The organism is Streptomyces durocortorensis (genome assembly GCF_031760065.1).
Lineage (GTDB): Bacteria > Actinomycetota > Actinomycetes > Streptomycetales > Streptomycetaceae > Streptomyces.
On record NZ_CP134500.1, the window covers coordinates 1,027,135 to 1,139,203 of the forward strand.

The following is a 112,069-nucleotide window of genomic DNA, read 5'->3' on the forward strand; positions in this document are numbered from 1 at the left end:
TCGATCTTCGGCCGGAGCTTCATCTCCTTGATGACCGTGTGCGCCTGGTTCTTGCGCGCCTCACGGGCCTTCATGGCCGACTCGTACTTGAACTTCCCGTAGTCCATGAGCTTGCACACGGGCGGACGGGCGGTCGCCGCCACCTCGACCAGGTCGAGGTCGTACTCCTGTGCGAGCTCCAGGGCCTTGGCAAGCGGAACAATCCCGACCTGCTCGCCGCTGGGACCGACAAGTCGCACCTCGGGAACGCGAATCCTGTCGTTGATGCGGGGCTCGGCGCTGATGGATCCTCCTCGGTAGCACCACGCGACCGCCTGGCAGACAGCCGCGTAACGTCTGTTTCGTCAAGACCAACCGAGCCGGAAGCACAAAAATGCCCCGGACGGGACACAGGCGGGGCTCCAGGAACTACCGGAACACCGCCGCGGTGAACCGCGGGGCTATCGGGCGGGCCCATCGTCCGTACGGAACGATGGTCGCCGCCTGACCGGTGACCCGCCGTCCTTCACGGACAGCCAGGTGGGAGATCGGAGCCTCCACTTGCGGGCCGGGCACATAGATGTCCGGCCGGTCGTTGTACGAGGCTAGCACCCTGTGCACGCATGCGCTAATCCCGAGCCTTCCCCGTCGCCCCCGCCTCCCGCGCGCGGGAGGGCGATGGCCTGGCCTTATCGTGTGGGCATGAGTGACGCGACCCCCAGCAGTGAGAACCCCGGCTTCGACGACATGGCCCGCGACATCGCGGAGGTCCCCGCGGTCGAGGTGATCGTGACGGTCGCCGTCAACCTGATGAGCGCCGCCGCCGTCAAGCTCGGCCTGACCGAGGAGGGCGAGCTGCACAAGGACCTCGACGAGGCCCGCAAGCTGGTCCACGCGCTGGCCGGACTGCTGGACGCGAGCGCCACGGAGATCAGCACCTTCCACGCCTCGCCGCTGCGCGACGGCCTGAAGTCCCTCCAGCTGGCCTTCCGCGAGGCCTCGCTGGTACCGGACGACCCGGGCCAGGGTCCCGGCGAGAAGTACACCGGCCCGGTCTACGGCTAGCCACCCCCCTCCCCGTACGCGCCCGTACGCGAGAGCCCGCCGTCCCCCCGTGGGGCGGCGGGCTCTCGCGCGTGCGGCATCGGGGCCGGGCGGAGCCTCACAGGGCGTCCTCGGTCTCGGCGGCCTCTCCGGGCAGCGGGTTGGGGTGTGGGTGGGTCAGCCGGTGTACGTAGGCGGCGATCACCCCGCCGACGAGGGGCGCGACGATGAACAGCCAGAGCTGGGAGAGCGCTGCGCCGCCCGCGAAGAGCGCCGGGCCCAGGCTGCGCGCCGGGTTGACCGAGGTGCCGGTCAGCGGGATGCCCACGAGGTGGATCGCGGCGAACGCCAGACCGATGGGCAGTCCGCCGAAGCCTGTGATCGCGACCTTGCGGGTCACCGCGAGAACGACGTAGACGAGCAGGAACGTCAGCATCACCTCGGCGAGGAACGCGCCGCCGATGTTGATGCCGACGGCCGACCGGTCTTCGTAGCCGTTGGTGCCGAACTCGCCGCTGGTCTCCAGTCCCGGGATCTGCTTCGCGAGCAGGAAGAGCAGGGCCGCGCCGACGATCGCGCCGAGGAACTGGGCCGCCCAGCGCTCGACGGCGCTGCGGAGGTCGATCCGGCGGGCCATCAGCATGCCGAGCGTCACCGCCGGGTTCACATGGCAGCCGGAGATCGGGCCGAGCGCGTAGGCCAGCGCGAGGAGGGTGAAGCCGAAGGCGAGGGCGATGCCCACCGTGCCCAGGTACTCGACGGCGACCACCGCGGACCCCACGGCGAAGAACACCAGCAGCAGGGTGCCGAGGAACTCTGACGCCACGATCCGCACGTTCATGCGACCACCTCGCGAGCTCGGTCGATTGTTCGGATTCCTCCGAATTTCTCGACAATTCTCACCGCGGCGGGCGCGTTGCGCGCGTCGGAGCCGGACGGCGGCCTCTCAGCGTGCGAACAGGGGCTCACCCGGAGTGTTCGTCCCGGCGGGCAGCAGAGCCAGGTCCAGCCCGTTCACCAGACGGGCCCGCAGGACCTCGCTGTCCGCCAGCGCCTCGCCGATGCGGCGGGCCGCCTCGGCGGGGACCGCGTCCGGCGCGAGGACGAGCGCGAGGGTGCCGTCGGCGCTGCCGGGCCCGAGGTGGGCGCGGACGACGGCGGGGTCGGCGGCGGCGATCTCCCGCACGGCCCCGATGACGGCGGGGTCCTGGAGCGGGTCGGTGCTGGTGCGGTTCTCGGCGAGGGCCAGGAGCGCCCGCCCGGACAGCTCGAAGGCGACGGGACCGGCGAGGTCCAGCACGACGGTGTCGGCCTTCTCGTGGGCGGCGGCCTGGAGCGCCTGGTGCAGCGGCACGGCGACGGGGCGCGCCTCCGGGTCCCAGCGGGCCAGCGAGTCCGTCGAGGTGAAGGCGGGCAGCGCGCGCCGGTCGCCCGCGTGGAGGGTCGGCACGGCCATGTCGCTGGTCTTCTCGCGCCGCAGCCCCTTCTCGTCCTCCTCGACCTCGCCGAGGACGGCGACGACGGGGACCAGGAGCCGGGCGTCGCGCAGGGCCGCGAGGACCGGGCCGACAGCGCTCCGGTCCCGGGACCAGGCCTCCAGTGCCCGGGTCAGGGCGGGGGATGCCGAGCCGTCGTCGTCGGAGAAACCGGAGTCCGGGATGTTCTTGAGCGCCACGGGACGAGGGTAGTACCTGGGGCTTCGCCGGTTGTCCGCAGGTCGCGCTGAGCGGAGATCGGGAGCTGTGCCCGTGCGCGCGACGGCGTGGGCCGATCGGGTGGGCGGAGGCGGTGTTGCTCGTTCAGCGGCGGCCGGGGGCGTGGGCGTCGCGGCCGCGCCACAGGACGACGGCGACGACCAGCAGGGCGGCGCCGAGGCCGCCCGCGAGGGGGGCCGCCCAGTGGGCGGCCTCCTCGTCGGTACGGGACGGGGCCGGGCCCGCGCCGAAGTACCGCCCCCGGTGTCCTGTCCGCGCCGCCTGGGCGTTCAGGTCGGCGGGGCGCAGCCGGGAGCCCGCCTCGATGGCCTCCGCCGGATCGACGATGCCGTAGCCGCGGGCGTCGTCGCGGCCCTCGGCGGGGGCGTCCCGGGCGGTGTCGGCGAGCAGCTTCTTGATCTGGGCGGGGTCGAGGCCGGGGTGGGCGGCGCGGACCAGGGCGACCGCGCCGGAGACGAAGGCGGCGGCGGCCGACGTGCCCCACTCGATGTAGTAGTGCCCGTCGGGGTTGGCGACCACGATGTCGACGCCGGGGGCGCTGACGGTGGCGTACCAGCGGCGGGTGGAGAACGAGGCGTGGGTGCCGTACTTGTCGACGGCGGCGACCGCGATCACCCCGGGGTAGGCGGCGGGATAGGAGATCCGGTCCCCCTTCTCACCGCCGTTGCCCGCCGAGGCCACCACGGGGATGCCCTTGGACAGGGCGTACTGGATGGCGGAGTCCTCGCCCGGGTCGGGATGGGCGGACTTGCTGTCGTCGCCGAGGGAGAGGTTGATGACGTCGGCGCCGTTGTCGGCGGCCCAGCGGATGCCGTCGGCGAGCGCGGAGCCACGGGTCTTGCGGGCCTTGGCGCGGGCCGGGTCCTTGGACTCCAGGATCACCCGGACGGGCAGGATGCGGGCCTCGGGGGCGATGCCGAGGATGCCGTCGGCGCGGTCCGGACCGTTTCCGCGTCCGGCGATGATCCCGGCCATCGCGGTGCCGTGCAGGGCCCAGGAGGAGTCGCCGCGGGCGGCGCCGAAGCCGATGAGGTCCCTGCCGGGGAGCACCTGGCTGGTGAGGTCGGGGTGGGCGTCGTCGACGCCGGTGTCCAGGACGGCGACGGTCACGCCCTGCCCCCGGGTGGTGGCCCAGGCCCGGTCGGATCCCAGGGCCTCCAGGGCCCACTGCTGGTCGCGGATCGCGTCCGCGTGGGCGGGGGCTGCCGGGGTGAGCGCGAGGACGGCGGCGGCGCAGACCGCGGCGAGGACGCGGTGGGGTCGTCGGGTCATCCGGGCCGCTCCGTGAGGTCGTCGACGGTCGTCCGCAGCCGCCGCTCCACCCGGTCCGCGATGCCCTTCGCCTCGTGGCCGAGCCCGGCCTGTGCGATGTCCGTGGTGGCGCCCGCCGCCATCGCCTCGGCCGCGGGCTGGGGTGCGGCGACGGTACGGCCGTCCGCGAAGCCGGAGACGGCGAGGACGACGACGGGGATCTCGGTGAGCGGGTTGACGGTCCAGCTGGCGCGCTGCCCGTCACCGAAGGAGGCGGCGACGGTGCCTTCGGGGGCGTACGTACGGGGCATGAGGTCCTTGCGCGCGGTGAGCCTCTGCTCGGTGAACCGGGTGCGCAGGGCCTCCATGGCGGGGGCGTCGGCCTCGGTGAAGACCAGGCCGACGGTGGTGACGCTGGAACGGGTCGCGTCGGTGTACGTGGCGCGCACGAGCCGTTCGCAGCCGACGGACCTGAGGGTGGTTCCGAGCAGCGGGTCCAGTCCCTGGCCGCAGGTGCTGTCGGCGGCGACGGCGACCCGCTTCCAGGTGCGGTGGGTGCCGCCGGGGCCCGCGCCCCTGCCGTCGAGTGTGCGCGGGAAGAGCGTGTCGACGGGAACGCTGTGCCAGGCGGTCCTGCCGGTGCTGTACGGGGTACGGGTGGGCTCGGCCGAGGAGTCGCCGGTCAGCCAGGCGCCGGTGGCCGCCCCGCCGATCAGCCCGAGCCCGAGCACGACGCAGGCGGCGGCCGACGCTGCCCGCCCCCGCTGCCGGGGCCCCGGCGGGACGGGCCGCAGCCGCGTGGTGGTCTCGACGGGCGTCTCCGGGTAGCCGTAGCGGTCCGGTGCGCGGTACGGGGGCCGGGGCGGGTGGGCGGCTTCCGGTGCCGGCGTGAGGTCGACGGCGCCGACGGGCCTGCGCCGGGTGGTGGCGGGGGGCGGGCCCACGTGCGGGGCGCTGGGGGTGTCCTGGTGCGGAGGGCACGCGGGGGCGGGTGCGGGGGCGCTCCGGTGCGGAGGGGCGGGCGTCCCGGTCGCGGGCGCGGCAGAGGCCGCAGGTGCGGCCGGGCGCGGCGGGGGCGCGCCGGGCGGGGTCTGCGGACGCGGTGGGGCCGACGGGGGCGCCGAGGCCGGTCGGGCCGATGAGGCCGGCGGCTGCGGCGGGGCCGACGAGGTGGCAGGGGCGGGCGGGGACACCGGGGCGGGAGCGGCCGTCGGGGCCGCAGAGGCCCTCGGGGCCCCCGGAACCGACTCGTCCGCGGAGGTCGGCAGGACCGGCGCGGCCGGAGGGGTCGTCGGGCGGGGGGCGGCCGTCGGGGCCGGAGCGGTCCTCGCGGCCGGAGCGGCCGTCGGAGCCACGGCGGTCCCTGATGCCGGAGGGGTCGTCGGGCGGGGAGGCACGGGAGCGCGTTGCGCTTCGGTACTCATCCGGCCCCCTGCATACACGTTCTCGTACCGACCACGGATCACCATGACTGACAGGCCCGTTGGTGCTCGCGTGCACGTCACTCTACGGGCTGCGGGCGGGCGGCGGGGAACGGGACGCCCCGGGCGCGGGGATCTGTCCCGATCGTCCCCTACCCAGTCGTCGCGGCTCTCTGGCAAGCTGCGGCCATGACTGCCCGCGCCGCTGACCGGGCCCGCTACAACCGGGCCACCGCTCATCTCGACGCCCCGATCGCCGTCGTCGATCTGGACGCCTTCGACGACAACGCAGACGATCTGGTGGGCCGGGCGGGCGGGAAGCCGGTCCGGGTGGCGAGCAAGTCGGTGCGGTGCCGGGCCCTGCTGGAGCGGGTGCTCGCGCGGCCCGGGTTCGCCGGGATCATGTCGTTCACGCTGGCGGAATCGCTGTGGCTGGCCCGGGCCGGTTTCGACGACGTCCTGCTCGCCTATCCGTCGGCGGACCGGGGCGCCTTCGCGGAGCTGGCCGCCGATCCGAAGCTGGCCGCGGCCGTGACGGTGATGGTGGACGACCACTCCCAGCTGGAGCTGATCGACGCCTCCCGGGGCGGCGGGGGCGAGGAGATCCGGGTCTGTCTGGAGCTCGACACCTCGTTGCGGATGCTGGGCGGGCGGATCAGGATCGGTGCCCTGCGCTCGCCGCTGCGCTCCCCCGCGCAACTCGCCGAGCTGGCCCGTTCGGTGGCGCGCAGGCCGGGCTTCCGGCTGGTGGGGCTGATGGCGTACGAGGGCCATGTCGCCGGGGTCGGCGACGCGCTGGCGGGGCGGCCGCTGCGGTCCCGGGCGATCCGGCTGATGCAGGCCACCGCGCGTAAGGAGCTGGCGGTCCGGCGGGCCGAGGTGGTGCGGGCCGTGCGGGCGGTCGCGCCGGAGCTGGAGTTCGTCAACGGCGGCGGCACGGGCAGCGTGCAGCACACGGCGGCCGAGGACGCGGTCACGGAGATCGCCGCCGGGTCGGGGCTGTACGTCCCCCGGCTGTTCGACAACTACACCTCGTTCACCGGCCGTCCGGCGGCACTGTTCGCGCAGCCCGTGGTGCGGCGGCCCGGCGTGGGCGTGGTGACGGTGCTGGGCGGCGGCTATCCGGCGTCGGGGGCGGCCGGGGCTGACCGCTCGCCGGTGCCGTATCTGCCGGAAGGGCTGCGCTACGACCCGCAGGAGGGCGCGGGCGAGGTGCAGACGCCGCTGCTGGGGTCCCCCGCCGACGATCTGCTGATCGGCGACAAGGTGTGGTTCCGCCACGCCAAGGCCGGAGAGCTGTGCGAGCGCTTCGACACGCTGCACCTCATCGAGGGCGACCGGGTCACGGCGAGCGTTCCCACGTACCGGGGCGAGGGGCGGACGTTCCTCTGACGGGACGGTCCGGGCCGCGCTCGTATCCCTGACGAGGTGGAACCGGCCGCGCTCGTATCCCTGACGGGACGGACCCGGACCCGTCCGTATCCCTGACGGGACGGCCCCGGCCGCGCTCGTATCCCCGTCTCAGGGGCCGATCGACGCGCCCACTCCCCCGCTCGTCCCGCTGTCGCCCAGCGGCCGGATGCCCCGCATGATCGTGTCCATCAGCGAGAGCGGCAGCTCCGCCACGTCCGCGTCGAAGGCGAACCGGACGATCACCGGGGTCTCGCTGCCCACCGTCGAGGGGAAGGCGAGGGACTGCACGACACCGCCGGGGCCCTTGCCCGTGGTGACCCGCCAGCGCACGAGGTAGCCGGTGCGTCCGGCGACGGTGACCTCCTGCGCCTTGAGCACCTTGTGGGACGTGATGCCGCCGTGGATGCGCCGGCCCACGGTGTCCTCCTCGTAGGCGTTGTCGGCGGCGGTGACGATGTCGGCCTCGGCCAGGGCCTTGGGGTCGCTCTCGCCCGACTGCGCGGTCCGGGTGCTGACCGTGCCGTGGTAGCAGAAGGACGACCCGCCGGGGCAGTCGTAGGAGTCCTTGGTGCGGATGGTGGGCACGTCGTTGAGGGTGCTTCCCGGCTTCTCCCAGCCGTCGGGCACCGGCAGCGTGATCCCGTTGAGCTGGTCGACCAGGACGGTGGGGTCGTCGTCGGGGTCCGCCTCGGCGGACGGGGTAGCGGTGGCCGTCGGGGTGGTGACGGGGGCCGGTGCCGATGTGGTCGTCGTCGGGGCCGCCGGCGTACCGCTGTCGTCACGGCCGAGGAGGACGGCCCCGGTGACGGCCGCGCCCAGCACCAGCACCCCGCAGAGCGCGATCGCGACGGCCTTCGTGCGGCTGCCGGCCCCGGGCCCGTCCTGGGCGACGCGCTGGTGCGGCAGGGGCACCGACGGGGGCCCGAACCCCGACGGGGTCTGCGGCTGCCGGGGGTCGGGGTGGGCGGCGGCCAGCGGGCGGGTGTGCGCGGTCCAGGCCGTGCCGTCCCACCAGCGTTCGGTACCGGGGGCTCCCTCGTCCGGGTACCAGCCGGGCGGCGTCGCGTAACTCATCCCCACACTCTAGGGAGTGGGGCCGTACGCGGGGTCAGGAGTCCCGGCCCGTCAGGGTCAGCAGGTCACGGGCCGGGCCGGTGGGGCGGTGGCCCGCGGGCCAGACGGCCCGCAGTTGGCGGCGCAGCCGTACGCCCGCGACCGGAACCTGGACGAGGCGGCGGGCCGACAGCTCCTCGCCGAGGGCCAGTTCGCTCAGGACGCACGGGCCCGCGCCGCTCTCCGCCGCGCTCTTGACCGCCGTGGTGGAGGAGACCTCCAGGAGGGGCTGGGCGAGGCCGCCGTGCACGGCGAGCGCGGCGTCCAGGACCTGGCGGGTGCCGGAGCCCTGTTCGCGCAGGATCAGCGGTGTGGCGGCGAGTTCGCCGGGGAGCAGCGGGGTTCGGCGGCGGGCCCACCGATGGGTGGGGGCGACCACGACGACGAGGCGGTCGTGGGCGATGACGGTGCCGTCGAGGCCCTCCGGTATCGACAGGCCCTCGACGAAGCCGAGGTCGGCCTCGCCAGTGACCAGGCGGCGGGCGACGGCCGCGGAGTTGCCGGCGAGGAGCGAGACCGCGGTGTCGGGGCGCTCGGCCCGCAGGGCGATCAGCCAGCCCGGCAGCAGGTACTCGGCGATCGTCATGCTGGCGGCGACCCGCAACCGGGAGTCGCGGCGGTCGCGCAGCGCCTGGGCCCCCGCGTCGAACGCCTCGGCGGCCTCGACGATCCGGCGCGCCCAGTCGGTGACCAGTGCGCCCGCGTCGGTGAGCCGGGAGCCGCGCGGGGAGCGGTCCAGCAGGGCGACGCCGAGCTGCCGCTCCACGGACCGCACACGGCTGGAGGCGGCGGGCTGGGTGATGCCGACGTCCCGGGCGGCCCGGCCCAGACTGCCGTGGCGGGCGACGGCGAGCAGCAGTTCCAGCGCCCCGAGGTCGGGGACGCGGTGGGAGAGGGGGGCGGGGGGAGTGTGTACGTCGTCGCCGGTCATAACTCCAGCTTATGACCTCATAGGGACGGGGCCTCTGGTGGGCCGGTGCACCCCCACGAAGAATCGTGGCATGGCCATCTTTCCGCAGACCCGGACCTCGGTTCCGCCGCCCTCCGCCGCCGCACTCCCCCCGCCCCGCCCGGCGGGCACGACGCGGCTGCCGTCCCTGCGGCACATCGGCCCGAACTGGTACGCGAGCGTCATGGGCACCGCGATCGTCGCGGGTGCCGGCGCCGCGCTCCCGGTGGACGTGCCCGGTCTGCGCGCCGCGTGCACCGTGGCCTGGGCCCTGGCGGCCGTGCTGCTCCTGACCGTCCTGACCGCCCGGGCCGGGCACTGGCTCTGCCACCGCGACCAGGCCCGCGCCCATCTGATGGACCCGGCCGTCGCCCCCTTCTACGGCTGCCTGGCGATGGCCCTGCTCGCGGTCGGCGGGGCGACTCTGACGGTCGGCCGGGACGTCGTGGGCGCGCAGGCGGCGCTCGCGGTGGACGTGGTGCTGTTCGCGGCGGGTACGGCGGTGGGGCTGGCGGCCGCCGTCGTGGTGCCGTACCTCATGGTCGTACGCCACCGTCCCGCCCCCGGGACCGCGTCGCCGGTCTGGCTGCTGCCGCTGGTCGCGCCGATGGTGTCGGCCTCGCAGGGCGCGCTGCTGGTGCCCCATGTCGCGGCCGGGCAGGGGCGCGAGGCGCTGCTGCTGGCCTGCTACGCGATGTTCGGCCTGTCGCTGCTGGCCACGCTGGTGGTGCTGCCGCTGGTCTTCTCCCGTCTGGTCCACCACGGCCCGCTGCCGCTCGCGCTGACCCCGACGCTGTTTCTGGTGCTGGGGCCGCTCGGGCAGTCGACGACCGCGGTCAACCAGCTGGCCGACGCGGCCCCGGGCGCGGTCGGGGCCCCCTACGCCTCGGCGTTCGGCGCGTTCGCGGTGCTGTACGGGGTGCCGGTGATGGGCTTCGCGCTGCTGTGGCTGGCCCTGGCGACCGCGATGGTGGTGCGGGCCGCGCGGGACGGGATGGGGTTCGCGATGACGTGGTGGGCGTTCACCTTCCCGGTCGGTACGTGTGTGACCGGCGCGGCGGGTCTGGCGCGGCACACCGGGCTCGACGCGTTCACGTGGCTGTCCGTGGCGCTGTACGTGTTCCTGGTGGGGGCGGTGGCGGTGGCCGGGGCGCGGACAGTGGGCGGGGTGCTCAGCGGAGCGCTGACGGCAGCTCCCGTGCCGCCTCGGCCAGCGACGGCCCGTACCAGGTGAGCAGCCGCCCCCCGACGAGGGCGGCGGGCAGGGCGGGGAAGGCCTCGGGCCCGTCGTCGGCGGTGAACCGGTAGGGCTCGTCGGGCAGGACGACGAGCTCGGCGCCGGACGCGTTCAGCTCGTCGATCGGGATGCGCGGGTAGCGCTCGGGGTGGTCCGCGTACACGTTGCGGACGCCGAGGCGGGCGAGCAGGTCCCCGGCGAAGGTGTCGCGGCCGAGCACCATCCAGGGCCTGCGCCAGATCGGTACGACGGCGGGGCGCGGCTCTCCGGCCGGGGCGGGGAGAGCGGCCCAGGCGGCCTCGGCCTCGTCCAGCCAGGAGGGCCGGGCGAGCCCGCAGCCGCCGACGAGGACCCGGTCCAGCTCGGTGAAGGCCTGGTGCAGGGTGCGGACCTCGGTGACCAGGACGGTCAGCCCGGCGGCCCGGAGCTCGGCGAGGTCGGGGGCCCGGTTCTCCTCCTCGTTGGCGATCACGAGGTCCGGGGCGAGGGCGGCGATCGCGGCCACGTCCGGGTTCTTCGTGCCGCCGATCCGGGCGGCGCTCAGACCCGCGGGGTGCGTGCACCAGTCGGTGACCCCGACGAGCAGCCCCGGCGCGGTGTGGGCGACGGCCTCGGTGAGCGAGGGGACGAGGGAGACGACGCGCACGGGCACTCCGCTCAGGCCCTCAGCGCCGCGAGTCGTACGTGGCGTCGATGTGTTCGGCGACCGCGACGACCAGGAGCCGCGTGCCGGGCGCGGTGGCGCGCCAGCGGTGGCGGACCCCGCCGGAGAGGAACAGCGTGTCTCCGCTCTCCAGGCGGTGCACCTGCCCCTCGGCCTCGACGTCGACGGCGCCCGCGACGACGTACATCAGCTCGTCGTTGCGGTGCTGGAACTCGCGGCCGAGGTCCGGCTCGCCGGAGAACTCCAGGGCGCTGAGCTGGTGGCGGCCGCGCACCAGCCGGCGTACGCCCTCGCCCTCCTCGCCCCGGACGACGTCCACGGCGCGCGCCGAGTCGGCGGCGGCCCGCAGCCGTGCGGTGGTGGTCTCCAGCGCTTCGGCGACCCGGTCGAGGGAGCGGGCGCTCGGGCGGGCCCGTTCGTTCTCGACCTGGCTGAGGAAGGGCACGGAGAGCCCGCTGCGCGCGGCGACCGTGGCCAGCGTGAGCCCCAGGGTTCTGCGCCGACGGCGGACCGCGGCACCTACCCGCGGTGTGTCCTTGTCGTCCATCTCCGAGCTCCCTCCCGCCCCCGCCATCCTCCCGGTTGCCAGCACCTTACGCACATGGTTGCGCACGACGTCCGGTAAACGACCTTCGGGCAGCCGGAAGGGGTGGCCCCGCCCGACGGCGGGGCCACCCCTTGCGACCTGTGCTTTCGTGTCCGTGGAGCCCCTACTGGGGTGCCATGGTGTCCGCGATGCCCGGGTTGTCGTCCATCCAGGCCTTCACGGCTTCCTCCTCGTGACCCGCGCCGTGCTTCTGGATCTCGTTCTCCAGTCCGGCGAGCTGCTTCTCGCTGAGCTTGAAGTCCTTGAACCACTCGGTCAGCTGCGGGTACAGCTTCGGGAACTCCTTGGAGGCGATGGTGTGCAGCCGGTCGCCGTCACCGAACGCCTTCTTCGGGTCCTTGAGCTTGGTCATGCCGTACTCGTTGTACGCCCAGTGCGGGGTCCACAGCAGGACCGCGATGGGCTCCTTCTTGGCGTAGGCACGCTTCAGCTCGGCGAGCATGCCGGGCGTGGAGGAGTCGAGGACCTCGAACTCCTTGTCCAGGCCGTACTGCGGCAGGACGTTCGTCTTGAGGTTCTCCATGGCGGCGGCGCCGGGCTCGATGCCGACGATCCGGCCCTTGAAGTCGGAGCCCTTGCCCTTGAGGTCGTCGAGGGACTTGACGTCCTTGACGTAGTCGGGGACGGCGATCTCGACGGAGGTCGGCCCGTACCAGGAACCGATGTCGGTCAGCTTGTCGCCGTACTTGTCCCAGTAGTTCTTCTGGGTGTACGGCAGCCAGCCGTCGAACTGCACGTCGATCTGGCCGCGCGACATCGCCGCGTACATGGGCCCGACATCGAACTGCTTGAGGTTGATCTTGTAGCCGCGCTCCTCCAGGACCGCCTTCCACAGGTACGTGGCGGCGATGTCCTCCTCCCAGGGGAACCAGGCGATCTCGACGGCACGGTCACGCTCGTCCTTGCCGTCGGCGGCCCGGTCCTCCTTCGGAAGCGGGGACCACTTGTCGGCGACGCCCGGGTTGGCCTTCAGCCAGGTGCGGACGGCCTCCTGCTCCTTGCCCGAGCCGGCCTTCTGGATCTCGGCCTCCAGGCTGGTGAGCTGGTCCTCGGTCATCTTGAAGTTCTTCAGCCACTTCCCGACCTCGGGATTGTCGGCGGAGAAGCCCTTGCGCGCCAGGGTGTGGATGCCGTCGCCCTTGCCCCACAGACCCTTGGGGTCCTCAAGCTTGGTGAGCTCGTACGCGTTGTACGCCCAGTGCGGCGACCAGAGCGGAACGACGATCGGTTCCTTCTTGGCGTACGCGCGCTTCAGCTCGGCCAGCATGGACGGCGTGGAGCCGTCGAGGAGCTTGTACTCCTCGTCGAGGCCGTAGCCCGGCAGGAGCTTGTCCTTGAGCAGTGCCGTCTCTCCGGCGCTCGGCTCGATGCCGACGATGCGGCCCTTGAACTCGGAGGCCCGGCCCTTCAGGTCCTCCATCGACCGGACGTCCTTCATGTACGCGGGGACGGCCAGCTCCAGCGAGGTGGGTCCGTACCAGGAGCCCAGGTCCTCCAGGTCCTCCCGGTACTTCTCCCAGTAGCTGGCGTGGGTGACCGGCAGCCAGGAGTCGGTCTGGAAGTCGATCTGTCCGTTGGCCATACCGGTGTACAGCGCGCCGGCCTCGTACTGCTTGACGTCGACCTCGAAGCCGCGCCGTTCCAGCATCTCCTTCCAGAGGAAGGTGGAGGCGATCCCCTCGTCCCACGGGATGTAGCCGATGGAGATCTTCTTGCCGTCGCCGATCCGCGCGCTCCCGCCCGCGGTGTCGTCCTTGGAGCCGCCGAAGACGCCCATGCCTCCCGCGACGAGCGCGAGGGCGACGACCCCGGCGACCGCGACGAGCGGCTGCGGGCGGTAGGTCCAGATCTTCCAGCCCTCGGCCGCGGCCTGCGCCTTGGCGACCGCGCGGCGGCCCAGCGGGGAGACCTCGGTGCCGAGCGCGCCGGTCATCCGGTCCAGGTACATGGCGAGGATGACGATGGAGATGCCCGCCTCGAAGCCGAGACCGACATCGACGTTGCCGATGGCACGGTAGACGGAGCCGCCGAGGCCGCCGCCGCCGACCATGCCCGCGATGACGACCATGGACAGGCCGAGCATGATGACCTGGTTGATGCCCGCCATGATCGTGGGCAGGGCGAGCGGCAGCTGGACGCGCAGCAGGGTGTTGCGCGAGGTGGTGCCGAAGGCCTCGGCCGCCTCGACGAGTTCGCCGTCGACCTGGCGGATGCCGAGTTCGGTCATCCGGACGCCCGGGGGCAGCGCGAAGATGATGGTGGCGATGATGCCGGGGACCACGCCGACGCCGAAGAAGATGACGCCGGGGATCAGGTAGACCATGGCGGGCATGGTCTGCATGAAGTCCAGGACCGGCCGGGTCACCGCGCTGACGGCCTTGGACCGGGAGGCCCAGATGCCCAGCGGTACGGCGATGACGAGCGTGACGAGGGTCGCCACCAGCACCAGGGTGAGCGTGTCCATCGCTTCGTCCCACAGCTCGACGGAGTCGATGAGGGCGAACCCGGCGAAGGTGAGCAGGGCCGCGGGCAGACCGCGCAGCCACCAGGCGATGATGGCGACGATGCCCGCGAACAGCAGCGGTGCGGGGGCGGACAGGACGGCGGCTATGCCGTCGAACATGCCGCTGACGATCGAGCTGATGGCGTCGAAGAGCCAGGCGAGGTGGGTCTGCAGCCAGTCGACCGCGGAGTCGACCCATTCGCCGAGGGGGAGCCTAAACACCGGCCACCTTCTTCACGCTGTCGTCCGCCGCCGGTTCGGCGTCGCGGGGGCCCTCGGCCGGAGGCATCGGCTCGCCGAGGACGGCGAGCAGCCGGGAGCTGGGGACCACGCCGACGAGCTTGCCCTCGGCGTCGGTCACGGCGACCGGGTTCGTGCTCTGCGAGCAGGGCGTGAACAGGTCGATGATCGGCGTGGACTCGGAGACCGCGGCGGGGGCCGCGGCGAGCACGTCCTGCGGGGTACGCAGTTCCTTGCCGTCCTCCGCGGTGGAGCCCATGGCGGTGTGCGGTTCGGCCATGATCGCGCCCGCGGTGAGCACCCGGGAGCGGTCGACGTCCTGGGTGAAGGAGGCGACGTAGTCGTTGGCCGGAGTGACGAGGATGTCCTCGGCGGTGCCGAGCTGGACGATCTCCCCGTCGCGCATCACGGCGATCCGGTCGCCCAGGCGCATGGCCTCGTTGAGGTCGTGGGTGATGAAGACGATGGTCTTCTTCAGCCGCTTCTGGAGTTCGAGGAGCTGGTCCTGCATGTCACGGCGGATCAGCGGGTCGAGCGCGCTGAAGGACTCGTCCATGAGCAGCAGGTCGGCGTCGGTGGCCAGGGCGCGGGCGAGGCCCACGCGCTGCTGCATGCCGCCGGACAGCTCGTCGGGCCAGGACTTCTCCCAGCCTTCGAGTCCGGTCAGCCGCAGCGCCTCAGCGGCGCGCGCCTCACGCGCCTCACGCGGTACGCCCTGGACTTCGAGGCCGTACGCGGCGTTCTCCAGGACGCTCCGGTGGGGGAAGAGCGCGAAGTGCTGGAAGACCATGCTGATCTTGGTGGAGCGGACGTGCCGCAGCTCGCGGGGGGTGAGGGCGGTCAGGTCCTGGCCGTCGAACAGCACACGGCCCGCGGTGGGGTCGAGGAGGCCGTTGAGCATCCGCAGCAGGGTGGACTTGCCCGAGCCGGACAGCCCCATGACGACGAAGATCTGTCCCGGCTCGACCGTGAACGAGGCGTCGATCACCGCTGCGGTGGTTCCGTCGGCGCGCAGCTCGTCGCGGTCCGCGCCGCCTTCGAGCTTCCGCACGGCTTGATCGGGTCGTCTGCCGAACACCTTGTACAAGTGCTCGGCTTGCAGCCTTGACACATACACCTCACGCGTTGAACCGAGAACGGTCTGCCACCCCCACCAGCAGGCCGTGGAGCGGTGCGGATTCGGCCCGCATGGCACATGCACTAGTTGAAAAAGCGACGTGGTCCACTCCGGTGCCGCGCCTGCCCGTCCTTACGCCCACCAAACGCGGGAGTGACCCACCTCACCAGGGAACTACGCGGCGCCCGCGAGAGGTCACCCACGGCGACTGTCGGTGCCGTGGGGCATCATCGGGTCTGTGACGCGACGCCTGATGCTCCTCGACACCGCTTCCCTGTACTTCCGCGCCTATTTCGGGGTCCCCGACTCGGTCCGCGCCCCCGACGGCACGCCCGTCAACGCCGTGCGCGGGCTGCTGGACTTCATCGGCCGCCTGGTGCACGACCACCGGCCCGACGAACTGGTCGCCTGCTGGGACAACGACTGGCGTCCGCAGTGGCGCGTCGACCTGATCCCGACGTACAAGGCGCACCGGGTCGCCGAGGAGACGCCCGCCGGACAGACCGACGAGGAGGAGATCCCCGACACGCTCTCCCCGCAGGTCCCGATCATCGAGGACGTGCTGGCGGCACTCGGTATCGCCCGCGTCGGCGTCACACCGTACGAGGCGGACGACGTCATCGGCACGCTCACCGCGCGCGCGACCGGCCCCGTGGACATCGTCACCGGCGACCGCGACCTCTATCAGCTGGTCGACGACTCCCGCGGGGTGCGCGTGCTCTACCCGCTCAAGGGCGTCGGCACGCTCCAGGTGACCGATGAGGCGTGGCTGCGCGAGAAGTACGGAGTGGACGGCGCCGGGTACGTGGATCTGGCCCTGCTCCGCGGCGACCCGAGCGACGGCCTCCCGGGCGTGCCCGGCATCGGCGAGAAGACCGCGGCGAAGCTGCTGGACGCCTTCGGCGATCTCGACGGGATCATGGCGGCGGTGGACGACCCGAGGGCGAAGCTGACTCCGTCGCAGCGCAAGCGCCTGGACGAGTCGCGGGACTATGTGGCCGTCGCCCCGAAGGTGGTCCGGGTCGCGAAGGACGTCCCGCTCCCCGCATTCGACCCGGCGCTGCCGCGCGAGCCGCGCGACCCGGCCGCGCTGGAGGCGCTGGCGGAGCAGTGGGGCCTCGGCGGGGCGCTGTCGCGGCTCCTGACCACTCTTCAGCCCTGAGCCCCGAGGTGTTAGCTTAGGTATACCTAAGTAATCGAACCAGGGAGTACCTCGTGGCAGAGCGGCCGGCCCGGCAGGGACCCAAGGCCCAGGGGGCGCAGGTCGTGCGCACCGAGCAGATCACCCCGCACATGGTGCGTGTGGTCCTCGGCGGCGAAGGGCTCGCGGACTTCACCCTCTCCGGCTTCACCGACCACTACATCAAGCTGTGCTTCGCGCCCGAGGGCGCGGACTACGCCCACCCGTTCGACATGGCCGCCATCCGCGAGAACTACCCGCGCGAGCTGTGGCCCACCACCCGCACCTACACGGTGCGCTCGTGGGACCCGGTCGCCCGGGAGATGGCCGTCGACTTCGTCGTGCACGGCGACGAGGGCCTCGCCGGGCCGTGGGCGCGGCGGGCGCAGGCCGGCGAGCAGGTGACCTTCCTCGGCCCCGGCGGCGGTTACGGGCCGGAGGCCTCGGCCGACTGGCATCTGCTGGTGGGCGACGAGAGTGCGCTGCCGGCGATCGCCGCCGCGCTGGAGCAGATGCCGACGGGCGCGCTGGTGCACGCCTTCGTCGAGGTGCCGGACGCCTCGGAGGAGCAGAAGATCGTGACGCCCGACGGGGTGGCCGTGACCTGGCTGCACCGCGGCGACCGGCCCGTCGGCGAGCTGCTGACCGCGGCCGTGAAGGAGCTGGACTTCCCCGACGGCGAGATCCAGGCGTTCGTGCACGGGGAGGCGGGCTTCGTGAAGGAGATCCGCCGCCATCTGCGCGTGGAGCGGCAGATCCCGCTGGCTCAGCTGTCGATCTCGGGCTACTGGCGCCTCGGCCAGAACGACGACGCCTGGCGCGCGGTGAAGCGCGAGTGGAACGAGCAGGTGGAGCGCGAACAGGAGAGCGGCACGACGGCCGCGTAGGCCCGCCCCGGCGCCGGCACGCCCGGAGCGGCCGCCCCAGGGCCGCCGAGCCCCGCCCCGGGAGGCCGGCACACCCGGAGCGGCCGCGCCCTGAGCACCCGCCCCGGGCCGCCCGGCGAGCAGACCGTCGGACCCCGTCCGCCGCACATCGCGGCGGGCGGGGTCCGTGCGTCGGCCTCAGACCTCCGCAGTGCCTTCCGGAGCGCCTCCCCGAGCGCCTTCGTCCGACGGAGCCGCACGGTCGTCCGCCGACCGGTTCCCCTCCGCCGGCCCGTTCCCCTCCGCCGGGCCGGAGAGGTGCCCCGGGGACTCGAAGAGCCGGTAGGACGCGTCGATGTGCGCCAGCCTCCGCAGTGCGCCGAGCATCGCCTCGCCGAGGTCGCCGTTCGGGCTGCTGATCTTCCTCGCCGTCCGCGCCGTCCGGCCGCGGCGGCGCGAAACGCCCGCCGGCCGAGTCGCGCGTCCTCCCGGGGCCCGCTCTGAAAAGATCGCCCGCACCCGACCAATCCACACGGCCGTCCGCTCCGAACCACTGCCGGAAGCGACGATCGTCCCGGGAGGAAACCCGCGTGAAGGAAGCCGTACACATCAGTGGGGTGCCCTCGCCCGGTCCCGACCTCCAGGAACTCCTGGGGCGGGTCGCGCGGGGCGACCAGGACGCGTTCGCCGCGGTGTACGACGCGGTGAGCGGGCCCGTGCTCGGCCTGGTGCGCAGCGTGCTCCGCGACCCGGCGCAGTCGGAGGAGGTGGCGCAGGAGGTGCTGGTGGAGGTGTGGCGTACCGCACCCCGTTTCCAGGCCTCCCGGGGCAGCGCGATGAACTGGGTGCTGACCCTGGCCCACCACCGGGCCGTCGACCGGGTCCGCGCGGCCGAGGCCGCGGCCGCCCGGGAGCACAAGGCGGCGCTGCTGGACCGGACGCCCGCCTTCGACGAGGTGTCCGAGCAGGTCGAGACCCGGTTGGAGAGAGAACAGGTACGACGCTGTATGCGCACCCTGTCCGAGCTGCAGCGGGAGTCGGTGACGCTGGCCTACTACCGGGGCCTGACCTACCGTGAGGTTTCCGAACTCCTCACCGTGCCGCTGGGCACCATCAAGACACGGCTCCGTGACGGCCTCATCCGCCTTCGCGACTGCCTGGGGGTGAGCGCGTGAACACGGCCGAGCTGCACACACTGACCGGGGCCTATGCCCTGCATGCGCTGCCGGAGTCCGAACGGCAGGCGTTCGAACGGCATCTGGAGGACTGCGAGGCCTGCGCCCAGGAGGTGCGGGAGCTGTCGGCCACCGCCGCCCGGCTCGGCCTCGCCGTCGCCGAGTCCCCTCCGCGCGAGCTGCGCGCGAGGGTGCTGCGGGCGATCACGACCGTACGCCAGGAGACTCCGGCGCCCGGCAGACGGGAGCGGACCGGCGGGGGCGGACGCACCGGCCGACGGTACGCCTACGCTCTCGCCGCCTGCATCGCGGCGGCCGCCGCGTTCGGCGGGGTCGCGGTCTGGCAGAACCAGGTGGCGCAGGACGCACGGCAGGAGGCGCGTCAGGCGCAGCGGCAGAACGAGCAGCTGGCCCAGGTGCTCTCGGCCCCGGACGCGAAGACCGCCTCGGGCGAGCTGACCGGCGGCGCGCGCGGCACCGTCGTCGTCTCGCAGAGCCAGAACCGTGCGGTGTTCCTGGCCTCGGGGATGCAACGGCCGCCGAGCGGCAAGGTCTACCAGATCTGGTTCAACGACGAGGGCACGATGCGCTCCGCCGGTCTGATGGACCCGACCGCGAGCGACGACGCAGTCCTGCTGGACGGGCCGGTCGACCAGGCGTCCGGGATGGGCATCACGGTCGAGCCCGCCGGGGGGTCCGCCGAGCCGACCTCGTCGCCCGTGGCGCTGATGGACTTCCCGACGGCCTGACCACTCACCCACGAAATCCTGCAAGGGAGCACCCGTTCCATGAGTGTCGCGGTGGTGCTGTTCACCTCCGATCTGCGAGTCCACGACAACCCGGTGCTGCGTGCCGCACTGCGGGACGCGGACGAGGTCGTCCCGTTGTTCGTCCGGGACGAGGCCGTCCACCGGGCCGGGTTCGACGCGCCCAACCGGCTGGCGTTCCTCGCGGACTGCCTGGCGGATCTGGACGCCGGACTCCGGCAGCGGGGCGGCAGGCTGATCGCCCGCCAGGGCGAGACGGCCCGCGAGGTGAGACGGGTCGTCGAGCGGACCGGGGCGGCCTGCGTGCACGTCGCCGCCGGAGTCAGCCGGCACGCGGCGCGGCGCGAGCAGCGGATCGGTGAGGCTCTGGCGGGCACCGGCTGCGCACTGCGCGTCCATGACGCGGTGGTCACCGCGCTCGCGCCGGGCCGGGTGGTACCGACGGGCGGCAAGGACCACTTCGCGGTGTTCACCCCGTACTTCCGCCGTTGGGAGACGGAGGGAGTGCGGGGCACCGTGACGGCTCCGCGTACGGTCCGGGTGCCGGACGGCGTGGCGAGCGACCCGCTCCCGGACCGGGACGCGGTCGGGAACCTCTCCCCCGGTCTCGCCCGGGGCGGCGAGGACACGGCCCGCAAGCTGGTCACGTCCTGGCTGCACGGACCGATGGCCGGCTACGAGGACGGCCACGACGATCTGGCCGGGGACGCGACGTCCCGGCTCTCCCCGCATCTGCACTTCGGTACGGTCTCCGCCGCCGAACTGGTGCACCGCGCGCGGGAGAAGGGCGGGCCCGGCGGCGAGGCGTTCGTGCGGCAGCTGGCCTGGCGCGACTTCCACCACCAGGTCCTCGCGGCCCGCCCCGACGCCTCCTGGTCCGACTACCGGCCGCGCCGGGACCGCTGGCGCTGCGACGAGGAGGAGATCGACGCATGGCGGACCGGGCGGACGGGCTATCCGCTGGTGGACGCGGCGATGCGGCAGCTCGCGCACGAGGGCTGGATGCACAACCGGGGCCGGATGCTGGCCGCGAGCTTCCTCACCAAGACGCTGTACGTGGACTGGCGGGTGGGCGCCCGGCACTTCCTCGACCTGCTGGTCGACGGCGACCTGGCGAACAACCAGCTCAACTGGCAGTGGGTGGCGGGCACCGGCACGGACACCCGGCCCAACCGGGTCCTCAACCCGGTGATCCAGGGCAAGCGCTTCGACCCTCGGGGCGACTACGTGCGGCGCTGGGTCCCGGAGCTGGCGGATCTGGAGGGGGCGGCGATCCACGAGCCCTGGAAGCTCCAGGGCCTGGACCGGGCGGGCATCGACTATCCGGACCCGGTGGTGGACCTGGCCGAGGCCCGGTCCCGGTTCGAGCGCGCCCGCGGCCTGGACTGACCGGACGACGGGACGCGCAAGGGCCCGCACCGCTCGCTGCGGAACGGGCCCTTGCCGATGTGCTCAGGTGCCGCGCGGCGGCCGGGGGAGGAAGCCGCTGGTCCGCGCGACGTATGCGGCGAACCCGGGCCGGTCGGCCATATGGCGCTCCAGCAGGGCCGCACCGCTGCCCTTGGTCAGCAGGAAGCTCATCACGAGCGGGGCGACGACGGTGGCGGCAGCGGCGGCCGGGGCCTGGCAGACGAGAAGGAACAGGCCCCACCACACGCAGAAGTCGCCGAAGTAGTTCGGATGGCGGGTCCAGGACCACAGCCCCCGGTCCATGATCTTCCCCCGGTTGGCGGGGTCGGCCTTGAACCGGGCCAGCTGTGCGTCACCGATCGCCTCGAAGGCGAGGCCGACCGCCCACAGAAGCACCCCGGCCCAGGCCCACCAGGCCAGTGGCGCGGTGAGGTACTGCGCGGCCTGCACCGGGAGCGAGACGAGCCAGACCAGCGCGCCCTGGAGCAGATACACCTTGCGCAGGGCGTACAGGTTCGGGTTGCCGGGGGCCTTGGCCAGCATCTTCGCGTAGCGCGGGTCCTCCCCGTGGCCCCGGCCGCGCCGCCCGATGTGGAAGGCGAGGCGCAGCCCCCAGATCACGGTCAGCGCGGTCACCAGGAGCCGGCGGCCGTCGTCGCCCGCACCCGCCGAGAGGCCGTAGGAGACCAGGGCGACGGCGGCGAACGCGACGCCCCAGGCGATGTCGACGATCCGGTGCACCCCCTTGTTCAGGGCGACGGCGAAGGTGACGAGCATGACGCCGAGGGCGGCGACGGCCGCCCCCGCGAGCCCGTTCGCGAACGCGGCCCAGGCGAAGCCGCTCACCGGTCCGCTCCCGGGTTCCCGGCTCCGCGGGTCCGCGCGGGGACGGTGGGGGCCTCATGGGGTCCGGTATCGCGCCCGCCCCGCATCCGCACCCCCAGGGGCGGCCCGCCGCCGGGGGAGCGCTCGGTCGGCGGTTCGGCGCGTTGGGCGGCCCCGGCCGGGGTGCGCCGGGCGGAGGGCCTGGGGGCGGCGGTCACGCGGTCTCCTCGCGGGTCAGCAGCAGTTGCTGCACATCGAGATACCCGGAGCGGAAACCCGCTTCGGAGTAGGCGAGATAGAAGGTCCACATCCGGCGGAAGACGGCGTCGAAGCCGAGGGCGTCGACCTCGGCGGCCCGTTCGGTGAACCTCTCCCGCCACAGCCGGAGCGTCTCGGCGTAGTGCGCGCCGAAGCGGATGCGCCGGGTGGTGCGCAGGCGGGTGTGGCCGGTGGTGATCCGCTCCACCGCCTCGGTGGAGGGCAGCAGCCCGCCGGGGAAGATGTACTTCTGGATCCAGGTGTACGTGGCACGGCTGGCGCGGAGCCGGTCGTCGGGCATGGTGATGGCCTGGAGGGCGATCCGGCCGCCGGGGGCCAGCAGGCGGTCCAGGGTCCCGAAGTAGACCGGCCAGAACTCCTCGCCGACCGCCTCGACCATCTCGACGCTGACGATCGCGTCGTAGTCGCCGGTGACCTGGCGGTAGTCGCTCAGTCGCACCTCGACGCGGTCCTCGTACCCGGCCTCGCGGATGCGGGTGCGGGCCAGTGCGCGCTGTTCGGCGGAGAGCGTGACGGTGACGACCCGGGCGCCGCGGGCGGCCGCGCGGATGGCCAGTTCGCCCCAGCCGGTGCCGATCTCCAGGAGGCGGGTGCCCTGGCCGACCCCGGCCGCGTCCAGCAGCCGGTCGATCTTGCGGTGCTGGGCGGCGGGCAGCAGGTCGTGCTCGGCGGGGAAGCCGCGGAAGACGGCGGAGGAGTAGGAGAGCGTCTCGTCGAGGAAGAGGGCGAAGAGCTCGTTGGAGAGGTCGTAGTGGTGGCTGATGTTGTCCCGGGAGCCCTCGGGGGTGTTCATCTGCGCCGCGGGCCTGCGCGGCGCCCAGACGCCACGCAGGCGTTGTAGCGGCCGGGGGACGAGGTCGGCGGCGTTGTCGGCGAGCACGGTCAGCACGCCGACCAGGTCCGGCGCGTCCCACTCCCCCGCCATGTAGGACTCGCCGAAGCCGATGAGCCCGCTCGCGCCGATCCGCCGGAAGAAGGCGTCGGGGTCGCGGATGTCCATGAGCGGCCCGCCGAGGCCGATGTCCTTCCTGCCCGCGAGCCGGGCGCGGATCGGAAGCCGGCCGAGCGCGTGGCGGACGACGCGTTCGGCGACGGCCGTCCGGGCGCGGGAGGCCCGGGGCAGCGCGACGATGTCGGGCCAGCGTTCCGGGTCGGCCCCGGGGGTGTGTTCTGCCGGCGGCGCAGAGGTGGGCGCGGTCACTGCATGCCTTCCTGTGGGCGGTGCGGGGGACGGGGCTGCACGGGGAGCCCGCGCAGGTAGAGCCGGATGCCGTGCAGGCGGATCGCGGCGGAGACGAGGACGGTGGAGAGGGGGTGGCGGAGGGCGAGGCGCACCAGTTCGCGAGGGGTGGCCGGCCGGCGGCAGCCCCGTACGGTCGCGGTGAACGGGCGGTTCCCCTCCCGCTCCAGACAGACACTCAGGTCGAGACGGGGCCCGGGCTCGGGCAGCCGCATCCGGTAGCCGCCGTCCACGGGGAAGAACGGCGAGACGTAGAACTCCTTGCCGGTCACGGCTCGGTGGTCCCCGTCGGGACGCAGCAGGTAACCGTGCCGTCCGCCGTACGTGTTGTGCACCTCGGCGACGACGCAGAGCGCAGTGCCGTCGGCGCGGTGGCACCAGTAGACGGTGATGGGGTTGAAGACGTACCCGAACACCCGGGCCTGGGTGAGCATGGTGACGGTCCCGTCGCCGAGCTCCACCCCCCGCGCACGCAGGAAGCGCTCCAGCCCGGCCCGGATCGTGGGCGCGGTACCGCCGAAGTGGTCGCGGGCCTCGAAGCGGGCCAGCGGCCGCAGGGCGCGCGGCAGCCGGGGTGGCCGGTCGGGGTCGATCAGCCACAGATACGTGCGGTGGCGGAACGCGTACTTCCCGGGGCGGGTCCGTACGTGCGTGATGGTGCACGGGTAGAGGGCGTTCACCACCTCACCCCCAGGGCGGCCGCGGCCTCGACCCCCGAACGGCAGCCGTCCTCGTGGAACCCCCAGCCGTGGTACGCCCCCGCGTAGGCGGTGACGGGACCTGACAGGGCGGGCAGCCGGGCCTGGGCGGCGACCGACTCCGGGGTGTAGACGGGGTGTTCGTAGACCATGCGGGCGCGGACGGTGTCCAGGTCGACCCGGTCGGAGCCGTTCAGCGTGACCACGAAGGTCTCGGGCGCGTCGAGCCGTTGGAGCCGGTTCATGTCGTAGCTGACGGTCACGTGCTCGGCGTCCGCGGCGCACGAGGGCATCAGGTAGTTCCAGGACGCCCTGGCTCTCCGGGCGCGCGGCAGCAGGGCGGTGTCCGTGTGCAGCAGCGTCGGATTGCGGGAGTACCGGAACGCGCCGAGTGTGCCGCGCTCGGCGTCGGTCGGGTCGGCGAGCAGCCGCAGCGCCTGGCCGGGGTGGGTGGCGATGACGACGGAGTCGTACGGGGTGGTCGTGCCGTCCTCGGTGGTGACGTCGACGCCCTCCGCGTGCCGGGTGACGGCGCGCACCGGGGTCGTGGTGTGCACGGTGGTGAGCTGCTTGACGACGCGGTCGACGTACGCGCGGGAGCCGCCGGTGACAGTGCGCCAGACCGGGGAGCCGCCGACGGTGAGCATGCCGTGGTGATCGAGGAACCGGAAGAGGTAGCGGGCCGGGTAGCGCAGGGCGGTGACCGGGTCGCAGGACCAGACGGCGGAGACCATGGGGGTGAGGAAGTGGGCGCGGAAGTACGGCGAGAAGCGCCCGCGCCGGGCGAACTCCCCCAGCGTCATCGCGCTCGCACCGCTTTCCGGCTGCGCCAGCAGGGCCCGGGCCGCACGGTGGAAGCGCGGCACCTCGGCGAGCATCCGCAGATAGCGTCCGCGCACCGCTGAGCCCGGCTGTGCGAAGAGCCCGGCGGGGCCGCGTGCCCCCGCGTATTCGAGGCCGCACCCCTCGCACCGTACGGACATCGACATCTCGGACTTCTGGGTGGCGACCCCGAGTTCGTCGAAGAGCCGCAGCAGATACGGGTACGTCCGCCGGTTGTGCACGATGAACCCGGAGTCGACGCGGTGCACCCGGCCGTCGGACGCGCCCAGATCATGCGTGTGGGCGTGCCCCCCGACGCGGTCGTCCGCTTCGTACAGCGTCACCTCATGAGCCTGCCTGAGAACGTGGGCGGCGGTCAGTCCCGCCACTCCGGCTCCCACCACGGCCGTCCGCCGCCGTTCCCCTGTCATTCCGGTTCCCTCCGGGTCTTTCCACTCCGGTCGGAGTGCTGCTGGAGCGCTGCTCACCCTCCATTCGTTACCGGTGCCCGGAAGGATTGGTCGGGTCTCCGACCTCTGCTCCGATCGGGTGAAGGGGAGCCCGGGACCAATCCGCCGGCCGACCGGCGCCGAACCCCCCGTGTGAGAACAGAGCGGAACGACGCGCGGACGGACGGGGCGCTGCTGCCCCGGTCGGTCACGCTCGGCGCGTGGCCCTCGCCCCCCCACTCCGCTCCGCTCCGCTCACCGAACCTTCGATCCAGGAGAAACGCCATGAACACGCTCCTCTTCCGCCGCGCAGCCGTCGCCGTTTCCGCAGCAGCCGTGCTGCCGCTGACGCTGACCGCCTGCTCGTCGGACGACTCCTCCAAGGACTCGGCGGCCGGCTCGACGCCCAGCGCGTCCGCGCCGGTGAGCCCCTCGGCCGATGAGTCGATGCCCATGGACGGGCCGTTCGGCCCGGCCTGTTCGTCGGTGCCGAAGCAGGGCGCGGGCTCGTTCGACGGCATGGCGAAGGACCCGGTCGCCACGGCGGCCTCGAACAACGAGGAGCTGTCGACGCTGGTGGCCGCCGTGCAGCAGGCCGACCTGGTCGACACGCTCAACAACGCCGAGAACATCACGGTGTTCGCCCCGACCAACGACGCGTTCGCGAAGGTCCCGAAGGCAGACCTGGACGCGCTGCTGGCGGACAAGGCCGCGCTCACCAAGGTCCTCACCTACCACGTGGTGGGCGAGAAGCTGACCCCGCAGCAGCTGGAGAAGGGGTCCTTCGACACGCTGGAGAAGAGCAAGCTGACGACGGCCGGCTCGGGCGTCGAGTACACCGTGAACGACTCCTCGAAGGTCGTCTGCGGCAACGTCCCGACCGCCAACGCGACGGTCTACATCGTCGACACGGTCCTGATGCCCCCGAAGTAGCGCTCACGCAAACCCCACGGACGAGGGGCGGAAAGTCGCACCGAGGTGCGGCTCCCGCCCCTCGCCGCGCGCGGGCGCTGCCTTAGCCTGACCGGATGACGGATCGTGAATCCCCGAGCCGTGCCGACCGGGTGTCCGGCGCCGTGGTCGGCTCCGCTGTCGGTGACGCGCTCGGCGCCCCCTTCGAGTTCGGCGCCCCAGGGGTGTTCACCGACCGCTTTCCGGACGGCGTCGGGACGTTGTGCGGAGGCGGCGGCTGGGACCCGGGCGAGGCGACGGACGACACACAGATGGCTGTGCTGGTCGGGGAGTCACTGCTGGAACAGGACGGCCTCGACCCGCCGGACGTGTTCGACAGGTTCCGGCGCTGGGCGGCGGGCGCTCCGAAGGACATCGGTCTCCAGACCGAGGACGTGCTGACCAACGGCGAACCGTGGGACCTGGCCGCGGCCCTGCACTTCCAGCTCAACGGACGGGCAGCGGGCAACGGTTCACTTATGCGGGCGACCACGTCGGGCGTGTATTTCGCCCACGCGGGGCGCGCGGCCACGATGGAGGCGGCACGGCGGATCGCGGCGCTCACCCATGGCGACCGGGCGGCCTGGGAGGGCACCGCCGTCTTCCACGAACTGATCCGGGCGGCGCTGCGGGGCGACGATCCCCTCGGCGCCGTCCCCGGGGCACTGGACGAGGTGCACGCCGATCACCGGACGCGCTGGGCGACGGTTCTGGCGCCCGACTGGCACCCGGGGCTGGCGACCGAGTTCAACGGGGCGGTGTGGCCCTGCCTCGGCACGGCGCTGTGGGCCCTGCGGACGACGGACACCCTCGAACGGGCCCTTGCGGCCGCCGTCGACGTGGGCGGGGACACCGACACGGTGGCAGCCGTGACGGGCGGGCTGGCGGGAGCGGTGTACGGCATCGGCGCCGTCCCGGGCCGCTGGCGCACGCCCTTGCACGTGCCGCTGCCCGGGTACGGGGACCGCGTGCTGCGTACGGCGGACCTGATCACCCTGGCCGACCGGCTGGACCGTCAGGGAGAACAGGCAGCCGGTACCGGAGATCCACCCAGATCCGTATCGCCGGAAATGTACACATAAGCGCCGGATAAGCGCACTATGGGTATGGGTGCCTGCCGCACCCTCCGTACAGCGGCAGGGCCCGCAGGACCGAAGGAGACGAGAACTCATGAGCAACGTCTCACACGCGAGGAGCGACATATCGGGCCACCCCGATGCCTCCGAAATGCGCGCGCGGTATGACCGGATGATGGGCGGCCGCGATGTGGCTCTGGTGGACGCGCCGGTGTTCCTGGTCGGCCTGTACTGCGCTGTCTCCCCGTGGGTGCTCCACTTCACGGCCAGCCAGCCGGCCCTGGTGACGCACAACCTGGTGATGGGTATCGCCATCGCGGTACTGGCCCTCGGCTTCACCGTGATGCCCGAGCGCATGTACGGGCTGAGCTGGGCGATGTGCGCCATCGGCGCCTGGGTCATCGTGTCGACCTGGGTGGTCGGGAGCAGCCCGGACGCCGGGATCATCATCAGCAACATCATCGTCGGCGGACTGACCATCCTGCTGGGCATGGCCTGCGCCGGGGCGGCGGCCAGGAGCCGCAGCACCTGACGCCGACCCCCACCAGGCCCCGCCTCTCAGGCGCCTCCGCTTCCAGCCCCTACGGCGCTTGAGGAGCGGGGTCTGCTCCGGCCCCTACGGCGCTCGGCGCCTTCCAGCCCCTACGGCGTTCCAGGAGCGGGCTCCGGGGCGGCGCGCCGGTTTCGGGAAGGGGCGGGCGGGGAACAAGCCCGCCGCGGGCGCCCCACACCCGCGCCCAAGCCCCCCTCACCCCACAGAGCTGTACGCCACAACCCCCCGCAGCACCGCGTCAACCGCCTTCCTCGCATTCCGAGCCACAGAACCGGCCGCCCCCGCAGGCCCGGCCCCCTCCCGAGGAGCCGCCGCGGCGACCTGCCCCAGCACATCGATCACCTGCTTGCACCACCGCACGAAGTCCCCCGCCGGCATCTCCGCCTCGCGCAGCACCTCGTCCAGCGTGCGGCCGGAGGCCCACATGTAGACCGCCCAGGCGAAGCCGAGATCGGGCTCGCGCTGCCCGACCCCCTCCGTCTGATTGATCTTGAAGTCCTCCTCCAGGGCATCCAGCCGCCCCCAGATCCGCACCATCTCGCCCATAGCGACCTTGGCCGGCCCGGACGGCAGCTTCGGCGCGACCGCGTCATCGGCCTGCCGCGCCTCGTACACCAGCGCCGAGACGCACGCGGCGAGTTCGGCGGGGTTGAGCCCCTCCCACACACCCTCCCGCAGGCACTCGCTGGCGAGCAGATCCAGCTCCCCGTACAACCGGGCCAGCCGCCTTCCGTTCGCGGTGACCTCGTTGCCCCGGAGGTAGTCCAGCTCGGTGAGGAGCGCGACGATCCGGTCGAAGGTGCGGGCGATCGTGTTCGTCCGCCCCTCGATCCGCTTCTCCAGCTGCCGGGTGTCCCGCTGCAACCGGTGGTAGCGCTCGGCCCACCGCGCGTGGTCCTCACGCTCGTCGCACCCGTGGCACGGGTGGGCGCGCAACTCGGTCCGCAACCGGCTGATCTCCCGGTCGTCGGCCGCGGCCGCCCGCTGCTTGCGGTGCCGCTCGGGCGCGATGTGCCCGGCCTTCGTCCGCAGCGCGGAGGCCAGATCGCGCCGGGACTGCGGCGAGCGCGGATTGAACGACTTCGGGACGCGCATCCGGTCCAGCGCCTCCACCGGCACCGGGAAGTCCATCGAGGCCAGCCGCTTGACCTGTCGCTCGGCGGTCAGCACCAGCGGACGCGGCCCGTCGTGGTGGTCGAACCCGCGGTGCCCGTTGGCCCGCCCGGCGGGCAGTCCGGGATCCAGCACCAGCGCCAGACCCGCGAACTTCCCCGTGGGCACATGGATGACGTCCCCCGGCTTCAGCTTCTCCAGCGACGAGGCCGCCGCCGCCCGCCGCTGCGCCGCACCCTGCTTGGCCAGCTCCGTCTCCCGGTCCTTGAGGTCGCGGCGCAGCCGCGCGTACTCCTCGAAGTCCCCGAGGTGGCAGGTCATGCCCTCCTTGTAGCCTTCCAGGCCCTCCTCGTTGCGCTGGACCTGCCGGGAGATCCCGACGACGGACTTGTCCGCCTGGAACTGGGCGAACGAGGTCTCCAGTAGCTCGCGCGAGCGGTGCCGCCCGAACTGCTGCACGAGGTTGACCGCCATGTTGTACGAGGGGCGGAAGCTGGAGCGCAGCGGATACGTACGCGTCCCCGCGAGGCCGGCCAGCGCCGTGGGGTCCATGCCGCGCTGCCACAGGACCACCGCGTGGCCCTCGACGTCGATACCGCGGCGACCGGCCCGACCGGTGAGCTGGGTGTACTCACCGGGGGTGATGTCGGCGTGCTGCTCGCCGTTCCACTTGACGAGCTTCTCCAGCACCACGGAGCGCGCGGGCATGTTGATGCCGAGCGCCAGGGTCTCGGTGGCGAAGACGGCCTTCACCAGACCCCGGACGAACAGCTCCTCGACGACCTCCTTGAAGGTCGGCAGCATGCCCGCGTGGTGGGCGGCGATACCCCGCTCCAGGCCTTCGAGCCACTCGTAGTAGCCCAGGACGTTCAGGTCCTCGCCGGGGATGGAGGCGGTCCGCTCCTCGACGATCTCCCGGACCAGTCGGCGCTTGTCCTCGTCGTTGAGGCGGAGTCCGGCGTACAGGCACTGCTGGACGGCGGCCTCACAGCCCGCCCGGCTGAAGATGAACGTGATGGCGGGCAGCAGCCCCTCGGAGTCCAGCCGGTCGATGACCTCGGGCCGGCCGGGCGTCCAGATCCGGCTGCGCTGCCGCCGCTCGCGCTCGCGGTCGGCCTCGCGGACCATCTTGCCCCGGCGGCGCTCACGGGGGTTGTAGCCCTGCTGGTTCTCCTGGCGGGCGAGACGGACCAGGTCGGGGTTGACCTCGCGGCGTCCGGCGCCGCGGCCGCCGTGGTCGGTCTCCTCCTCGAAGAGGTCGTACATCCGGCGTCCGGCCATCACGTGCTGCCACAGCGGCACCGGCCGGTGCTCGGAGACGATGACCTCGGTGTCGCCGCGCACGGTGTCCAGCCAGTCGCCGAACTCCTCGGCATTGGACACGGTGGCCGACAGCGACACCAGAGTCACCGACTCCGGGAGGTGAATGATCACTTCCTCCCAGACCGCCCCCCGGAAGCGGTCGGAGAGGTAGTGCACCTCGTCCATGACGACATAGCCGAGGCCGGCGAGCGACTGGGAGCCCGCGTACAGCATGTTCCGCAGGACCTCGGTGGTCATCACGACCACGGGCGCCTCGGAGTTGACGCTGTTGTCGCCGGTCAGCAGACCGACCTTGTCCGCGCCGTACCGCTTGACGAGGTCGGCGTACTTCTGGTTGGAGAGCGCCTTGATCGGCGTGGTGTAGAAGCACTTGCGGCCCTGCTCCAGGGCCAGGTGGACGGCGAACTCGCCGACGATCGTCTTGCCCGACCCCGTGGGGGCCGCGACCAGCACCCCCTTGCCCTCCTCCAGGGCCTGGCAGGCCTCGATCTGGAACGGGTCCAGTCCGAATGCGTACATCTCCCGGAAGGGCCCGAGGGCCGTCGCCATCTCGGCCGCACGGACCCGAGAAGCCTGGTATCGCTCAGCTGGTGAGAGGTCCTCTGTCATCTTGGCTACGAGCCTACCCGCCACCTCTGACACTCAGCGCGATCTTTAAATGCCCTTGGCCTTTCACCCGGCCAGCACCCGCACGGCCCCCGGTACACAGGTGGCGGTGAGCGGCAGCGCGCCCATCGGTTCACCGTCCGCGTACGCGGTGACACCGGCCGCGGCCAGCTCGATCGAGGAGACGCGGTGCGCGGTGACGGCCGGGTGGCTCAGATGCGTGCCCTTGTAGACCCTGGGGAAGACCTTGAGGAGGGTGGCGCGGGAGCACTCCCCCACCACGGTCACGTCGAAGAGCCCGTCGTCCATCCGGGCCTCGGCGCAGATCCGCATGCCTCCGCCGTACGTCGTCCCGTTGCCCACCGCGATGAGCGTCGCCTCGATCTCGCGGGCCTCTCCCCCGTCCAGCCGGATGCGGTACGGGATCGGCTTGAAGGCGGCCAGTTCGGCGAGGATCGCGAGGTCGTACTTGAACCGCCCGCCCACCAGCCGCATCCGGTTGCCCCGGTCGTTGACCCGCGAGTCGAACCCGGAGGCGAGCACCGTCCCGAACCAGCGCTCCCCGACCCGCCCGAGGTCGATGTCACGGTGACCGCCCTCCTTGAGCGCCCGCGCGGCCAGCGCACCGGCGGCGGCCGGGTCACGGATCGGCAGGCCCAGCGCCCGGGCGAAGTCGTTGCCCGTGCCGACAGCCACGACGCCGAGCGGCGTGCCCGTCCCCGCGACGGCCTGGAGGGCGAGGGACATCAGCCCGTCCCCGCCCACGGCTATCAGCGCCCCGGTACCCGCCGCCACGGCCTCACGGGCCCGGCGCAGGGCGTCGTCGGCGTCCTCGCCGAGCACCGTACGGACGGAGAATCCGGCGTCCCGCAACGCGGAAGCGGCCGGCTGCGCGGCGTGCGCGCCCCGGCCGCTTCCTGCGGTGGGATTGACGAAGAGGGTGATCTCGCTGGTCACCCGCCGGACCCTACAAGGTCAGGTGATGTCGTCGTAACCGTTCATCCGGTGCGGTCCTGGCCCGTCCGCCTCACCGGAGGCCTGCCCCGGAAGCGCCCGGCGCGGGTCGGTCTCCGGCTCGACGCCGCCGACCGGCTCGGGAGTCAGGTCGAGCTGCGAGGCCTCGTCGTCGCTGAGCTCGGCGTCGGGGTTGTTGCGGTTGCGGCGCTTGTCGTTCAGCAGGGAGAAACCGACGGCGATGAAGTAGAGCACCGCGAGCGGACCGGCCAGCAGCAGCATCGAGATGGGCTCGCCGCCGGGGGTCGCGATGGCCGCGAAGGCGGTGAGGCCGACGATCATGCCGCGCCACCAGCGCAGCATACGGGCGCCGGACAGGACGCCCGTCATGTTGAGGGCGACGAGCAGCAGAGGCAGTTCGAAGGCGAGCCCGAAAACGATCACCATGCGGGTGATGAGGTCGAGGAAGTCGTCCAGCGGCAGCAGGTTCGTGACGTTGGCGGGCGTGAAGCCCAGCATGATCTCGGCCGTCTCCGGCAGGATCGCGTAGGCCAGGTAGGCGCCGGCGACGAACAGCGGGACGCCCGCGGCCACGAAGGCCAGGGAGTACCGCTTCTCCTTCTGGTGCAGGCCGGGGGCGACGAAGGCCCAGAGCTGGTAGAGCCAGACAGGCGTGGCGAGCAGGACGCCCGCCATGAGGGAGACCTTCAGCGCGATGGTGAAGGGCGACAACAGACCGTTGGTGGTCATCTCCGCGCAGGGGCGGCCGTTGACCATCGTCTCGACGCCGTTCTTGCAGCCGACCGAGTCGAGGATCGGCTTCATCAGGAACTCGAAGATCTCCTTGTGGAAGAAGGCGGCCCCGATGACGGCGATCACGACCGCCAGCACGGACTTCAGTAGCCGGTTACGCAGCTCACGCAGGTGATCGAGGAGAGGCATCCGCCCCTCGTCGTCCTTCTCCTGCTTGCGGGCAGACTTGAGCAACCCACTTCCCTCGTCTCGTACGGCGGCTGTCGGCGGAGCGCGTCAGCGGTCAGCTCTGGGTGGTGGGCTTGGCCTCGTTGACCGGGCGGGAGCTCGTGACGTCTCCGGGCGCGGCCTGAATGGTGCGCGCGGTGGTGGACTGCGGCGGGGCCGGGTCCTCGACGGTCTCCGTCGTGGCCGTCGCGGCCGCGTCGTCCTTCTTCATCGCCTTGGCCTCGCTCTTGAGGATGCGGGCCGACTTGCCGAGCGAACGCGCCATGTCGGGAAGCTTCTTGGCACCGAAGAGCAGCAGGATGACAGCGATGATCAGAACGATCTCTAGGGGCTTCAGATTGCCGATCATGTGCGACTTCCTTCTCACTGAGGCGGCTGGAGGGTGGGCTCGCTACCCGTTCGACCGGGCATACGTCCGATCATTGCGCTGGCAGCGATCGTAACCCGCGGGAGTAAACGCGAGGCAATGCCCGCGCGTACTGCGGCTTGCGACCCGCCCCTCCCTGCCTGGGCCGCCCCCAGCAGCGTACCCCTCGGCGCCGACGGACATCAGCCCGCAGTGCCCGTCAGCGCAGGCCGTCGCCGGTGGCCGCGAGGCGGGTCGCCGCCTGTTCGAGGTCCTCCGACGCCCGGTTGATCCGCTCCGTGGTGGCCGTGACCTGGCGGCCGAGCCGCTGTGCCTCGACGAAGACCTTGATGCCGAGCACGCCCAGCACAAAGACCCCCAGAAATCCGAGGGCGATGGCGAGCATGGGCCAGAACATACGGCGTGCCTCTTTTCCTGTGCGGCTTTCCTGTACGGCGCTGCGGCAGGCGCTACGGGGTGGCGTGCAGGCGCAGCGTCCGTACACCACCGCCGGTGAGCAGTTCGATGATGCGCTCCCCGGCGGGTTTGCGGACCGAGGCGCCGCACTCGGGGCAGGTGAAGGTGTAGAAGGTGGTGCGGCTGGTGGCGCCGATCGCCAGGCGCAGCTCCCCGGCGGCGAGTTCGAAGCGCCCGCGGCAGTCGGGGCAGCCGGCCCGGAACCGTACGGCGGCGGGAACCGGCACCGGTACGGGCCCGGTCCCGGCGGTCGCCCGCGGTGTCGCCGGGCTGACCCCGGGGGCGGCCGGAAACAGGGGCGTCCCGTTCATCGTGGTCTCCGCTCCTCGGCCTCCCGGCCCGTGTCCTCGTAGGCGGCGAGCGCCTCGCGGGCCGCCTCACGGGCGCTGTCGGCGAGCGCCGGCGGGTCGACGATGCGGCCCTCTCCGCCGAGGCGCAGGGCGAGGCGGCGCAGCGAGGCCGGGTCGGGGGTGCGCAGGGTGATCCGCAGTCCGCCGTCGGGCAGTTCCTCGGCGGAGTCGTGCGGGTAGTACTCGGCGACCCAGCGGCCTCCGGTGCCGACCTCGATCACCACTTCGGGGTCCTCGGCGGCGGGCTGGACGAGCCCCGCGGACAGGTCCCGCAACTCCAGTTCGGGCGGGACGGCGGGGGCGTCGAGGAGGCGGATCTCGGCGACCCGGTCCAGGCGGAAGGTCCGGCGGGCCTCGGAGAGCCGGCACCAGCCCTCCATGTAGGTGTGGCCGACGGCGAAGAGCCGGATCGGGTCGACCTCGCGCTCGGTGAGTTCGTCGCGGGCGGGCGAGTAGTAGCGCAGCCAGAGGCGGCGGCGCTCGGAGATGGCCCGGTCGACGTCGGCGAAGACGCCGCCCTCGGACTCGAAGGTCACCGAGAGCCGGGAGCTGGCCGCCCCTGACTCGCCTGCGGCCGTCTCCAGCTTGGCGGTGGCGCGGACCAGTGCCTGGCGGTCGCTCTCGCGGAGGCCGGGCAGGGTGGCGACGGCACGGGCGGCGACGAGCAGGGCGGTCGCCTCGTCGGCGGCGAGCCGCAGCGGCTCGGCGACGTCGTCCGGGTTGTGCCACCAGATCCGGTCGCCGTCGGTGTCGATGTCGAGGAGGTCCCCGCCGCGGAAGCTGGTGCCGCACATGGGCAGCACGTCGAGGTCGGAGATCAGCTCGTCCTCGGTGATCCCGAAGGCCCGGGCCACGTCCTGGACGTGGGCGCCGGGGCGCTCGCGCAGATACGTCACCAGGGACAGCATCCGGCGGGTCTGGTCGATCGCGTTCGTGGCCATCGCTTCGGTCCCCTGGTCCCTTAGTCCTTGGCCACGGCGCGCAGCCGGTCCACCACATCGGCCCGCAGGTCGGCGGGCTCCTCCACGACGACGTCCGGCCCGAACTCGACGAGCCAGGCGTCGAGGCCGTGTCCGTACGGGACTTCCAGCTCGTCCCAGCCGTCGCCGCGCTCCGTGACGGATATCGCCCGGGACCGCAGCGGGTAGCCGGCTCCGGCGCGGAGCCTGATCCGTGCGGTACGGGTCGCGGTCTCGCCGGCCCAGCTCTCGACGGTCTCGCGGACGGTGACCACGTCGGGCACCTCGGCGGTGAAGGCCCCGGCGCGGGAGCGGACCTTGCCGGTGATGCGGGAGAGCCTGAAGACGCGCTCGGCGCCCCGCTCGCGGTCCCAGCCCGCGAGGTACCAGTGGCCGCGCCAGCATTCGAGGGTCCAGGGTTCGACCTGGCGCTGCTCGGGGCGGGCGGAGTTGGCCTTGCGGTAGTCGAAGGTGACCGGGCGGCGGTCACGGCAGGCCAGCATCAGGGGCTCGAACGCGGCCTCGTGCACGGGGATACGGGGTTCGAGGGCGCTGTGCACCTCGTAGTCGTCCTCGGCCTCGGGCATCCCGGCGGCGCGCAGCTTCTGGAGGGCGCCGCTGGCGGCCCCGGCGAGGCGGGCCTGCTGCCAGACCTTGGCGGCGAGCCCGAGGGCCGCGGCCTCCTCGGCGTCCAGGGTGATGGGGGGCAGCCGGTTGCTGTCGCGGCGGGCCAGATAGCCGGTGTCGCCGTCGAGGTTCTCGACGGTCTCGATGACGAGGCCGAGCTCGCGCAGATCGTCCTTGTCACGCTCGAACATCCGGTTGAAGGAGTCGTCGGTGCCCGCTTCGAGGTAGGCCTCGATGGAGCCGCGGAGCTCACGCTTGCTGAGCGGGCGCCGGGTCCCCAGCAGGCACAGCGCGAGGTTCATCAACCGCTCGGCCTTGGCAATCGCCATCGACGCCCTTTCTCTTGTGCGCTACGACGGTCGACCGTACCGCCCCGGGGTGTGGGGGACCAAAGCCGGGCAGGGGCCGGAAGACGAGGAGGGCCCCCGCCGTGCGGCGGGGGCCCTCGTTCGCGTAACCGGAGCCGGTCAGACGGAGACCAGGTCGCAGACGAAGATCAGCGTCTCGCCCGGGGCGATACGGCCGCCCCCGGCGCCGCGGTCGCCGTAGGCGAGGTGCGCGGGGATGATCAGCTCGCGACGGCCGCCGACCTTCATGCCCTGCACGCCCTGGTCCCAGCCGGAGATGACCTGGCCGGCACCGAGCTGGAACCGCAGCGGGGTGCCGCGGTTCCAGGAGGCGTCGAACTCCTCGCCGGTGGAGAAGGCCACGCCCACGTAGTGCACGGAGACGGTCTGGCCGGCCTGGGCCACCGGGCCGTCGCCCTCCCAGATGTCCCTGATCGCCAGGTCTGCCGGCGGCTCGCCACCCGGGAAGTCGATCTCGGGCTTGTCGATGCTCACTGAACTGCTCCTCTAAATGATGAACTGGGCAACCGGGACAGTCTTACACCTTGGCGAGGATGTCCACGGCGAAGACCAGGGTGGAGTTCTTCGGGATGGCCTGCTGCTGCTGGTCGCCGAAGGCCTGGTCCGGCGGGATGACGATGAGCACCCGGCTGCCGACCTTCTTGTCGATCAGGCCGGTCTTGAGTCCCTTGAGGGTGACCTGCGACAGCGGGAAGGTCTGGGTCTTGCCGGTGGAGTAGGTGTTGTCGAACTCCTTGGCGTCCTTCCAGACCATGCCGACGTAGTTCACGACGACGCTGTCGGACTCCTTGACGACGTCGCCGTCGGACTCCAGGACGTAGGTGGAGGCCAGCTTCTTCGGCGGGTCGCTCTTGGGGATGGTGACGGTGGGGGCCTTGCCGTCGGTCTTCACTCCGACCTTGGGCAGGTCGATGTTGTCCTGGGCGACCTCGGTGCCCTTGGCGGAGGCCGGGATCTGGGTGGCCTTGAGGACGTCGACGACGAACACGAGGGTGGCGTTCGGCTTGATGTCGCCCTGGCCCTGCTCGCCGTATCCGAGCTCCGGCGGGATGACCAGCTCGACGCGGCTGCCGACCTTCTGCCCGACCAGGCCCTTGTCCCAGCCCTGGATGACCATGCCCGCACCGAGCGTCAGGTCGAAGGGCTGCTTGCGGTCGAAGCTGTTGTCGAACGGCTTGTCGGAGTCCCAGGCCTGACCGAGGTAGTTGACCTGGATCGCATCGCCGTTCTTGAGCTTCGCCCCGTCCCCCTCGCTGATGACGTCGGTCTTCAGCTCCTTGGGCGGGTCCCCCTCGCCCTTGGAGAGGGTGGGCTTCTCGCCGAACTTCGCCCCCGCGGTGATCGCGGGGACGCCGTTCTTGGACGAGGCGGAGTCGGAGGCCTTGTCGTTGCCGCACGCCACTGCCGACAGCAGCAGGAGGGGGGCGACGAGAAGGCCGGCAATTCGGCGCACTGGTTCCTCAGATCTCAGGGGGCACGGTGGTTCAGTCCCGGAACACTCTAGGGCCTCTCATTCCGTTCGGGCCGGACCCCGCACACAGCTCCGGCCCCCGGGACCGGTGGGTCCCGGGGGCCGGAGGCCGGTGCGTGCGCGCGCTCACATACCGGCGATCAGCTTCTCCACCCGCTCGTCCACGGAACGGAACGGGTCCTTGCACAGCACCGTGCGCTGCGCCTGGTCGTTGAGCTTGAGGTGGACCCAGTCGACGGTGAAGTCCCGCCGCTGCTCCTGGGCCCGCCGGATGAAGTCGCCGCGCAGCCTGGCCCGGGTGGTCTGCGGGGGCACCGACTTGCCCTCGAAGATCTTCAGGTCGTTGCAGATGCGGGCGGTCTGCCCCTTGCGCTCCAGGAGGTAGAAGAGACCCCTTCGGCGGTGGATGTCGTGGTAGGCGAGGTCTATCTGCGCGACCCGCGGATTCGACATGGTCATGTTGTGCTTGGCCCGGTACCGCTCGATGAGCTTGTACTTCATGACCCAGTCGATCTCGGTGTCGATCCGGTCGAGGTCCTCGGCCTCGATCGCGTCCAGGGTGCGGCCCCACAGCTCCAGGACCTGGTCGACGGTGCCGGTTCGGATGCCCCGGCGCTCGACGAAGTCCACGGCCTTTTCGTAGTACTCCCGCTGGACCTCTATGGCCGAGGCCTCCCGGCCGCTGGCCAGGCGGACCTTGCGCTGCCCGGTGAGGTCGTGGCTGACCTCGCGGATCGCCCGGATCGGGTTCTCCAGGGTCAGGTCGCGCATCACCGTGCCCGCCTCGATCATGCGGAGCACCAGGTCGGTGGCGCCGACCTTGAGCAGCATGGTCGTCTCGGACATGTTGGAGTCACCGACGATGACGTGGAGGCGGCGGTACCGCTCGGCGTCGGCGTGGGGTTCGTCGCGGGTGTTGATGATCGGCCGGGAGCGGGTGGTGGCGGAGCTGACGCCCTCCCAGATGTGCTCGGCGCGCTGGCTGACGCAGTAGACCGCGCCGCGCGGGGTCTGGAGCACCTTGCCCGCCCCGCAGATCAGCTGCCGGGTGACGAGGAAGGGGATGAGGATGTCCGCGAGCCGGGAGAATTCTCCGTGCCGGGCCACGAGGTAGTTCTCGTGGCAGCCGTAGGAGTTTCCCGCCGAGTCGGTGTTGTTCTTGAAGAGATAGACGTCGCCCGCGATTCCCTCCTCGTGCAGGCGGCGTTCGGCGTCGACGAGCAGGCCTTCGAGAATGCGCTCGCCCGCCTTGTCGTGCGTGACCAGTTCGGTCACGTTGTCGCATTCGGGGGTGGCATATTCCGGATGCGATCCCACGTCGAGGTAGAGGCGGGCGCCGTTCCGCAGAAAGACGTTGCTGCTGCGGCCCCATGACACAACACGGCGGAAGAGGTAGCGCGCCACTTCGTCAGGTGACAGTCGGCGCTGTCCCCTGAACGTGCACGTGACGCCGTACTCGTTCTCCAGCCCGAAAATGCGGCGGTCCATGACTGAACATTACGCCTTACGGCCTGTGCTGAAACCGGGTTCGACAGCACCGTTCCGATCATTTTCAGATCCGGTCACGACGGCGGGCGCGCGGACGGGCACCGAGTCGGCCCCCAGAACCCGTCCGGTGGCCAGCAGAACCACCAGGGCCGCCACTCCCCCGGCCCCCGCGACCGCGAAACTCCAGGCCGTGGAGCCCAGCTCGACGGCCGGTCCCGCGACGGCCGTTCCGACCGCCGCGCCCACGCCGAAGGTGGTGACGAGCCAGGAGAAGGCCTCGGTCACCGTGCCGCGCGGGGCGTGCCGGTCGACCACGATGAAGGAGCAGGCGATGGCCGGGGCGAGGAACACCCCGGCGAGGGCGGCGAGGGCGGCCATCGCGGGCACCGAAGGGGTGAGCGTCAGCGGCAGGTAGCCGAGCGCCAGCAGGCCGACGATCACCCGCAGCCGCTTCTCCGGCGCACCGGCCCACTGGCGGGCGCCGTAGGCCAGGCCGCCGATCAGCGCGCCGAGGCCGAGCGAGGCCATCAGCCAGCCGTACACCGATTCCCGGCCGTGGTCGTCGGCGTACGCCACTCCGGCCACCGTGATGGAGCCGAGCGCGAGGCCGATGAAGAAGAAGGCACCGAGGAGGGCGAGGAGTCCGGGCGAGCGAAGGGCGCCCAGCCAGTGCGCCTCGCGGGGGGCGGAGCGCCAGGTGCGCGAGGGCTCGGACAGGACGACGGACAGGGCGCCCAGGACGCCGATGGCGTTGATGACGAGGAGGGCGGCGGCCGGGGACCAGAGGGCGACGAGCAGCGTCACCAGGAGCGGTCCGACCGTGAACATGATCTCCTGCGCGACGGCGTCCATGGCGTACGCCCGGTGCACCTGGTCCTCGCGCTTGAGGACGCTGGGCCACAAGGCGCGCAGGCCGCCCTCCAGGGGCGGTGTGGCGACTCCCGCGACGACGACGGCGGCGTAGGCCAGCGGGAGCGAGCCGAGGCCCGCGACCGCGAACAGGGCCATGCCGAGCGCCGAGAGGACGGCGGCGGGGAACTGGACGCGCGGCTGCCCGTACAGGTCCACGGCCCGGCCCAGCAGCGGCTGGCCGACGGCGGTGGCCAGTCCGTACGCGGCGGCCAGCGCGCCCGCGAGGGTGTAGCTGCCGCCTTCGGCGCGGGTGAACAGCACGATCGCGATGTGCGCGGTGCCGTTGGGCAGGCGCCCCACCAGCGTGCCCGTGAGCAGCCGGGCAGCGTGCCGCGCCCGGAGGATGTCCAGATATCCCGCGGCCATGTCCGCCCCTCTCCGCCCGGCCCGGGCTGCCGCCCACCGAGGTTTTACGTATAACGTCGACGTTCATACGTACCATGTCCGCAGCACGCGGGTCTACCTCGCGGCGCTGTGGAGACACCCCGCACGGAGGCCCGAGTGACCAGCGCCCATCAGCCCGTACCCGCCCGGCCCACCAGCCGGGACGTGGCCCGCGCGGCGGGCGTCTCCCAGGCGACGGTCTCCCTGGTGCTCGGCGGGAAGTGGCCGGGACGGGTCTCCGAGGCCACGGCCCGGCGGGTCCGGGAGAGCGCGGCGGAGCTGGGCTACCGGCCCAATCTGGCGGCCCGCAGTCTGCGGCTCGGCCGGACCAGGACCGCGCTGCTGGTGGTCCCCGCGCTCACCAACGAGTTCTTCGCCCGGGTGTGCACCGGGGCGGCGGCGGTCGCCGCGGAGCACGACTTCGGTGTGGTGCTCTACCCCTCCCCCGACGGCACGGGCCCGGCCCGGGACCCGTTCGCTTCGGCCCGCGCCTCGCTGGACGGGGTGATCGCGTCCTCGATGGCCGCCGACGCCCTGGACGCACTGCGCGGGGCCGAGCTGCCGCTGGTGATGCTGGACAGCGATCCGGCCGACACCGGCCCCGCGGCCCAGGTGAACCTGGACATCGGCGACGGGATGCGGCAGGTGACGGACCATCTGCTGGGGCTCGGGCACCGCCGCTTCCTGCATCTGGCCTCCGCCGTGGACACCTGGACGTTCGCGGTCCGGGCCCGGGCGCTGCACGACGCTCTGGGCGCGGTGCCGGACGCGAGCCTGCGTACGGTACGGGCCCCGCTGGACGTACGGGCGGGGCGCGAGGCCGCGGAAGGGGTGCTGGCGGCCGCCGGGCAGAGGCCGACCGCGATCGTCTGCGACGACGACATCCTGGCCGCGGGCGCCTGCAAGGCGGCTCGGCGGCTCGGGCTGCGGGTGCCGGACGAGCTGTCGGTCACCGGCTTCGACGATCTGGCGCTGGCCACCGCCGTCGAGCCGGAACTGACCACGGTTCAGCTGCCCGCCGAGCACGTCGGGGAACGCGGTATGGAGGCGCTGCTCGCCGTGCTGGACGGCCGCCCCGTCGAGCCGGGCGGCCTGCCGGTACAGCTGGTCGTACGCGGCTCGACGGCGCCGCCGCCCGCCGCCCGGGCATGACGATGCCCCCGGGCCGCGGCCCGGGGGCATCAGAGGCGCCGGCGCCTACTCCTCCGTGGAATCGGGCGTGGTGGCGGAGTCGGTGTCCTCGGTGTCGGACGGGGCGTCCGTCGGGGTGCTGCTCGCGACTTCCGTCTCCAGCAGCCGGGTCAGCTGACGGCCGACGATCCGCTTGAACTTGCGCTGCTGGGGGCGGGTACGGTCCAGGACCGCGACCTCCAGGCGCTCGGCCGGGATCTCCCGCTCGCCGCCGCCCGGCTCCCGCGAGAGCGCCTGGACGGCCAGCTTGAGCGCCTCGGCGAGCGTCATGCCGTCGCGGTGGCGCTGGTCGAGGAAGCTGCTGATCTGTTCGGCGTTGCCGCCGACTGCGACCGAGCCGTGCTCGTCCACGATCGAACCGTCGTGGGGCAGCCGGTAGATCTGGTCGCCCTCGGGCTCGGCGCCGACCTCGGCGACCACCAGCTCCACCTCGTAGGGCTTCTCGGCGGCGCTGGAGAAGATGGTGCCGAGCGTCTGGGCGTAGACGTTGGCCAGCCCACGGGCCGTCACATCGTCCCGGTCGTAGGTGTATCCGCGCAGATCGGCGTAGCGCACGCCGCCGATGCGGAGGTTCTCGTACTCGTTGTACTTCCCGGCGGCGGCGAAGCCGATCCGGTCATAGATCTCGCTGAACTTGTGCAGCGCACGGGACGGGTTCTCGCCGACGAACACAATGCCGTCGGCGTACTGCAGCACAACAAGGCTGCGACCACGGGCGATGCCCTTGCGGGCGTACTCCGCCCGGTCGGCCATGGCCTGCTGGGGTGAGACATAGAACGGCGTCGACACCGGCTATCCGTCCCTTCCTGTCAGTGACGAGTGCATCTCTAAAGGCTCGGAGTCCGGGTCAGAGCAGCGCGGCGCGCGGGCCGTCGGGCTGCTCCAGTCGGCGTTCCAGAACGGAGCGCGCGATCTCGGAGGACTCCTGGTCGCTCAGCCTCCGGAAGCCTTCGTCGGTGATGACGGTGACGATCGGGTAGATGCGGCGGGCCACGTCCGGGCCGCCGGTCGCCGAGTCGTCGTCCGCGGCGTCGTACAGCGCCTGCACGACCAGGGTGAGGGCCTGCTCCTCCGTCAGGTCCTCGCGGTAGAGCTTCTTCATCGCGTTGCGGGCGAAGATCGAGCCGGAGCCGGTGGCGGCGTAGCCGGTCTCCTCCGAACGCCCGCCGGTGACGTCGTAGGAGAAGATGCGGCCCTTCTCGCGGTCGACGTCGAAACCGGCGAAGAGGGGCACCACGGCGAGGCCCTGCATGGCCATGGCCAGATTGCTGCGGATCATGGTGGAGAGCCGGTTGGCCTTGCCCTCCAGGGAGAGCTGGGCGCCCTCGACCTTCTCGAAGTGCTCCAGCTCCAGCTGGAACAGCTTGACCATCTCCACAGCCAGTCCGGCGGTGCCGGCGATGCCCACCGCCGAGTACTCGTCGGCCGGGAAGACCTTCTCGATGTCGCGCTGCGCGATCATGTTGCCCATGGTGGCGCGCCGGTCACCGGCCAGGACCACGCCGCCGGGGAAGGACGCCGCGACGATGGTCGTCCCGTGCGGCGCCTCGATGGCCCCCTGGAGCGGCGGCAGGCTCCGGTTGCCCGGGAGCATCTCGGGCGACTGGTCGGACAGGAAGTCCATGAACGAGGACGACCCCGGCGTCAGGAAGGCTGCTGGTAGACGCCCGGTGCTACGAGTGTTGGCTTCCACGCGTTTCCCTCCACGTATGCGGCTGCACGCCTTATGGCATCCGGCCGATCCTTGAACTGCCCCAGGGCTGCGTTGCAGCTGAAGCACAGTACGCCACGGACCCTACCCGTCTCATGGCAGTGATCCACATGCTCAGCCGGAGCGATTGGACAGATACGGCACACGCCCTGCTGAGCCGCGATCAGCGCGTCCGGCTCGGCAGGGACAAGGCCCTGCGTGCGCTTGAAGCAGCCGATCCGACCTCGCTCCGCCCCGCGTTCGCGGCAGGAACTCGACCAGCCGTCGGAAGACGACTTGTCGCGCTCCCACTGGTCATGCGGCTTCACCTCGCCGCACTGCGTGCAACGTTCGTGCTCCCGTGGCACCGGCGCCTTGCCCCCGGACCGGCTTGCCCTTGCCCTTGGCCTTGGCCTTGGCCTTGGCCTTGGCCTTGGCCTCCTGACGCTGCTGGCAGTACTCGGCAGAGCACTTCCGGCAATACGCCTGGAGGCCATCACGCATGGCCCTTTTACCGGCGAAGGACTGCCGCGGCCGATTCTTCCGTCGACGAGAGTGCTGCCTCTCCGCAGAAGAGTCGGACATTCAGCCTTATTCCCCGCCCTTTTGGACAAATGACCTGACGAAGTCCTCGGCATTCTCTTCCAGGACGTCGTCGATCTCGTCCAGCACCGAGTCGACGTCGTCGCTCAGCTTCTCCTGGCGCTCCTTGAGATCCTCGGACGCCTGCGCGTCCTGCGCCTGCTCCTCGACCTCCTCGGTGGAACGCGTCGCCTTCTGCTGTCCGCCGCCGGTGTCCTTGGTCGCCATGTAGCTCACCCCGCTCGGTTCGAAGCAATCGAAGCTCTTGATCAGACCCTACCCACGGGGTCCGACATTTGGCCCGGTACTTGTCCAACGTCCGGGCCTCAGGTGATTGATTCCCAGTCCGGAGGCCTTTCAGCCGCCGGACAGCACCCGGACCAGCTCTTCCGCCGTACGACACCGGTCGAGCAGGTCCTTGACGTGCTCGCGCGTCCCGCGCAGCGGCTCCAGCGTGGGCACCCGCTGGAGCGAGTCGCGGTCCGGCAGGTCGAAGATGACCGAGTCCCAGGAGGCGGCCGCCACATCATCGGCGTACTGCTCCAGGCAGCGGCCCCGGAAATAGGCCCTGGTGTCCTCCGGAGGCTTCGTACGGGCCCTGGTGACCTCGTCCTCGTCCAGCAGCCGCTTCATCCGCCCACGGGCCGCCAGACGGTTGTAGAGGCCCTTGTCGGGCCGTACGTCCGCGTACTGGAGGTCCACCAGATGCAGCCGGGGGGCGTCCCAGTCCAGCGTGTCGCGGCGGCGGTAGCCCTCCATCAGCTCCCGCTTGGCGATCCAGTCCAGCTCGCCCGCCAGACTCATCGGATCGGTCTCCAGCCGGTTGAGGGTGTCCTCCCAGCGGGTCAGGATGTCCTTGGTCTGCTCGTCGGCGTCGGTGCCGTACCGCTCGTCCACGTACTTGCGGGCCAGCTCGAAATACTCCATCTGCAACTGGACGGCGGTGAGTGACCGGCCGCTGCGGAGTGTGATCAGCTGCCGCAGATCCGGGTCGTGCGAGACCTGGTGCAGCGTGCGTACGGGCTGGTCGACGGCGAGGTCGACGTTGATGAAGGCGTCCTCGATCATGGACAGCACCAGGGACGTGGTGCCGAGCTTGAGGTAGGTGGAGATCTCCGAGAGATTGGCGTCGCCGATGATCACATGGAGCCGGCGGTACTTCTCGGCGTCGGAATGGGGCTCGTCCCGGGTGTTGATGATGGGACGCTTGAGCGTGGTCTCCAGGCCGACCTCAACCTCGAAGTAGTCGGCGCGCTGGCTGATCTGGAAGCCGTGCTCATGGCCGTCCTGGCCGATGCCGACCCGGCCCGCGCCCGTGACCACCTGGCGCGAGACGAAGAACGGCGTCAGGTGGCGCACGATGTCCGAGAACGGCGTCTCCCGCTGCATGAGGTAGTTCTCGTGCGTGCCGTAGGAGGCGCCCTTGTTGTCGGTGTTGTTCTTGTAGAGGTGGATCGGCTGCGCGCCGGGGATGGCGGCGGCCCGCTCGGCCGCCTCGGCCATGATCCGTTCGCCGGCCTTGTCCCAGAGCACCGCGTCCCGCGGATTGGTGATCTCCGGGGAGCTGTACTCGGGGTGCGCGTGGTCGACGTACAGCCGGGCACCGTTGGTGAGGATCACATTGGCCAGGCCGATGTCCTCGTCGGTGAGCTGGCTGGAATCGGCGGTCTCACGGGCGAGGTCAAAGCCTCGCGCGTCGCGCAGCGGATTTTCCTCCTCGAAGTCCCAGCGGGCGCGGCGCGCCCGGTGCATCGCCGCCGCGTAGGCGTTGACGATCTGGGACGAGGTGAGCATGGCATTGGCGTTGGGGTGGCCGGGGACGGAGATCCCGTACTCCGTCTCGATGCCCATTACTCGCCGTACGGTCATGCGGCCCTCCTTGCCCGGCGTCGGTCCCGTCCGGGAGCGACGCTCAAGTACCGCTGCTGTGTCCGGTGCGTGTGTGCGGTGCCCGTCACCACACTGCGCGACTCGGCGGTACCGCAGAGCCTAGAGCGCCTCTGCGCCGGTGGGGAGATCAATTACGACATTGCTCCGGCATGGCCGGATCGGTGGAATGCGACCGGCTGCGGATACCCCCTCCGGGCATCCGCAGCCGGTCCGCGTATTACAGGTACTGGCCGGTATTGGCGACCGTGTCGATGGACCGCCCGGTGTCCGCGCCCTGCTTTCCGGTGACGAGTGTGCGGATGAAGACGATCCGCTCACCCTTCTTACCGGAAATCCTGGCCCAGTCGTCCGGGTTGGTGGTGTTCGGCAGGTCTTCGTTCTCCTTGAACTCGTCCACACAGGCCTGCAGGAGATGAGCGACCCGCAGCCCCTTCTGGCCGTGTTCGAGGAATGCCTTGATGGCCATTTTCTTTGCCCGGTCGACGATGTTCTGAATCATCGCGCCGGAGTTGAAGTCCTTGAAGTACAGGACTTCCTTGTCGCCGTTGGCGTAGGTGACCTCAAGGAAGCGGTTCTCCTCGGACTCCGTGTACATCCGCTCCACGACCGACTGGATCATGGCGTGGGCGGCGGCCTCCCGCGAGCCGGTGTGCTCGGACAGGTCGTCCGCGTGCAGCGGGAGCGACGGGGTCAGGTACTTCGCGAAGATGTCCTTCGCCGCCTCGGCGTCCGGACGCTCGATCTTGATCTTCACATCGAGGCGGCCGGGTCGCAGGATGGCGGGGTCGATCATGTCCTCGCGGTTGGAGGCGCCGATGACGATGACGTTCTCCAGGCCCTCCACCCCGTCGATCTCGGCGAGCAGCTGCGGGACGATGGTGTTCTCCACGTCCGAGCTGACGCCGCTGCCGCGGGTGCGGAAGAGGGATTCCATCTCGTCGAAGAAGACGATGACGGGGGTACCCTCGCTCGCCTTCTCCCGAGCACGCTGGAAGACCAGGCGGATGTGCCGCTCGGTCTCGCCGACGTACTTGTTGAGCAGCTCGGGGCCCTTGATATTGAGGAAGTAGCTCTTCCCCGCGGGCTGCCCGGTCACCTCGGCGACCTTCTTGGCGAGCGAATTGGCGACGGCCTTGGCGATCAGGGTCTTGCCGCAGCCGGGCGGACCGTAGAGCAGGATGCCCTTCGGCGGCCGCAGCTCGTGCTCCTTGAAGAGGTCGGGGTGCAGATACGGAAGCTCGACCGCGTCGCGGATCAGCTCGATCTGGTCGCCCAGGCCGCCGATCTTGTCGTAGTCGATGTCCGGGACCTCTTCGAGGACGAGCTCCTCGACCTCGCTCTTGGGAACCACCTCGTAGACGTAGCCGGACCTGGAGTCCAGGAGCAGGGCGTCGCCGGAGCGGATGGTCATGTCCAGCAGCGGCTCGGCGAGCCGCACCACCCTCTCCTCGTCGGTGTGCCCGACCACCAGGGCGCGCTCGCCGTCCTCAAGGATCTCCTTGAGGGTGACGATGTCCCCGGCCCGCTCGAACTCCATGGCCTCGACCACGTTGAGCGCTTCGTTGAGCATGACTTCCTGGCCGCGCCGCAGGTCGTCGAGCTCGACACTGGGGCTGACGTTCACCCGGAGCTTGCGGCCCCCGGTGAAGATGTCGCAGGTGCCGTCCTCATTGGCCTGCAGGAAGACGCCGAAGCCGGCCGGCGGCTGCGCGAGCCGGTCGACCTCCTCCTTGAGGGCCACGATCTGGTCACGCGCCTCACGGAGCGTGTTGGCGAGCCGCTCGTTCTGCGCGGACACGCCCGCCAGGTTCGTCTGCAACTCGACGATCCGCTCTTCGAGAATCCTCGTATGACGCGGAGAGTCGGCGAGCTTGCGTCGCAGGACGGCGATTTCCTGCTCGAGATAGGCAACCTGGCCGGCTGGGTCCTCTGACCCTCGCGCGGGCCGGATGCCGCGGTTGATGTCGTCGTCGTGGGCTGCCACGGTCCTCACCTCCTCCATGGGGAGCTGGACGCTTCCTGACCCTACCTGGGTGGGTGATGATTGAAACCCCTAGATCACAAAGACTCCGGGGTGTGTCCGATCTTCACCCTTGCGCTCTCCCTCACGTCAAGGGAATACCCACCCTTCGGCACCGGAAAGCCGCCGGTTGTATCGTCGAACCGGTCAACACCCGTCAGGGCTGGCTCCAATTGGTTCGGATACGCAGGAACGGCAGGACTCAATGACCGTGCAGCAGGACTCGCCGGGCGACAGCGGCACCCAGGATCTGGAGGTCTGGATCGACCAGGATCTCTGCACGGGCGACGGAATCTGCGTGCAGTACGCCCCCGAGGTCTTCGAGCTGGACATCGACGGCCTGGCGTACGTGAAGAGCAGTGACGACGAGCTGCTTCAGGACAAGGGCGCGACCACTCCGGTGCCGCTGCCGCTCCTCCAGGACGTCGTCGACTCGGCCAAGGAGTGCCCCGGCGACTGCATCCATGTGCGGCGCGTCAAGGACAGCGTCGAGGTGTACGGGCCGGACGCCGAGTAGCTCACACGCTGCGCGCGAGGTCCCCGGAGGTGCGGACGAACGCCTTCCCCTTCCACCGCCAGGAGGCCTGTTCCACCTGGTCGGGGCAGCAGCGGGGGACGTCGAGCGAGGAGTAGCCGAGCAGGGTCGCCGAGACGACTCCGCCCCGTACGGCGAAGTCGCCGACCGTCTTCCTGTCGGCGGGGTCCACCAGGGTCGCCACGACCCGGGGTGCGGGCCCGCTTCCCCGCGTCAGGACGTAGATGCCGCTCGGCGGCGTTCCGGAGCCCGCGTCGCAGTGCACTACGGCGACGGTTTCCGGCCGCCCGTCGCCGTCGAGGTCCCCGGGGGCCTGTCTGGCGACGGTGGTCCCGGCGCCGCCGCACTCCAGCGGGAAGTCCACGCCGGCCGGGTCCGGGGCGGGGGCTTGCTGGCCGTGCCGTGTGGTGGTCCGCTGCTCGGGGGCCGTGGCGGTGGCGGTGGCCGTACGGGGCTGGAGCAGGCCGGCCAGCGCGACGACGCCGGCCATCGCGGCGGCCGTGGCGAGCCAGTGCACGGGCTTGGCGGCGGTGTGCGCCAGGTCCGGGAGCGCGGAGGTCTGCACGCGGTATGTCTCCTGATGGTTCCTGGGAGTCCCGGGAGGAGGTGGGGAGCACCCCCGAGGGGTGGCCAGCATCGTGCCACACCTCACACTCCGGCGGAACGGCGGGGTGGGTACGGGTCTCGCCACCGGGCCGCTGTGTCGGCGGCAACGAAAAGGCGCCGCCGCTGAGTTCCCCGGTCGGTCGGGGAACTCAGCGGCGGCGCCGGTGCGTTGGACGGATCAGCCGCGGGAGGCGGCGGAGCCGCTCTGGCTGCCGGGGCCGTCGTAGTCCTCGCCGTAGGCGCCCTTGGAGGGACGGCGGCGGCGCAGGGGCGGTTCGACGCCGTCCGCGAGGCGGCGGGCGGTGACCAGGAAGCCGGTGTGGCCGATCATGCGGTGGTCGGGGCGGACGGCGAGGCCCTCCACGTGCCAGTTGCGGATCATCGATTCCCAGGGCTGCGGTTCGGCGAAGCAGCCGATCTCGCGGATGGACTCGACGGTGCGCGAGAGCTGGGTGGTGGTGGCGACGTAGGCGCAGAGGATGCCGCCGGGCACCAGGGCCTTGGAGACGGCCTCCAGGCACTCCCAGGGAGCGAGCATGTCCAGCACGACGCGGTCGACGTCGGTGTCGGAGAGATTGTCCTGGAGGTCGCCGACGGTCAGCTGCCAGGCGGGGTGCGGCGAGCCGAAGTAGCGCTCGACGTTCTGCTGGGCGATCTCGGCGAAGTCCTCGCGACGCTCGTAGGAGTGCAGCATGCCCTGCTCACCGATGGCGCGCAGCAGGAAGGTGGAGAGCGAGCCGGAGCCGACCCCTGCCTCCACGACGCGGGCGCCGGGGAAGATGTCGGCGAAGGCCAGGATCTGGCCCGCGTCCTTGGGGTAGACCACGGCGGCGCCGCGGGGCATGGACAGGACGTAGTCGGGGAGCAGGGGGCGCAGCGCGAGGTAGGCGACGTTTCCCGTGGTTCGGACAACACTGCCCTCGGGAGCACCGATCAGCTCGTCGTGCTGGAAAGAACCCTTGTGGGTGTGGAAGCTCTTTCCGGCCTCAAGCGTGAAGGTGTAGTGGCGTCCCTTGGGGTCGGTGAGCTGGACCTGGTCCCCGACCTTGAAGGGCCCACGTCGGCGGGCGGCACCGGTCGGTTCAGACATGTGACCAGCGTACCGGTGTTTCAGGGGCCGCCGACCGCCCGGTCCGGGCGGCGGCGGGAGCCCCGGCGGCTCAGGTGCCGGGGCGGGCCATGGCCTTGACGAAGGCGCGCTCCACGTCGGCGGTGGAGAGGACTCCGTAGATCTGGCCGGTCTCCTCGACCACCAGGTACTCGGTGGCGGGGGTGGCCTTGAGCCGGTCGAGGAGGGCTTCCCCGGCCAGCTCGGCGGGGACCTTCATACCCTCGGTGAGGTCCTGGGCGAGGCCGCTGACGGCGACCCAGGGGCGGCGGTGTTCGGGGACGCCGACGATGGCGGCCTCGCGGACGACGCCCTTGGGGTTGCCCTGTCCGTCGACGACGACCAGGGCGCGGGCGCCCGCCTCGTTGGCCCGGCGCAGCGCTTCGGAGAGCGGGGTGGCGGACTCGACGGGCACGGCACGCCGGGTGAGGGTGCGGGCGCGGAGGTCGGGCAGGTGCTCGCGGAGCCGGGCCATGCGCAGGCTGTTCCCGGCGCCGGTCCAGATGATCCCGGCGAGGATCGCGGCGAGCAGGGCGTCCATGACGGTCTCGATGCCGCCGATGCTGTCGGGTGCGGCGCCCAGGGTTCCGGTGTGGGTGAGCAGCGGCAGTCCGACCAGGACGGTGACGGCCAGCCCCCGGCCGACCCAGGCGGCGGCGATGGTGCCGCTCATGGGCTTGCCGGTGATCTTCCAGACGACGGCGCGGAGCATCCGGCCGCCGTCGAGGGGCAGACCGGGCAGCAGGTTGAAGGCGGCCACGATGAGGTTGGAGATCATCAGGCCCGCGAGCAGGACACCGGGGACGGTGCCGGGCTCGACGAACTGCATCGCGCCGTAGAAGACGCCGCCGAGGACGAGGGAGAGGAGCGGGCCGACGAAGGCGAGGATGAACTCGCGGCCTGGCGTCTCGGTCTCCTTCTCGATCTCCGAGACGCCGCCGAAGAACTGGAGCTGGATGCGGCGGACCGGGAGCTTGTAGCGCAGGGCGGCGACCGTGTGGGCCAGTTCGTGGACGAGCACGGAGGCGTAGAAGGCGATCGCGAAGAACAGCGCGACGAGATAGCGCGCACCGCCCAGCTCGGGCAGCACCCGGTCGAGCTGGCCGCCGAAGACCCAGGTGATCAGCGCGGCGACGACGAACCAGCTGGGGGCGACGTAGACGGGCACGCCGAAGGGGCGGCCCATGAGCAGGCCGCCGCCCGGCTCCGCGGGGCGTTTGGGCTTGCCGTTCTCGGGGGCGGCGCCGGGGTCCGTGCCCCCTGCGCCGGGCTGCGGCCGCCCGCTGTCGCCGCTCTCGTCCACGGGGTCCCTTCGGTTCGGTGAGTGGCCTTTGCCACGATCATGCAGTGTGCGAGGGTCTACCGTCGATGGTATGCCGCTGACTGTCAGTGGCGGGCCGTAGGGTCTGGAGACATGACTTCCGTGCCGCGGCCGCCTCAGCCGCCTTCGTCCCTGTCGCCGTCGCGGGCGAGCGATTTCATGCAGTGCCCCCTGCTCTACCGCTTCCGGGTCATCGACAAGCTCCCGGAGAAGCCCAGCGAGGCGGCTACCCGCGGCACTCTGGTCCATGCCGTGCTGGAGCGGCTCTTCGACGCCCCGGCGGCGGACCGTACGGCGCCGCGGGCGCGGGCGCTGATTCCCGGCCAGTGGGACCGGCTGCTGGAGACGAAGCCGGAGCTGGGCGAGCTGTTCGCCGAGGACAGTGGGGGTGAGCGGTTGACCCGCTGGCTGGGCGAGGCGGAGCGGCTGGTGGAGCGGTGGTTCTCGCTGGAGGACCCGACGCGTCTGGAGCCCGCCGAGCGGGAGATGTTCGTGGAGACGGAGCTGGAGTCGGGGCTGCGGCTGCGCGGGGTGATCGACCGGGTGGACGTCGCGCCGACCGGCGAGGTCAGGATCGTCGACTACAAGACGGGCAAGGCCCCGCGACCGGAGTATTCCGAGGGCCCGCTGTTCCAGATGACGTTCTACGCGCTGGTGATCTGGCGGCTGAAGGGCGTCGTGCCCCGCCGTCTCCAGCTGGTCTATCTGGGCAGCGGCGATGTGCTGACGTACGACCCGGTGGTGGCGGACCTGGAGCGGGTGGAGCGCAAGCTGCTGGCGCTGTGGGACGCGATCGCACTGGCGACGGAGACCGGCGACTGGCGGCCGCGCCCGACGAAGCTGTGCGGCTGGTGCGACCACCAGGCGGTCTGTCCGGAATTCGGCGGGACTCCCCCGGTCTACCCCCTGGCGGTGCGCCCGGCGGAGTCGGGTGAGGATGTGCAGGGCAGAATGGGACCGGTCCGGGCCGAGGCCGGCCGAGCCGTGGCCCTTGAGGGCCCTTAAGGAGTTCCTGTGGCGATCCGCGTCCTTCTGGTCGACGACCAGCCCCTGCTGCGCACCGGTTTCCGGATGATTCTGGAGGCCGAGGGCGATCTGGCGGTGGTGGGTGAGGCCGGTGACGGTCTGCAGGCCATCGACCAAGTGCGGGCGCTCCAGCCCGATGTGGTGCTGATGGACATCCGGATGCCGCGGATGGACGGGGTGGAGGCGACCCGTCAGATCACCGGCCCCGGGAAGGACGGCCCGGCGAAGGTGCTGGTGCTGACCACCTTCGATCTCGACGAGTACGTGGTGGAGGCGCTGCGTGCGGGGGCGAGCGGCTTCCTGCTGAAGGACGCCCCGGCGGCCGAGCTGGTGCAGGCGATCCGGGTGGTCGCGGCGGGCGAGGCGATGCTCGCCCCGAGCATCACGCGCCGGCTGCTGGACAAGTACGCGGACCATCTGCCCTCCGGTGAGGACCCGGTCCCGGACGCCCTGCACACGCTGACGGACCGTGAGGTCGAGGTGCTGAAGCTGGTGGCACGCGGGCTGTCCAACGCGGAGATCGCCGCGGACCTGTTCGTCAGCGAGACGACGGTCAAGACCCATGTCGGCCATGTGCTCACGAAGTTGAGCCTGCGCGACCGGGTGCAGGCCGCGGTGTACGCGTACGAGAGCGGGCTGGTGCGCCCCGGCGCGCAGTAGAGGTCTTCGTCGCGAGCGAGCTCCGCGGAAAGCCGTCCGGCCCGTCCCCGTCCTGTTCCAGGAAGGGGCGGGCCGGACGGCTTTTCCGGTGCGGACCGGCCTCAGGCGCCGGGCCGGTGGAGCTCCCACAGCTGGAGCTCGGAGGTGGCGCTGACGGAGTGCTCCACCCCGGCGATCCCGTCGCGGGAGGCGACGTACTGCTTGCCCTGCCAGATCGGGAGCACGGGGACGTCGGCGGCGACGATGTCCTGGAGCTTCTCGTAGGTCGCGGCGGCGGCGGTGCGGTCGGCCTCACGGCGGGACTGCGGGATGAGGACGTTCTGCGCCTCGCGCGAGCGGTAGGGCGAGTTGAGGAAGTTGTCCTTGTCCAGGAACGGCGCGGTGTAGTTGTCCGGGTCCGGGAAGTCGGGGAACCAGCCCATGCCGTAGGCCGCGTAGTCGCCGCGCTTCTGCTCCGGGCGGTACTTCGACCACTCCGTGCCCTGGACATCGATGTCGAAGAGGCCCGAGCTGTTCAGCTGCTGCTGGATCGCCTTGAACTCCTTGGCGGTGGCCGAGCCGTAGTGGTCGTTCGTGTAGTGCAGGGTGAACTTCACCGGGGTCTTGATGCCGGCGTCCCGCAGCGTCGCCTCGGCCTTGGTGGTGCTGGGCTCTCCGTACTTGTTGAAGAAGGCGTTCGTGTGCCCGGAGATGCTGGACGGGATCAGGGAGTAGAGCGGCTCGGCGGTCGTGCCGTACACCTTGCCCGCGATCTCGCCCCGGTCGATGATCTGGGCCATGGCCTGCCGGACGGCCTTGTTGACCACGGGGTCCTTGGTGTTGAAGCCCAGGTAGCTGATGGCCAGGCCGGGCATCTCGGTGAGCTCGATGCCTTCCTTGGGGCTGACCAGCATGTCGCGGGCCTGCTCGGGCGACATGGCCCGGGTCATCATGTGGATCTTCTTCTCGTCGAGCGCCTTGCCCATGGCTTCGGCGTCGACGAAGAGGTCCATCTCGACCTTGTCATTGAGCACCTTCAACTCACCCTTGTACGAAGGGTTCTTGGAGAAGGTGATCTTCACGACCCGGCCGTCCTCGACCTGCGGCTTCATGGTGTACGGGCCGGAGCCGTTGACCTGGAAGCCCTCGCGCGGGGACTTCGCCGGGTACTGCGCCTTCGGGACGATGCCGGCGGCGGGCGTGGCGAGCTTGTACGGGAACGTCGCGTCCGGGGTCTTCAGGTGGAAGACCACCTGGTCGTCGCCCTTGGTCTCGATCGTGTCGATGTTGGAGAGCAGACCGACCGGACCGCTGTCCGAGTCGATGTCGATGACGCGCTGGATGGAGTGCTTCACGTCCTCGGCGGTGACAGGTGTCCCGTCGGCGAAGGTGAGGCCCTCGCGCAGGGTGCAGCGGTAGCTCTCGTTCTCGGTGTCCGTGAAGGTGCAGCTGCGGGCCGCTTCGGGCGCCGGTTCGCCGCCTCCGTTGGGCACGGCGGTCAGCGTCTGCACCGTCTGGCGCAGGACGTTCCAGACGCCTGCTTCATAGCCGATGGCCGGGTCGAGGGGCGCGGGGTTCTCCGCGGAGGCCACGAGCTGGTCCGTGGTGCCGACGACGATGGCTCCCGTGCCACCGGCGCCGCTGTCCGTGCTGCCGCAGGCGGCGAGCACGGGGGCGAGCAGGCCGACGACGGCCGGCAGCACCAGGGTCTTGCGGTTCATCTGGACGTTCTCCCTCATCCCGGCAGGTGAGGAATCAAAGTTAGTAGCCGCCGACGGCCTCTCCCGACCGCCCGGATCGCAGCTCGCTCTCCCCCGGCGGCCGGAAGGGGCGACACATGATCACCATTCCGGACATCTCATATGATCCCGGAGGCCAACTGGTGGCTCCCGGGTGAGGAAGCTCACCCTCCCTACCTCTTCACATATGTGCACAGTGGCTGATTCACGTCCACGGAAAGTTGCCGGAATGCGCACGGCGGGAGGGAGGAGTACGCCGCTCGTACATCGGTCGGGCTCTCTGCCCGGGTCAGCCCATTCCGGTGATGAGCTTCCGCAGGAAGGCCAGGTCGACCTCTTCGAGCGAGCTGACGACCACACGTCCGGCGGCGGGGGCGATCGGAGCCACCGACGGCACGGCGACGACCCGGCACCCGGCGGCCTCGGCGGCGGCCACCCCGGTCGCGGTGTCCTCGATGACGGCACAGCGCCAGGGGTCGGCGCCGAAGCCCGCGGCGGCGGTGAGATAGGGCTCGGGGTGGGGCTTGGTCCGGGCGACCTCGTCCCCGGCGACCGTGAGCGCGAAGTGGTGGTGGCCCACCGAGTCCAGGACCCGGTCGATGATCCGGCGGTGGGAGGCCGAGACGAGCGCGGTGGGCACCTCGTGCACGGCCAGGTCGGCGAGTAGCCGCTCGGCGCCCGGCATCAGGGGCACCCCGCGCGCGATACGCTTCTCGAAGCCGTCGTTGAGCAGCCCGGTCAACTCGTCGAGCCGGATGTCGGCGCCGGTGACGTCGATGAGGTATCCCGCGCTGCGGGTCATCGGACCGCCGACGACGACGTCCCGCCAGGCCTCGTCCAGCCGGTGTCCGAGGTCGGCGAAGACCTCCTTCTCGACGTCCCACCAGAAGCCCTCGGTATCGACCAGGGTTCCGTCCATGTCGAGAAGGACCGCCTGCAAAGCGGCGCCTTCGGCCGTGCGGGTCAAGGACGCGGGGACCGTACTGGTCATCCGGCACACCTTCCGTAAGGGACGAGAAGGCCGGCCGCCATTCCCAGAAGTGGGAGGGCGACCGGCCTGCACTGGACCGACCAGTGTACGACGTGTCCGGCTACGGCGCGCGAAGGGCGCGGCAACGGGCGGTGAGCACCGCTCTACCGGGCGTTGAAGTACTTCGCCTCGGGGTGGTGGATGACGATGGCGTCGGTGGACTGTTCCGGGTGGAGCTGGAACTCCTCGGAGAGGTGGACGCCGATGCGCTCCGGCTGGAGCAGGTCCGCGATCTTGGCCCGGTCCTCCAGGTCGGGGCACGCTCCGTAACCGAGGGAGAACCGCGCACCCCGGTACTTCAGCGCGAACATGTCCTCGACGTCCGCCGGGTCCTCCCCGCCGAAACCGAGCTCGCCGCGGACCCGGGCGTGCCAGTACTCGGCCAGGGCTTCGGCGAGCTGGACGGACAGGCCGTGGAGTTCGAGGTAGTCGCGGTAGGAGTTGGCGGCGAAGAGTTCGGCGGTGGCTTCCCCGATCTTCGAGCCGACGGTGACGACCTGGAGGCCGATGACGTCCCGCTCCCCGGACTCCTCCGGCCGGAAGAAGTCCGCGAGGCAGAGCCGGCGGCCGCGGCGCTGGCGGGGGAAGGTGAAGCGGGTGCGCTCCGAGCCGTCCTCGTGCAGCAGGATCAGGTCGTCACCCTTGGAAACGCACGGGAAGTAGCCGTAGACGACGGCCGCCTCCAGCATGTTCTCGGTGTGGAGCTTGTCGAGCCAGCCGCGCAGATGCGGGCGGCCCTCGGTCTCCACCAGCTCCTCGTACGTCGGTCCGTCGCCGGTACGGGCCTGCTTCAGGCCCCACTGGCCCTTGAACAGGGCGCCCTCGTCGAGCCAGGAGGCGTACTCCTTGAGCTGGATGCCCTTGACGACCCTGGTCCCCCAGAACGGGGGCTCGGGCACCGGGTTGGTGACGGAGACGTCCGAGCGGACACCCTCCTCCTGCTCCTCGACCTCGATCACCGGGACATCCCGCTTCGGCACCCGGCGCTGCTTGAGTTCGGGGAGGGTGGCGCCGGGGACTCCGCGCTTGACGGCGATCAGCGCGTCCATCAGGCGCAGGCCCTCGAAGGCGTCACGGGCGTAACGGACTTCGCCCTCGTAGATCTCGTGGAGGTCCTGCTCGACGTAGGCCCGGGTGAGGGCGGCGCCGCCGAGGATGACGGGGTAGTCGGCGGCCATGTTGCGCTGGTTGAGCTCCTGAAGGTTCTCCTTCATGATCACCGTCGACTTCACCAGCAGACCCGACATCCCGATCACATCGGCCCGGTGCTCCTCGGCCGCCTCCAGGATCGCCGATACCGGCTGCTTGATCCCGAGGTTCACGACGTTGTAGCCGTTGTTGGACAGGATGATGTCGACGAGGTTCTTCCCGATGTCGTGCACATCGCCCCGGACGGTGGCCAGCACGATCGTGCCCTTGCCGTCGTCATCGGTCTTCTCCATGTGCGGCTCCAGATACGCCACGGCGCTCTTCATCACCTCCGCCGACTGGAGGACGAAGGGCAGCTGCATCTGGCCGGAGCCGAACAGCTCCCCGACCACCTTCATGCCCTCCAGGAGGGTGTTGTTGACGATGTCGAGAGCCGGGGTGTCCGCAAGGGCTTCGTCGAGGTCGGCCTCCAGACCGTTCTTCTCCCCATCGATGATCCGCCGCTGAAGCCGCTCGTCCAGCGGGAGGGCGAGGAGCTCCTCGGCCTTGCCCGCCTTCATCGACTTCATGTTGACGCCCTCGAACAGCTCCATCAGCTTCTGGAGGGGGTCATAGCCCTCGGCACGGCGGTCGTAGATCAGGTCGAGGGCCACCTTGACCTGCTCCTCCTCCAGCCGGGCGATCGGCAGGATCTTCGAGGCGTGCACGATCGCGGAGTCCAGGCCCGCCTTCACGCACTCGTCGAGGAAGACGGAGTTCAGCACCACCCGGGCGGCCGGGTTCAGGCCGAAGGAGATGTTGGAGAGGCCCAGCGTGGTCTGGACGTCGGGGTGGCGCTTCTTGAGTTCGCGGATCGCCCCGATCGTCGCGATGCCGTCGCCCCGCGACTCCTCCTGACCCGTGCAGATCGTGAACGTCAGCGTGTCGATGAGGATGTCCGACTCGTGAATGCCCCAGTTCGTGGTGAGGTCGGCGATCAGCCGCTCGGCGATGGCGACCTTGTGCTCGACGGTGCGGGCCTGGCCCTCCTCGTCGATCGTCAACGCGATCAAAGCGGCGCCGTGCTCCGAGGCCAATGCGCTGACCTGCGCGAACCTCGACTCAGGGCCGTCGCCATCCTCGTAGTTCACCGAGTTCAGCACCGCACGCCCGCCCAGCTTCTCCAGGCCGGCGCGCAGCACGTCCAGCTCGGTGGAGTCCAGCACGATGGGCAGGGTGGAGGCGGTGGCGAAACGGCCCGCCAGCTCCGCCATGTCGGCGACGCCGTCACGGCCGACGTAGTCGACGCACAGGTCGAGCATGTGCGCGCCCTCACGGATCTGGTCCCGCGCCATCTCCACGCAGTCGTCCCAGCGCGCCTCCAGCATCGCCTCGCGGAACTTCTTGGAGCCGTTGGCGTTCGTCCGCTCACCGATGGCGAGGTACGACGTGTCCTGCCGGAAGGGCACGGTCTGGTACAGCGAGGCGGCACCCGGCTCCGGGCGCGGCCGGCGGACCGCGGGCGTCAGGTCCCGGACCCGCTCCACGACCTGGCGCAGGTGCTCCGGCGTCGTACCGCAGCAGCCACCGACCAGCGAGAGTCCGTACTCGTGGACGAAGGTCTCCTGGGCGTCCGCCAGCTCGGCCGGACCCAGCGGATAGTGCGCACCGTTCTTCCCGAGGACCGGCAGACCGGCGTTCGGCATGCAGGAGAGCGGGATACGGGAGTGCCGGGCCAGGTAGCGCAGGTGCTCGCTCATCTCGGCCGGACCGGTCGCGCAGTTCAGGCCGATCATGTCGATGCCCAGCGGCTCCAGGGCCGTCAGCGCCGCACCGATCTCCGAGCCGAGGAGCATCGTCCCCGTCGTCTCGACCGTGACCGAGCAGATCAGCGGGAGAGTGAGGCCGGTGGCCTCCATGGCGCGCCGGGCTCCGATGACCGAGGCCTTGGTCTGGAGCAGGTCCTGGGTCGTCTCCACCAGGATGGCGTCGGCGCCGCCCGCGATCATGCCCTCGGCGTTCTGCTGGTAGGCGTCACGGAGGGTGATGTAGGGGGCGTGGCCCAGGGTGGGGAGCTTCGTGCCCGGACCCATCGAGCCCAGCACCCAGCGCTGCTGTCCGGTCGAGGCCGTGAACTCGTCCGCCACCTCACGCGCGATCCGCGCACCCGCCTCGGCCAGCTCGTACACCCGCTCCGGGATGTCGTACTCCGCGAGCGCCGCGTAGTTCGTCCCGAAGGTGTTCGTCTCCACGCAGTCCACACCGACCGCGAAGTACTCCTCGTGGACCGAACGCACGATGTCCGGACGCGTGATGTTCAGGATCTCGTTGCAGCCTTCGAGGTTCTCGAAGTCCTCAAGTGTGGGGTCCTGGGCCTGGAGCATGGTTCCCATCGCCCCGTCGGCCACCACCACGCGGGTGGCGAGTGCCTCTCGGAGGGCGTCTGCTCGGGTCCGGCTGTCGGCGGCGGATGTCGGCAACGAGGCCATGGATGATCTCCCAGGGATGCGACGGCTGTCGGCTTTGCGTCCTTCTTGGGGAAGGCGCACGACGCCAGCCTAGCCGGATGGCACCCCGGGCGGTCAGGGCGTCCATGGGGCGGACTGCATGCTGTGCGGGGTGCTGCACGTGTGGCCCAGTGGCGGAGACTTTCCCCCGGAGTCAGGCATAGGTCGGCATCGACCGATAGTGTTCAGCATTGTCGAACCGAGGTGGAGGAGTACGGCGCGATGGCCAAGAACATCCAGTCGCTGGAGCGGGCGGCCGCGATGCTGCGTCTGCTGGCGGGCGGCGAGCGCCGGCTCGGGCTCTCCGACATCGCCTCGTCGCTGGGGCTGGCCAAGGGCACCGCGCACGGCATTCTGCGCACCCTCCAGCTGGAGGGGTTCGTCGAGCAGGACGCGGCGTCGGGGCGCTATCAGCTCGGCGCGGAGCTGCTGCGACTGGGCAACAGCTATCTGGACGTCCACGAGCTGCGGGCGCGTGCCCTGGTCTGGACGGACGACCTGGCCCGCTCCAGCGGCGAGAGCGTCCACCTCGGGGTGTTGCACCAGCACGGCGTCCTGATCATCCACCACGTCTTCCGGCCCGACGACAGCCGCCAGGTACTGGAGGTGGGGGCGATGCAGCCGCTGCACTCCACGGCGCTGGGCAAGGTGCTGTCCGCCTACGACCCGGTGGCCCACAGCGAGGTCATGGAGGCGGAGCGGCGCTCCTTCACCGGGCGCACCGTCACCACCGCCGACGAGTTCGAGGCGATGCTCGACCTGATCCGGGCCCAGGGCTGGGCCGCCGACGCGGAGGAGACCTGGGAGGGCGTGGCCGCCGTCGCCGCCCCCGTGCACGACCGGCGCAGGATGCCGGTGGGCGCGGTCGCCGTGACGGGTGCGGTGGAGCGGGTGGCCCCGGACGGGACGCTGCGGCCCGAGCTGATCGCGGCCGTACGGGACTGCGCCCGCGCGGTCTCCCGGGACCTGGGCGCCGGGCGCTTCTGAGGGCCCTCGCCCGCCACGTACGCCCCGCACACCACCCACCGCCCACCGCACCCCGCGCACCGGGCCCACTGCGCCGCGCACACCGACGCGCCCCACGCGCGCGAAGGGCCGGATAACGATCGCGTCGCGCACCGAGTCCTCCGCCACAGAACCCTTGACGCTTCCTTCACTCGGGGGAAACACTGCCGTTCAACGGTCGGCATTGTCGAACGCCTAACGGCAATACGCGTTAGGGTGTGACAGTGCCAAGGGCCGGTCAAGCCCTTACAGGTGGGCTGCCCACGCTTTGTGGATACCCATCTGGGGCGCGGACCACCGGAGGGACCCGGTGTTCCGCTCTCCCCTGGACGAAGGACAAAGGAGTCGCGGGTGTCCAGCTCCGACATTTTCATCGGCGAGACCTTCGGTACCGCCATACTCATCCTGCTCGGTGCCGGCGTTGTGGCCGCCGTCACACTGAAGCACTCGAAGGCCCGCAACGCGGGCTGGCTGGCCATCACCTTCGGGTGGGGTTTCGCCGTACTCACCGGCGCCTATCTCGCCGGCGGCGTCTCGGGCGCCCACCTCAACCCGGCGGTCACCCTCGGCCTCGCGGTCAAGGGCGGCACCGAGTGGGGCGACGTGCCGCTCTACCTCGGCTCCCAGCTGCTCGGCGCGATGATCGGCGCCGTACTGGTCTACGCGGTGTACTACGGGCAGTTCCACGCCCACCTCACCGACCCGGAGATCATCGGCACCAAGGGCACGGAAGAGGGCATGGTCGACCAGACCGCCGCCCCCAAGGCAGGACCGGTGCTCGGGATCTTCTCCACCGGCCCCGAGATCCGCAACAGTGTGCAGAACGTCGTCACCGAGGTCATCGCCACCGTCGTGCTGGTCCTGGCCATCCTCACCCAGGGCCTCAACAACGAGGGCAACGGTCTGGGCGCGCTCGGAGCCCTGATCACCGCCCTGGTGGTCGTCGGCATCGGCCTCTCCCTCGGCGGGCCCACCGGCTACGCCATCAACCCGGTCCGCGACCTCGGACCGCGCATCGTGCACGCGGTGCTGCCGCTGCCGAACAAGGGTGGTTCGGACTGGGGCTACGCGTGGGTACCCATCGTGGGTCCGCTCATCGGCGGCGCGCTCGCCGGCGGGCTCTACAACCTCGCCTTCGCCTGACCCGAGACCGGGACGCGGACCCGAGGCCGGGTATCAGCGCCGTAACCCCTATCACTTCACAGACTTCCGGGAGCACACCGTGACCGAAGCACACACGACCGGCACCCACGGCACCGGGCCGTTCATCGCGGCCATCGACCAGGGCACCACCTCCAGCCGCTGCATCGTCTTCGACAAGGACGGCCGGATCGTCTCCGTCGACCAGAAGGAGCACGAGCAGATCTTCCCGAAGCCGGGCTGGGTCGAGCACGACGCGACCGAGATCTGGGAGAACGTCCAGGAGGTCGTCGCCGGGGCCATCGTCAAGGCCGGCATCACCTCCGCCGACGTCAAGGCGATCGGCATCACCAACCAGCGCGAGACCACGCTGATGTGGGACAAGAACACCGGTGAGCCGGTCCACAACGCACTGGTCTGGCAGGACACCCGCACCGACGCGCTCTGCAGGGAGCTCGGCCGCAATGTCGGCCAGGACCGCTTCCGCCGCGAGACCGGGCTGCCGCTCGCCTCGTACTTCGCCGGGCCCAAGGTCCGCTGGCTGCTCGACAACGTCGAAGGGCTGCGGGAGCGCGCCGAGGCGGGCGACATCCTCTTCGGCACCATGGACTCCTGGGTCATCTGGAACCTGACCGGCGGCCCCGACGGCGGCGTCCATGTCACCGACGTCACCAACGCCTCGCGCACCCTCCTGATGAACCTGCACACCATGGCGTGGGACGAGAAGATCCTCCACTCCATCGGCATCCCCGCCGCCGTGCTCCCCGAGATCCGCTCCTCCGCCGAGGTCTACGGCAACGCCAAGGGCGGCATCCTGGACGGCGTGCCGGTCGCCTCCGCACTGGGCGACCAGCAGGCGGCCCTGTTCGGCCAGACCTGTTTCGCCGAGGGCGAGGCCAAGTCCACGTACGGCACCGGCACCTTCATGCTGATGAACACCGGCTCCACCCCGGTGAACTCCTACAACGGGCTGCTGACCACCGTGGGCTACCGGATCGGCGACCAGCCCCCGGTGTACGCGCTGGAGGGCTCCATCGCGGTCACCGGTTCGCTGGTGCAGTGGATGCGCGACCAGATGGGCCTGATCAAGTCGGCCGCCGAGATCGAGACGCTGGCCTCCTCGGTCGAGGACAACGGCGGCGCCTACTTCGTGCCCGCCTTCTCCGGTCTGTTCGCCCCCTACTGGCGGCCCGACGCCCGTGGCGTCATCGCCGGTCTCACCCGCTACGTCACCAAGGCGCACATCGCCCGTGCCGTCCTGGAGGCCACCGCCTGGCAGACCCGCGAGATCAGCGACGCCATGACGAAGGACTCCGGCGTCGAGCTGGCCGCGCTCAAGGTCGACGGCGGCATGACGTCCAACAACCTGCTGATGCAGACGCTCTCCGACTTCCTGGACGCACCCGTGGTGCGGCCCATGGTCGCCGAGACCACCTGCCTCGGCGCGGCCTACGCCGCCGGTCTCGCCGTCGGTTTCTGGCCGGACACCGACGCGCTGCGCGCCAACTGGCGCCGGGCCGCCGAGTGGACCCCCCGCATGGACGCGGACACCCGTGCCCGCGAGTACAAGAACTGGCTCAAGGCCGTCGAACGGACCATGGGCTGGATCGAGGACGAAGAAAGCTGACGAGGAGCATTCACCATGACCACCCTGCAGAGCGTTCCCGCCCTCGGAACGCACCCGGCCTCCGGCTCCCTGCCGAGCCGCGCCGAGACCCGGGACCAGCTGTCCCGGGCCACGTACGACCTCCTGGTCATCGGCGGCGGCATCCTGGGTATCTCGACCGCCTGGCATGCCGCGCAGTCCGGGCTGCGGGTGGCTCTGGTGGACGCCGGTGACTTCGCCGGCGCCACCTCCTCCGCCTCCTCCAAGCTGCTCCACGGCGGACTGCGCTACCTCCAGACCGGCGCGGTGAAGCTGGTCGCCGAGAACCACTTCGAGCGGCGCGCGGTCTCCCGCGAGGTGGCCCCGCACCTGGCCAACCCGCTCACCTTCTACCTCCCCGTCTACAAGGGCGGCCCGCACGGTGCGGCCAAGCTCGGCGCGGGCGTCTTCGCCTACTCCGCGCTCTCCGCGTTCGGCGACGGCGTCGGCCACGTCATCTCCCCGGCCAAGGCCCAGCGTGACGTGCCCGAGCTGCGTACGGACGACCTCAAGGCCGTCGCGGTCTACCGGGACGACCAGATGAACGACGCCCGCATGGCGCTGATGACGGTCCGCGCGGCCGTCGACGCGGGAGCGGTCGTCCTCAACCACGCGGCTGTCACCGGGCTGCGCTTCACCCGGGGCCGGGTCACCGGCGCCGAGCTGAAGGACAGCACGGACGGCACCGAGTTCGGCGTCGACGCCCGGCTCGTGCTCAACGCGACCGGCCCCTGGGTCGACCACCTCCGCAAGATGGAGGACCCGAACGCGGCCCCCTCCATACGTCTGTCCAAGGGCGCCCACCTAGTCCTCAAGCGGACCCGGCCGTGGCGGGCGGCGCTGGCCACCCCGATCGACAAGTACCGCATCACCTTCGCGCTGCCGTGGGAGGACATGCTGCTCCTCGGCACGACGGACGAGGAGTACGAGGGCGATCCGGCGGATGTCGCGGTGACCGAGGCCGACACCGCGCAGATCCTCGACGAGGCGGCGTTCTCGATCAAGGACCAGCAGCTGTCGCGCGATCTGATCACATACTCCTTCGCGGGTCTGCGGGTGCTGCCGGGCGGGCCCGGCGACACCTCCAAGGCCAAGCGCGAGACGGTCGTGACCGAGGGCCGCGGCGGGATGCTGTCGGTCGCGGGCGGCAAGTGGACGACGTTCCGCCACATCGGCCGTACGGTGATGAACAAGCTGGCCGCCCTCCCTGGGCACCCGCTGGCCGAGGACATGGAGCCGATGAACCGGCTGCCGAGGAAGCTGCCGCTGCCCGGGATCGCCAACCCGAACGCGGTCGCGCACCGGCTGCTGATCGACGGCCCCGCCCCCGGCCCCCGGATGGCGCCGGACACCGCCCGGCACCTGGCCACGCACTACGGCTCGCTCGCCTTCGACATCGCGCGCCTGGCGAACGAGAACCCGGCCCTGGCCGAGCGCGTCCACCCCGACGCCCCGGAGATCTGGGCCCAGGTCGCCTACGCCCGCGACCACGAGTGGGCCGAGACGGCGGACGACGTGCTGCGCCGCCGGACCACGCTGACGATCCGCGGTCTGGCCACGGACGACGTCCGCGACGGTGTCGAGAAGCTGCTGGCGGACCGGGACTGACCCACCCCCCACGGGTACGAGGACGGGGGCGGCTTCCGAGCGGGAGCCGCCCCCGTCGGCGTGACCACGGGCCCCGGCACGCACAGCACTCCCAAGATCCTCGGCCGGCACGAGGACTGCCGCCACGGCTCTTGGGCGGTCACCGCCGACGGCTTCGGGCCGGGCCGGGACGAGCGGACGAACGGGGCTCCGGGAGCGAATGAGCAGGGTTCACCCGGCCGTGCAAGACGGCTGCGGCAGAAGGCCTCCGACGCCGTAAGGTTGCTCCGTACGTATGGAGACATCGGAAGGAGGCCCGGGTGATCGAGCTCGAGTCGGTGCCCGAGCTGATCGACCCGGTCATGGTGGCCGCGTTCGAGGGCTGGAACGACGCCGGGGACGCCGCCTCGACAGCGGTCGGCCATCTGGACCGGGAGTGGAAGGGCGAGGTGTTCGCGGCGCTGGACGCCGAGGACTACTACGACTTCCAGGTCAACCGGCCCACGGTGTGGCTGGACGGCGGGGTGCGGAAGATCACTTGGCCGACGACCCGGCTCTCCGTGGTGCGCGTCGGCGGGGACAAGCCCCGGGACCTGGTCCTGGTGCGCGGGATCGAACCGTCGATGCGCTGGCGCTCGTTCTGCAACGAGATCCTCGGCTTCGCCCATGAGCTGGGCGTCGAAATGGTCGTCATTCTGGGCGCGTTGCTGGGCGACACCCCGCACACCCGGCCGGTGCCGGTGAGCGGGGTCACCTCCGATGCGGATCTGGCGCGGACGATGGACCTGGAGGAGACGCGCTACGAAGGCCCCACCGGCATCGTCGGCGTCCTCCAGGAGGCCTGCACACACGCGGGGGTGCCTGCGGTGAGCCTGTGGGCGGCGGTGCCGCACTACGTGTCGCAGCCTCCGAACCCGAAGGCGACACTGGCCCTGCTGAACCGGCTGGAGGACCTGATCGGGCTGCGCATCCCGCTGGGCGAACTGCCCGAGGACGCGCGGGCCTGGCAGCTCGGCGTGGACCAGCTGGCCTCGGAGGACAGCGAGGTCGCGGAGTACGTCCAGACGCTGGAGGAGGCGCGGGACACCGCGGAGCTGCCCGAGGCGTCCGGCGAGGCCATCGCCCGGGAGTTCGAGCGCTATCTGCGGCGGCGGGACGGCGGCCCCGGCCAGGGTCCCGGCGGCCATGCGACGGAGACCGGGGACGGCTCCTATCTGCGGGACCCCTCCAGCGGCCGCACCCGCCCGCCGAAGCCGCCGCGCCCGGAGTCCGGGCGGGGCAGGAACCCCGACGACAAGGGCGACAGGGGCGACCAGGGGCCCGGCGGCCCGTCCGGTGAGGCTTCGGGGGACGCTCCGGAGGAGGAGTGACCCCGGCTTCGGGTTCGAACATCGGGGCCCCGCACGGAAGTTGATCCCGTGCGGGGCCCTCGCCGTTCCGGCGGCTCAGGCGCAGCGGAACTTCGCCGCCGCCCAGTCGCCGTGGTCCCCGGTCTTGGACCCGTTGATGTCGGTGACCTTCAGCCGCACCTGGCGTACGCCGTCGAGCCTCACGTCCACCGGCACGGTCGCCGAGGCCCCGGTCAGCTTCGGTGAGGTCCACAGCACCTTGCCGTCGCCCTCCACCGAGAACGCGACCTCCCCGTAGCCGTCGATCTCGTCGTCGATGCCCACGTCGGCGGTGAACGCGGTGCAGCGGCCGCCGAGGTGGATCGCGATGTCGGAGTCGGCGTGGGTGCCGATGCCCTTCTCGTACGTGGTGCCCGCGAGCGTCAGCGTATTGCCGTCCTCCGCCCCGGACTCCCCGTTGGAGCGGTCGCGTTCGGCGGGTCCGTAGCCGTTGGTCTCCGAGAGCCAGACCAGGTCGCTCGCCCAGGCCTCGCCGGTGGGCGGCGGTGGAGTCACCGAGACGGCGAGCCGCTGTTGGCTGCTGCGGGCTTCTCCGGCGACCCGGTAGCGGGCGAGCGCGGTGAGCCGGGTCTCGCGCACCTCGGCGTCCTTCGCCGGGGTGACCTCGACCGCGACCCGCCGGGTGGCGCCCGCCGGAATCCGCCCCGGCACCTTCGCCGTGACGGTCCGCCAGCCCTCAGGGACCTGGAGGGTGACCGAGGTGCCGGTGAGGTCGGCGCTGCCCGCGGTCACGTCGACCAGGACCTCACCGGGCGTCCCCGCTCCGGCCTCCTGGCCGGTGGGGGCGGCGAGGACGGCGGCCGCGGCGGCCTGCCTGCCGCCGACGGCGCTGGTGCCGAGGAGCTTCACGGTGAACTTCTTCGCGGTGCTCAGGGGCGCGGTCTTCACGTGCACCACGCCGCCCCGGTCGTCACGGTCGTACCACCAGCCCTGCCGGGCCTTTTCGTACGCGCTTCGTGAACCCAGCTCCGGAAGGGCGCGGCCCAGCTTCACCGCGCGGGGCTCGGAGCCGGTGTGGACGGTGAACTCGTAGGGGCGGGCTGCCTGTTTGCCGGTGAAGCTCCCCCGGCTCTTGTTGATCGTGACGGAGACGTGGCCCTCGCCGCGCACGGGGGCCCTGACGTCGGCGCGCTGGGTGGCGTACTTGCCGTCGCGGTGCTGCCGGGTGACGCCGTCGTCCTCGTACAGGGTGAAGGAGCTGTTGCCCTGCGGGTAGACGTCCCAGGCGAGCGGGGAGTCGGCGGTGCGGTCGCGGTAGGAGCGGATGCCGGGCCACATCGGGACCGCCGCGCCCGCCTTCACGAACAGCGGCAGGGTGTCGAGCGGGGCGCCGTAGGTGTCGATGGTGGTGGGGCCCTCGTAGGTGCGGCCGCTCCAGTAGTCGATCCAGGTGCCCTTGGGGAGGTAGATGCCCTTGCGCTCGGTGGTGTCCTGGTAGACGGGTGCGACGAGGAAGTGCTCGCCGGAGAGGAATTCGTACTTCGCGGCCTCCGTCGAGGCCTTCGGGTCGTCCGGGTATTCGAGGACCAGCGGGCGGACCAGCCCGACGCCGGTCTTGGTCGCCTCGTGGGCGTAGCTGTACTGGTACGGCAGCAGCGACTCCTTGAGCTTGAGGTAGTCACGGTTGATGGAGGTGTACGGCTCCCCGTGGCGGAAGGGCTGCTTGTCCATGGGGGCCCAGCCGTCCATGGTCATCGTCGTGCCGAGGAACATCTTCCACTGGAGGTCGCGCGTGTACGTCTTGGCGCTGCCGCCGAAGATGCCGTCGATGTCGCCCGTGGTGTAGGCGAGTCCGGACATGGTCGCGCCCGCGTAGGTGGGGATCTGCCAGCGGATGTACTCCCAGCTGCCGGCCTGGTCGCCGGACCACTGGACTCCGCAGCGCTGTGCGCCCGCCCAGCTCTCCGGCGCCCAGGTGAAGCCCCGGGCGTCACTGTGGTCCTCGATGCCCTGGTAGGCGTCCTTGCAGGCGTCCAGGGCGAACTTGTAGCCCGGGCCGACCCAGGCGACGTCCAGCTTGGCGACCCGCTGCCCGGCCCTCACCTGGGCGCCGAGGTTCTCGATGCCGTCCTCGGTCCACAGGCCGAGCTCCATCTTGCGTTCCTTCAGGCCCTGGGCGGTCTCCTCCAGGTCCTCGTAGCCGCAGCCGTAGCCGTCGTTGACCAGCATCCAGCCGTTGGGCATGTCGTTCTCGACGTAACCGTCGGCGACCTTCAGCGCGTCCAGGGTGCGGCGCTCGCCCCGGTTGGCGTTGTGGAGGTAGCAGTCGGCGTCGCCGGTCTCCATGCCGTAGATGGGCGGCAGGAAGGGTTTGCCGGTGAGGTCGGTGTACTGGCCGATGACGTCCTTGGCCCCGTCGCCCGTGAAGTAGTAGGCGTCGAAGCGCTGTTCCTTCGCACTGGTCGTCACCGGGTCGGTGAAGGCGTAGGTGCCCGGGGCGTAGGTGTTGCGGAAGACGCCGTAGCCGGCCGAGGAGAGGTAGAAGGGTACGGAGTTGGGGTGCCCGCCGTCGTCCCAGTTGTAGTCGACGGCGACCTCGACGGTCTTGTCGCGGTGGGAGGTGTTGCCGCGGCCGTTCTGCATCCCGGCCCCGTAGAACTGCTCACCGGCGCCCCGGGCCAAGGTCTGGACGGTCTTCTCGCCGGTCCAGCTCAGCCCCTTGGCCTCGGACCAGATCCGGCTGCCGTCGGCCCGGTGCAGGGCGAAGCGCAGCGGCTTCTTGTAGGCCCGCAGGGTGACCTCGCTCGTCGACAGCTCGTAGCGGTCGCCGCGGTCCTTCCAGCGGGTGCGGGGCTCCTTGCCCTGGGGCAGGACGATGTCGTCGCCGGTGGGGTCGGTGAACTCGCCGTCGGGGGCCAGCTCGATGCGGAAGGTCTCCGCGGAGACGAAGCTGACCCGGGCCTCGGCGGGCCCGGCGCTGAGCCGGTAGACCGCCCCGTCCGCCCGGAATCCGGTCACGTCCCCGACGGTGGTGGTCTCCGTGGTCTCCGGCGGGGCCCCGTCGGCGCGGGCCCCGCCGGGTCCCGTGAGGACCGCGACCAGTCCGAGCAGGGCAGCAACCGCTGCCGCTCTCATGCGCGTTGATGTTTGCATGATGAGCTTTTAGCGCAACTTCGAGCAGATGACCACGGACAAAAGGGAACCGGCCCCGAACTTCGTAGAGAAGTCCGAGACCGGTCCAGGCAGTCGGGGGAGCGTTCACGCCCCTACAGCGCGACCCCCAGCAGGGCGTCGACCGTACGCGACACAAGGCCGGGCGCACCCTCGTCCGTGCCGCCCTCCGCGCCCTGGAGCGCAGCCCAGCGGTCCACCGCGGCGAGCGCCGCGGGGCTGTCCAGATCGTCGGCCAGGGCCGCGCGAACCTCCTCGACCAGCGCGTCGGCGGACGGCCCGTCGGGGCGTGAGACGGCGGCCCGCCAGCGCGCGAGGCGCTCGACGGCGTCGGCCAGCACCTGGTCGGTCCACTCCCAGTCGGAGCGGTAGTGGTGCGAGAGCAGCGACAGCCGGATGGCCGCCGGGTCCACGCCCTCGCGGCGCAGCGCCGAGACGAAGACCAGGTTCCCGCGCGACTTGGACATCTTCTCGCCGTGCAGGCCGACCATGCCCGCGTGGACGTACGCCTTGGCGAACGGGTGCTCGCCGGTCAGCGCATGGGCGTGGGAGGCGCCCATCTCGTGGTGCGGGAAGGCGAGGTCGGAGCCGCCGCCCTGAACGTCGAAGCCCATGCCGAGATGGTCGAGCGCGATGGCGACGCACTCGATGTGCCAGCCGGGGCGGCCCGCGCCGAGCGAGGCCCCGTCCCAGCTCGGCTCGCCCGGGCGGGCGGCCATCCAGAGCATCGGGTCGAGGGGGTTCTTCTTGCCGGGGCGCTCCGGGTCGCCGCCGCGTTCGGCCGAAAGCAGCCGCATCGCCTCGGCGTCGAGACCGGAGACCTCGCCGAAGTGCGGGTCGGTGTCGACGGAGAAGTACACATCGCCGTCGAGGTCGTAGGCGGCGCCCGCGTCCCTCAGGCGTTCGACGAGGGGCACGATGCCCGGTATAGCCTCGACCGCGCCGATGTAGTGCCGAGGGGGCAGCATCCGCAGGGCCGTCATGTCCTCGCGGAAGAGCGCCGTCTCGCGCTCCGCGAGCTCGGTCCAGTCCTGACCGTCGCGCACGGCCCTCTCCAGCAGCGGATCGTCCACGTCGGTCACGTTCTGGACGTAGTGAACCTGCCGCTTGGTGTCGAGCCACACGCGCTGAACGAGGTCGAACGCGTTGTAGGTCGCCGCATGACCCATGTGGGTCGCGTCGTACGGCGTGATGCCGCAGACGTAGATGCGGGCGACGGGACCGGGGTCAAGGGTGATCCGTCCGCCGGTCGCGGTGTCGTGGATCCGAAGGTCGCGGCCCTTGCCGGGCAGGGCGGGGACCTCAGAAGCGGGCCAGGCATGCATGTCATGAGCGTAACCGGACGATGCTTCCGGATACGAACCGGATCCGGAAACCTGTCCGAAGAAGCCTTCTTGCGCGAAGCCCTGGGGGCCGCTAGGGCCTGTCTGACAATTCCCGTCGTCGCCCGAAGGGCGGCCGCGCGGCGTCAGGTGCGTGCTTTCGGCGTGCCGGCCCCAGGCCCTCGCACTGGACGTACTCGGGCCTGGGGCCGGATGCGGCGAAAGTGCGTGCATGGCGTCGTGAGGCAGACGGGAATTGTCAGACAGGCCCTAGACCGGCGGCCACGGGATCGGCGGCCACTGGCCGCTGGGCTGCGGGTGCACCGCGCTCCTGACCAGCCCGGCGACCCGCTCCCGCAGGGCCTCCAGCTCGGCCCGCGTGATGAGTTCCGCCATTCGGGTGGCCAGGGCGGACCCCGGCGCCAGATCCGTGGCGAGCAGGCCCAGCACCCGCAGCGCCTCGTCGGTCAGCGGCTCGCCCGCCCAGCCCCACAGCAGGGTGCGCAGCTTGTCGTCCGCGTTGAAGGTGACCCCGTGGTCGATGCCGTACAGCCGCCCGCCGGGCGCCGACAGCAGGTGGCCGCCCTTGCGGTCACCGTTGTTGATCACCGCGTCCAGCACCGCGAGCCGCCGCAGCCGGGGGTCGTCCGCGTGCACCAGCAGCGCGGTCCTCCCCTCCCCCACGTCCGCGAAGCCCACGGCCTTCCAGCCGTCGCCCGGCTCCTCGCCCTCGACCAGTGCCAGCAGCGGCGGTCCACCGTCGTCGGACTCGGTGGGCCCGGGCGCGTCGATCCAGAGTTGGCACATGCCCTCGCCGTACGGCCCCTCCCGCAGCACGGTGGGCGGCACCAGGTCCCAGCCGGTGGCCCGGGAGATCTCGTACGCGGCGACCTCGCGCTGGGCGAGCGTCCCGTCGGGGAAGTCCCACAGCGGCTGCTCCCCCGCGACCGGCTTGTAGGCGCAGGTGCGCTCCTCGCCCTCGTACGCGACCGTGCAGTGCAGCACCGCGTTCGACGCCCCGCCGACCTGCCCGAGCACGGTGAGCGTGCCTTCGGTGAGCAGGGTGAGCAGGTCGGTGTCGGTCAGGCTCCGCGACGGTATCCGTTCTGGCGCGGGCATACGTGTCCTTCCGGATCCAGCGGCAGGCTGCACAGCGGGCACGGCGGGCGGCCGGCGTTGACGACGTCCAGGGCGCGCTTGGCGAACGCGCGGGCCTGGGCGCCGCTGAGCCGGACGCGGAGCATCGGCGGGCCGTTCTCCTCGTCCTGGAGGAGCTTCTCCTCGGCCTCCGCGAGGTCGTCCTCGGAGTCGGCGTCCAGCTCGACGAGGGCCTGTGCCTCGACGATCATGCGCTGTTCCTCGCCGTCCCAGGCCAGGGCCATGGTACCGACCCGGAACTCCTCCTCGACCGGCACGTCGAGGGGCGCGGTGTCGGTGATGTCGGCGGGGGCCACGGCGGGGACCGGGGAATTGCCCCCGGTGCGGCGCACGACCTCGTCGAGCAGCTCGTCGATCCGCTCGGCGAGCGCGGCGACCTGGGTCTTCTCCAGGGCCACGCTGGTGACCCGGCCCTGGGAGGACGCCTGCAGGAAAAACGTACGGCGGCCAGGCAACCCGACCGTACCGGCCACGAATCGGTCCGGCGGGTCGTAGAGGAACACCTGACGGGACACGTCCTGCTCCCTTGAGATCGGTGGTGGTTGGGGCGGCGCTACGGCGCGTCCACCCTACTGCCCCTAGCGATCACGGCGCGCCCGCGCCGCCCCCGACCGCCGCGTCCGCGCCGACGGGGCGTTCGTGGGGGGCGAGGGAGGCGAGGCCGCCGGTGTCGCCGAGCCGCAGGAGGAAGGGGCGCAGCCGGGTGTAGCGGATCGCGGTGACCGAGCAGGGGTCGACCTGGACGCGCTGGAAGAGGTCCAGGTGCATGCCCAGGGCGTCGGCGACGAGGCTCTTGATGATGTCGCCGTGCGAGCACATGACGTAGGTGGCGTCCTCGCCGTGCTCCGCCTCGACCCGGGCGTTCCAGTCGCGTACGGCGTCGACGGCGCGGGCCTGCATCGCACGCATGGACTCGCCGCCGGGGAAGGCGGCGGCGGAGGGGTGCTGCTGGACGACGGACATCAGCGGCTCGTCGGCCAGTTCGGCCAGCTTCCGTCCCGACCAGTGGCCGTAGTCGCACTCGCTGATGCGGTCCTCGGTGTGCAGGGGGAGGCCGGGGCGGGCCTCCAGCAGCGGCTGGAGGGTTTCCCGGCAGCGTTCCAGGGGGCTGCTGACGGCGAGGACCGGGCTCAGGGCGGCCAGCCGCGCGGGCAGGGCAGCGGCCTGTCCGGCGCCGCGTTCGTCGAGGTGGACACCGGGGGTGCGGCCCGCGAGCACTCCGGCGGTGTTGGCGGTGGAGCGTCCGTGGCGTACGAGGATCAGCGTGGGCATACTCGCCAGCGTAGAGGGGTGGCGGAAGGTGCGCGGGGGCCGGTCAGGGGGAAGAATGCCCGCCGTGATCGTGGACTGTGCCATCTACCGGGACGGGCGCCGCACCGAACGGCCCGAGGATTTCTCCGTTGCCCTGGCCGAGGCCCGGGGCTCGCGGGATGCGTTCCTGTGGATCGGGCTGCACGAACCGACGGAGCGGGAGTTCGATCTCGTACGCCATGAGTTCGGGCTGCACCCGCTGGCGGTGGAGGACGCGTTGCGCGCGCACCAGCGGCCCAAGCTGGAGGTGTACGACGACTCGCTGTTCGCGGTCCTCAAGCCGATCGTCTACGAGCCCGCGAGCGACACCGTCAGCGCCGACGAACTGATGGTGTTCATAGGGGACTCGTTCGTGGTGACCGTCAGGCACGGCGAGAGCGCCCCGCTGGCGGCCGTACGCCAACGGCTGGAGGCCGAGCCGGAGGTACTGAAGCACGGCCCGACGGCCGTGCTGTACGCGGTGAGCGACGCGGTCGTGGACCACTACATGGAGGTGGCCGGGGAGCTCCAGGTCGACCTGGAGGAGCTGGAGGCCCAGGTCTTCGCACCGAGCGGCGGCGACTCGAAGAACACCGCGGCCCGGATCTACACCTTCAAGCGGCAGGTGCTGGAGTTCCGCCGGGCGGCGGGCCCGCTGACGGCGCCGATGGCCCGGCTCTCGGGTGCGGGCGTGCCGTTCGTCCACGAGCACGCGCAGCCGTTCTTCCGGGACGTGGCCGACCACCTCACGCGCGCCAACGAGCAGGCGGAGGGGCTGGACCGGCTGCTCTCGGACATCCTGTCGGCGCATCTGGCGCAGATGGGCGTGCGGCAGAACGACGACATGCGCAAGATCTCCGCCTGGGCGGCGATGGCCGCCGTCCCGACGATGGTGGCGGGCGTCTACGGCATGAACTTCGACCACATGCCGGAGCTGCACTGGACGTGGACGTACCCGGTGGTGGTCGCCCTGATGGGCGTCGCGGTGTACGGGCTGCACCGGCTGTTCAAACGGCGCGGCTGGCTCTGAGGCGCATCACGCGTATTCGCGCTCGGGCACGGCGGTGCCGCCGAGAGCGTTGCGGCGCTCCGGCATCTCCAGGGTCACCATGCGGCGCCAGCCGACGACGCGTTCGTACGCGTACATCACGTGGATGCCCGCGGCGAGCAGGGCCGCCCTGGGGCGGGACCAGCCGAGGACGCGCCCCATGCGGGCCATCACGGCGAGGCTGACGTCGCGGTAGACGCGGATCTCGGCCAGGGCGCACTCGCGCATGGTCCGCTGAATGGTCCGGCCGTGTCCTTCGCGCGCGAGCGACAGCAGTTCCTCGTGGCAGTAGGCGAGGTGGTTGTCCTCGTCGTTGGAGATCATCTTCACCGCGCGGCCGATGTCGGGGTGGTCGGCGAAGTGCCGGCGAAGCAGCCGCATCTGTTCGGAGGCGCGCTGCTCGGTGATCCGGCTGTGGGCCAGATAGGTGATGATGTCGCGCTCGGTGAGCCGCTCCTCGCCACGCAGCCGGGAGTGGGCGAGCCCGATCCCCTGCTGTTCCAGGAGCATCGTGTAGTCGGCCTCCGGGGGGACCTGGACCGGCGGGAGGCCGCGCTTCTTGAGGAGGGCGTTGAAGATCCGGCCGTGCTTGTCCTCGTCGGCGCCGTGCCGGACGATCCTGGGAGCCAGTTCACGGCGGTCCTCGGGGACGAGGGCGGCGATGCGGGCGTTCTCCCAGCCGCCCTGGGACTCCCCGCTGGCGGCGATGGAGCAGAAGAGCCGGTAGGCCTCGTCGTCGTCGAGGATCTCCTGGAACAGGCTTTTCGCTGAGAGCATGGCGGCCACCTCCGTACCGGATGCCCGCGGACCGCGAGTCCGCGGAGCAACGTTCCGCAGAGAGAGTCAAATGCTCCGCAGGCCGGTCGGCAACCGGAGCAGTGGCGGACGGCGACCGCCGGGCCGCCGTAACTCCTGGGCGTGGGGCGCGTTGTTCCGGGTGACGGCCGTGGCGGGGAAGACCCCCGAGCCCCCACCACGGCCGTAGTGCTGTGTTCAGGCAGTTCGGACTCAGACGAGTCCGGAGCGCTCCAGGGCGTCGGTGCCCGCGCGCAGGGCGGTGATCCGCTCCTCCAGCGTGAATCCGGCCGGGGCGAGGTTGAGTGTGGTGACCCCGGCGGCTGCGTAGGCCTGCATCCGCTCGGCGATCCGCTCGACGGGGCCGAGCAGCGCGGTCTGGTCGATCAGCTGGTGCGGTACGGCGGCGGCGGCCCCGGCCTTGTCCCCGCCCAGGTACTTGTCCTGGATCTCGGCGGCCTCCTTCTCGTACCCCATGCGCTGGGCGAGCTGGTTGTAGAAGTTCTGCTTCCGGCTGCCCATGCCGCCGACGTACAGGGCGGTGTAGGGGCGGAACATGTCGGCGAGGCCGTTCACGTCGTCGCCGACGGCGAGCGGCAGCGTCGGGGAGACGTCGAAGCCCTCCATGGTCTTCCCGGCCCTCTCCCGGCCCGCGCGCAGCGGCTGGATCGCGGTCTCCTCCAGGTGCTCGGCGGAGGGGAAGATCAGCAGGGCGCCGTCGGCGATCTCCCCGGTCTGCTCCAGGTTCTTGGGGCCGATCGCGGCGATGTAGAGCGGGATGTGCTCGCGCTGCGGGTGCACGGTGAGCTTGATCGGCTTGCCCGGGCCGTCGGGCAGCGGCAGCGTCCAGTGCGCGCCCTCGTACGACACGCGCTCGCGGGTCATCGCCTTGCGGACGATCTCCACGTACTCGCGGGTGCGGGCCAGCGGCTTGTCGAACTTGACGCCGTACCAGCCCTCGGAGACCTGCGGGCCCGAGACGCCGAGGCCGAGCCGGAAGCGGCCGCCGGACAGCGAGTCGAGAGTGGCGGCCGTCATCGCCGTCATGGTGGGCTGGCGGGCCGGGATCTGCATGATCGCGGAGCCGACGTCGATGGACTCGGTCTGGGCCGCGACCCAGGTCAGCACGGTCGGCGCGTCGGAGCCGTAGGCCTCGGCCGCCCAGCAGACGTCGTAGCCGAGCCGGTCGGCCTCCTGCGCGACGGCGAGGTTGTCGCCGTCCATGCCCGCGCCCCAGTAACCGAGATTGATGCCGAGCCGCATAGCCGCTCCCCTTACTGATCAGTAACGTCGCTTTCTCCGGACTCTAGCGCGGGTCGCGGCGATCCGGCAGGCCCACACGACCTCCCGTTGTCCACAGGCCTCCACCCGGTGGGGCCATGGCCAGTAATCTCAGCGCCCATGGAGCAGAGGCATCTCGGCCGTACCGGCCTTCGCGTGTCCCGGATCGGGCTCGGCACCCTCACCTGGGGCCGGGACACCGACGAGCACGACGCCGCCGACCAGCTCAAGGCCTTCTGGGACGCGGGCGGCACCCTGGTGGACACCGCCGATGTGTACGGGGGCGGCGAGGCCGAGTATCTGCTCGGGCGGCTCGTCGGCAGCCTGGTCCCCCGTCAGGATCTGGTCATCGCCACGAAGGCGGGCAACGTCCCGGACCCCTACCGCCGCTTCAACGGCTCGCGCGGACACCTCCTGGCCGCCCTGGACGCGTCCCTGGAGCGGCTCGGCACGGACTACGTGGATCTGTGGCAGGTCCACGCCTTCGATCCGGCGACCCCGCTGGAGGAGACCCTCCAGGCGGTGGACCTGGCCGTCGCCTCCGGCCGGGTCCGCTACGCGGGGGTGTCGAACTTCTGCGGCTGGCAGCTGGCCAAGGCCGCCACCTGGCAGCTCGCCGCGCCCGGGGTGCGCACCCGGCTGGCCAGTACGCAGATGGAGTATTCGCTGCTCCAGCGGGGCATCGAACGCGAGGTGCTGCCCGCCGCGCTGGACCTGGGGATCGGTCTGCTGCCGTCCTCGCCGTTGGGTCGCGGAGTGCTGACCGGCAAGTACCGCCAGGGCACCCCCTCCGACTCCCGGGGCGCGTCCGAGCGGCTCGCCCCGTTCGTCGAGCCGTATCTCGACGACGCGGCGGCCCGCATCACCGACGCGGTGGCGACGGCGGCGGACGGCCTGGCGACGAGCCCGCTCCAGGTGGCGCTGGCCTGGGTCCGGGACCGGCCCGGGGTGGCCGCCCCGATCGTCGGCGCGCGCAACGCCGGGCAGCTCACGGAGGCATTGTCAGTGGAGGCGCTTAGTCTTCCCTACGAGATCTGCCAGGCGCTCGACGATGTGTCGGCGCCCGTGCACCGCTATCCCGATCAGGACTGGAGCACGCTGTGACTGCGCTTCCCGGGGAGACCCCCGGCACCGCCGGCACGGACACACCGGAGGCCCACGAGCCTCCGGAGGACACCGGCGCCGAGGGCCCCGCGCACACCGAAGCGCCCGAGGCGGCCGAGCCGGCCGGGGCGGACGACTCCGGCACGGACGGCGACGACGACTCCGCCGTTGCCGAAGCGCCTGCGGCCGAAAGCGCCGACGCGGCCGCCGCCGAGCTCTCGGAGGCACAGGCCGAGCTGGCCGCCCAGCGGGAGCTGCGGGAGCGGATCGAGAAGCGCAAAGCGGAGAAGGCCGGGCCCATCGCCGCCGGCACGAAGCTGAGCGGTACGGCCGCCGACCTGCTCGCGGCGGTACGGGCCGTGGAGAGCGGCGAGAAGGCGGGGGCCACGTTCTTCGACTCCGCCGCCCCGGCCCCCACGCCCCGGCGTGCCGCCCCGGCGCCCGCCGCGCAGGCGCCCCGGGCCCGGGTGCCCGAGGCTGCTCCGGCGGTGCGGGCCGCCTCGCCCGAAGCCACGGCGGCGGTGCGGACGGTGCTCGGTGAGGGCGGGGCCCCCGAGGCGCTGGCCCGCCCGGCCGTCGGCACCCTGGGCGAGCAGGCAGCCGAGCTGCTGCGCGCCGACCCCTGGCAGCTGCTGGCCGTGCCCGGCGTCCGGCCGGAGCAGGCGGACGGCTTCGCCCGGGCCCTGCTGGGCGCCGGATGCGGCCCGGACGACCGGCGCAGGACGGCGGCCCTGGTCGGCTGGGTGCTGGAGCGCGCCGCCCTCCAGGGCCACACGGCCCTGGACGCCGAAGCCGTACGGGCGGCGCTCGCCGAGCGTGCGGTCAGCGACCCGGACGCGGCGGTGCGGGACGCCGTAGAGGAGGGCGTCGCCCTCGTCTTCCAGGAACAGGAAGAGGAAGACGGAGAGGCCGGGCTCGCCGAGCCGGAGGCGGCCGAGGTCGAAGCGGAGGCGGCCGAGGAAGCCGGTCAGCCCCAGGAGCCGGTCCAGGTGCTGCTGGGCCTGGACCGATACGCCCTGGCCGAGGAGAGCCTCGCGGACGGCCTGGCCCGGCTGGTGAACGCCTGCGAGAAGGGCGCCGACTGGACGGAGGCGGCGGGGGCCGCCCCCTCCCCTTCGGCCGCCGAGCTGATCCGTACGGCCGCCTCGGCCGGGCTGGTCGTGCACAGCGGCGGCGAGGCGGCGCGGGCCGAGCCCGCCGCCCTGATCGTGGCGGCGCGCGGGCTGGGCCTGCGGGCCCTGGGCGCCACCCACAGCGAGGACGGCCGCCGACGGCTGGCGGGGGCCACCGGCGACCCGGACTCGGCGGTCACCCTGGCGGGCCTGCTGTCAGGTGCGCAGGGCCCCGGCCGGGACGCGGACGGGGCGCTCGCCCTGGATCTGCTGGTCGTGCTGGACGCCCCACAGCTGGACGTGGAGAGCGCCGCGGTCCTCGTCGAGGCGCTGGCCGACGGCGCCCGGCTGGTGCTGAGCGGTGACCCTGGTGTGCTGGGCTCGGCGGGCGCCGGGCGGGTGTTCGCCGATGTGCTGGCCGCACGTGCCTGCCCGCAGGTCGTCTCCCGCACCCCGGACCCCGGTCCCATCGGCGAGCTGGTCTCCGGCATCGGCATCGGTGAGCTGAGCCAGGTGGAGGCGCCCGGCAAGGAGGTGGTGATCGTCCCGGTCCGTGACGCGGGCGAGGCGGTCCACCGCACCGTTCAGCTGGTCGCGGACTCGGTGCCCCGGGCCTTCTCCATCCCCGCCGAGGACACCCAGGTGATCACCGTGGGCCACGGCGGGGCGGCCGGGACCCGGGTGCTGAACGAGGCGCTGAAGCAGCGCCTCAACCCCGGCCCCGGGCGGTTCGGCGGCTTCGACCCGGGCGACCGCGTGATCCATGTGCCCGCGCCCGGCCGTGCGGTGCCCGGGGTGGTGCGCTCGGCCGACGCCGAGGGCCTGCACCTGGACTGCGGTGGCGTCCCCGTCGTCGTACCGCAGGAGCGGGTGGAGTCGGCGGTACGGCACGGCTGGGCCCTCAGCGCCCACCAGGCAGCCGGAATGCGCTGGCCCGCCGCCGTCGTGGTGCTGCCGGGCGACGCGGCGCAGGGCCTGAGCCGACCGTGGGTCTACACCGCTTTCGGCCGGGGCGAACGTCATCTGTCCGTGGTGCACGGGGTGGACCAGGCGCTCGCGCACGCGGTGGCGCAGATTCCGGCCCCGGAGCGGACGACCCGGCTGCGGCCGCTCCTCGAAGCGCTCCCGACACCCGACGCGGCGTCCTGAGCGGACCCGGCCCCGGACAGCGGTGGGCCCCGGCGCGATGCGCCGGGGCCCACCGTCACGTCCGGTGCGGGAGGGAAGAGAACAGCAGGAGCGGGTTTCGGCGTCAGGCGCCGCCCCCGGCCGGTCCGGCGAAGTCCTCCTCCGGCTCGTCCTCCTCGTCGAAGACCGCACTGACGTCGAAGCGGCAGACCACCAGCTCGGGTTCGGCGTCCTCGAAGGGCGCCGCGAGCCATTCGCCCGGTTCCGGAAGCGCGTCCGCGGCCGAGACCCAGAGGGTGGAGTCACCCTCCTCCAGGCCGAACTCCTTGTGCCGGGAGGCGATCTCGTCCGGTTCGTACTCTCCGAAGAGCACTCCGAGCGCCGCATGGACGCTGGTGCCGACCACGGGGGCCGAATCCTCCTCGCCCGGCCCCGCTTCGAGGTCGGCGAGGCGCTGGGCCTGGGCGAGGAGGCGCGGGGGCTGCGCGACCGCGTAGTCCCGCCGGATCAGGACGCTGAGCGCGCTGGGCTCCGTGGGGCCCGCGTAGGGCGGCAGGGAGTCGTCCGCGCCGGGGATCTCGAAGGGGGTGACCTCGTCATAGCGGTCGTAGAGGAGTTCGTCGTAGACCTCGGCGGCAGCGGCAAGTGCGTTGAACGCGTCGTAGACGGCCGGGTCGTCGTCCCCGGTACGGCGTTCGACCGCGTCGAGGTGACGGTCGATCGCGGCTTTGACCGCTTCGGCGGCGGCACGTACCTCGGCAGCGGTGGGCTGCGCAGCATCAGACATAGTGCAGACGCTATCCGTACCGGGGCGCTGCCCGCACAATAGATGCGATGCCGGAATACGAATTCATCGACGTGTACGTGCCGCGCGGGGTGTCCCGCAAGGAAGCGGCCCGACTGCTGACCGACCACGCCGAGTACGGACACTGGGAGCTGGACCGGCTGACGCTGCGCCTGGACGGCAGCCGCCGGGTGCGGCTGCGCAGACGGATCATCCGTCAGCTACGGGCGACCTGGTGACATGGAGCGGGCCCCGCAGCCGCGGGGCCCGCTCCCTTTTCTTCTGTCTGTACGCGCCCGGGCTTCTCCTGCCGTACGCGCCCGGGGTCAGGCCGCGCTGCGGGAGCGGCGGTAGAGCACCGAACCCATACCGGCCAGCAGCAGCCCGGCACTCGCCGGGATGAGCAGATCGAGCCCGCCGGCACCGGTCTGCGCGAGCTGCTCCTGCGGAACGTTCCGGGTCTCGGGAGCGTTGGGCTCGGTCGGCGGGTCGACCGGCTTCTCCGGCGTGACCGGGGGCTTCTCCGGCACCTCGGGCGGCGGGGGTGGCACCTCGGCGTCGTTGGAGCAGCTGTTGCCGAAGGCGGGGTTGAGCAGTCCGCCGATGGTGACGCTGTTCCCGCAGAGATTCACGGGGATGTCGAGCGGTGCCTGGACCAAGTTGCCGGAGAGGATGCCGGGCGAGTCCTGGGCGGTCCCTTCCGCCGAGGCGCCGCCCGGGGCCCGGTGACGGCCGTTGCCGGGCTCGGTGTGCCGGTCCGTGGCGGTGGTGTCGCCCGCCTGGGCGCCGTTTCCGGAGCCGTCGGGCGCGGTGCGGTCCTGGGAACCGGCGGACCGGTCGGACTGCGCGGACCGGTCGGATGCTGCCGCTCCGTTTCCGCAGTCGTTCCCGCTCGTGGGGTTGAGCAGTCCGCCGACGCTGACGGAGTTCCCGCAGACGTTGACCGGGATGTCGATCGGGACCTGCACCGAGTTGCCGGACAGCACGCCCGGCGAGCCGGACGCCGTACCGGCCGCGCCGGAGTCGGCGTGGGCGTATCCACCACTGAGCGCGAGCACTCCGCCCGCCGCCGCCATGGTGATCAGGCCTTTACGAGTGACCTGTCGCATAGGTTCGTTTCCTGCCTTCTGCCTTCCGAAAAACCCCCGGACATGACCGTGCGGGAGCCGAATGCCGAACGGTCCCGGAGTGCATGGAGTGCACTCCGGGACCGATCGAGCTCAAACCCTTACAGGTTGACGTTCAACGTCACGCGTTGACGCAGGTGTTGCCGAAGGCGGGGTTCAGCAGACCGATCACGGAGACCGTGTTGCCGCACACGTTGATCGGCACGTGGACCGGAACCTGGACGACGTTGCCGGACAGCACGCCGGGGCTGCCGATGGCCGCACCCTGGGCACCCGCGTCGGCCGAGGCCATGCCCGCACCCGCGAGAACGAGGCCACCCGTAGCAGCCGCAACTGCGACGACCTTCTTGATCATTATTCCTCCTAGTTGGAAATGCGGTCCCAGCCGCGGACCGCAAACCTTGTAACGAGGAGGGTGTGAAGGAGCTACGTGTGAACGGCTCGTTTCACTCGTTCGGACATATCCGCACAGGCGGACGATTCAGCGGCGGCTCGGCGGCCAACCGGGCACGGTCGACCGCAGGGCGGTCAGGAGTGGTCGATGAACCGGTCGAGCACCCGTACACCGAACTGGAGGCCCTCGACCGGCACCCGCTCGTCGACGCCGTGGAACATCCCGGCGAAGTCCAGCTCCGGCGGCAGCTTCAGCGGGGCGAAGCCGAAGCCCCGGATGCCGAGGTCGTCGAAGGACTTGGCGTCGGTGCCCGCCGAGAGCATGTAGGGCACCGCCCGGGCGATCGGGTCCTCGGCGACCAGCGCGGTCTGCATGGCGTCCACCAGGGCCCCGTCGAAGGTGGTCTCCAGGGCCTTGTCCGCGTGCACGTCCTCGCGCTTCACGTTGGGGCCGAGGATCCGGTCCAGGTCGGCGAGGAACTCCTCCTCGTACCCCGGCAGGTAGCGGCCGTCGACATGGGCGGTCGCCTGGCCCGGGATGACGTTGACCTTGTAGCCCGCACCGAGCTGCGTGGGGTTGGCGGTGTTCTGGAGGGAGGCGCCGATGAGCTTGGCGATGCCGCCCAGCTTGGCGAGCGTCTCGTCCATGTTCTCCGGGTCCAGCTCGGTGCCCAGCGCGTCCGAGAGCTCGTCCAGGAAGTGCCGCAGCGTCTTGGTGACCCGCACCGGGAACTTGTGGCGCCCCAGCCGCCCGACCGCCTCGGACAGCTCGGTGATCGCGTTGTCCTTGTGGATCATCGAGCCGTGCCCGGCGCTGCCGTCCACGGTGAGCTTCATCCAGTGCATGCCCTTCTGGGCGGTCTCCACCAGATACAGCCGCAGGTTCTCGTTGACGGTGAAGGAGAAGCCACCGACCTCACTGATGGCCTCGGTGACGCCCTCGAAGAGCCCCGGGTGGTTGTCGACGAGGTAGCGGGCCCCGAACGTGCCGCCCGCCTCCTCGTCGGCGAGGAAGGCCAGCACGATGTCGCGCGGGGGCTTGCGGCCGGTGCGCATGCGCTCGCGTACGACCGCGAGGGTCATCGCGTCCATGTCCTTCATGTCGACGGCGCCCCGGCCCCAGACACAGCCGTCCGCGATCTCCCCGGAGAACGGGTCGTGCGTCCAGTCCGCCGCGTTGGCCGGGACGACGTCGGTGTGCCCGTGGATGAGGAGCGCCGGCCGGGAGGGGTCCTCACCCTCGATCCTGGCGACGGTGGAGGCCCGCCCCTTGTGCGACTCGAAGATCTGCGGTTCCAGGCCGACCTCCGCGAGCTTCTCCGCGACGTACTCGGCCGCGAGCCGCTCACCGGGGCCCGAGTGGTCGCCGTAGTTGCTGGTGTCGATCCTGATCAGGTCACGACAGAGGTCGACGACCTCCCTCTCGGCGTTCCCACCGGTGACGGCCTTGCCCGTGCTGCTCTCGCTCACGCTGGTTCCTTCCACTGTCGCTGTGGTGCTCCTCCTCATCCTCCCGCGCCGTCGGCGTACGCCCAAGACCGCCCATCGCCCGTCGTACGGCGTTCCCAGCCACGGAGGCGTGATCGAGCACCCTCGAATGTTTGCTATGGTTTTCCACGTCGGAACGGGCCAGGGCCCGCGAGACAGACACCTTGTCCGGGTGGCGGAATGGCAGACGCGCTAGCTTGAGGTGCTAGTGCCCTTTATCGGGCGTGGGGGTTCAAGTCCCCCCTCGGACACCAGCTAAGACCCCACTTCACGTGGGGTTTTTTGCTTTACCGGGCTGTGGCGTGACCAACCACGTGACCAACAGCCGAGCGATTCCCCAGGTCAGACCAGGGATGACAGGCCGAGTCGGCCCGCTCCGGAGGCGGCGAGCTTCCGCGCTCCGTCCCCCTACATGAGTGCCCGTACCGGGCCATCGTGCAGCCCGGCGAGTGGTGCCGGACGTTCGCGGAGACCTCTACGGGATTCTCCCCGGCCTCCAGGCCGTTCGTGACCTTGCTGTGCCTCCAGTCGTGAATCCGGAAGTCCTCCGGCAGCTTCAACCGGGTACGCAGGGTGCGCCACCGAGCCGAGACCTTCTCAGGGTCCTGCGGGCCCCTGCCTCGCCCCGGTAGAGCTTGAAGCCGTCACGGGCGAACACCAGATCATGATCGACCCATGCGGAGCCGAGCCGCTTACGCTCCGCCTCCTGGCGCTCCTTCTGCCATTTCAGGACGTTCATCACGGACTGATCCACATAGATCACGGCGTTGTCGTCGCCGTCCTTGGTGAGCTTCCGGAGCCGGTAGGTGTTGCCTTCTTCGACCACGACCCAGCCCAGTTCGATGGCCCCTTCGTCCCACTTCACGAGGGACCACTTCATGCCCAGGGCTTCACTGCGCCGGACACCCGTAGCTGCGTAGACGGTCCATAGGGGAGCGTCCCGGAGACAGTGGTGAGCCAGGCCGCCGTCGCAAACCCTGTTGCCACAGGGCTCCCACACCGAGCCCAGGAACCGCCCTGTCTGGTCGTCGTCCACGGTCGGATACTTCTCTCCTGTGCCCGTATCTGCCGGGCGGTGGGCGGGTGCGCCGTCGCTGCCGGGTTGGCCGGTATCAGTTTCCGAACCGTTCCGGGTTCGATAGGGACTCGATCATTTGAGAGGATCGAGTCATGGCACGTCCTTTCCCGGTACCCGCTTGAGCTGCGCCGTCGTGCGGTGCGGATGGTCGCCGAGGTGCGGCCCGGCTACGACACCGAATGGCCGCGATGAGAGCGGTCGCCCAGAAGCTGGGCATCGGCACGACCGAAACGGACCGTAATGGTTTCCACGTCGTCCGGACGGACGCCTACCGCCCAGTCTCCCAGCAGGCACCGGAGCCCACGCCAGTGAAGCGGCGGGAACGGGCCAGGGGCTCCAACCCGTTCCACGCTCTCCTCTGATCAGCCGAACAATCCAGATGAACGCCCCTGCCACGATTGGCAGGGGCGTTCCCCATCGGACAGTGGCCGCCGTAGTGCGCGGTCAGCGTGCCAGCGCGCGTACGAGCATCGTGCCCACGGTCCTGCCCTCGGGCGGCTCGATCAGTGATGCTGACACAGCGCCGAATCCGTAGCTGGTGAGGAGGTGTTCCCATGCGTCGGGGCTGTGGTTGTGCCGCAGTCCTGCCCCACCTGGTTTCACGTCTTGGCTTCCGGCGGGGAGGTGGGAGAACGCGAGAGTGCCACCCGAAGCCATACGGGATCGAATCAGCGGTAGCAGGGTATGCGGATCGACGAACCACACGGCGCCGAAGATGGAGAGCACGACGTCGAACGCCTCGTCCGTCTCGCTCAGGAATGCCGTCGCCTCTGCCGTGCGGAACTCAAGACCCGCCAGATCAGCCCAGCGTTCCCGTGCGACCGCTTCGCGGGCTGGCGCAACATCCACTCCCAGACCCATCGCACCGAGCGTGACCAGGTGTGCCAGGTTGCTCCCGCTGCCTGAGCCGAGTTCCAGCACCCGACGTCCGGCAACGGGTCCGAGAACACTCTCGTTCGGCCCGTGATCGGCGTACTGAGTCCAGTTCAGCCACGTCGTGTCGCCCGTGGCGTTCACAGCCCTGCGTGGCTTGCTTCCGACCGCGTATTTGTCCCAGGACTCAGCCAATGACATGCGGTGATCCTTTCCAGCAGAAGGGGCCTACTCCCAACGTACGGGGTAGGCCCCAACTCAACTTCTATGCGGCTCTACTTGGGTGAGTCGTGGCACCCGGCGTGGCACTGGTTGCAGTTGGCTGCACTCTCCATGCCCCACAGGTCGGGGTCGATCTCGAACCCGACCGCCTTGATGGCCTTGATCGTCTGCTCCAGGACCAGCGGGCCACCGGTCCTGGAGTCGTGCCCGTCCCGCGTCGCCTCGTCGTCGCTGAGGCATTGGACCCCGGCAGCCGTTCCCGGAAGCTCGGGGACGTGGTGGATGTACCGGCCGAAGTGCCGGTTGGTGAAGTGGTGGTACGGGATCGAGTCGAGCATGAACGAGTGCCATGCCTCGTCCACCTGCTTGGACGGGCCCATGAGAAGGTCCGGGTTCTCGCCGCACGTGACCAGGTAGGCGATGGCCTGCCCGAACTTGGCTTCCGCCAGTTCGAGTGTGTTCTCCGGGTTCCGGAGGAGAAGGGCTACCTCCCGCTCCCACACGTCCGGCGTGACGTACGTCTTCGGGTCGCGGATCACTACTGCCGTACTCATGCTGGCTTGCCTCCACGTAGTTGGATGTCCGACGTGCTCCGTTCATGCCGTCCGCCTCTGCACCTGGGACACAGGCACGGGGGCATCACGCCAGTCGCGAGAGGCTCCCCGCCCTCACCCTCGTACCGGGTTCGCAGCTCGGTCTGCGTACCGTCGGCTGCCACCTTGTAGGCGCTGATGCGGATGGACATGTCGACCATGCTCCGGATAAACCTCGACCATCGCGGCGACGTTCGAGGCGACCCTCGGGCGTCAAGTCAGTGTCACTCAGAGGGCGTCAAACCGGTGTCATTCGAGGTGCTGCGTGGCTAGCCTCGGACCATGACGACTACGCCCGAGCGTGACCGAGTTCCCAACGACGTACTCACCTCCGTACGCAAGTCGATGAACCTGAGCCAAGACGAGTTCGCCCAGGGATTACGTGGCGCAGGGGAAGAACTGGGCGAACCGAACGACGCTTCCAAGCGACTCGTGCAACGCTGGGAGTCCGGGAGGACCAGGACGTGCCGCCCGCTGTACGCGCGAGCGTTGAAACAGTTCACTGGCCGCGCCCCCGAGTCGCTGGGGTTCGCGATCCCTATGACACGCGTCCACTCGGACGGCGCAGGAGGCCACGACATGGAAGCTGGGGAAGTCGGCACGACCAGTGCCGTCACAAGCCCGGAGCCGGAGACGCAGGGCGAGTACGCGGGGATCTGGCTGTCTCGGTACGAGTTCTACTCGTCCAGCCGTGACGAGACTTTCAACTGCAAGCACCATGTTGTGATCGTGCAGCACGGCAACAGGCTCACAGCCCAGAGTCTGCCCGGAGCGTCGACCAACCCGCACAGCCCTCTGTCTCTGGACCTGTCCGTGGACCGGAACATCATCACAGGCACGTGGACGGAACAGACGGCAGTGGACGGCTATTACCACGGCGCCCGCTACCACGGTGCCGTCCAGCTTCTGACTGAGCCGACAGGCCGACGTATGACAGGCAAGTGGGTCGGGTTCGGGAAGGACTTCGACGTGAACACCGGACCCTGGGAGCTTCGCCTGCTCGACCGCTCCACGGGACGGGCCAGCGTCGAAAGGTACTCGGCTTCCCCAGAGTGAGTGGCAGGCTGGCCACGTGACCAACGCATGACCAACAGCGGCCTGAAACGGCCCGAAACAGCTGGTACGCATGACCAACCCTGGTGGTCAAGAAGTGGGCCTCTGGGGTACGTTTCCCCCAGGTCAGACACGAAGAGGGCTGGTGCCCGAGTAGAGAGTTCAAGTCCCCTTCGGACACCAGCAGGAGCCCCACTTCGGTGAGGTTCTCTTGCGTCACTCGTCGACCGCACCCATCGGTGCGACGAAGGAGAGGCCCCACGGATCGCCACAGGACCTCACCCTCCGCAAGCCGTTCAACGGACGGGACATCACAGAGGGTCGAGCAGCCCTCTGCTCTCCACCGACTTCTCCCCTGCGTAGGTAATCCGCACCACATCCTGCGCAGCGTGAACCAACGACTTCTCGTCGAGCGCCCGCACAGTGCGACGCAGGTTCGCCCTGGCGGACAACGGCATCCATTCCATGAGCTCGGCATACCCTGCCCCCCGCGTACCCCGTCGATAGAGCACGACGAGAATGCGGTCACCGGCTCGCAGGTCGGGTCTGAGCACCTTCTGGAACTCACCGAAGTCCTGGACAACAGGCACTCGCCTTGTCACTAGCCCCTCCACCAGTGCACGAGCATGGTCGGGAGTGGTCCCACCACTGAGCCTGACGAATTCCGCCAAGACCCAGTCGAGTACCCCGACCACCAAGGTGGCGTCCTGAAGGTTCGGATCGATCCCGTCCGCCAGATGTGCGGCGTCCCGGCTGTTGCGGATGTCGTAGACGAGACGCAGATTCCGTGGGATGTGCACCCTGATCGACTTGGGGTGGTTGGCGGCCGGGAGGGACTGAAGCCGCTTCGTCACTCCCTCGGTGTCAAGGTTGCCGCCGAGGGGGGTATACGTACCACTGGTGGCGAACTCCAAGAGCCGATAAGCAGCCTCACAGAAACGTCCCCCCTCTACCGCACTGAGGCGGTGACCACCGAGGTAGAAGTTACGCTGAGCCTGTTCGTACGACTCAACCAGTTCCCCGACCAGGAGGGGGTCATAGCTAACCCCGAGCACTTCAGTAACGGTGACTACCACTATTCCCCCTTACTCTGCTGAACCTTCTTCGAGGCAGACTCTCGGGGGCGCCGCGATTTGAACGGAGTATCGCTGAGTACCGCCTTCAAAGCTCCACGGTCCGGAAGAGCTTCCACGACCATCTCGCCCCTCGGCGTCACCTGCTTCTTTCCGTAACCAGCAGTGACGAGGTACCCGCTCTGCCTGTCGGCCTTGTCCACGTCCCGGGATGGATTACCGAACTTGTGAGCGGCAGCCTCGGTGTTCAGCTGCACAATGTCTTTGACCGTGAAGTGCGGAGTTTCCCTGTGGTGTGCGAGGTAGTACCCGAGGCAGGCGATACGCTCCACCAATGACTGCGGCTTCTTCTGACTGACGAAATCACGCGGACTCAAGGCGCCCCCGTCGGCGCGATGGGCAGCGTCCACGCCATTGCCGTCACAATCTGGCGAGGTCTGCCCATCTGCACTGCCTCCGAATACCACCGAGATCCGAGCCCCCCGAACTTCTCCCATCCACTTGACGGCACGGCACCAGCTTTCATCGTCGAGGGGCTTCGCGGCATCGTGCATGGTGTGCATGGCCACAAGCTCGACGTGGGCGCGGTCGGCCTCCTCACTCCGCCCTGTCTGCGACACCTGAAACTCGTCTACCCCCTTCGGCGACCTGATGACCATTCCCTGGACGACGGAACCGTTCGACTCAATCACTTGAACTCCCTGGATGGCGCGACTGGAAGATCCTTGACGCATCAGCGTCGGAGGGTCACTCTCACACAGGGAATGTCGCAGTTATGTCGCAGCGGAATCGACGTGTCGCCGGAGGAACAGAATGCGGGCACGGAAGGCAGCACTTGACCTTGACTTGCAGACCGGTGGCTCTACGTGCACTTCCGAGAGAGGTCAGGGAGCCGCCACCTCCCTGACCTCTCAGACACAGAGCGGCCAGGTGGCCAGCGATCTGCTGAGACATCTCCTCACCACGGATTCCAGGTATCTCACGCAGTGGCAGAAGCGCGCCCGCCGAAAGGGCGCATACATCAATCAGTCCGCTGTCGCGAACGTCCTGGACGATTACTTGTTCGAGTCCGGAGAGGGGTGCTCGGGCAAGGGAACTCGGTCTCTCAAAGACCGGGTGTCCCGGGCTCTCTCCGGAACCAGTCTCTCCTGGGAAACTCTGGGCTGGTTCATCAACGCATTTTCCATGAGCGACATCGACGCCAATCGACTCCGAGAAGCCCACGGTGGCAGCGCTCATGGCCCGTCAGGAATCTCGCATACGCTCCGTGGGCGAAGAGAACTCGCCCGACCACAGCGCCATCGGACCATGAACCTCATCGAGAGGTACGAAGTCGGCCCCACGGGCACGCTGGCTTCCCGCCACACGAGCCAGGTCATCCGTGCTGCCGAGGACGGCGTGACAGCGTACTTCTTCAACCATGAGCCCGAAGCCGCCAGTATCGAAGTGCTTCACGGCGGAAGACTCGGCAGACGGTACGAATACGGCGGAGGACTTCTAGGGGTCGAGATCATGCTCTGTGACCCACTCGACCGCTCTGACGTGGCCTTACTGGAGTACCGCACAGCATTTTCCCCCACCTCCTCCCGCGCGATGGAAGTGCGCAGGCCTGCCTTCGCCCGCGCGGAGAACGTTTCGCTGTCCGTGCGATTCACCGGCGAAAGACGCCCGCGGAAGGCCTGGACCTGTGTCTGGGACGATCCCCTTGGCGAACAGCCAGTGGAGGAGGAAAGCGTCGGCCCCGGAGGCGACTCCCTCTACCGGTTTCTTCCGTACATCGAGGAGACCGTCGTAGGGTTCCGCTGGCAGTAGCCGAGTCGGCCGATGGGCCATTCTGAGCGGAGAGACACGACGATGAGGGGCCGCAGAAGGGCTCCCGGAGCCCCGCTCGCGCAGCGGGACGGGATCGACCCGGTGCGCGTGCGGTTGCCGGAGGATCCCGAGGGGCGCTGGGGAAGCGTCGGGGAGCATCTTCTTGCGCGGTTCGGCGGGGCGATCGGGGCCGAGCGCGTCGCGGCGATGCTCAGTGAGGGGCGGTTCGTGGGGGCCGAGGGGGCGGCCGTGCGGGGCGATGAGCCGTACACCGCCGGGCGGTACCTCTGGTTCCACCGGGACTTCGCGGCCGAGGAGCCGGTGCCCTTCCCGGTCGGGGTCGTGTACCGGGACGCGCATCTGGTGGTCGCCGACAAGCCGCACTTCCTGGCCACCACACCCCGGGGGCGGCACATCACGGAGACCGCGGTGGCCCGGCTTCGGCGGGAGCTGGGGCTGCCCGCCCTTCAGCCCGCGCACCGGCTGGACCGGCTGACGGCGGGGCTCGTGCTCCTCGTGGTGCGGCCCGAGGAGCGGGGCGCGTACCAGACGCTGTTCCGGGACCGGCTGGTGCGGAAGGAGTACGAGGCGGTGGCCCCCTACGACCCGGAGCTGGTCCTCCCACGGACCGTACGGAGCCGGATCGTGAAGGAGCGCGGGGTGCTCGCCGCCCGGGAGGAGCCGGGCGAGGCGAACAGTGAGAGCCGGGTGGAGCTGGTGGAGCACCGGGGGCCGCTCGGGCGCTACCGGCTGCTGCCCGCGACCGGGCGGACCCATCAGCTGCGGGTCCATATGAACGCGCTGGGGGTGCCGATCGTCCACGATCCGCTGTATCCGGTGGTGGCAGCGGAGACGCTCCCTGAGGACTTCTCCCGGCCTCTCCAGCTGCTGGCGCGGGTACTGGAGTTCACCGATCCGGTCAGCGGGGAGCCGCGCCGCTTCGAGAGCGGGCTGCGGCTCTCCGCCTGGCCGGAGAAGTGAGGGGGGCGCGGCTCAGTGGCCGCGCTTGATCCAGTCGTCGAGCTGCGGGGCCTCGGCGCCGATGGTGGTGGGGTCGCCATGGCCGGTGCGGACGGCCGTGTCGCCGGGGAGGGTGAGCAGCCGGTCCCGGATCGAGTCGATGATCGTCGGGAAGTCCGAGAAGGACCGGCCGGTGGCGCCGGGGCCGCCCTGGAAGAGCGTGTCGCCCGTGAAGACCGTGCCGAGGCCGGGGGCGTAGAGGCAGACCGCGCCGGGGGCGTGGCCCGGGGTGTGCAGGACCGTGAGGGTGGTGCCTGCCACGGTCAGTTCCTGACCGTCGGTCAGGGTGCCGTCGGGGGCGCGGTCCGGGTGGGTCCGCTGCCAGAGCGGGAGGTCGTCCGGGTGGAGCAGGATCGGGGCGCCGGTGGCCTCGGCGAGGGCGGGGGCGGCGTCGATGTGGTCGTTGTGCGCGTGGGTGCAGACGATGGCGCGCAGCGTACGGCCGCCGAGTGCGGCCTCGATGGCGGCGGCGTCGTGGGCGGCGTCGATGACGATCGCCTCGGTGTCGTCGCCGACGATCCAGACGTTGTTGTCGACGTCCCACTCGCCGCCGTCGAGGGCGAAGGTGCCGGAGGTGACCAGGTGGTCGATGCGGGCGGCCATCAGAGGACCACCACCGAGCGCAGGACGTCGCCGTCGTGCATCCGGGCGAAGGCCTGCTCGACGTCGCCCAGGCCGATGGTCTCGGTGACGAAGGCGGCGAGGTCGAGGCGGCCCTGCTGGTGGAGGTCGATGAGCATCGGGAAGTCGCGGGAGGGCAGGCAGTCGCCGTACCAGGACGACTTGAGCGAGCCGCCGCGGCCGAAGACGTCCAGGAGCGGCAGTTCGAGCTTCATGTCCGGGGTGGGGACCCCGACGAGGACGACCGTTCCGGCGAGGTCGCGGGCGTAGAAGGCCTGTTCGTACGTCTCGGGGCGGCCGACGGCCTCGATGACGACGTCGGCGCCGTTTCCGCCGGTGAGGGCGCGGATGGCCTCGACGGGGTCGGTGGAGCGGGAGTTGACGGTGTGGGTGGCGCCCATCCTCTTCGCCGTCTCCAGCTTGCGGTCGTCGATGTCGACCGCGATGATCTTCGCCGCGCCGGCCAGCCGGGACCCCGCGATCGCCGCGTCGCCGACGCCGCCGCAGCCGATGACGGCGACCGAGTCGCCGCGGCCGACCTGGCCGGTGTTGATGGCGGCGCCGATGCCCGCCATGACGCCGCAGCCGAGGAGCCCCGCGACCTCGGGGGCGACCTCGGGATCGACCTTGGTGCACTGGCCGGAGGCGACGAGGGTCTTCTCGGCGAAGGCCCCGATGCCGAGGGCGGGCGACAGCTCCGTGCCGTCGAGCAGCGTCATCTTCTGCTTGGCGTTGTGGGTGTCGAAGCAGTACCAGGGGCGGCCGCGCAGGCAGGCGCGGCACTGGCCGCACACCGCACGCCAGTTGAGGATGACGAAGTCGCCGGGGGCGACGTCGCTGACGCCTTCGCCGACCGACTCCACGACGCCCGCCGCCTCGTGGCCGAGGAGGAAGGGGAACTCGTCGTTGATGCCGCCCTGTTTGTAGTGGAGGTCGGTGTGGCAGACGCCGCACGCCTGGATCTTCACGACGGCCTCACCGGGGCCGGGGTCCGGGACCACGATCGTCTCGACCCGCACCGGCTCGTTCCTCCCCGGTGCGATGACTGCCTGGACCTGCTGTGCCATAACCCTGCTCTCCCTGCTCCCGAGCTTCGCGAAGATCGAACGCGGACCACCGTACGCCTCGGGGGCGGGTCCTGTGCCACGTCGTGCGGAAGGCTCCGGGGGCTGCCCGACAGCGCCTACGGAGCGAGCACGTCCAGCTCGTGCAGGGCGCCGACCGCGATCTCCTTGGTGATCCGCTCAGCGGCCTCCGGGTCGCCCTCGCGGACCGCCTCGGCGAGCCGGACATGCAGGGTGACGGCGGCCGGGTCGGGGTCCTCGAACATGACCTGGTGGTGGGTGCGGCCCGCGAGCACCTCGGCGACGACGTCCCCGAGCCGGGCGAACATCTCGTTGCCGGAGGCGTTGAGGACGATCCGGTGGAAGGCGATGTCGTGTTCGAGGTAGCCCTCCAGTTGCCCGCCGCGCGAGGTGGCGACCATGCCGAGGGCTCGCTCGGTGAGCTCGGCGCACTGTTCGGCGGTGGCGTGGCGGGCGGCGAGGGAGGCGGCGACCGGTTCGATCGCGGAGCGCAGCACGGTGAGGGAGCGCAGCTGGCGGGGGCGGTCGGAGCCGGCCAGGCGCCAGCGGATGACCTGGGGGTCGTAGACGTTCCAGGCCTCGGTGGGGCGGACGGTCACCCCGACCCGGCGGCGGGACTCGACCAGGTGCATGGATTCCAGGACCCGGACCACTTCGCGGACGACCGTACGGGAGACGTCGAAGCGCTGGGCGAGCTCGTCGGTGCGCAGCACGCTGCCGGGCGGGCACTGGCCGGAGGAGATCTCCAGACCCAGGGTGTCCAGCACATGTGTATGCAGCCCCTGGCTCTGTGTGGTCATGGGTCAAGCCTACGGGGAGGCCCCCGGGAAGAAAAAGTACGACGTTTACATCACAGACTCTTGAATACGTCGTACCTAATGGGTTTCAGTAGCGCGACGGACCGATGTCGAAGAAGACAGCGAGGCACCCATGAGCACCCCCCACGTCGTCGTGGTGATGGGCGTAGCAGGAACCGGCAAGACCACGATCGGTCCCCTGCTCGCCGCCGAACTCGGCGTTCCGTACGCCGAGGGCGACGACTTCCATCCCCCGGCGAACATCGCCAAGATGTCGGCCGGCATCCCCCTGGACGACGACGACCGCCGGCCGTGGCTGGACGCCATCGGTGAGTGGGCGCACGGGCGGGCGGGGCTCGGCGGAGTCGTCTCCAGCTCGGCGCTCAAGCGGATCTACCGCGACCGGCTGCGGGACGGCGCCCCGCACGTCGTCTTCCTGCATCTGACCGGTGACCGGGCGCTGATCGAGGAACGGATGGCGGACCGCAAGGGCCACTTCATGCCCACCGCTCTGCTCGACTCCCAGTTCGCGACGTTGCAGCCGCTCCGGGCCGACGAGGCCGGGGTGAGCGTCGACGTGTCCGGCACTCCTGAGGAAATCACCCAGCGAGCCGTCGCCGCGCTGCGCCGGCTCGAAGACTAAGGACCACCACCGTGACCAGTCTCAGCGTCGAGATGCTGGCAGCGGACGCCGCCGAACCGATCACCTCGGCAGGCAACGCGCAGTTGGGCATCGCCGTACTGGCGGGCATCGCCGTCATCGTTCTCCTGATCACCAAGCTGAAGATGCACGCGTTCCTGGCGCTGACCATCGGTTCGCTGGCGCTCGGCTCCTTCGCCGGGGCCGCGCCGGCCGACACGATCGCCAGTTTCACCGCGGGCCTCGGCTCCACCGTCGCGAGCGTGGGCGTCCTCATCGCGCTGGGCGCCATCCTGGGCAAGCTGCTCGCCGACTCCGGCGGGGCGGACCAGATCGTCGACACCATCCTGGCGAGGGCGAGCCGGGGGGCCATGCCGTGGGCGATGGTCCTCATCGCCTCGATCATCGGTCTGCCGCTCTTCTTCGAGGTCGGGATCGTGCTGATGATCCCGGTGGTGCTGCTCGTCGCCAAGCGCGGCAACTTCTCCCTGATGCGGATCGGCATCCCGGCGCTGGCCGGGCTCTCCGTGATGCACGGACTCATCCCGCCGCACCCCGGCCCACTGGTCGCCATCGACGCCCTGGACGCCAACCTCGGCGTGACACTGGCGCTCGGTGTGCTGGTCGCCGTCCCGACAGTGATCATCGCCGGGCCGGTCTTCTCCCGCTACGCCGCGCGCTGGGTGGACATCGAGCCGCCGGAGAAGATGATTCCGCAGCGCCCGTCCGAGGAGCTGGACCGGCGCCCGAGCTTCGGCGCCACCCTGGTGACGATCCTGCTGCCGGTCGTGCTGATGCTGCTCAAGGCGCTCGTCGAGATCGTGGTGGACGACCCCGGGAACAGCGTCCAGCGGATCACCGATGTGATCGGTTCGCCGCTGATCGCGCTGCTCGCCGCCGTACTCCTCGGCATGGTCACCCTCGGCCGGGCCGCCGGGTTCACCAGGGGCCGGCTCGCCGGGACGGTGGAGAAGTCGCTCGCCCCGATCGCCGGGATCCTGCTGATCGTCGGCGCGGGCGGTGGCTTCAAGCAGACGCTGATCGACGCCGGGGTGGGGCGGATGATCCTGGACTTCTCCGAGAACTGGTCGGTCCCCGCCCTGCTGCTCGGCTGGCTGATCGCCGTCGCGATCCGCCTCGCCACCGGTTCGGCCACGGTCGCCACCATCTCCGCCGCCGGTCTGGCCGCCCCGCTCGCGGCCGACATGTCGACCTCGCACGCGGCCCTGCTGGTGCTGGCGATCGGTGCCGGTTCGCTCTTCTTCAGCCATGTGAACGACGCCGGGTTCTGGCTGGTGAAGGAGTACTTCGGGATGGACGTCGGCCAGACCGTGAAGACCTGGTCGGTGATGGAGACGATCATCTCCGTCGTGGCGATCGCCTTCATCCTGCCGCTGTCGCTGTTGCTGTAGCGGTCCCGTACAGCCCCGTACTCCGTGTGCCCGCCCCGGATCCCCTCCGCGGCGGGCACACGGCGTACGTAGGGGGTGTTCAGCGGTCGGCGGACTCGCTCTCGGCCGCCTTCTCCAGCCGGAACGCCTCGTTGCCGAGGCCGATACGGGCGTGCACCTCGGGCTTGACCGAACGCAGGACCGTTCCGTACACGAGACCGCCCACGAGCGCGAGGGCGATCACCCCGGGCAGCAGCCAGCTGAGGGCGGAACCGGGGCCGGTGCCGACCAGCACGTCGAAGTCGCGGACGGTGAAGACGGCGATCGACAGGAGCGCGAGTCCGGCGAGGCCGGAGGCGACCAGGCGCGGGGCCTGGGCCCGGCCCGCGCCGCGCTTGACGAAGAAGGCGATGACGGCGAAGGAGGCCGCTGCCATCAGCAGGATCACGCCGAGCGCCCCGACGTTGCCCATCCAGGTGAAGAGCCGCAGGACGGGGACGGCGGGGTCACCGACCGGGTTGTCGTCGGTGAGGGCGAAGGCCAGCACGATCACCACGGAGACACCGGACTGGAGCAGCGAGCCGGTGCCGGGGGCGCCGCTCGCCCGGTTGGTACGGCCGAAGCGGGCGGGCAGCAGACCCTCGCGGCCCATCGCGAACGCGTAGCGGGCGACGACGTTGTGGAAGCTGAGGAGCGCCGCGAACATCCCGGTGACGAAGAGGATGTGCAGGACGTCGGTGAAGGTGGAGCCGAGCCGCTCCTCGGTGAGCCCGAACAGCAGGCCGGGGCCCTCCTTGAGGGAGGAGCCGGCGATGGAGCCCGGCCCGGCGGCAACGGTCAGCGCCCAGGAGCTGATCGCCAGGAACAGCGCGGCGTAGCCCACGGCGAGGAACATCACCCGGGACACGACGACCTGCGGGCGGCTGGTCTCCTCCGCGTACACAGGGGCCTGCTCGAAGCCGACGAACGCGGCGATGCAGAAGCACAGGGCGGTGCCGAGACCCACGCCGGTCAGGGTCTCGGGGTTGAAGGCGTGCAGCGACAGGCCCTCGGGGCCCGGCTTGCTCACGGCGGCGATGTCGAAGATCACGACGAGCGCGCACTCGATGACCAGCAGCACACCGAGCACCTTGGCATTGAGGTCGATCTTCAACCAGCCGAGGACGCCGACGACGGCCGCCGAGACCAGGGCCGGTATCCACCACGCCACCTCGATATCGAGGTACGTGGCGAAGATGACGGAGACCTCGAAGCCGAGGATGCCGTAGATGCCGACCTGCATCGCGCTGTACGCGACCAGCGCCACGAGCGAGGCGCCGGCGCCGGCGGTCGGGCCGAGGCCGCGGGCGATGTAGGCGTAGAACGCGCCCGCGTTGTGGACGTGCCGGCTCATCTCGGCGTAGCCGAAGCCGAACAGCATCAGGACGATGCCGAGGATGATGTAGAGGAGGGGCTGGCCGACGATGCCCATCACGCCGAAGACCGTGGGCATCACCCCGGCGACGACCATCAGGGGGGCGCTGGCGGCGACCACCGAGAGGAGCAGGCCGGAGGTGCCGAGCCGGTTCGCGCGCAGGGCGCGTTCCTCGCCCTTGTAGGTGTTGATCCCGCCGGTATCGGTCGTCACCTTCGTGGTGCCGGTCTCGCTGGAAAACGAACTGCCCGTCGACATGGCGGGGGTGGTCCCTTCTTCGGTGGTGGCGATGGGTGCGACGTGCGTCAGGGGGTGCCGAGTGCGTACGCCCGCGCGGCGGCGAACGCGTCGTGGGGCTCGCGGCCGGAGTACGACCAGGGGGCGGCGGTGGCATACGGGCCGATGCGGTGGAAGAGTGCGGCGGCCTCGGCGGTCCGGCCCTCGCAGACCTTGGCGTGGGCCAGGAAGTTGAGGTCGACGCGGTGGCGCGGGTGGTCCTCGCGCTCCCACTCCAGCCACCAGTCGAAGGCGGCCTTCATCACCTGACGGGCCCGGCGCCCCGACCAGTGGCCGGACGCCACCGGGTCGTCGGGCTCGATGCCCGCGGCGGCCAGGACCCGGTAGCGCTCGGCATGGGCGATGACCGGGAGAACGGCCAGCGGGGAGTCGGCGGGGGCCTGTTCGGCGGCCCAGGCGGCGAAGTCGTACACCTCGTGGAGCGGGTCCTGACCGCTCTCGGGGCTGCTTTCGGCCAGCAGACCGGTCATCAGGTGGTGGGCGTGGTGGTGGTCGGGGTGCCGGGAGCGCACTTCCTCGAAGAGCCTGCCGCACTCGTCACCGCCGCCCTCGCGCCCCCGGTCCAGAAGAAGCAGCGCCAGCCAGGGGGTGGGGTCCTCGGGGGTGATCCGGGCCGCGGCCAGACAGGCTTCCCGGGCGCGGACGGCGTCGGCGGGCCTGGCCTTGGGCCGCAGGGCCCGGGCGACGGCGGCGCAGCCCAGCAGCGTGGCGGCGTCTGCGCTCTCGGGTTCGACGAGCAGCCAGTCACCGGCCCAGTCGACGGCGGACGGGGTCCCGGCGAGGGCGAGGCAACGATGTCCGCGGCGGTCCCAGTCCGGCCCGGTGGCCACGAGAAGGGCGCGCGCCTCGGACCACCTGCCCTGGGTGAACCGGTCGCGGACGGCGATGAGTTCGCTGTCGTCGAGGGCGGGGTCGAAGGCACGGTCCGGGCGGCTGCCCCGACGGCGGGAGCGGCCCAGGGGCGGCGGAGGCGGGGACATGCCGCAGACTTCCTTCGACGCGGTGTGCGAGCGGATGATCGCGCACAGCCAAGCGGTAGGCAAGGCCCCGCGTCAAGGGGAGCCTTGCGTCAACTCGGCTCGCTTTCCTGACAGTTGGCTGGAAGTCACCCAGCCGGGCGAGGCGTGCGGGCGGGGCGGGCGGGCACGGAGTGGCGCCTGACACACTGGGGGAATGGAACCTCGCGAACCTCTCAGCCCCTACCTTCTCGCCTTTCCCGGGCCGCTGCGCGACCAGCTGGTGGCAGCGGTCCTGTCCGGCGAGAAGGTGTCCACCTCCGGACTGCTGGCCGAGTACGAACGGGAGCGGGAAGAGCTTCCCCCCGTGGGCGAACGGTCCGCGCTGATCGACTCGGAAGGGCGGGAGGTGGCGGTGCTGGAGATGACCGGCGTACGGGTGCTGCCGCTCGGGGAGGTGGATCTGCAGCATGCGCTGGACGAGGGCGAGGGGTACACGTCGGTGGCCGAGTGGCGGGCGGCGCACGAGGCGTTCTGGCACAGCGCGGAGATGCGGGAGGCGCTGGGCGATCCGTCGTTCACGGTGAACGACGAGACGCTGATCGTGGCGGAGCGGTTTCGCGTGGTCGAGCGGCTGGGGTGAGTACCGGGGCTCTGCCCCGGCCCCCGCTCCCCCATGGCCGGAGAGGCTTGATTCGGCCGCCCGTGCCGTGGCCTGCGGGAGGGGTTCAGAGGGCGACCGCTTCCGCCGCGGCCCGTCCCGCCGCCCTGCCCGAGAAGATGCAGCCGCCCAGGAACGTGCCCTCCAGGGAGCGGTAGCCGTGGACACCGCCACCGCCGAAGCCAGCCGCCTCGCCCGCCGCGTACAGGCCGGGCAGCGGGGTGCCCTCGGGGGTCAGGACGCGGGAGGACAGGTCCGTCTCCAGACCGCCCAGGGACTTGCGGGTCAGGATGCTCAGGCGTACGGCGATCAGCGGGCCCGCCGCCGGGTCCAGGATGCGGTGGGGTTTCGCGGTGCGGATGAGACGGTCGCCGAGGTAGGCGCGGGCCCCGTGGATCGCGGTGACCTGGAGGTCCTTGGTGAACGGGTTGGCGATCTCACGGTCGCGGGCGGTGATCTCGCGGCGGAGCTCCTCGGCGTCGATCAGGCCGTCACCGGTCACCGCGTTCATGCCCCGGACCAGGGCCGGGAGGTCCTTCTCGACGACGAAGTCCACGCCGTTGTCCATGAACGCCTTCACCGGTGCGGGCACGTCCGCGCGGGCCCGGCCGATCACGTCGCGGACCGACTTGCCGGTCAGGTCCGGGTTCTGCTCGGAGCCGGAGAGCGCGAACTCCTTGCCGATGATGCGCTGGTTGAGGACGAACCAGGTGTAGCCGTGGCCCGAGCCCATGATGTGTTCGAGCGTGCCGAGCGTGTCGAAGCCGGGGAAGAGCGGGACCGGCAGCCGCTTGCCGCGTGCGTCCAGCCAGAGGGACGAGGGACCGGGCAGGATTCGGATGCCGTGCTTGGCCCAGATCGGGTGCCAGTTCTCGATGCCCTCGGTGTAGTGCCACATCCGGTCGCTGTTGATGTGGTGGGCGCCCGCCTTCTCGGCGATCCCGAGCATCAGCCCGTCGACATGGGCGGGGACCCCGGAGAGCATCTTCTCCGGCGGGATGCCGAGGCGCTTCGGCCACTGGGCGCGGACCAGGTCGTGGTTGCCGCCGATGCCGCCGGAGGTGACGATCACCGCTTGGGCCTTCAGCTCGAAGGAGCCGGTGGCCTCCCGGCTGCTCGCGGTGCCGCGCTCGGCCCCGCTGGGCTCCAGGATCTCCCCGGTGACCGTGTCGAGCGCCCCGGCCGTGCGGGCGAGGCCGGTGACCCGGTGGCGGAACCTCAGCCGGACGAGCCCCTTGGCGACGCCCTCACGCACCCGCCGTTCGAAGGGGGCGACGACGCCGGGGCCGGTGCCCCAGGTGATGTGGAAGCGGGGTACGGAGTTGCCGTGCCCGGTGGCGTCGTAGCCGCCGCGCTCCGCCCAGCCGACGACCGGGAAGATCCGCAGCCCCTGCTGGTGCAGCCAGGACCGCTTCTCCCCGGCGGCGAAGTCCACGTACGCCTCGGCCCACCTGCGCGGCCAGCGGTCCTCCTCCTCCCGGTCGAAGCCCGCCGTGCCGTACCAGTCCTGGAGGGCCAGCTCCCGGCTGTCCTTGATGCGCAGCCGGCGCTGCTCGGGCGAGTCGACGAGGAAGAGACCACCGAAGGACCAGTGCGCCTGACCGCCGATGGAGTGCTCGGGCTCCTGGTCGAGGAGGATCACCGAGCGTCCGGCGTCGACCAGTTCGGCCGTGGCCACGAGCCCCGCGAGTCCTGCCCCGATCACGATCACATCAGCGTCGTACGCCATGGGTTCCATCCTGTTCGGGGAGGCTCAGGGGCGGCGAAACGTTCAAGTTACCCGTGCGTCAGATCTTCGGTACCCGCCGGTGCCACGTCAACCACCCGGGTGCGGTTGGATGGGTGCATGACGCCTTCCGACGAGATCCTGGACATCGTCGACGAGAACGACGAGGTCATCGGGCAGGCCCCGCGCGGTGAGGCGACCGCGCGGGGGCTGCGCCACCGCTGCGTGTTCATCGAGGCGCGTGACGCCGGGGGGCGGGTCTTCGTGCACCGCCGCACGCCCACGAAGCTGGTCTTCCCCTCCCGCTACGACATGTTCGTCGGCGGAGTCGTGGGAGCGGGCGAGTCGTACGACGAGGCGGCGCTGCGGGAGGCCGAGGAGGAGTTGGGAGTGTCGGGGCTGCCGGAGCCCGAGCCGCTGTTCCGGTTCCTGTACGCCGGTGCCGGGCATACCTGGTGGTCCGCCGTCTACCAGGTGCGCTGCGAGCTTCCGGTGGTGCCGCAGGCCGAGGAGGTCGCCTGGCACGCGTTCCTCGACGACGGCGAGCTGGAGCGGCGGCTCGGTGAGTGGGCCTGGGTACCCGACGGCCTTGAGGCGTACCGCCGGCTGCGGGAGTTCCGGTCCGTCTGAACGTGGACGAGATCCCCTAAGGTGCCCGTGTGAACAAGATCGCGCAGAGCGTACGGCTGTGGTTCGCGCCGCAGCGCGTCCGGGAGGAGGGGAACACCCCCGACTACCGGTTCTCGCTGGCCAACGAGCGGACGTTCCTCGCCTGGATCCGGACGGCTCTGGCCCTGATCGGCGGGGGTTTCGCCGTCGACCAGTTCCTGCCGGAGCTGGCGTGGGGCGTCCGGGCGGGCCTCGCGCTCGGGCTGCTGGCCGCCGGGGTGATGTGCGCGCTGCGGGCGGTCAACCACTGGGCGCGGTGCGAGCGGGCGATGCGCCGGGGCGAGGATCTGCCGGTCTCCCGCTTTCCGACGCTGCTGTCACTCGCGGTCGCCGTCGTCGCCGTGGCGATGGTGGTGGTGGTCCTCTTCGGCTGGGAGGGCCGGTGACGGCGGCAGGGGACCGGGACCCGGGGCTCCAGCCCGAGCGGACCCGGCTGGCCTGGCGGCGTACCACGCTGTCCGCCACCGTGGTCGCACTGCTCGCCGTGCGGCAGGCCTCGCACAGCGGTGCGACCCCGGCCGCGCTGGTCGCGGTGGCGCTCAGCGCGCTGGCCTGGCTGGGGCTGCTGGTGGTGGCGCACCGCAGGGTGGTGCACATGGGCGTGGCGCGTCCGGAGCCGCTCGCGTCCAGCGGGGCGCTGCTGACGGCGCTGTGCACGGTGGCGCTGGCGGGGTTCGCGGCGGCGATGCTGTTCTGAGGCCCCTGGGCCCGAGGAAGCCTCAGGCGTCCCAGTCCACCGTCACCACGATCTTCCCCCGGGTCCGCCCCTCCTCGTTGAGCCGGTACGCCTCGGCGGCCTGCTCCAGCGGGAACACCCGGTCCACGTGGACGGTGACGATGCCCTGTTCGGCCAGCTCCGCGACCTGGGCCAGATCGTTCGCGTCGGGGCGGACGAAGGCGTAGCGGCCACCGTAGGAGAAGACCTCGCTGTCCGCGATGGAGGCGAGCCGCCCGCCGGGGGCGAGGGTGTCGGCGGAGGCGCGCAGCGCGTCGCCGCCCACCGTGTCGAAGGCGGCGTCGAAGCCCTCGGGGACCAGCTCCCGCAGCCGGTCGACGAGCCCCTCGCCGTACTCCACCGGCTCCGCGCCGAGGCTGCGCAGATGGTCGTGGTTGCGGGGGCTCGCGGTGCCGATGACCCGGCAGCCGGCGTGCCGGGCGATCTGGACGGCGAGCGATCCGACGCCGCCCGCCGCCGCGTGGACCAGAACGGTGTCGCCGTCGCGGACCTTCAGGGTGCGGTGCAGCACCTGGTACGCGGTCAGCCCGGCCAGCGGCAGGCCCGCGGCCTCCTCGAAGCCCAGGCTCAGCGGCTTGCGGGCGAGGGTGCGCACGGGGGCGGCAACGTACTCGGCGAACGTGCCGCGCGAGAGGAAGTCCTCGCGTACGTAGCCGATGACCTCGTCGCCCACCGCGAACTCGTCGACGGCGACGCCGGGTTGCACGACGACCCCGGAGACGTCCCAGCCGGGGATCACCGGGAAGACGGCTTCGAGGGCGCCCTGGAGGTAGCCCTCGCGGGCCTTCCAGTCGACCGGGTTGACGGCGGCGGCCCGTACCTTCACCAGGACCGAGTCGGGGCCGACCTTGGGGTCGGGCCGCTCGCCGTACTCCAGGACGTCGGCCGAGCCGTACGCGTTGTAGCTGATCGCCTTCATCCCTCGACCTTCCGCGCAGGTCAGCGATGGCGCAACTCAGGGCCGCGCCCCCACGGGGAGCGGCGGAAGCGAACCCTCCCCGATAACCGGCGCCGCAGGCACTGGACGACATACCGACTGGTCGGCATCATGGTGGGCGTTCGTTCTGTCGCCCCGGAGGTGCGCCCCATGAGTCCCGTCCCCCCACCAGGCATCGACCCCGAGCAGCTGCGCGGACATCTCGACCGCGAGCGCCCCGGGCTGGTGAGCGGGCCCCTCGAAGCGCGGCTGATCGAGGGCGGCCGCTCGAACCTCACGTACGTCGTCGGCGACGGGACGGGCCGGTGGGTGGTGCGCAGGCCTCCGCTCGGGCACGTCCTGGCCACCGCGCACGACATGAAGCGCGAACACCGGGTGATCAGCGCCCTGCACCCCACCGCCGTCCCGGTGCCGGAGCCGGTGCTGCTCTGCGAGGACGAGACGGTGCTCGGTGCGCCGTTCTACGTCATGGAGTACGTGGAAGGCACCCCGTACCGCACCGCCGAGCAGCTCGCCCCGCTGGGCCCCGAGCGCACCCGGGCCGCGGTCCTCGGGCTCGTCGACACCCTGGTCGATCTGCACGCGGTGGAGCCGGGGGCCGTGGGGCTCGGTGACTTCGGACGGCCGGACGGCTTCCTGGACCGGCAGCTGCGGCGCTGGGGCAAGCAGCTGGACGCCTCCCGCAACCGTGACCTGGCGGGCATCGACGAGCTGCACGCCTCCCTCGGCCGCGCGCTGCCCTCCTCCCCCGCCCCCGCCGTCGTCCACGGCGACTACCGGCTGGACAACGTGCTGCTGGGCTCCGACGACCGGATCAAGGCCGTTCTGGACTGGGAGATGTCCACGCTGGGCGATCCGCTGACCGACCTCGGGCTGCTCGTGATGTACAGCTCCGATCTCGGTCTGGCCGGCTCCCCGGTCTCCACCACCAGCGGCGCGGCCGGGCACCCGGCCCCCGCCGAGCTGATCGAGCGCTACGCCGCCCGCTCGGGCCGGGACACCTCCGCCATCGCCTGGTACACGGCGTTCGCGTGGTTCAAGCTCGCCGTGATCCTGGAGGGCATCCACTACCGCTACACCCTCGGCCAGACCGTCGGCGCGGGCTTCGACCGGATCGGCGATCTCGTCCCCGTCTTCATCGAGCACGGCCTCACCACCCTCCAGGAAGGCTGAACACCCATGGACTTCGCATTCGACGCCCGTACCGAGGAGCTGCGTTCCCGGCTGCTCGCCTTCATGGACGAGCACGTGTATCCGGCGGAGCAGGTCGCCGAGGAGCAGCGGGCGCTGCTGGCCTCGCCGTGGGACACCCCGGCGGTGGTGGGCGAGCTGAAGGCCGAGGCCCGGCGGCAGGGACTGTGGAACCTCTTCCTGCCGGACGCGGAGTACGGGGCGGGGCTGACGAACCTCCAGTACGCGCCGCTCGCGGAGATCACCGGGCGCTCCCCGCATCTCGCGCCGACCGCGCTGAACTGCGCGGCTCCGGACACCGGGAACATGGAGGTGCTCCTCCAGTTCGGCACCGACGAGCAGCGGAAGCAGTGGCTGGAGCCGCTGCTCGCCGGGGAGATCCGTTCCGCGTTCGCGATGACGGAGCCGGAGGTGGCGTCCTCGGACGCGACGAACATCGAGACCCGGATGATCCGGGAAGGCGGTGACTACGTCATCAACGGGCGCAAGTGGTACATCTCCGGGGCGATGAACCCGGACTGCGCGGTCTTCATCGTGATGGGCAAGACCGACCCGGACGGCGACGACATCCGCCGCCAGCAGTCGATGATCCTGGTCCCCCGCGACACCCCGGGCCTCGAAGTACGGCGCGCCATGCGGGTGTACGGCTATGAGGACCACTCCCACGGCGGTCATGCCGAGGTGGTCTTCCACGACGTACGGGTGCCCGCCGGGAACCTGATCGGCGAGGAGGGCGGGGGCTTCGCCATCGCGCAGGCGCGGCTGGGTCCGGGGCGCATCCACCACTGCATGCGGCTGATCGGGATGGCGGAGCGGGCCATCGAGCTGATGTGCCGGCGCGCGGTGGAACGAACGGCGTTCGGCAGGCCGCTGGCCCAGCAGGGCGTCGTGCAGAACTGGATCGCGGACGCGCGGGTGTCGGTGGAGCAGCTGCGGCTACTGGTGCTGAAGACGGCCTGGCTGATGGACACGGTGGGCAACAAGGGCGCGCACACCGAGATCCAGGCCATCAAGATCGCCACCCCGCGCGCGGTCGTGGACATCCTGGACTCCGCGGTACAGCTGCACGGGGCGGGCGGGGTCAGCCAGGACTTCCCGCTGGCGGAGCTGTGGGCGGCGGCGCGGACGCTTCGGCTGGCGGACGGGCCGGACGAGGTGCACCAGCGGTCGCTGGCCCGGCGGGAGATCAAGCGGTACGTCTGAGAGCGGGGTGCGGCCCCCTCCCGCAGGACTGCGGGAGGGGGCCGCACCCGGACTGCCCGAGGGTCAGAAGGTGAGCTTCCAGCCGTCGATGTAGCCGGTGTCGTACCGGGCGACGTCCTGGACGCGGAGCTTCCATTCGCCGTTGGCGGCCTTGTCGGAGGCGTTGACCGTGTACGTCGCGACGACGTTGTCGGCCGAGTCGCCGCTGCTGGGGTTCTTCAGCCGGTAGGCGGTGCCGTCCGGGGCCAGCAGGTCGATGACCAGGTCACCGCGCCAGGTGTGCTTGATGTCCACGCCCACCTGGAGTGCGGCCGGGGCGTTGCCGGTCCGTCCGGTGACCGCGATCGAGGAGGTCACAGCCGATCCGGCGTCCGGGATGGCGACCCGGGTGGGGTTGGAGTAGACGTCGTCCGCGGGCGGTTCGCCCGTGGAGTCCGCGGACAGGGTCCAGATCGCGTGGGCGGCGGCGTCGCTGTTGCGGTCCAGGGCGGTGTCGTTGATGTTGCCCAGGTTGTCGCAGGACGAGTGGTAGCAGCGGTCGAAGGCCTGCCCCGCGGTGCCGCCCCACTTCTGGGCCTGGGCGGCGGACTTGGTGTATCCGGCGCCGGTGAAGAGCCCGCCGACGGGGACGCCCGCGCTCTTGAACGGGGCGTGGTCGGAACGGCCGTCGCCCTCGGTCTCGATCTCGGTGGGGACGCCCAGGCCCGCGAAGTAGTCCTTGAACGTCTTCTCGATGACCGGGTCGTCGTCGTAGACGAAGTAGCCGGCGTTGGGCGAGCCGATCATGTCGAAGTTGAGATAGCCGGAGAGCTTGGAACGCTCGGCGGACGGCAGGTTGTTGACGTAGAACCGGGAGCCGACCAGGCCCAGTTCCTCCGCCCCCCACCAGGCGAACCGCAGGTGCTTGTCGGGCTGGTACCCGGCGCGGGAGACGGCGAGGGCGGTCTCCAGCACGGCCGCCGATCCGGAGGCGTTGTCGTTGATCCCGGCGCCCGAGGAGACGGAGTCGAGGTGCGCCCCGGCCATCAGGACCTCGTTCGGGTCACCGCCGGGCCAGTCGGCTATGAGGTTGTAGCCGGTGGCGCCGTTGGAGGTGAACTGCTGGACCGTGGTGGTGTATCCGGCCGCATCCAGCTTGGCCTTCACGTAGTCGACGGACGCCTTGTAGCCGGGGCGGCCGTGGGCGCGGTTGCCGCCGTTGTTCGCGGCGATCGTCGAGAACTGCGAGAGGTGGGCCTTGACGTTGGCCAGGGGGATGTCGGGGGCCGCCGCGGCGGCTGCCACCGGTGTCGTCGCCCCGGCCGCCTGCGCGGTGGGCGCGGCGGTCGCGAGGAGGGCTGCGAGGACGACGGCGGCGATGGCCGCCGGGGATCTGCGCAGGGTGAAGCGGTTCGGTCTCATTCACGGGCTCCGGATTCCGTTGGGGACTGACGGAACGTGCGGGGGGTACCCGGCCGCGCGGTGCCCGGCCGGGTCCTGGAGCTGGCTGTGCGCGATGCGTGACCGATGCTCAAGGAAATGACAGTACTCCGTCAAGAGCGGAAACCGGACAAGTCCGTTCTATTAACGAACCAACCCTCGCCCGTGAACGTCTGCGCCTCCGGGGGAGGCCGGACATGCCTCATACATCCAGACTCACCCCGCCGCGCGGAACGGGCCAGTGGATCGTCGCCGCCGCGAGCCGCCCTGGGCCTACGGGCGCAGCGCCCTCAGCAGCAGGTCCGCGAGGTGGTCGGCGACCTCCTGGCGACTGAGCGGGCCGTCGGGGCGGTACCAGGTGGAGAGGTGGTGGACCGAGCCGAAGTGGTAGTCGACGACCAGGTCGGCGGGGGTGGCCGAGGAGAAGACACCGCTGCGCTGGCCCTCCTCGATCAGGGCCCGGAACCGCTCGTGGTAGCGGCGGCGCTCCACCCGTACCTGCTTGTTCTTCTCCGGACTCAGGTGATGCATGGAGCGGAAGAAGATCGCCGCGTCGTCCAGGTTGTCGATGGTCGTCACTACCACGTCGGCCGCCGCGTCGCGCAGCCGCTCCTCCACGGGGGCGTCGGCGTCCGCGAAGGCGTCCAGGCGCTCCTGCTGGAGCCGCAGCACCCGGGCGTAGACCTCCTGGAGCAGATCCTCCTTGGAGCCGAAGTAGTGGTAGAGCGCCCCCTTGGTGACGCCCGCCGCCTCGACGATCTCCTGGACCGAGGTGCGGTCGTACCCGCGCTCGGCGAAGAGCCGGGTGGCGGCGGCCAGCAGCCGTTGGGGGACGGGAGTGCCGTTCTGGTCCGTCGCCTTGGCCATGAGCCGCCACCTTCCTTTCGTACCGTGCGCGTGCTGTTTCGACGCCGTTCTAACGGGGGGAACGCAGTTCCCGCCTGAGGATCTTCCCACTCGCCGTCTTCGGCGGCTCGGTCAGGATCACCACCTCGCGCGGATACTTGTACGCGGCAAGCCGTTCCTTGCAGTACGCACCGAGTTCGCCGGGTTCCACGGAGGCTTCCGGACGCGGGCTGACGCAGGCCCGGACGGCCTCTCCCCGGTTCGCGTCCGGCGCACCCACGACCGCCGCCTCGCGTACCGCCGGGTGGAGGACGTCCTCCACCTCGCGGGGCCGCACCTTGAACCCGGAGGCGGGCCGCGCGGCCCGGGGCCCGGTCGACGGCCGCCGGAAGGCGTGCAGCACGGTCGGGGGCGGGGTGACGGGGGTGCGCTGGGCCTCACTGAGCGGGGCGAGCCAGGGCTTGGCCGCGTAGGGGGAGGTGCCGGGGGCCACGTCGCTCACGCTCCGCCCGCCTCCTCCCACTTCTGCTGGAGGCGGTTCATGCTGCCCATCCAGCGGTCGGGGTCGGCGGCTCGGGCCTGGTAGTACCCGGCCACCTCGGGGTGCGGCAGGACCAGGAAACGGTCGGCCTCCATCGCGTCGAACAGCGAGTCGGCGACGCCCTCCGGCTCGATGGCGCCGGGCGCGAGGACCAGCTCGCCGGCCGAACCCGCGGCGGTGAGCATGTCGGTCCGCACGCCCTGCGGGCAGATCGCGTGGACCTTGATCCCCCGGTGCCGGTAGGTCAGCGAGAGCCATTCGGCGAAGGCGACGGCCCCGTGCTTGGTGACGCTGTAGGGAGCCGCGCCGATCATCGTCAGCAGCCCGGCGGCGGATGCGGTGGTGACGAAGCGGCCGCCGCCGCGCTCCAGCCACTCGGGGAGCAGGGCCCTGGCCGCGCGGACGTGGGCCATGACATTGACGTCCCAGGCCGCCGCCCAGACCTCCTCGTCGGCGAACGCGTCGCCGGGCGAGGCCAGGCCCGCGTTGGCGCAGTAGACGTCCACCGTGCCGCCCAGCGCCTCCCGGGCCGCGTCCACGACGTCCGAGGCGTCCCCGGCGACGGCAGAGCCGCCGATCTCCTTTGCCAGCGGCTCGATCCGTGCCAGGTCGAGGTCGTTGACCACGACCCGCGCCCCCTCGGCGGCGAACCTGCGGGCCAGAGCGGCTCCGATACCGCCTCCGGCCCCGGTGACCACCACGCCCGCGCCCCGCACCGTATCCATCGCCGTCCTGCCTCTCTCCCGCCCGGTCCCGACCGGCCGGTCCCGCCGGCCATCGGCAGACTAACCGGTCGGTATGTACTCGGGGAAGGGCCGGGAGGAGGGATGGGCGCGGCCCGGAGTGCGGGCTCGGGAACCGGCGCGGCGCGGGTCGTTCCGTGCCGGCCCCGCCCGCGCTAGCGTGCGTGGGCATGACAGTCAGCTCGATCACGGGGGCGCGATCATGGAGGTAGCTCAATGAGTCTGTCCCGACGTGGCCTGCTGGGCGCCGGAGGCGCCGTCGGCGCGCTCGCGGCGACGGCGACGGGCGCCGCTCCCGCCTCGGCCGCCGCCCCGGGGCACCGTCCCGGACCCGGGCGGGGCCGGGTCCGTACCGGCTTCGACCGGCTGGCGGCGGACGGGTACCGGCTGCTGCGGGGCCAGCGGGTCGGCGTCGTCACCAACCCGACCGGGGTCACCGCGGACGTCCGGCACATCGTCGATGTGATGCACCCGGACTCGCGGGTGAACCTGACCGCCGTCTTCGGCCCCGAGCACGGCTTCCGGGGCACCGCGCAGGCGGGCGGTTCGGAGGGGCGTTACGACGACCCGGCGACCGGGCTGCCGGTCTACGACACGTACCTCAAGAGCGGGCAGCCGCTCGCGGACATCTTCACCGCCTCGGGCGTGGACACGGTGCTCTTCGACATCCAGGACGCGGGCGCGCGCTTCTACACGTACATCTGGACGCTGTACGACTGCATGGAGGCGGCCGCGCTCGCGGGCAAGCGGCTGGTGGTGCTGGACCGGCCGAACCCGGTTACCGGGCGGGCGGCGCTGGGGCCGGTGCTGGACCCGGCGTTCGCCACGTTCGTCGGCCGCCGGGAGATCGCCCAGGCGCACGGGATGACGGTGGCGGAGCTGGCGCTGTTCTTCAACGCGGAGTTCCTGCACGAGAATCCCGTACGGCTGGACGTGGTGAGGATGTCCGGGTGGCGGCGCTCGGACTTCTTCGACGGCACCGGGCTGCCCTGGGTGCCGCCGAGCCCGAACATGCCGACGCCCGGGACGGCCCTCGTCTACTCCGGCACCTGCCTCTTCGAGGGCACCAACCTCTCCGAGGGCCGGGGCACCACACGGCCGTTCGAGCTGCTGGGCGCGGAGGGCATCGACCGCCGCTGGGCGGCCGCCGCGAACGCGCTGGAGCTGCCGGGCGTCGCCTTCCGCGAGGCGTACTTCACCCCGGTGTTCTCCAAGTTCGCGGGGAAGACGGTGGGCGGGGTGCAGGTGCACGTGCAGGACCGGGAGGTCTTCGACCCGGTCCGCACCGGCATCGCCCTGCTGGTGACGGCGAAGGAGACGTGGAGCGGCTTCGCCTGGCGCCCGGACCGCTGGATCGACAAGCTCACCGGCAGCACCCGGGTCCGCACGATGATCGACGCGGGCGCGGACACCGACGCGGTGGTGGGCGCCTGGCAGGAGGACCTGGCGGCCTTCCGGGCGAAGCGGCGACGCTATCTGCGGTACGGGGGGTAGCGGGGGCGGAGAGGGTGGCGCCGGGCGGCCTAACTCAGGCGCCGAGGTCCAGGTCGCCGAGGTACTCGCCGTCCTCCGTCAGCCCCCGCTTGCGGTAGCCGAGCCGGAGGTAGAACTCCTCCGGTCCGCCCTCCCCCGGGTGCCAGGTCACGGTCGAGCGCCTCCCGCCGCGCCGCCGGATCTCCTCGTTCACCGCGCCCACCGCGAACCGCCCGTACCCCCGGCCCTGCTCCCCCGCGGCGACGGCGAGCCGCCAGAGCCCGGAGCGCGGCGGGGCGTCCGGCACCCCCGCGTCGTAGTCGAAGGACACGTCGAAGAAGGCCATCACGAAACCCACGATGCGCTCGCCGTCACAGATCAGCCGGGGCCAGGCGACCTCGGGGTGCACGTAGGCCTCGGCCAGGGACTGGGCGACGGGCGAGACGAACTTCCGCTGCTCGGGCGCGACTTCCAGCCGACAGGCGGCGATGACGTTATCGGGGGTGACCTTCTCCAGGCGCGGGTGACTCGCTGTCATGCGGACACCCAACCGCACCCGCCCGGGTCGCCGCCACCGCATTCCGGCGCGGCCGCACGCCCTCTCACCACCGGCCCGCGCGCCGTTCCGCTTCCGCCCGCGCCACCCCGCCCGACGTGGGGAGTCTCAGCCAATGGACGGATTTCATCTTTCGACGGAGCCGAAACGGGCAATCGTACGTCCATTCCTTGACGTCCAAGGACGAGCGACGGAGGTGGAGAGTGCCATGGCCGGTTTCCGGAGTCTGGCGAGACAGGTCCGCGACCCGCTGGGCGATCTGGCCCTGCGGCGGTATTCGTTGCGCAAGTGCCTGGAGAGATTCGCCCCGTACGGTCACCGGGCGACCTGGGACCATCTGTGCGCCCGGCACGGGATCGATCCCGAGGACCGGGCACCCGATCCGGCGCGCCTGGTGAGCGCACTGGAGGAACTGGAGGAGGCGCGGGCCGTCTGGCTCGCGTACGAGGCGGGGTTCGCCGAGCGGCGGCGGCGCGAGAAGCACGCGGGGCTGCGGCGGCCAGGCGCGTTCGACGACTGGCACCGCCGCACCTGGGGCGGGCACGGGGTGGCCCGCTGCGCCGACCCCGGGGTGCACCCCACCGAACCGCTGGCCGAGGTGCTGCGCCGCCTCATCGCCGCCCTCGGTTCCGGACCCGGCTCCGCCTGCCCGGTCTGCGCGGGCACCGGCATCGAGTGGCGGCAGGAACGGGGACGCGAGCCCTGGGCGGGTCCGGTGTGCACGGGCTGCGGGATCGCGGTGCCCCGGCCCGCCCTGACGGACCGCACGCTGGCGATGGCCCGGCTGCCGCGACACCGGAAGCCCACCGCGACGGCGGCGTAGCACCCGGGGGGGCCTACGAGGAACGCTTGCGCTCCGGCATCAGACGGGAGCCGGTGATCCGCTCACCCGTGATGTCGTCGGGGTTGGACAGCACACAGGTCTCCAGCGACAGACAGCCGCACCCGATGCAGTCGGTCAGATGGTCGCGCAGCCGGTGCAACTGCTCGATCCGCTCGTCGAGTTCCTTGCGCCAGACCTCGGAGAGCCGAGCCCAGTCCTCGCGGTTCGGCGTGCGCTCCTCGGGCAGTTCGGCGAGCGCGTCCCGGATCGTGGCCAGCGGGATGCCGACGCGTTGTGCCGCCCGCACGAAGGCGACCCGGCGCAGCGCGTCGCGGGAGTAGCGGCGCTGGTTGCCGCTGGTGCGACGGCTGCTGATCAGGCCCTTGGCCTCGTAGAAGTGCAGGGCCGAGACAGCGGCCCCGCTGCGCGCCGAGAGCTGGCCGACCGAGAGTTCGTGGAGTGTCTGTGGGATCTGGGGCACTCCTCAAACCTACTGCCATGTCGTTGACAGGAACGCGCCGCACCATGATGCTGAGCAAGCGCTTAGACATCGCGCCGGAGGGTGCGGCGAGCCGGAAGGCAGGGACCGGGAACATGGCAGAGCCGAAGATCTTCACGTCCGCACAGGAGCTGCGGGACGGAGTGGGCGAGCAGCTGGGACACAGCGACTGGCTGGAGATCGAGCAGAAGAGGATCGACCAGTTCGCCGAGGCGACCGGCGACCACCAGTGGATCCATGTGGACCCGGAGCGCGCGAAGGAAGGACCCTTCGGCACGA

Annotated in this window: 107 protein-coding genes, 1 tRNA gene and 1 pseudogene (2 of these 109 running past the window's edge); 40 read left to right on the top strand and 69 right to left on the bottom strand. The window is 71.1% G+C overall.

Features of this window, described 5'->3' with window-relative positions:
* Positions 1-284: the 5' portion of a translation initiation factor IF-3 gene (gene infC, locus RI138_RS04420; RefSeq protein WP_311122800.1), read on the bottom strand. The gene continues 376 nt to the left of window position 1, outside the view; the window shows 284 of its 660 coding nt (coding positions 1-284); the start codon lies at positions 282-284; its stop codon lies beyond the left edge, outside the window.
* 397 nt (positions 285-681) lie between these two features.
* Between infC and RI138_RS04425 the strand changes: the two genes are divergently transcribed.
* On the top strand, positions 682-1,044 hold the full coding sequence (locus RI138_RS04425) for a DUF1844 domain-containing protein (protein WP_311118839.1): 363 nt from the start codon (positions 682-684) through the stop codon (positions 1,042-1,044).
* Positions 1,045-1,141: 97 nt separating this feature from the next.
* On the opposite strand, the gene RI138_RS04430 is transcribed toward RI138_RS04425, so the two are convergent.
* The 4 genes from RI138_RS04430 to RI138_RS04445 form a co-directional block, all read right to left on the bottom strand.
* The gene (locus RI138_RS04430) at positions 1,142-1,864 is read right to left on the bottom strand and encodes an MIP family channel protein (protein ID WP_311118840.1); all 723 of its coding nucleotides are present in this window, start codon (positions 1,862-1,864) and stop codon (positions 1,142-1,144) included.
* A 105-nt stretch (positions 1,865-1,969) separates the two neighbouring features.
* A complete protein-coding gene (locus RI138_RS04435) occupies positions 1,970-2,698 on the bottom strand; it encodes an SseB family protein (RefSeq protein ID WP_096629690.1) in 729 nt (242 codons plus the stop codon).
* 124 nt (positions 2,699-2,822) lie between these two features.
* Complete coding sequence (mycP, locus tag RI138_RS04440) at positions 2,823-4,010, bottom strand: type VII secretion-associated serine protease mycosin (protein WP_311118841.1); 1,188 nt, start codon at positions 4,008-4,010, stop codon at positions 2,823-2,825.
* Complete coding sequence (locus tag RI138_RS04445; RefSeq protein ID WP_311118842.1) at positions 4,007-4,933, bottom strand: hypothetical protein; 927 nt, start codon at positions 4,931-4,933, stop codon at positions 4,007-4,009. Before RI138_RS04445 ends, mycP begins: the two co-directional genes overlap by 4 nt.
* Positions 4,934-5,599: 666 nt before the next feature.
* On the opposite strand from RI138_RS04445, the gene RI138_RS04450 reads away from it, so the two are divergent.
* On the top strand, positions 5,600-6,802 hold the full coding sequence (locus RI138_RS04450; protein ID WP_096632956.1) for an amino acid deaminase/aldolase: 1,203 nt from the start codon (positions 5,600-5,602) through the stop codon (positions 6,800-6,802).
* A 129-nt stretch (positions 6,803-6,931) separates the two neighbouring features.
* Here RI138_RS04450 and RI138_RS04455 read toward each other — a convergent pair whose 3' ends face one another.
* Positions 6,932-7,897, bottom strand: a complete 966-nt coding sequence (locus RI138_RS04455; RefSeq protein WP_311118843.1) for a DUF2510 domain-containing protein — start codon at positions 7,895-7,897, stop codon at positions 6,932-6,934.
* 34 nt (positions 7,898-7,931) lie between these two features.
* A complete protein-coding gene (locus tag RI138_RS04460) occupies positions 7,932-8,867 on the bottom strand; it encodes a LysR family transcriptional regulator (protein WP_311118844.1) in 936 nt (311 codons plus the stop codon).
* A gap of 70 nt (positions 8,868-8,937) precedes the next feature.
* Between RI138_RS04460 and RI138_RS04465 the strand changes: the two genes are divergently transcribed.
* Positions 8,938-10,119 carry a TDT family transporter gene (locus RI138_RS04465; RefSeq protein WP_311118845.1) on the top strand — a complete coding sequence of 394 codons (1,182 nt, stop codon included), beginning with the start codon at positions 8,938-8,940 and terminating at the stop codon, positions 10,117-10,119.
* Here RI138_RS04465 and RI138_RS04470 read toward each other — a convergent pair.
* The 4 genes from RI138_RS04470 to RI138_RS04485 form a co-directional block, all read right to left on the bottom strand.
* A complete protein-coding gene (locus RI138_RS04470) occupies positions 10,058-10,768 on the bottom strand; it encodes a helical backbone metal receptor (protein WP_311118846.1) in 711 nt (236 codons plus the stop codon). The genes RI138_RS04465 and RI138_RS04470 overlap by 62 nt on opposite strands.
* 19 nt (positions 10,769-10,787) lie before the next feature.
* Complete coding sequence (locus RI138_RS04475; RefSeq protein ID WP_311118847.1) at positions 10,788-11,333, bottom strand: helix-turn-helix domain-containing protein; 546 nt, start codon at positions 11,331-11,333, stop codon at positions 10,788-10,790.
* 163 nt (positions 11,334-11,496) lie between these two features.
* Positions 11,497-14,118, bottom strand: a complete 2,622-nt coding sequence (locus tag RI138_RS04480; RefSeq protein ID WP_311118848.1) for an ABC transporter permease/substrate binding protein — start codon at positions 14,116-14,118, stop codon at positions 11,497-11,499.
* Positions 14,111-15,247: a quaternary amine ABC transporter ATP-binding protein gene (locus RI138_RS04485; RefSeq protein ID WP_311118849.1), complete on the bottom strand. Its 1,137-nt coding sequence runs from the start codon at positions 15,245-15,247 to the stop codon at positions 14,111-14,113. Before RI138_RS04485 ends, RI138_RS04480 begins: the two co-directional genes overlap by 8 nt.
* A 259-nt stretch (positions 15,248-15,506) precedes the next feature.
* On the opposite strand from RI138_RS04485, the gene RI138_RS04490 reads away from it, so the two are divergent.
* The 5 genes from RI138_RS04490 to RI138_RS04510 all read left to right on the top strand — a co-directional run bounded on the left by RI138_RS04490 (position 15,507) and on the right by RI138_RS04510 (position 20,630).
* Positions 15,507-16,415 carry a 5'-3' exonuclease gene (locus RI138_RS04490; RefSeq protein WP_179500363.1) on the top strand — a complete coding sequence of 303 codons (909 nt, stop codon included), beginning with the start codon at positions 15,507-15,509 and terminating at the stop codon, positions 16,413-16,415.
* Between the two features lie 53 nt (positions 16,416-16,468).
* Complete coding sequence (locus RI138_RS04495) at positions 16,469-17,320, top strand: siderophore-interacting protein (protein ID WP_311118850.1); 852 nt, start codon at positions 16,469-16,471, stop codon at positions 17,318-17,320.
* Between the two features lie 569 nt (positions 17,321-17,889).
* Complete coding sequence (locus RI138_RS04500; RefSeq protein ID WP_311118851.1) at positions 17,890-18,474, top strand: sigma-70 family RNA polymerase sigma factor; 585 nt, start codon at positions 17,890-17,892, stop codon at positions 18,472-18,474.
* Entirely contained in the window at positions 18,471-19,223 is a 753-nt protein-coding gene (locus RI138_RS04505) for an anti-sigma factor (protein WP_311118852.1), read from the top strand. The genes RI138_RS04500 and RI138_RS04505 overlap by 4 nt, the downstream gene beginning before the upstream one ends.
* A gap of 39 nt (positions 19,224-19,262) precedes the next feature.
* Positions 19,263-20,630, top strand: a complete 1,368-nt coding sequence (locus tag RI138_RS04510) for a cryptochrome/photolyase family protein (RefSeq protein WP_311118853.1) — start codon at positions 19,263-19,265, stop codon at positions 20,628-20,630.
* 63 nt (positions 20,631-20,693) lie between these two features.
* Here the strand turns inward: RI138_RS04510 and RI138_RS04515 are convergent, their stop codons facing one another.
* Genes RI138_RS04515 through RI138_RS04535 form a run of 5 tightly spaced genes read right to left on the bottom strand, consistent with a single transcriptional unit; the run spans position 20,694 to position 24,946 of the window.
* Complete coding sequence (locus tag RI138_RS04515) at positions 20,694-21,497, bottom strand: DUF1295 domain-containing protein (RefSeq protein WP_311118854.1); 804 nt, start codon at positions 21,495-21,497, stop codon at positions 20,694-20,696.
* Entirely contained in the window at positions 21,494-21,694 is a 201-nt protein-coding gene (locus tag RI138_RS04520; protein ID WP_311118855.1) for a hypothetical protein, read from the bottom strand. The genes RI138_RS04515 and RI138_RS04520 overlap by 4 nt, the downstream gene beginning before the upstream one ends.
* Positions 21,691-22,956 carry a cyclopropane-fatty-acyl-phospholipid synthase family protein gene (locus tag RI138_RS04525; RefSeq protein ID WP_311118856.1) on the bottom strand — a complete coding sequence of 422 codons (1,266 nt, stop codon included), beginning with the start codon at positions 22,954-22,956 and terminating at the stop codon, positions 21,691-21,693. The genes RI138_RS04520 and RI138_RS04525 overlap by 4 nt, the downstream gene beginning before the upstream one ends.
* On the bottom strand, positions 22,953-23,675 hold the full coding sequence (locus tag RI138_RS04530) for a DUF1365 domain-containing protein (protein ID WP_311118857.1): 723 nt from the start codon (positions 23,673-23,675) through the stop codon (positions 22,953-22,955). The genes RI138_RS04525 and RI138_RS04530 overlap by 4 nt, the downstream gene beginning before the upstream one ends.
* Positions 23,672-24,946 carry an NAD(P)/FAD-dependent oxidoreductase gene (locus tag RI138_RS04535; protein WP_311118858.1) on the bottom strand — a complete coding sequence of 425 codons (1,275 nt, stop codon included), beginning with the start codon at positions 24,944-24,946 and terminating at the stop codon, positions 23,672-23,674. The genes RI138_RS04530 and RI138_RS04535 overlap by 4 nt, the downstream gene beginning before the upstream one ends.
* A 303-nt stretch (positions 24,947-25,249) precedes the next feature.
* On the opposite strand from RI138_RS04535, the gene RI138_RS04540 reads away from it, so the two are divergent.
* The 3 genes from RI138_RS04540 (at position 25,250) to RI138_RS04550 (ending at position 27,523) form a co-directional block, all read left to right on the top strand.
* Positions 25,250-25,897, top strand: coding sequence for a fasciclin domain-containing protein (locus tag RI138_RS04540; RefSeq protein ID WP_311118859.1), 648 nt, complete (start codon positions 25,250-25,252; stop codon positions 25,895-25,897).
* Between the two features lie 95 nt (positions 25,898-25,992).
* Positions 25,993-26,997, top strand: coding sequence for an ADP-ribosylglycohydrolase family protein (locus RI138_RS04545; RefSeq protein ID WP_311118860.1), 1,005 nt, complete (start codon positions 25,993-25,995; stop codon positions 26,995-26,997).
* Positions 26,998-27,085: 88 nt separating this feature from the next.
* Complete coding sequence (locus RI138_RS04550; protein WP_311118861.1) at positions 27,086-27,523, top strand: SPW repeat protein; 438 nt, start codon at positions 27,086-27,088, stop codon at positions 27,521-27,523.
* Between the two features lie 216 nt (positions 27,524-27,739).
* Here RI138_RS04550 and RI138_RS04555 read toward each other — a convergent pair whose 3' ends face one another.
* From RI138_RS04555 to RI138_RS04610, 12 genes are all read right to left on the bottom strand, one after another.
* Positions 27,740-30,589 carry a DEAD/DEAH box helicase gene (locus tag RI138_RS04555; RefSeq protein ID WP_096629970.1) on the bottom strand — a complete coding sequence of 950 codons (2,850 nt, stop codon included), beginning with the start codon at positions 30,587-30,589 and terminating at the stop codon, positions 27,740-27,742.
* A gap of 63 nt (positions 30,590-30,652) precedes the next feature.
* Positions 30,653-31,543: a diacylglycerol kinase gene (locus RI138_RS04560; RefSeq protein ID WP_311118862.1), complete on the bottom strand. Its 891-nt coding sequence runs from the start codon at positions 31,541-31,543 to the stop codon at positions 30,653-30,655.
* A gap of 18 nt (positions 31,544-31,561) precedes the next feature.
* Entirely contained in the window at positions 31,562-32,527 is a 966-nt protein-coding gene (gene tatC / locus RI138_RS04565) for a twin-arginine translocase subunit TatC (RefSeq protein WP_311118863.1), read from the bottom strand.
* 49 nt (positions 32,528-32,576) lie between these two features.
* Positions 32,577-32,870 (bottom strand): Sec-independent protein translocase subunit TatA, encoded by a 294-nt coding sequence (tatA, locus tag RI138_RS04570; protein ID WP_311118864.1) that lies wholly within the window; start codon positions 32,868-32,870, stop codon positions 32,577-32,579.
* Between the two features lie 217 nt (positions 32,871-33,087).
* Positions 33,088-33,285: a hypothetical protein gene (locus RI138_RS04575; RefSeq protein ID WP_096629976.1), complete on the bottom strand. Its 198-nt coding sequence runs from the start codon at positions 33,283-33,285 to the stop codon at positions 33,088-33,090.
* A gap of 52 nt (positions 33,286-33,337) precedes the next feature.
* Complete coding sequence (locus RI138_RS04580) at positions 33,338-33,655, bottom strand: CpXC domain-containing protein (RefSeq protein WP_311118865.1); 318 nt, start codon at positions 33,653-33,655, stop codon at positions 33,338-33,340.
* Positions 33,652-34,635: a helix-turn-helix transcriptional regulator gene (locus RI138_RS04585; RefSeq protein ID WP_311118866.1), complete on the bottom strand. Its 984-nt coding sequence runs from the start codon at positions 34,633-34,635 to the stop codon at positions 33,652-33,654. Before RI138_RS04585 ends, RI138_RS04580 begins: the two co-directional genes overlap by 4 nt.
* Positions 34,636-34,655: 20 nt before the next feature.
* A complete protein-coding gene (locus tag RI138_RS04590; protein ID WP_311118867.1) occupies positions 34,656-35,609 on the bottom strand; it encodes a helix-turn-helix transcriptional regulator in 954 nt (317 codons plus the stop codon).
* A 138-nt stretch (positions 35,610-35,747) separates the two neighbouring features.
* Positions 35,748-36,122, bottom strand: a complete 375-nt coding sequence (locus RI138_RS04595) for an FKBP-type peptidyl-prolyl cis-trans isomerase (protein WP_096629982.1) — start codon at positions 36,120-36,122, stop codon at positions 35,748-35,750.
* Positions 36,123-36,165: 43 nt separating this feature from the next.
* Positions 36,166-37,101: an FKBP-type peptidyl-prolyl cis-trans isomerase gene (locus RI138_RS04600; protein ID WP_311118868.1), complete on the bottom strand. Its 936-nt coding sequence runs from the start codon at positions 37,099-37,101 to the stop codon at positions 36,166-36,168.
* A gap of 144 nt (positions 37,102-37,245) precedes the next feature.
* Positions 37,246-38,607: a Pup--protein ligase gene (gene pafA, locus RI138_RS04605; RefSeq protein ID WP_026290808.1), complete on the bottom strand. Its 1,362-nt coding sequence runs from the start codon at positions 38,605-38,607 to the stop codon at positions 37,246-37,248.
* A gap of 9 nt (positions 38,608-38,616) precedes the next feature.
* Positions 38,617-39,885 (bottom strand): MFS transporter, encoded by a 1,269-nt coding sequence (locus RI138_RS04610; protein WP_311118869.1) that lies wholly within the window; start codon positions 39,883-39,885, stop codon positions 38,617-38,619.
* A 135-nt stretch (positions 39,886-40,020) separates the two neighbouring features.
* Here RI138_RS04610 and RI138_RS04615 point away from each other — a divergent pair, with 135 nt between their 5' ends.
* Entirely contained in the window at positions 40,021-41,055 is a 1,035-nt protein-coding gene (locus tag RI138_RS04615) for a LacI family DNA-binding transcriptional regulator (RefSeq protein WP_311118870.1), read from the top strand.
* Positions 41,056-41,100: 45 nt separating this feature from the next.
* On the opposite strand, the gene prcA is transcribed toward RI138_RS04615, so the two are convergent.
* The 6 genes from prcA to arc form a co-directional block, all read right to left on the bottom strand.
* Positions 41,101-41,883: a proteasome subunit alpha gene (prcA, locus tag RI138_RS04620; RefSeq protein WP_311118871.1), complete on the bottom strand. Its 783-nt coding sequence runs from the start codon at positions 41,881-41,883 to the stop codon at positions 41,101-41,103.
* A gap of 58 nt (positions 41,884-41,941) precedes the next feature.
* Positions 41,942-42,787: a proteasome subunit beta gene (gene prcB / locus RI138_RS04625; protein ID WP_096629989.1), complete on the bottom strand. Its 846-nt coding sequence runs from the start codon at positions 42,785-42,787 to the stop codon at positions 41,942-41,944.
* Positions 42,739-43,422 carry an endonuclease VII domain-containing protein gene (locus RI138_RS04630; protein ID WP_311118872.1) on the bottom strand — a complete coding sequence of 228 codons (684 nt, stop codon included), beginning with the start codon at positions 43,420-43,422 and terminating at the stop codon, positions 42,739-42,741. Before RI138_RS04630 ends, prcB begins: the two co-directional genes overlap by 49 nt.
* Positions 43,376-43,594: a ubiquitin-like protein Pup gene (locus RI138_RS04635; RefSeq protein WP_011027899.1), complete on the bottom strand. Its 219-nt coding sequence runs from the start codon at positions 43,592-43,594 to the stop codon at positions 43,376-43,378. The genes RI138_RS04630 and RI138_RS04635 overlap by 47 nt, the downstream gene beginning before the upstream one ends.
* A 129-nt stretch (positions 43,595-43,723) precedes the next feature.
* Complete coding sequence (gene dop, locus RI138_RS04640) at positions 43,724-45,235, bottom strand: depupylase/deamidase Dop (protein WP_311118873.1); 1,512 nt, start codon at positions 45,233-45,235, stop codon at positions 43,724-43,726.
* A gap of 238 nt (positions 45,236-45,473) precedes the next feature.
* Entirely contained in the window at positions 45,474-47,240 is a 1,767-nt protein-coding gene (arc, locus tag RI138_RS04645) for a proteasome ATPase (RefSeq protein ID WP_096629994.1), read from the bottom strand.
* Positions 47,241-47,481: 241 nt separating this feature from the next.
* Between arc and RI138_RS04650 the strand changes: the two genes are divergently transcribed.
* A complete protein-coding gene (locus tag RI138_RS04650; RefSeq protein WP_311118874.1) occupies positions 47,482-47,793 on the top strand; it encodes a ferredoxin in 312 nt (103 codons plus the stop codon).
* Position 47,794: 1 nt separating this feature from the next.
* Here RI138_RS04650 and RI138_RS04655 read toward each other — a convergent pair whose 3' ends face one another.
* From RI138_RS04655 to RI138_RS04665, 3 genes are all read right to left on the bottom strand, one after another.
* Positions 47,795-48,376 carry a hypothetical protein gene (locus tag RI138_RS04655; RefSeq protein ID WP_311118875.1) on the bottom strand — a complete coding sequence of 194 codons (582 nt, stop codon included), beginning with the start codon at positions 48,374-48,376 and terminating at the stop codon, positions 47,795-47,797.
* A 219-nt stretch (positions 48,377-48,595) separates the two neighbouring features.
* The gene (locus RI138_RS04660) at positions 48,596-49,507 is read right to left on the bottom strand and encodes a tRNA (adenine-N1)-methyltransferase (protein ID WP_096629998.1); all 912 of its coding nucleotides are present in this window, start codon (positions 49,505-49,507) and stop codon (positions 48,596-48,598) included.
* Between the two features lie 70 nt (positions 49,508-49,577).
* Entirely contained in the window at positions 49,578-50,828 is a 1,251-nt protein-coding gene (locus tag RI138_RS04665) for a site-2 protease family protein (RefSeq protein WP_311118876.1), read from the bottom strand.
* Between the two features lie 177 nt (positions 50,829-51,005).
* Here RI138_RS04665 and RI138_RS04670 point away from each other — a divergent pair, with 177 nt between their 5' ends.
* Entirely contained in the window at positions 51,006-51,851 is an 846-nt protein-coding gene (locus RI138_RS04670; RefSeq protein WP_311122801.1) for a RecB family exonuclease, read from the top strand.
* 9 nt (positions 51,852-51,860) lie between these two features.
* Positions 51,861-52,532 carry a response regulator gene (locus RI138_RS04675; protein ID WP_096630003.1) on the top strand — a complete coding sequence of 224 codons (672 nt, stop codon included), beginning with the start codon at positions 51,861-51,863 and terminating at the stop codon, positions 52,530-52,532.
* Positions 52,533-52,633: 101 nt separating this feature from the next.
* Here RI138_RS04675 and RI138_RS04680 read toward each other — a convergent pair whose 3' ends face one another.
* The 3 genes from RI138_RS04680 to metH all read right to left on the bottom strand — a co-directional run bounded on the left by RI138_RS04680 (position 52,634) and on the right by metH (position 58,897).
* The gene (locus RI138_RS04680) at positions 52,634-54,232 is read right to left on the bottom strand and encodes an ABC transporter substrate-binding protein (protein WP_311118877.1); all 1,599 of its coding nucleotides are present in this window, start codon (positions 54,230-54,232) and stop codon (positions 52,634-52,636) included.
* A gap of 307 nt (positions 54,233-54,539) precedes the next feature.
* Positions 54,540-55,241 (bottom strand): HAD family hydrolase, encoded by a 702-nt coding sequence (locus tag RI138_RS04685; RefSeq protein ID WP_311118878.1) that lies wholly within the window; start codon positions 55,239-55,241, stop codon positions 54,540-54,542.
* Between the two features lie 143 nt (positions 55,242-55,384).
* Positions 55,385-58,897 carry a methionine synthase gene (gene metH / locus RI138_RS04690; RefSeq protein ID WP_311118879.1) on the bottom strand — a complete coding sequence of 1,171 codons (3,513 nt, stop codon included), beginning with the start codon at positions 58,895-58,897 and terminating at the stop codon, positions 55,385-55,387.
* A 240-nt stretch (positions 58,898-59,137) separates the two neighbouring features.
* Here metH and RI138_RS04695 point away from each other — a divergent pair, with 240 nt between their 5' ends.
* The 5 genes from RI138_RS04695 to RI138_RS04715 all read left to right on the top strand — a co-directional run bounded on the left by RI138_RS04695 (position 59,138) and on the right by RI138_RS04715 (position 65,662).
* Positions 59,138-59,902 (top strand): IclR family transcriptional regulator, encoded by a 765-nt coding sequence (locus RI138_RS04695; RefSeq protein WP_096630009.1) that lies wholly within the window; start codon positions 59,138-59,140, stop codon positions 59,900-59,902.
* 369 nt (positions 59,903-60,271) lie between these two features.
* The gene (locus RI138_RS04700; RefSeq protein ID WP_311118880.1) at positions 60,272-61,063 is read left to right on the top strand and encodes an MIP/aquaporin family protein; all 792 of its coding nucleotides are present in this window, start codon (positions 60,272-60,274) and stop codon (positions 61,061-61,063) included.
* A gap of 79 nt (positions 61,064-61,142) precedes the next feature.
* The gene (glpK, locus tag RI138_RS04705) at positions 61,143-62,687 is read left to right on the top strand and encodes a glycerol kinase GlpK (RefSeq protein ID WP_311118881.1); all 1,545 of its coding nucleotides are present in this window, start codon (positions 61,143-61,145) and stop codon (positions 62,685-62,687) included.
* 15 nt (positions 62,688-62,702) lie between these two features.
* On the top strand, positions 62,703-64,313 hold the full coding sequence (locus RI138_RS04710) for a glycerol-3-phosphate dehydrogenase/oxidase (protein ID WP_096630014.1): 1,611 nt from the start codon (positions 62,703-62,705) through the stop codon (positions 64,311-64,313).
* A gap of 299 nt (positions 64,314-64,612) precedes the next feature.
* Positions 64,613-65,662: a PAC2 family protein gene (locus tag RI138_RS04715; RefSeq protein ID WP_311118882.1), complete on the top strand. Its 1,050-nt coding sequence runs from the start codon at positions 64,613-64,615 to the stop codon at positions 65,660-65,662.
* A gap of 75 nt (positions 65,663-65,737) precedes the next feature.
* Here RI138_RS04715 and RI138_RS04720 read toward each other — a convergent pair whose 3' ends face one another.
* The 5 genes from RI138_RS04720 to RI138_RS04740 all read right to left on the bottom strand — a co-directional run bounded on the left by RI138_RS04720 (position 65,738) and on the right by RI138_RS04740 (position 72,564).
* Complete coding sequence (locus RI138_RS04720; protein WP_311118883.1) at positions 65,738-68,794, bottom strand: NPCBM/NEW2 domain-containing protein; 3,057 nt, start codon at positions 68,792-68,794, stop codon at positions 65,738-65,740.
* A gap of 113 nt (positions 68,795-68,907) precedes the next feature.
* Positions 68,908-70,137 carry a cysteine--1-D-myo-inosityl 2-amino-2-deoxy-alpha-D-glucopyranoside ligase gene (gene mshC, locus RI138_RS04725; RefSeq protein WP_096630019.1) on the bottom strand — a complete coding sequence of 410 codons (1,230 nt, stop codon included), beginning with the start codon at positions 70,135-70,137 and terminating at the stop codon, positions 68,908-68,910.
* Between the two features lie 267 nt (positions 70,138-70,404).
* The gene (locus RI138_RS04730) at positions 70,405-71,253 is read right to left on the bottom strand and encodes an SCO1664 family protein (protein WP_311118884.1); all 849 of its coding nucleotides are present in this window, start codon (positions 71,251-71,253) and stop codon (positions 70,405-70,407) included.
* On the bottom strand, positions 71,217-71,807 hold the full coding sequence (locus RI138_RS04735; RefSeq protein WP_096630022.1) for a DUF3090 domain-containing protein: 591 nt from the start codon (positions 71,805-71,807) through the stop codon (positions 71,217-71,219). Before RI138_RS04735 ends, RI138_RS04730 begins: the two co-directional genes overlap by 37 nt.
* 70 nt (positions 71,808-71,877) lie before the next feature.
* A complete protein-coding gene (locus tag RI138_RS04740; RefSeq protein WP_096630024.1) occupies positions 71,878-72,564 on the bottom strand; it encodes a histidine phosphatase family protein in 687 nt (228 codons plus the stop codon).
* 55 nt (positions 72,565-72,619) lie between these two features.
* Between RI138_RS04740 and corA the strand changes: the two genes are divergently transcribed.
* Positions 72,620-73,612 (top strand): magnesium/cobalt transporter CorA, encoded by a 993-nt coding sequence (corA, locus tag RI138_RS04745; protein ID WP_311118885.1) that lies wholly within the window; start codon positions 72,620-72,622, stop codon positions 73,610-73,612.
* A gap of 6 nt (positions 73,613-73,618) precedes the next feature.
* Here corA and RI138_RS04750 read toward each other — a convergent pair whose 3' ends face one another.
* Together RI138_RS04750 and RI138_RS04755 are read right to left on the bottom strand one after the other, a co-directional pair.
* A complete protein-coding gene (locus tag RI138_RS04750) occupies positions 73,619-74,407 on the bottom strand; it encodes a ferritin-like domain-containing protein (protein ID WP_311118886.1) in 789 nt (262 codons plus the stop codon).
* Positions 74,408-74,638: 231 nt separating this feature from the next.
* Positions 74,639-75,688, bottom strand: a complete 1,050-nt coding sequence (locus RI138_RS04755) for an LLM class F420-dependent oxidoreductase (RefSeq protein ID WP_096630029.1) — start codon at positions 75,686-75,688, stop codon at positions 74,639-74,641.
* A 138-nt stretch (positions 75,689-75,826) separates the two neighbouring features.
* On the opposite strand from RI138_RS04755, the gene RI138_RS04760 reads away from it, so the two are divergent.
* Both RI138_RS04760 and RI138_RS04765 read left to right on the top strand, forming a co-directional pair.
* Complete coding sequence (locus RI138_RS04760) at positions 75,827-76,810, top strand: aldo/keto reductase (RefSeq protein WP_096630031.1); 984 nt, start codon at positions 75,827-75,829, stop codon at positions 76,808-76,810.
* Complete coding sequence (locus tag RI138_RS04765; RefSeq protein WP_311118887.1) at positions 76,807-79,071, top strand: ATP-dependent RecD-like DNA helicase; 2,265 nt, start codon at positions 76,807-76,809, stop codon at positions 79,069-79,071. Before RI138_RS04760 ends, RI138_RS04765 begins: the two co-directional genes overlap by 4 nt.
* 103 nt (positions 79,072-79,174) lie before the next feature.
* Here RI138_RS04765 and RI138_RS04770 read toward each other — a convergent pair whose 3' ends face one another.
* On the bottom strand, positions 79,175-79,837 hold the full coding sequence (locus RI138_RS04770) for a hypothetical protein (protein ID WP_311118888.1): 663 nt from the start codon (positions 79,835-79,837) through the stop codon (positions 79,175-79,177).
* A 47-nt stretch (positions 79,838-79,884) separates the two neighbouring features.
* Here RI138_RS04770 and RI138_RS04775 point away from each other — a divergent pair, with 47 nt between their 5' ends.
* Positions 79,885-80,073: a DUF5703 family protein gene (locus RI138_RS04775; RefSeq protein ID WP_014157168.1), complete on the top strand. Its 189-nt coding sequence runs from the start codon at positions 79,885-79,887 to the stop codon at positions 80,071-80,073.
* 87 nt (positions 80,074-80,160) lie between these two features.
* On the opposite strand, the gene RI138_RS04780 is transcribed toward RI138_RS04775, so the two are convergent.
* The 3 genes from RI138_RS04780 to RI138_RS04790 all read right to left on the bottom strand — a co-directional run bounded on the left by RI138_RS04780 (position 80,161) and on the right by RI138_RS04790 (position 82,824).
* Entirely contained in the window at positions 80,161-80,943 is a 783-nt protein-coding gene (locus RI138_RS04780) for a chaplin (protein ID WP_311118889.1), read from the bottom strand.
* Positions 80,944-81,082: 139 nt separating this feature from the next.
* Positions 81,083-81,316, bottom strand: coding sequence for a chaplin ChpH (gene chpH, locus RI138_RS04785; protein WP_003970136.1), 234 nt, complete (start codon positions 81,314-81,316; stop codon positions 81,083-81,085).
* 173 nt (positions 81,317-81,489) lie between these two features.
* Positions 81,490-82,824 carry a M20/M25/M40 family metallo-hydrolase gene (locus tag RI138_RS04790; RefSeq protein WP_311118890.1) on the bottom strand — a complete coding sequence of 445 codons (1,335 nt, stop codon included), beginning with the start codon at positions 82,822-82,824 and terminating at the stop codon, positions 81,490-81,492.
* Between the two features lie 184 nt (positions 82,825-83,008).
* Between RI138_RS04790 and RI138_RS04795 the strand changes: the two genes are divergently transcribed.
* A tRNA-Leu gene (locus RI138_RS04795) sits at positions 83,009-83,096 on the top strand.
* Between the two features lie 302 nt (positions 83,097-83,398).
* Here the strand turns inward: RI138_RS04795 and RI138_RS04800 are convergent.
* Entirely contained in the window at positions 83,399-83,722 is a 324-nt protein-coding gene (locus tag RI138_RS04800) for a hypothetical protein (RefSeq protein WP_311118891.1), read from the bottom strand.
* Positions 83,723-84,108: 386 nt separating this feature from the next.
* Between RI138_RS04800 and RI138_RS04805 the strand changes: the two genes are divergently transcribed.
* Positions 84,109-84,282 (top strand): hypothetical protein, encoded by a 174-nt coding sequence (locus tag RI138_RS04805; protein WP_311123075.1) that lies wholly within the window; start codon positions 84,109-84,111, stop codon positions 84,280-84,282.
* 82 nt (positions 84,283-84,364) lie between these two features.
* Here RI138_RS04805 and RI138_RS04810 read toward each other — a convergent pair whose 3' ends face one another.
* Both RI138_RS04810 and RI138_RS04815 read right to left on the bottom strand, forming a co-directional pair.
* On the bottom strand, positions 84,365-84,994 hold the full coding sequence (locus RI138_RS04810) for a class I SAM-dependent methyltransferase (RefSeq protein ID WP_311118892.1): 630 nt from the start codon (positions 84,992-84,994) through the stop codon (positions 84,365-84,367).
* Positions 84,995-85,068: 74 nt separating this feature from the next.
* Positions 85,069-85,569 (bottom strand): glycine-rich domain-containing protein, encoded by a 501-nt coding sequence (locus tag RI138_RS04815; protein WP_311118893.1) that lies wholly within the window; start codon positions 85,567-85,569, stop codon positions 85,069-85,071.
* Positions 85,570-85,890: 321 nt separating this feature from the next.
* On the opposite strand from RI138_RS04815, the gene RI138_RS04820 reads away from it, so the two are divergent.
* Positions 85,891-86,664 (top strand): helix-turn-helix domain-containing protein, encoded by a 774-nt coding sequence (locus tag RI138_RS04820; RefSeq protein WP_311118894.1) that lies wholly within the window; start codon positions 85,891-85,893, stop codon positions 86,662-86,664.
* 308 nt (positions 86,665-86,972) lie between these two features.
* Here RI138_RS04820 and RI138_RS04825 read toward each other — a convergent pair whose 3' ends face one another.
* Together RI138_RS04825 and RI138_RS04830 are read right to left on the bottom strand one after the other, a co-directional pair.
* Complete coding sequence (locus tag RI138_RS04825) at positions 86,973-87,737, bottom strand: hypothetical protein (RefSeq protein WP_311118895.1); 765 nt, start codon at positions 87,735-87,737, stop codon at positions 86,973-86,975.
* Positions 87,737-88,426 carry a hypothetical protein gene (locus RI138_RS04830; RefSeq protein ID WP_311118896.1) on the bottom strand — a complete coding sequence of 230 codons (690 nt, stop codon included), beginning with the start codon at positions 88,424-88,426 and terminating at the stop codon, positions 87,737-87,739. Before RI138_RS04830 ends, RI138_RS04825 begins: the two co-directional genes overlap by 1 nt.
* A 238-nt stretch (positions 88,427-88,664) precedes the next feature.
* Between RI138_RS04830 and RI138_RS04835 the strand changes: the two genes are divergently transcribed.
* Both RI138_RS04835 and RI138_RS04840 read left to right on the top strand, forming a co-directional pair.
* Positions 88,665-89,546: a hypothetical protein gene (locus RI138_RS04835; RefSeq protein WP_311118897.1), complete on the top strand. Its 882-nt coding sequence runs from the start codon at positions 88,665-88,667 to the stop codon at positions 89,544-89,546.
* Between the two features lie 42 nt (positions 89,547-89,588).
* Complete coding sequence (locus tag RI138_RS04840) at positions 89,589-90,527, top strand: RluA family pseudouridine synthase (protein WP_311118898.1); 939 nt, start codon at positions 89,589-89,591, stop codon at positions 90,525-90,527.
* 12 nt (positions 90,528-90,539) lie between these two features.
* Here the strand turns inward: RI138_RS04840 and RI138_RS04845 are convergent, their stop codons facing one another.
* From RI138_RS04845 to RI138_RS04855, 3 genes are all read right to left on the bottom strand, one after another.
* Positions 90,540-91,169 carry an MBL fold metallo-hydrolase gene (locus RI138_RS04845; protein ID WP_096627860.1) on the bottom strand — a complete coding sequence of 210 codons (630 nt, stop codon included), beginning with the start codon at positions 91,167-91,169 and terminating at the stop codon, positions 90,540-90,542.
* Positions 91,169-92,254, bottom strand: coding sequence for an S-(hydroxymethyl)mycothiol dehydrogenase (locus RI138_RS04850; protein WP_311118899.1), 1,086 nt, complete (start codon positions 92,252-92,254; stop codon positions 91,169-91,171). The genes RI138_RS04845 and RI138_RS04850 overlap by 1 nt, the downstream gene beginning before the upstream one ends.
* 116 nt (positions 92,255-92,370) lie before the next feature.
* Positions 92,371-93,072, bottom strand: coding sequence for a FadR/GntR family transcriptional regulator (locus tag RI138_RS04855; RefSeq protein ID WP_311118900.1), 702 nt, complete (start codon positions 93,070-93,072; stop codon positions 92,371-92,373).
* A 130-nt stretch (positions 93,073-93,202) separates the two neighbouring features.
* On the opposite strand from RI138_RS04855, the gene RI138_RS04860 reads away from it, so the two are divergent.
* Entirely contained in the window at positions 93,203-93,712 is a 510-nt protein-coding gene (locus tag RI138_RS04860; protein ID WP_096627856.1) for a gluconokinase, read from the top strand.
* Between the two features lie 11 nt (positions 93,713-93,723).
* Positions 93,724-95,121, top strand: a complete 1,398-nt coding sequence (locus RI138_RS04865) for a GntP family permease (protein WP_311118901.1) — start codon at positions 93,724-93,726, stop codon at positions 95,119-95,121.
* 79 nt (positions 95,122-95,200) lie between these two features.
* Here the strand turns inward: RI138_RS04865 and RI138_RS04870 are convergent, their stop codons facing one another.
* Together RI138_RS04870 and RI138_RS04875 are read right to left on the bottom strand one after the other, a co-directional pair.
* A complete protein-coding gene (locus RI138_RS04870; RefSeq protein ID WP_311118902.1) occupies positions 95,201-96,772 on the bottom strand; it encodes an APC family permease in 1,572 nt (523 codons plus the stop codon).
* 47 nt (positions 96,773-96,819) lie between these two features.
* Complete coding sequence (locus RI138_RS04875) at positions 96,820-97,791, bottom strand: hypothetical protein (RefSeq protein ID WP_311118903.1); 972 nt, start codon at positions 97,789-97,791, stop codon at positions 96,820-96,822.
* A gap of 193 nt (positions 97,792-97,984) precedes the next feature.
* Here RI138_RS04875 and RI138_RS04880 point away from each other — a divergent pair, with 193 nt between their 5' ends.
* Positions 97,985-98,410: an ASCH domain-containing protein gene (locus tag RI138_RS04880; RefSeq protein WP_311118904.1), complete on the top strand. Its 426-nt coding sequence runs from the start codon at positions 97,985-97,987 to the stop codon at positions 98,408-98,410.
* Positions 98,411-98,495: 85 nt separating this feature from the next.
* On the opposite strand, the gene RI138_RS04885 is transcribed toward RI138_RS04880, so the two are convergent.
* Entirely contained in the window at positions 98,496-100,157 is a 1,662-nt protein-coding gene (locus tag RI138_RS04885; RefSeq protein ID WP_311118905.1) for an FAD-binding dehydrogenase, read from the bottom strand.
* A 117-nt stretch (positions 100,158-100,274) separates the two neighbouring features.
* Between RI138_RS04885 and RI138_RS04890 the strand changes: the two genes are divergently transcribed.
* From RI138_RS04890 to RI138_RS04900, 3 genes are read left to right on the top strand one after another with little or no spacing between them, the layout of a single operon-like run.
* Complete coding sequence (locus RI138_RS04890) at positions 100,275-100,784, top strand: NUDIX domain-containing protein (protein ID WP_311118906.1); 510 nt, start codon at positions 100,275-100,277, stop codon at positions 100,782-100,784.
* 29 nt (positions 100,785-100,813) lie between these two features.
* On the top strand, positions 100,814-101,209 hold the full coding sequence (locus RI138_RS04895) for a YidH family protein (RefSeq protein ID WP_096627842.1): 396 nt from the start codon (positions 100,814-100,816) through the stop codon (positions 101,207-101,209).
* Positions 101,206-101,520, top strand: a complete 315-nt coding sequence (locus RI138_RS04900) for a DUF202 domain-containing protein (RefSeq protein WP_096627841.1) — start codon at positions 101,206-101,208, stop codon at positions 101,518-101,520. The genes RI138_RS04895 and RI138_RS04900 overlap by 4 nt, the downstream gene beginning before the upstream one ends.
* A 22-nt stretch (positions 101,521-101,542) precedes the next feature.
* Here the strand turns inward: RI138_RS04900 and RI138_RS04905 are convergent, their stop codons facing one another.
* Positions 101,543-102,478, bottom strand: a complete 936-nt coding sequence (locus RI138_RS04905) for an NADP-dependent oxidoreductase (protein ID WP_311118907.1) — start codon at positions 102,476-102,478, stop codon at positions 101,543-101,545.
* A 168-nt stretch (positions 102,479-102,646) separates the two neighbouring features.
* Between RI138_RS04905 and RI138_RS04910 the strand changes: the two genes are divergently transcribed.
* Complete coding sequence (locus tag RI138_RS04910) at positions 102,647-103,669, top strand: phosphotransferase family protein (protein ID WP_096627838.1); 1,023 nt, start codon at positions 102,647-102,649, stop codon at positions 103,667-103,669.
* 6 nt (positions 103,670-103,675) lie between these two features.
* Positions 103,676-104,890, top strand: coding sequence for an acyl-CoA dehydrogenase family protein (locus RI138_RS04915; RefSeq protein ID WP_311118908.1), 1,215 nt, complete (start codon positions 103,676-103,678; stop codon positions 104,888-104,890).
* Positions 104,891-104,953: 63 nt separating this feature from the next.
* Here the strand turns inward: RI138_RS04915 and RI138_RS04920 are convergent, their stop codons facing one another.
* The 4 genes and pseudogenes from RI138_RS04920 to RI138_RS04935 form a co-directional block, all read right to left on the bottom strand.
* Positions 104,954-106,291, bottom strand: a complete 1,338-nt coding sequence (locus tag RI138_RS04920; protein WP_311118909.1) for a M28 family metallopeptidase — start codon at positions 106,289-106,291, stop codon at positions 104,954-104,956.
* Between the two features lie 291 nt (positions 106,292-106,582).
* Positions 106,583-107,176 (bottom strand): TetR/AcrR family transcriptional regulator, encoded by a 594-nt coding sequence (locus RI138_RS04925; protein WP_096627833.1) that lies wholly within the window; start codon positions 107,174-107,176, stop codon positions 106,583-106,585.
* Between the two features lie 49 nt (positions 107,177-107,225).
* Positions 107,226-107,507 (bottom strand): annotated as a pseudogene (locus tag RI138_RS04930) (AMP-binding enzyme); the annotation flags it as partial.
* 146 nt (positions 107,508-107,653) lie between these two features.
* Entirely contained in the window at positions 107,654-108,421 is a 768-nt protein-coding gene (locus RI138_RS04935) for an SDR family oxidoreductase (protein WP_311118910.1), read from the bottom strand.
* A 234-nt stretch (positions 108,422-108,655) separates the two neighbouring features.
* Here RI138_RS04935 and RI138_RS04940 point away from each other — a divergent pair, with 234 nt between their 5' ends.
* The gene (locus tag RI138_RS04940) at positions 108,656-109,933 is read left to right on the top strand and encodes an exo-beta-N-acetylmuramidase NamZ family protein (RefSeq protein WP_311118911.1); all 1,278 of its coding nucleotides are present in this window, start codon (positions 108,656-108,658) and stop codon (positions 109,931-109,933) included.
* Positions 109,934-109,967: 34 nt separating this feature from the next.
* Here RI138_RS04940 and RI138_RS04945 read toward each other — a convergent pair whose 3' ends face one another.
* On the bottom strand, positions 109,968-110,450 hold the full coding sequence (locus RI138_RS04945; RefSeq protein WP_311118912.1) for a GNAT family N-acetyltransferase: 483 nt from the start codon (positions 110,448-110,450) through the stop codon (positions 109,968-109,970).
* 226 nt (positions 110,451-110,676) lie between these two features.
* Between RI138_RS04945 and RI138_RS04950 the strand changes: the two genes are divergently transcribed.
* The gene (locus RI138_RS04950) at positions 110,677-111,291 is read left to right on the top strand and encodes a hypothetical protein (protein WP_311118913.1); all 615 of its coding nucleotides are present in this window, start codon (positions 110,677-110,679) and stop codon (positions 111,289-111,291) included.
* A 13-nt stretch (positions 111,292-111,304) separates the two neighbouring features.
* Here the strand turns inward: RI138_RS04950 and soxR are convergent, their stop codons facing one another.
* Entirely contained in the window at positions 111,305-111,772 is a 468-nt protein-coding gene (gene soxR, locus RI138_RS04955; protein WP_311118914.1) for a redox-sensitive transcriptional activator SoxR, read from the bottom strand.
* 113 nt (positions 111,773-111,885) lie between these two features.
* Between soxR and RI138_RS04960 the strand changes: the two genes are divergently transcribed.
* A protein-coding gene (locus RI138_RS04960; RefSeq protein WP_096627891.1) for a MaoC family dehydratase crosses the window boundary here: on the top strand, positions 111,886-112,069 show its 5' portion. 278 nt of this gene lie beyond the right edge of the window; only the first 184 of its 462 coding nucleotides appear in the window; its start codon is at positions 111,886-111,888; the stop codon falls past the right edge of the window.

What these genes read in the sequence shown, in the direction of transcription:
- RI138_RS04590 (WP_311118867.1), bottom strand. Translation starts at nt 35,609, where the DNA reads ATGGCGATTGCCAAGGCCGAGCGGTTGATGAACCTCGCGCTGTGCCTG.
- RI138_RS04555 (WP_096629970.1), bottom strand. Translation starts at nt 30,589, where the DNA reads ATGACAGAGGACCTCTCACCAGCTGAGCGATACCAGGCTTCTCGGGTC.
- RI138_RS04630 (WP_311118872.1), bottom strand. Translation starts at nt 43,422, where the DNA reads ATGCCGAGGACTTCGTCAGGTCATTTGTCCAAAAGGGCGGGGAATAAG.
- tatA (WP_311118864.1), bottom strand. Translation starts at nt 32,870, where the DNA reads ATGATCGGCAATCTGAAGCCCCTAGAGATCGTTCTGATCATCGCTGTC.
- RI138_RS04580 (WP_311118865.1), bottom strand. Translation starts at nt 33,655, where the DNA reads ATGAACGGGACGCCCCTGTTTCCGGCCGCCCCCGGGGTCAGCCCGGCG.
- RI138_RS04850 (WP_311118899.1), bottom strand. Translation starts at nt 92,254, where the DNA reads ATGGCACAGCAGGTCCAGGCAGTCATCGCACCGGGGAGGAACGAGCCG.
- dop (WP_311118873.1), bottom strand. Translation starts at nt 45,235, where the DNA reads ATGACCGTACGGCGAGTAATGGGCATCGAGACGGAGTACGGGATCTCC.
- RI138_RS04815 (WP_311118893.1), bottom strand. Translation starts at nt 85,569, where the DNA reads ATGAGTACGGCAGTAGTGATCCGCGACCCGAAGACGTACGTCACGCCG.
- chpH (WP_003970136.1), bottom strand. Translation starts at nt 81,316, where the DNA reads ATGATCAAGAAGGTCGTCGCAGTTGCGGCTGCTACGGGTGGCCTCGTT.
- RI138_RS04460 (WP_311118844.1), bottom strand. Translation starts at nt 8,867, where the DNA reads ATGACCGGCGACGACGTACACACTCCCCCCGCCCCCCTCTCCCACCGC.
- RI138_RS04455 (WP_311118843.1), bottom strand. Translation starts at nt 7,897, where the DNA reads ATGAGTTACGCGACGCCGCCCGGCTGGTACCCGGACGAGGGAGCCCCC.
- RI138_RS04685 (WP_311118878.1), bottom strand. Translation starts at nt 55,241, where the DNA reads ATGACCAGTACGGTCCCCGCGTCCTTGACCCGCACGGCCGAAGGCGCC.
- RI138_RS04940 (WP_311118911.1), top strand. Translation starts at nt 108,656, where the DNA reads ATGAGTCTGTCCCGACGTGGCCTGCTGGGCGCCGGAGGCGCCGTCGGC.
- RI138_RS04890 (WP_311118906.1), top strand. Translation starts at nt 100,275, where the DNA reads ATGACGCCTTCCGACGAGATCCTGGACATCGTCGACGAGAACGACGAG.
- RI138_RS04845 (WP_096627860.1), bottom strand. Translation starts at nt 91,169, where the DNA reads ATGGCCGCCCGCATCGACCACCTGGTCACCTCCGGCACCTTCGCCCTC.
- RI138_RS04925 (WP_096627833.1), bottom strand. Translation starts at nt 107,176, where the DNA reads ATGGCCAAGGCGACGGACCAGAACGGCACTCCCGTCCCCCAACGGCTG.
- RI138_RS04805 (WP_311123075.1), top strand. Translation starts at nt 84,109, where the DNA reads ATGAGAGCGGTCGCCCAGAAGCTGGGCATCGGCACGACCGAAACGGAC.
- RI138_RS04660 (WP_096629998.1), bottom strand. Translation starts at nt 49,507, where the DNA reads ATGTCTGAACCGACCGGTGCCGCCCGCCGACGTGGGCCCTTCAAGGTC.
- RI138_RS04695 (WP_096630009.1), top strand. Translation starts at nt 59,138, where the DNA reads ATGGCCAAGAACATCCAGTCGCTGGAGCGGGCGGCCGCGATGCTGCGT.
- RI138_RS04905 (WP_311118907.1), bottom strand. Translation starts at nt 102,478, where the DNA reads ATGAAGGCGATCAGCTACAACGCGTACGGCTCGGCCGACGTCCTGGAG.
- RI138_RS04870 (WP_311118902.1), bottom strand. Translation starts at nt 96,772, where the DNA reads ATGTCGACGGGCAGTTCGTTTTCCAGCGAGACCGGCACCACGAAGGTG.
- RI138_RS04720 (WP_311118883.1), bottom strand. Translation starts at nt 68,794, where the DNA reads ATGCAAACATCAACGCGCATGAGAGCGGCAGCGGTTGCTGCCCTGCTC.
- RI138_RS04780 (WP_311118889.1), bottom strand. Translation starts at nt 80,943, where the DNA reads ATGCGACAGGTCACTCGTAAAGGCCTGATCACCATGGCGGCGGCGGGC.
- RI138_RS04935 (WP_311118910.1), bottom strand. Translation starts at nt 108,421, where the DNA reads ATGGATACGGTGCGGGGCGCGGGCGTGGTGGTCACCGGGGCCGGAGGC.
- RI138_RS04770 (WP_311118888.1), bottom strand. Translation starts at nt 79,837, where the DNA reads ATGTCTGATGCTGCGCAGCCCACCGCTGCCGAGGTACGTGCCGCCGCC.
- RI138_RS04670 (WP_311122801.1), top strand. Translation starts at nt 51,006, where the DNA reads ATGCAGTGCCCCCTGCTCTACCGCTTCCGGGTCATCGACAAGCTCCCG.
- RI138_RS04425 (WP_311118839.1), top strand. Translation starts at nt 682, where the DNA reads ATGAGTGACGCGACCCCCAGCAGTGAGAACCCCGGCTTCGACGACATG.
- RI138_RS04885 (WP_311118905.1), bottom strand. Translation starts at nt 100,157, where the DNA reads ATGGCGTACGACGCTGATGTGATCGTGATCGGGGCAGGACTCGCGGGG.
- corA (WP_311118885.1), top strand. Translation starts at nt 72,620, where the DNA reads ATGCCCGCCGTGATCGTGGACTGTGCCATCTACCGGGACGGGCGCCGC.
- RI138_RS04575 (WP_096629976.1), bottom strand. Translation starts at nt 33,285, where the DNA reads ATGTTCTGGCCCATGCTCGCCATCGCCCTCGGATTTCTGGGGGTCTTT.
- mycP (WP_311118841.1), bottom strand. Translation starts at nt 4,010, where the DNA reads ATGACCCGACGACCCCACCGCGTCCTCGCCGCGGTCTGCGCCGCCGCC.
- RI138_RS04680 (WP_311118877.1), bottom strand. Translation starts at nt 54,232, where the DNA reads ATGAACCGCAAGACCCTGGTGCTGCCGGCCGTCGTCGGCCTGCTCGCC.
- RI138_RS04820 (WP_311118894.1), top strand. Translation starts at nt 85,891, where the DNA reads ATGACGACTACGCCCGAGCGTGACCGAGTTCCCAACGACGTACTCACC.
- RI138_RS04810 (WP_311118892.1), bottom strand. Translation starts at nt 84,994, where the DNA reads ATGTCATTGGCTGAGTCCTGGGACAAATACGCGGTCGGAAGCAAGCCA.
- RI138_RS04540 (WP_311118859.1), top strand. Translation starts at nt 25,250, where the DNA reads ATGAACACGCTCCTCTTCCGCCGCGCAGCCGTCGCCGTTTCCGCAGCA.
- RI138_RS04860 (WP_096627856.1), top strand. Translation starts at nt 93,203, where the DNA reads ATGAGCACCCCCCACGTCGTCGTGGTGATGGGCGTAGCAGGAACCGGC.
- RI138_RS04610 (WP_311118869.1), bottom strand. Translation starts at nt 39,885, where the DNA reads ATGGCCGCGGGATATCTGGACATCCTCCGGGCGCGGCACGCTGCCCGG.
- RI138_RS04920 (WP_311118909.1), bottom strand. Translation starts at nt 106,291, where the DNA reads ATGAGACCGAACCGCTTCACCCTGCGCAGATCCCCGGCGGCCATCGCC.
- RI138_RS04475 (WP_311118847.1), bottom strand. Translation starts at nt 11,333, where the DNA reads ATGGACGACAAGGACACACCGCGGGTAGGTGCCGCGGTCCGCCGTCGG.
- RI138_RS04915 (WP_311118908.1), top strand. Translation starts at nt 103,676, where the DNA reads ATGGACTTCGCATTCGACGCCCGTACCGAGGAGCTGCGTTCCCGGCTG.
- RI138_RS04465 (WP_311118845.1), top strand. Translation starts at nt 8,938, where the DNA reads ATGGCCATCTTTCCGCAGACCCGGACCTCGGTTCCGCCGCCCTCCGCC.
- RI138_RS04950 (WP_311118913.1), top strand. Translation starts at nt 110,677, where the DNA reads ATGGCCGGTTTCCGGAGTCTGGCGAGACAGGTCCGCGACCCGCTGGGC.
- RI138_RS04450 (WP_096632956.1), top strand. Translation starts at nt 5,600, where the DNA reads ATGACTGCCCGCGCCGCTGACCGGGCCCGCTACAACCGGGCCACCGCT.
- RI138_RS04750 (WP_311118886.1), bottom strand. Translation starts at nt 74,407, where the DNA reads ATGCTCTCAGCGAAAAGCCTGTTCCAGGAGATCCTCGACGACGACGAG.
- RI138_RS04585 (WP_311118866.1), bottom strand. Translation starts at nt 34,635, where the DNA reads ATGGCCACGAACGCGATCGACCAGACCCGCCGGATGCTGTCCCTGGTG.
- RI138_RS04650 (WP_311118874.1), top strand. Translation starts at nt 47,482, where the DNA reads ATGACCGTGCAGCAGGACTCGCCGGGCGACAGCGGCACCCAGGATCTG.
- RI138_RS04875 (WP_311118903.1), bottom strand. Translation starts at nt 97,791, where the DNA reads ATGTCCCCGCCTCCGCCGCCCCTGGGCCGCTCCCGCCGTCGGGGCAGC.
- pafA (WP_026290808.1), bottom strand. Translation starts at nt 38,607, where the DNA reads ATGGACCGCCGCATTTTCGGGCTGGAGAACGAGTACGGCGTCACGTGC.
- RI138_RS04510 (WP_311118853.1), top strand. Translation starts at nt 19,263, where the DNA reads ATGAGTGTCGCGGTGGTGCTGTTCACCTCCGATCTGCGAGTCCACGAC.
- RI138_RS04490 (WP_179500363.1), top strand. Translation starts at nt 15,507, where the DNA reads ATGCTCCTCGACACCGCTTCCCTGTACTTCCGCGCCTATTTCGGGGTC.
- RI138_RS04755 (WP_096630029.1), bottom strand. Translation starts at nt 75,688, where the DNA reads ATGCGGCTCGGCATCAATCTCGGTTACTGGGGCGCGGGCATGGACGGC.
- RI138_RS04910 (WP_096627838.1), top strand. Translation starts at nt 102,647, where the DNA reads ATGAGTCCCGTCCCCCCACCAGGCATCGACCCCGAGCAGCTGCGCGGA.
- RI138_RS04550 (WP_311118861.1), top strand. Translation starts at nt 27,086, where the DNA reads ATGAGCAACGTCTCACACGCGAGGAGCGACATATCGGGCCACCCCGAT.
- mshC (WP_096630019.1), bottom strand. Translation starts at nt 70,137, where the DNA reads ATGCATGCCTGGCCCGCTTCTGAGGTCCCCGCCCTGCCCGGCAAGGGC.
- RI138_RS04635 (WP_011027899.1), bottom strand. Translation starts at nt 43,594, where the DNA reads ATGGCGACCAAGGACACCGGCGGCGGACAGCAGAAGGCGACGCGTTCC.
- RI138_RS04430 (WP_311118840.1), bottom strand. Translation starts at nt 1,864, where the DNA reads ATGAACGTGCGGATCGTGGCGTCAGAGTTCCTCGGCACCCTGCTGCTG.
- RI138_RS04775 (WP_014157168.1), top strand. Translation starts at nt 79,885, where the DNA reads ATGCCGGAATACGAATTCATCGACGTGTACGTGCCGCGCGGGGTGTCC.
- RI138_RS04840 (WP_311118898.1), top strand. Translation starts at nt 89,589, where the DNA reads ATGAGGGGCCGCAGAAGGGCTCCCGGAGCCCCGCTCGCGCAGCGGGAC.
- RI138_RS04740 (WP_096630024.1), bottom strand. Translation starts at nt 72,564, where the DNA reads ATGCCCACGCTGATCCTCGTACGCCACGGACGCTCCACCGCCAACACC.
- RI138_RS04730 (WP_311118884.1), bottom strand. Translation starts at nt 71,253, where the DNA reads ATGCCCGCGCCAGAACGGATACCGTCGCGGAGCCTGACCGACACCGAC.
- RI138_RS04880 (WP_311118904.1), top strand. Translation starts at nt 97,985, where the DNA reads ATGGAACCTCGCGAACCTCTCAGCCCCTACCTTCTCGCCTTTCCCGGG.
- RI138_RS04945 (WP_311118912.1), bottom strand. Translation starts at nt 110,450, where the DNA reads ATGACAGCGAGTCACCCGCGCCTGGAGAAGGTCACCCCCGATAACGTC.
- RI138_RS04710 (WP_096630014.1), top strand. Translation starts at nt 62,703, where the DNA reads ATGACCACCCTGCAGAGCGTTCCCGCCCTCGGAACGCACCCGGCCTCC.
- RI138_RS04535 (WP_311118858.1), bottom strand. Translation starts at nt 24,946, where the DNA reads ATGACAGGGGAACGGCGGCGGACGGCCGTGGTGGGAGCCGGAGTGGCG.
- metH (WP_311118879.1), bottom strand. Translation starts at nt 58,897, where the DNA reads ATGGCCTCGTTGCCGACATCCGCCGCCGACAGCCGGACCCGAGCAGAC.
- RI138_RS04545 (WP_311118860.1), top strand. Translation starts at nt 25,993, where the DNA reads ATGACGGATCGTGAATCCCCGAGCCGTGCCGACCGGGTGTCCGGCGCC.
- RI138_RS04855 (WP_311118900.1), bottom strand. Translation starts at nt 93,072, where the DNA reads ATGACCACACAGAGCCAGGGGCTGCATACACATGTGCTGGACACCCTG.
- RI138_RS04760 (WP_096630031.1), top strand. Translation starts at nt 75,827, where the DNA reads ATGGAGCAGAGGCATCTCGGCCGTACCGGCCTTCGCGTGTCCCGGATC.
- RI138_RS04800 (WP_311118891.1), bottom strand. Translation starts at nt 83,722, where the DNA reads ATGAAGTGGTCCCTCGTGAAGTGGGACGAAGGGGCCATCGAACTGGGC.